The organism is Turicibacter faecis (assembly GCF_037076425.1).
Taxonomy (GTDB): Bacteria; Bacillota_I; Bacilli_A; order MOL361; family Turicibacteraceae; genus Turicibacter; species Turicibacter faecis.
This window is the reverse complement of the sequence record NZ_AP028127.1, coordinates 1857843-1973185: the sequence shown is the minus strand read 5'-3', so window position 1 is coordinate 1973185 and position 115343 is coordinate 1857843. Positions and strand designations below refer to the sequence as shown.

The following is a 115343-nucleotide window of genomic DNA, read 5'->3' as shown; positions in this document are numbered from 1 at the left end:
TAATATTGATACGATTGCAGCGGCGGTGAATAAAGATAATAAAGAGTTGCTAGATTGGATCAATGATGAGATTAAGGCGTTAGGTGAGGAACAATTTTTCCATGAGGCGTATGAACAGACGTTAGCGCCTGTTTATGGGGAAGCAGCTGATGTGGATAATCTTGTTATTGAAGGTGGGGTATTAGAGGATTAAATAGAAGTGGACGTTTTTGCGGATATGAAATCGTTTCTTTTAATAGAAAGAATAAGAAAATCTCTTCGAAAGAAGGGATTTTTTGTTTAAATAGAACAGGTAGCCACAGAAAGCGAAATATGTTAGAATATGTAGAGTAACAGGAGAGGATAAGGGGAGAATGGGATGATTGTTCGAATTGGTATTTGTGATGATGAAGCACGTGTCCGTTTAAAGACGCGACAGTTAGTTGAAAAATATTTAAAAATGTATGAGTTAACCTATGAGATTTATGAGTTTTCATCAGGTGAAGAGTTATTAGCCTCTTATCCACAATCTTTAGATGTGTTGTTATTGGATATTACCATGGGGCAATTAAATGGGATTGAAACAGCGAAGGAAATTCGTTCGTTTGATTCAACCGTGGATATTATTTTTTTAACGTCGTTGATGGAGTTTATGCAGGAGGGGTACGTCGTTCGTGCCTATCGCTATTTGCTAAAGCCATTGGACGATAAAAAAGTGTTGAAGCATGTGATGTCGTGTATTGAGGAGCGATTGTTAAGGCAGGATGCCCATTTACTTATTCAGAATCGGGGAGTCTTTTATCGAATTGATATTCCATCAATTTTATATATTGAGACGAAAAAGCCTGGGGTTTTGATTCATACGTCGAATCGCACGTATGAGATTCGAATGAGTTTATCGGAACTTGAGCGAAGGCTAAGTGGCTATCCGTTTTTTAGAAGTCATAAAAGTTACTTCATTCACTTAGTACATGTTGATCGGTTACTTTCGAATGCGGTTCGCATTCAACAAGAGGAGGTTCCTGTGAGTAAACATCGGATACGCGATTTAAAACTATCTATGTTAAAATTATTAGGAGATCAATGATGATGAGTCAAGAAACATTGTGGCGGATAATAGATTACGTAACGATTGGGATGGATTGGGGCTTTTTCTTAATAGCGGCCAACTTCCTGGGACATGCGACGGTCCCTTTCAAAAGGAATATAAAACTTTTTATGCTCGTATTTTTAGTCATGGGGCTTATTGATATTGTGTCCATCGATCCCAATACGCGGGTGGTGGGGATGATTGTTGCGAGCATCTTTGTGTTTAAAGGGGTGTACAAAGGTTCTTTAAAAAATAGTTTCATCGTAGCGGTGTTATTTTATTTAGCTCTTATGGCGTATGAGTTAATTTCAGTCATTGTGCTAGTTGTGTTTTATCATTTAGAAGATATGACCTTAGTGATTGGTACTCCTGTATTTCGAGGACAGGCCATGATTGTTTCGAAATCGCTTATGATTCTGAGTTTAATTGTTTTGCACAAGGGTAAACCGTCCTTTAATTTTAAATTAAAAGAAAGTTTTTTAATCGGGATTCCGGTAACGGCTACATTAGTAAGTTTATTTGCGATTTATGGTTATAACTTTACACGCCCAGCAGATGAGCGATATAGTCTAATGGGACTGATGTTGATTACCGTATTGATGCTTTTCTCTATTGGGTCCTTATTTTTTATTATCAATATGATTATAAGAAATGAGAAGCAACGGTCTGAAGTGGAACTCATCAATAAACTGATGCAAACGAGTTATCAACAATATGATCGGATGGAGGAAGCTCATCAACGCTTACGTCATGTGTACCATGATTTGCACAACCATCTCCTTTGTCTAAAGCACTTGCCGACGATAGAAGAGATGCAGGCATATATTAGCGAGTTGGAGGGGCAAGTCAAGGAATTTGAAACGTTTCGATATACAGGAAATAAAGCACTTGATATTATTTTAAGTGAAAAACTCCACCTGTGTCGGGCATACGGAATTGAATTTGATGACCAAATTAATATTAGTCAGTTAGATTTTATGTCAGATGTTGAAATTTGTGCCTTGTTTGCGAATTCGCTCGACAATGCCATCGAGGCCTGTCAACGGATGGGGGATCGAGAAGAGAAGTATATCGATATGATGTGTAAAGTTATGAATGGCTTTATGGTATTTAAATTAGTGAATTCTAAGGTAAATGAGATTAAAATGGTTGGCAATCGCCTTCAAACAACGAAGACCGATCGTGAGGAACACGGGATTGGTCTTTCAAGTATTCAATACATTGTAGATAAATATGGAGGAGAGATGGTAATCAATCACTCAGAGAATGAATTTCATTTGAGTATTTTAATTGCCATCCCGGAATAGGGGAAGAAAAGATGAAAAAAATCGGATTAGCTTTACTGAAACAATTATCAATGGTATGCTTCGCGATTGCGGTGTTATCAGCGAACAGTACGAGTTTATGGTTTGTTCACCAACCCAAAGAACCAAAAGAATTAAGCCGTTTAAAGAAAATTAAATAAATTTCCGATGTTAGTGAAGAGCAGAAAAAAGAGCTTATTATACTTCATAATAAGCTCTTTTTTTACGCGATTTCTCGGTACGAGACGAAGCAAAGCTTCATCAATCAAATGATGGATTTTAACTGAAGATGATAATAAATAATGCCCAGTTGGCTTCCTATCTTGCCCAGTTGGAACAAATAGGTATAAACGGGATATTTTTGTGTGATATAATCATTCTTATCGTTAATAATTTATTAGGGAGGGAATGATCTTGAAAAAAATCTGTGTTAAAGAAGATGCGGGTGAAAAAATCGGCCATAGTTATTACTTTCCAATCTTTATAGGAATAGGGCTGATTTTTGGTGTAGTATTAAATCAAATAGCTATCGGATTATGTTTAGGTGTTGCTATTGGTCTTAGCCTAGATTCTAAAAAGAAAAGGTAGATAAAAAATATGTCTACTTTTTTCAATTAGTTAAGACGGAGCTAAAAGATGTTAAAAGAACATTTTAGGAGGGCGTATGAGGTTAGAGGTTAAAAATTTAAGGAAGAGTTTTATGGAGACTGAAGTTCTTCATGGGATTTCGTTTTCGGTGGAAAGCGGGAAGGCACTCGGTTTATTAGGACGAAATGGTGCAGGAAAAACAACGACGATTCGGATTCTGATGGATGTCTTTAAGGCGAATTCAGGAGAAATTTTATTAGACAACCGACCGTTTAAGCCGAGTGAGCATCAAATTGGATATTTACCTGAGGAACGAGGACTTTATCCGAAGAAGAACGTCTTAGAACAACTTGTCTACCTAGCGATGCTAAGGGGAATGAGTAAAAAAGAGGCGATCCAAAGTTCTAAGAAATGGCTTGAGAAATTAGGCGTTTTAGGGTATGAAAATAGGAAGCTAGAAACGCTCTCGAAAGGGAATCAGCAAAAGGTTCAATTGGCGCAGACGTTAACGTGTAATCCTGAGATTGTCATTCTTGATGAACCGTTTAGCGGACTTGATCCAGTTAATTCACAAGTTCTTAAAGACGTTGTAAATGAACTTATTCAGCAAAATAAGTTAGTGATTTTCTGTTCTCATCAAATGGGATACGTTGAAGAGTTCTGTGAAGAAATAGCGATTATTAACAAGGGTGAGGTTGCACTAACCGGTAATTTAAAAGCCATTAAGAAAGAGTTTGGAAAAAATCGACTCATTTTAAGTGCGAATAACTACTCTTTAAGCGACTTAAAGGCGATCTGTGAAGAACAACTTGCTGATTTAGTCAACGTCTTCGAGATGAAAAAAGAGTTCCTTGTCTTACAATTAATAAACAATCAAACGAAAAATGATTTATTATCGGCGCTGTTAACAACCGATGTCGATATTGAAAAGTTTGCGATTTATGAACCAACATTAACGGATATTTTTGTCTTAGAGGTAGGTGATCAAGCATGAAACAGTTTTTAACCGTCTTATATTTTGAATTGACTCACTATTTTAAAAGTAAGGGCTACGTGCTGACAACCATTCTTGTCTCCGCTTTATTGATTGTCGGTCTGTCGCTCCCGTCTGTCTTTGATATGAGTCAATGGATTCCTTCATTAGAGGAGACGTCTTCAGAGGAAAAAGCGGAAGATTTAAGTGATGGGGAACAATCTCATTTGGCGATTTTAGATAAAGGTCAATGGATTCATTCGGATTATTTAGCTGAGTTTTTCCCATCTGTGAAATTTGTGGACGTGGATAGTGAAGATGAGATGAAGGACTTAATCGAAAAGGAAGAAGTTGATGGTGGATTTGTTGTGCACAGTTCTACTAACTTTGATTACATTGTTCAAAACTCTACGTTTAGTGATTCGAATGAGGCCATTTTTTCAGAGATGTTATCATTGATTAATCGTGTGAATTATGCAGCTAAACATGGGTTAAATTTTGAGGAGTTAGAAAGTTCTTATAATGCTCCGATTACGTCAGAAACGACTATTTTAGGCAAAGACGGAATTTATAATTATACGTATACATATTTGCTCGTTATTGGTCTATATTTTATGATCATTACCTACGGTCAATTGATTGCAACGTCAGTAACGAGTGAGAAGAGTAATCGAGCGATTGAAATCTTAGTGACAAGTGTTCATCCAACGAGTTTAATCTGTGGAAAGGTGATCGCTGCGGCCCTAGCGAGTTTTATACAATTTGGATTGATGATTGCTTCAGGAATGATTGCCTATCAAGTGAATAAAGGGGCCTGGAATTCGATGTTAGATGGAATTTTTGATATTCCGCATGATATCTTAATCATCTTTGCCTTCTTTGGTGGAGTGGGTTATTTATTCTATGCCTTTATCTTTGGTGTGCTCGGAGCACTCGTTTCAAAAACAGAAGACGTGAGTTCGAGTATCACGTCAATTACTATGATCTTTGTGATCGTATTCTTTGTCACGATGTTTGGAATGGGAGACGTTGAAAGTTCCGCGATGAAAATTGCCTCATTTATTCCATTTAGTTCATTTATGACCATGCCAACGCGATTTGCGATGGGGAGCGTATCCTTCCTAGAAATCAGTATATCGTTTATTTTACTAATCCTTTCAACAATAGTCGTGGCCTACACGGCGACGAAAATCTATCGCATGGCAACCCTCCGATACGGAAACCCAATCAAACTAAAAGATGCCCTCAAACTCATCAAAACAAATAAGTAGGGGGTTCCCTGCGCCAAGTAGCGAAAGCTCTTGGCTATCCTCCGCTGGTAGGGCTTTACGAAGTAAATGTATGAATAGGTGTAAAAGATAAAGACTCGTCGTAATTGTTGGACGAGTCTTTATCTTTTAATACGGAATCACTTTTAAGTAGGTTCCGCGATGTAATTTTTTGAGGGCTACCTTAATCAATTGCTGTATTTCTGTCGATACTGTACTGATTGGGACAGGGTCCATCCCGTCTATGCATAGAAGGGGATCTACCATTCGTGGTTTAGATTTACGATAGATATCATACTGGGAGTCATCTTCGATGAGGATGACGTGGGAATTAATCTGTTTCAGGAGTTGAAGGAGGTCCTGGTCTTGGCTTGCGGTTATTTTATCAAGAATCCATGCGTCATCTCGTTTGAAGTCTTCAAGGGTAATCACAGATTTTTTGAGGGCTTGCTTTAATAGACGCGTCAGGGCATCATTGGCGTAAATATTTAGGGGATCCATAAAGAAGTCAATGACCTCACGATAATAAACTTTAGTAAACCACTCAGCCATCGATTGAGAAGTGAGACAGATCTCGTTGTCTTTTACCGTTAAAGCGTTGATAAACGAATGGATTTCATCTTTATTAATAAATTTGCAATGAAATAGGTCCCTTAAGGTGTAATCAATGCGATCGGCACAAAGATTAGGAAGCGGGCTATCGAGTAGGAGACTATTCATGGTTAGAAGAGCTTTAGCGTCCATTCCATATTTGTTTAAAATAGAAGGGATTTGTGAACTCTCAATCACTTCCTCGTAAATTTTTTCATGGTAATCTTCTTCCGCCTCCTCCATGAGATAGTCGATTACATGCGAAAAGGCCGTGTGTGAAATGTCATGGAGAAGCCCGAGAATTTGTTCCTCAAGTGTTCCCCCTAAAAGTCGGATTAAAAGCATGACGCCGACACTATGCTCATACCTCGTCGTGCTCCAATTTTGATTGACAAGAAACGCACCTCCTCCTTGGTGGATGTTTTTCAGTCTTAAGAGGGCATCACACGTTAAGAGCTCGCCCAAAACAGCTTCTACCTCAAAAGTTCCGTAAAGTATATCAGTTATCGTTTGAACTTGTTTCAAGTGCACCATTCCTTCCGATTAAAATATCGTTTTAGTTTAATTCTAACGGGCCAGGTTGTCAAGATGAGTTGAATAGTTAGGGGAAAAAAGAGGGTGGTTTTGGTTTAGACTTGGTCTAATTTGTCCAAACTGCAACAGTTATTGACCAGTTAGCACAAAGGGGTAGGAATATAGACAGGAATATGATACATTTCAAGGAGATAAAGCATTGATAGGGAGAGCGAGTAGAGAATGAAGAGAAAATCAAGAGCGATTTTATTTTTAATAAGTTGTTTCTGTTTAACCTATACCCTTGATCAAGGAGTGATGTACTTTTTAAGATGTCATCATGTCGTCAATATAGTGCGCCATCAAATATTACATTTTGGACTCTGGGTCTTCCTCTGTGCCGTGGTCGCCTATTTATTAGGTCCCCTTTTTAAAAGTAAGTAGGATCATTTTAATATCCATCGAAGTCTTTATAACAAGAGAGAAGGGGGAGAGTTTTTTGAACGAATTAAAAAAAGCACAATTATTTTTTGGGGGATTCGCAGTTTTGCTCATAGGAGTCGGAGGAACACCAACCATTGTTCAACTCGGACTAGCCAGCCTTGCAATCATGATCGGCCTGTTAGGACTTGATCCAACCATCACCAACCGATACACCAGATGCCTAATCCTTAACATCGCCTTCATCACCCTAACCATCGCCGTCTACCAAATCGTGGGTCCCCTGCGCTAAGGAGTGAGTGTAACGAACTCTTAGCTATCCTCAACTAGTAGGGAATGGACCTGTGTTATTACCACCGACCATGGACTTTGTGTTCAAGGGACTGTTTGGGAACGGGTTCCCTGGCGTACGAGGCATAGCCCGTACATATCCTCAACTGCTAGGGCTTGGGTTCCCTGCGCCAAGTAGCGAAAGCTCTTGGCTATCCTCCAATAGTAGGGCTTAGAAAAAACCAGAACTGTTAATCTCATTTTTAAACGCTGTCTTAATGCCAGATGAACCAATTACTTCAATTACCTTTAAGGATCGGACACTTGATAAACAATATAAAGACGATAAACTCGGCACTTTAGATATTTTAGCGACGACCAATAAAGGGGAGCTCATAAATGTTGAGGTTCAGGTGGCGGATGAGAGGAATATGATTGAACGTAGTTTGTTTTATTGGGGTCGTTTGTTTTCCGGGCAACTTCAGAGTGGGAATCCTTATCAGAAATTAGAACGAACAGTGTGTATTAATCTTTTATCTTTTGACTTGCTTGATACCGCCGAATACCATAGTTGTTACGTTTTAAAGGAACGCGAACGAAATGAACAACTCAGTGATCTTTTAGAAATTCATTTCATTGAACTAGATAAAATCAAAGATATTCAAGATGCGGGAGAAATAAAAACACAATTGGAGGCTTGGCTTGAATTTATTAAACATCCCGAAAGTCAAGTGAGCTATGAGCTGGCGCATCAACATGAAACGATTCGCGAGGCAAAGGACGAACTCCTTGTCTTAAGCTGTAATGAAAAATACCGTTTATACTACGAGTCCCGCTTAAAGGCCTTACTTGATGAAACGAGCCGGCTACAAACAGCACGTGACGAGGGAATAGAACAGGGAATCGAACAAGGAAAGATGCAACGCGATTTAGAAATTGCTAAGAATTTATTAGATATTTTAGATGATGAAACGATTTCACGTAAAACCGGGTTACCTGTCGATCTTGTACGTCAACTAAGGGAAGAAATTTAAGGGTTAAATAGCTAAAGTCACGGGAATAAAGCCCGTGATTTTTTTTAGGGAAGATGATGAAGACCCGTTGACTTTATAAGTGGTTAATGGTAATCTAAGTTATATAGTATTTAAAACTAGATAATATAGATTAATTAATAGATTATAGCATTTAACATGGGTTATCTTTTTCAACAAATGTTGTCTGTTATGGATACCAATTGAAGCTGTAGGGGCCCGTTACACGGTTAGGTTGTACAACAGGACGGTGTGGCGAAGGATATCGGGGGTAATGGAGTTTTAATTATTCGTCCAAATAGACGGTGTCTTCAGCTTTTTATTGAATCTAGCTTTAGACACCATTTGTCCGATTAAGTGTGGCAACCGCACCAACACATTTCATGTGTCTAGGACGATTGCTTTCCACTTATTCGTCCAAATAGGCGGTGTCTGCAGCTTTTTATTGAATATGGAGGGGTTTTTATGGTAAGGATTGTATCGGATTCATCAACACTTTTTTCAACAAGAGAGGCGCAATCGTTAGGGTTTGACGTGCGTCCATTATCTGTTCTAGTAGACGGGCAGTCATATAAAGAATTTGAACAGTTAGAAACAATTGAATTGGTAAGACTAATTGGTGAGGGGCATGTTCCGAGCTCATCACAACCCGCAATTGGTGAAGTAGTCGACATGTATGAACAATACCCAGATGAGGAAATCATTAATATCTCATTAGCCGACGGATTATCAGGAACGTATCAATCTGCCTGCATGGCAAAATCAATGGTTGACCACGGGGACCAAATCACAGTCATTAACTCAAAGACCTTATGTGGACCTCATCGTTACTTAGTAGAAACAGCCGTCGCATTAGCGAAGACAGGGATGAAAAAATCTCTTATTGTTGATGAGATCGAGGCCCTTATTCAAACCTCAACCTCATTCCTAATTCCGCAGGACTTTGAATACCTTGTTCGCGGTGGACGATTATCACCGCTCGTAGGAAAAATTGGAGGACTCGTTAAATTAGTTCCCATTATGACGCTTTCTGAAGATGCCACACGTCTTACAAAATTTTCAACAAAAAGAACCTTTAAAAAGGCGATTCAGGCGATTAGCGAGGATTTATTAGCAAAAGGTGTGAATGAAGACTATAAAGTTTATATCTCTCATGCATGTCATGAAGAACTTGCTAAAGAGGCGGAACAAATGGTAAAAAAATTAATAGAAGGTGTAGAAACTGAAATCATGTTACTGACTCCGGTCTTCACCGCACAGGGAGGTCCCGGATGTGTAGCAATTCAAGTCATAAAAAAACACCCAATCTTCAAATAAAAGGATGGGAAGCTGCATGGAACATAAAGAAATCTTAAAATTTCATTGTCCAAGATATGAAGAATTACCGACTATTCCTCTTTATAAGGATCAGGTGATTGCTTATATTGAGGAGTTGTTAGGACCCCTAAATTTAAATAGAGATGAAAAACTATTAACTCCAACCATGCTGAATAATTATGTAAAGCAACGCGTCGTAAGACCGCCAGTAGGGAGACGATATACAGAAAATCATTTGGCCTATCTGATTGTCGTTTGTTTATTTAAGCAAGTTTATAGCTTAACAGAAATCTGTCAAATGATTACCGTTCAAACGAACCTCTATCCGATCCAACAAGCCTATGATTTCTTCTGTGTCGAGTTAGAGCAGGCATTGCAATACGTTTTTGGAACACGGGAAACAGTTGAACCTAATTCGGCGACAACGATTACGTTTGAAACAGAAGTTTTACGTTCGGCCGTGATGTCTATTTCACATAAATTATTTATCCAAAACTATTTATTAGAAAAGGACGTGGCCCTGCCAACGAAAAAAGAGGCGAAACAAAAAGCAGAGACGTTAAAGGAATAAAAAAATAAATCTATTGAGCGATCAATAGATTTATTTTTTTATGCTTGAAACGGTATAGAGCTCAAATCGATAGGTTTGCCCTGTTGGATTTTCTTTCCCATTAGGAACCTTCTCTACAAACATTTCATAGGGACGAACAAAGCGTCCACAATCCCCATAAAGGGCCCGGTATAATACCATTAACTCTTGCGTTTCAGAATGTTTGACGACGTCTTCAACGAGGTATAAATCTCCTTTAAAATGCCTAAAAATTTTCCCTTTTAAAGCACTGATATCTCGCATAGCCTACATCCTCCTCACTTGTTTAACACCCAATGATAGTATTTCCGTTAAGGAGTCATTCATGCGATGAAGATGGACGATCTTTTGTCACAACATGGACAAAAGTGGGTATATATAAGATAGAGAACGTTATGTTTTAAACGTGTATCAATAAAGGGGAGATGCCGGATGTATAAGAAATTTGTGCGACTCGATTTATCCGATCGTGAAAAAAGACAGGTAACGCTTGATTTTACGCGAGACCTATGTGTATTAGAGGTGGTTTTAATTCAGGACGAACACATCGTCAATTTGAAAAATTGTCGCGTTCGGGTAGAAGGGGTGCAATCGAATAACCAACCCGTTTTCGAAAGTTGTAATCTTTCTCCCGCTAAAAATGGAGCCATTCTTTTAACGTTAACGGAGCATTTTGTTAACTTTAATGTCCCCCTTTTATGCGAATTATTAATAGAAGAAGGGGGCGGGGAAGAAAGATGGGTCTTTTTTTATGTCGAGGTGAAAAGTGAGACGCGAAAATCCCGCTCAGATATCGTGCCTCAACCAAAGCCTCATGTTCCAGCTAAAACACGTCTGATTGCCCATCGGGGACTAAGTTCGATTGCTCCTGAAAATACGATTCCCGCGTATGAACTTGCGGGACGCTATGGCTATTATGGCGCAGAGTGTGATATTCATGAAACGAAGGATGGGGAATTTGTTATTTTACATAATTCAACCCTAGAAGGAATGACGAATGGTGTTGGAAGAATTAGTGACTACACCTTAAAGGAACTTCAACAATTAACCATCATATCCGGCCATCAAATTCAACGCTATCCATCTCTTAAACTCCCAACGCTCGAAGAATATTTAGACGTCTGTAAGTCGTGGGGGATTGTACCAGTTATTGAGGTGAAAGAAATCGAGGAGTCTAGTATTTCACGATTGATTCGTCTGATTAAGCAGTGGGGCGATGCTCATCAAGTCATCATTATTTCTTTTTCGAAAAAGACGTTGGTGCAAATTCGTAAACTTGAGGAAGCGATGACCTTACAGTGGTTGGCACACCTCAACGAGGAAAATATTAAAGTCTGTGCCAAGTATAAAATGGCGATTAGTTGTCGTTATAAAGAGGTAACTCAAAAGTTAGTCCATCAAGCCCATCAACAGGGAGTATTAGTGGCGACTTGGACGGTAGATTTAAATGAAAAGATGCAAGAATTGATGAAGATGGGCGTCGATTTTATGACAACGAATACCTTGTTGTATCGCCAATCATTGGTTGGATGTAAAGGGGGAAAAGATTATTTGTTCCATCATCAATCAGAGTATATCAATAGTTTGTCGTCGCCACTTAAGGAAAAAGGAAACGAGGGGTGGATATACCACGAAGAGGGCCAACTCTTAGAAGTGTTTGATGAAGGGGAATTTGGAAATGTGCTAGAAGTTAAGTTGGCGCCCCTCGCTGTTGGAGATGTAGTCACCGTTTCATTCTTTTATTTAGGCATGGAGGAGGATAGCATCCGGGCTGGGCTTGAATATGTGGAAGAAGGGCGTGTGCAAGAAGTTGAACATAGTATCAAAAGTACGGCCCATGGAAATTGGCATTATATGAGTGGACAGTTTCTTGCGATGAATTCGGTGAGTGGTGATCAGTCGTATTATCGAGTGATCATTGGGCCAAAGGCTGCAGGAAAAAGCCATTTTATGATTCGAGATTTGCATATTCATTTAGATTACATGTAAAAAATCATCCGTTTTGGATGATTTTTTTTATGGGAGCATGTCTTTGCCTCCTGTGTTGAAAAAGGGTAGGCTCACGGGGAGCAAACGATATCTTTTGATGCTTTTACGTGTCTCCTCTCTCTCGTGTGCCCCTATACTATTGAAACAGGATCGGTGGTTTAAGAAAGAGGAGGGATCAACGCTTAAGCGGGGGAAAGTTGTGAAAAAGTTTATAAAACGGGACACTTATGTTCTGAGGCGATCGTTGCTGGAATAAAGTTTAGTAGGGGTTTAGTTGCGTGGTGAGGTTAATCAAGTTGTTAAGGGTGATGAGGAGTTAAAAGTGCGGGTTAAACTAAAGGAGGAATGTTTTTGGACTGGTTGAAAGTGAATGATTTAGAGGAATTGAAGAAATTAGGAAGTTTTAATGAAGTACGGGGACAGATTAAAGAAGAAGGATGGAGTCAACTTCATGTGTCGGGTCGAAGTTGGCAAGGATTATTAGATTCAATTTGTGAGTTTCGCGAGAAGGTTGAAAAGCTGCAACAGTTATCCACGGGTGAATGTGTTCATTCGTTAAAAGGGGACGTTAAGCAGGAAGCCGAAGCGGGCTATTTTAATTCACGGGCGAGTGAGTATATTTTCTATTTAACTGAACTTGATGGAGAACTCCGATTGAAAAAATTGGGGGTTAATGCGTCTCATTTTAGTAGTAAAAAGGCGGCTAAGGCGTGGCGCGAACAAATTTCTAAAGTGATTCATCCCGATTTTTGTTCTCATCAACAGGCAACGGCAGCGATGGCGAAACTCAATGATTTGTATCAACAAATGGTGGGGAGGGACTAGCCATTAAACCCAAATATGAGCTCACAACCTATTTAAAAGGTAAAGAGGTGGAGTATCAAAACCCTGTCATGGAAGGCCAGATTAGTCGGAAGGTTCAAACTGAACTTGAACGCGCCTGGCAAGAGGGGGTTCTTATTGATAGTAAAGGTTGGATGTGGATTAAGGTAGAGAAACTGCATAGTATTTTACGAACGACAAAAAAGAATGCCCGTTACTTCGTCGCTTGTGTTCCAGATAGCCTTAAACAATCGTTCGACGGCCAGGAATATGTTCGTGGGTATAAGGTACTTGAGCATCTGGCTAAAAATATTGAGGAAAATGGGGTAGGGAAAAAAGGCGCCAATTTGGAGGCGTCTAAACAATACTATGAAGCGATTAATACCTGTCCAACGGTGAAATTGCGACGAATCGAGTATGATTACACTCTGAATGCAGCACGTAAGGGATTGAAAAAGAAACGAAGAACGAAGTATAAAATTAAGTCGGATGAGTTAACTGGGAAACCACTTGTTGTTAGAACCTGTGAATTTTCCCATATTAGAAGTTATGCCCTTTACAAGGAGTTGGCGGATCAGATTGATAATGGGTTAATCGTGAATAAAGAAACGCATCGTCTCATTACGGAACGGGGCATTAACGATGAACATGAACTTCTAGCGCTCTGTCAGGAGCAACAGTGGGCAACGGACTGGTACGACACGTTTAGGCATAAATTTGATTTTTAACCTTTAGAGACAGGTTAGTAATGAGGTGGTTGCCACTTCGAGGGTAACGCATCATTCCCTATGGACACTTGTTGTGAGTTTCCGATAGGGATTTTTTTGTTTGAGGGACAATTTTGTGAGGCGGGAATATAATACATTAGAACAATAAATAGTTATTCTACCGAAAAGCCATCCGCAATCGGTAGCTGTATTAATTAGAGGAGAGATTAATGTTATGGACCCCGAACCGATGAGCTTCACGCTACAAGTTATTTTAATTTTCACTTTGACTGTCTTAAATGCCTTTTTTGCGGCGGCAGAGATGGCGATTGTTTCTGTTAACCGAACCCGCATTAAACAATTAGCAGAGAGTGGGGATCGCAAGGCCCTTTCGTTGTTGAAGTTATTAGAAGAACCTAATTTGTTTTTATCGACCATCCAGGTCGGGATTACGCTAGCTGGTTTTTTTTCAAGTGCATCCGCAGCGACCACGATTTCAAAGCGGTTAGGAATTTATTTAGCTAGCTTTGGATTTCCTTATGCGGAATGGGTTTCCGTCGTTGTCATGACGCTTCTTTTGTCCTATATCACCCTTGTTTTAGGGGAGTTGGTTCCTAAGCGAATTGCGCTTCAAAAGTCACAACAATTGGCGATGATTGCAGTTAAGCCCATTGTGTTAATTTCAAAACTGGCCAAGCCCTTTGTTCGATGGTTATCTTTTTCAACGAATGTTGTTTTGCGACTCTTCGGACTAAACGATGAGAAATTAGAAGAAAAAGTGTCTCGTGAAGAAATAAAATCGCTCGTTGATGCGGGCGAGGAACACGGCGTCATTAATCAAATTGAGAAGGAAATGATTAATAGTATTTTTGAGTTTGATGATAAATTAGCCAAAGAAGTTATGACCCCACGGACAGAGGTTTATATGATTAATGTGAATCAACCGTTAGCCATCGAACAGTTACTAGAAGAAAATTACTCGCGCATTCCTGTTTATGAAGATCAATTGGATCAAATCGTTGGGGTGCTCTATTTAAAAGACGTTTTAAAAGAAGCCTATCGCGTTGGATTTGATCATGTAGAAGTGAGACCGCTGCTTCATTCTGCTTATTTTGTGCCCGAATGTAAAAATATTGATCAGCTATTTAAAGAACTTCAAAAATCGAGAACGCATCTCGCCTTTTTAATTGACGAATATGGTGTCTTTTCAGGCATTGTAACCATCGAGGATTTAATCGAGGAAGTCATGGGAGAGATTGAGGATGAGTACGATGACGATCATGCGGTGATTGAAGAAATCGGGCAAGGTGTTTATCTTGTGGACGGGTTGATAAGTATTAAGGACTTAAATGAGAAGTTGCACTTAAACTTGTCACAAGAGGGAGAAGACTATGAAACACTTGGAGGTTTTTTACTACAACAAATGAACTATATTCCTAATGAAGGTGAGACGTGTACCGTGACGTATGAGAACTTCGTATTCAAAATCGATGAGGTAAAAGATCGACGCATTGAGCGCGTTAAAATTTATATTCCATCCACCCATCTAACATAAAAGGACATTTTTGGACATATAGATGTAAAGAGGTGAAGGAATTTAATCCGATATCATGGGGGCCTTGATCGATAGAGGGGGAGTTAGGGATGAACTTAGTACCTTTAATTATTATTTCTGTTGTTGTAGAATCGGCGGTTGAAACATTTAATACGATTGTTAAGAAAAACGGTAAGGTTAGTTATAAAAAAATTGGAGCCATTGTTTTAAGTGTGGCGGTTTGTATGTGTGTTCCATTTGACTTATTCGAAGCGGTTGGAATGGATATGGCATGTCCGTATATTGGTGAATTTGTGACAGGGCTTGTAGTGAGTCGCGGTGGAGGGGTTGTGAACTCTTTAATCGAACGACTCTTATCAGCGGGGACAAAGGAACCCCCACTAGTTGTTTCAAATTCATCAGATAAAGAGGCTTAAACGATTGTTTAAGCTTTTTTTATTAAGATTTGGCAAAGAGTCGTGTATTTTTAGCATGAGAGTCGATGATTTTTAATAAACTATAGAAGTTACATTTGTTTAGGAACAAACAAGGGATTTAATGGATGAGCGTATGAATTTGTTTCTAGATGTAAATAATTGTATAATAGTCAGGTAAGATTCAATGGTTTTAAAAATTAGTAGGAGGTGTTGCACATGTCTCGAATTGCTGCATTTTTTGATATTGACGGAACGATTTATCGTGAAGGTTTAATTACCGAGGTTTTTAAAAAAATTATTAAATATGAATTGATTGAAGAGGAAGTTTGGCATCATGAGGTGAAGCCTGTTTATTTAAAATGGGATCGCCGTGAAGGGGATTATGATGAGTACTTACTTAAAATGGTGGACGCCTATAAACAAGCGATTCTAGGGGTGAGTAAGGAACATATTGAGCATGTGGCTCAAAAGGTGATTAATCAAAAAGGGGATCGAATTTATACGTTCTCACGCGAACGAATGAAATGGCATAAAGAGCAGGGACATATTGTGATCGCGATTTCTGGATCACCTTATGAGTTAGTGAGTAAAATGGCAAATAAATATAAAATGGATGATTATCGCGGAACGATTTATGAAACGGATGAAGCGGGACGTTATAACGGCCATGTGATTCCGATGTGGGATGCGGTAAGTAAACAAAAAGCAATCGATGAACTTCAAGCGAAGTATGATATTGATTTAAGTCAAAGTTTTGCTTATGGGGATACCACTGGGGATTTAACGATGTTTCGCGCAGTAGGAACACCATTTGCCATTAATCCGACAAGGGAACTTATTACGAAGTTAATGGAAGATGAAACCTTAAGACAAAAAATCAACGTCATCGTTGAACGAAAAGACGTGAAATATAAATTAGATATGGATCACATTGAATTACTATAAGAAAAGCAACGTTTAAAAAGTCTCTCACGAAAGGATGAGAGACTTTTTTTTGTGTGAATATTTTTGGGGGAGAGGATGTCTTAAAATGAAAGGCCATCTTAATTGCCGTGATTAAGTGAATAGCGCTTATCCTTGTTCCATTTAGTAATAAGCGGTTTTTCATGGGAAGGAAGTTCTGTAAATAAGACATTATTTTTATTTTTTAGATAAAAAACCCTTTCTTTATACCAAAAATGACAAAAAAATATCTTTTATTGTGGATATTTGGTATAATTATGGCGGTTATCAAGGTTATTTTCATATATAACGCAAATAAGGTGCGTATGTTTCTACCCGATTTCCGTAAAAAATCGGACTATGAGAAGAGATAGAACATGGGGACGGTGTTCTATCGCAAGGAGGTAACAACATGAAGAAAAATTCAGCTTATGTTTTATTAGTTCCAGGATTTGTTTTGCTTTTATTATTTTTAATGTTGCCCCTATGCGCAACATTATGGCCAACAGTGTTTAGCCATGAATTTTCTTTAAATCAGTATGTCAACTTTTTTAAAGACGATTACTATTTAGAAATATTTTATCGAACGCTGAAAATCTCCTTGATTACTACCTTGGTTTGTACGCTACTTGGGCTACCGACCGCATATTTTATTTCACGTTGTTCATCAAAGTGGAAAGGATTATTAATCGCAATTTCTATTTTTCCATTATTAACGAACTCGGTTGTGCGAAGTTTTGCATGGATTAATATTTTAGGAAAAAATGGTGTGATTAATCAATGCCTCATGAACCTTGGGTGGATTGATGAACCGATGAGTTTGTTATACACAGAGTTTGCTGTGATTATCGGAACCGTTTATTTATTCTTACCCATTATGATTATGACGTTAGTCGGTGTCATGGATAACATCGATAATGACATGATGGAAGCAGCGGAAAGTCTTGGCGCCAATCGGTTCATTGCTTTTATGAAAGTCGTTTTACCGATGAGTGTTCCCGGAATGATTACAGGTGCTGTGTTGGTGTTCACTGGATCGCTAACAGCGTATACGACGCCACAACTTTTAGGAGGAAATAAAACCCTTGTTTTACCAACCCTCATTTATCAACGCGCGATGTCTTTAAATGATTGGACAGGTGCGAGTGTCATTGCAGCGATTATGATTATCACCACGCTAATCGTGATGAAAGGATTAAATGTGATTGCCGCAAAAGTAGATAAGAGAGGTGAGTTAGATGCGTAAAAACAAATTTTTAACCTTTATTTCCCTTGCGGTTTTTATCTTTTTATTCTTTCCGTTATTGATTATTACGGTCACAGCCTTTGGAACAGAGAATACGATTTCGTTCCCCATTAAAGGCTTTACGTTTAATTGGTTTATTAAAGCCTTAAGTTCAAAAACATTTATTGATGCGTTTGCTTTAAGTTTTAAACTTGCATTTATATCGACACTTATTGCGCTCATCATTGGAATTCCTGCAGCCTATGCGATGTCGCGTTATTCGCTAAGAGGGAAGAAGTTATTAAAGAGCTTTTTTCTATCACCGACGATTGTTCCAGGAATTGTAATTGGGTATTCCTTATTTCAATTTTTAGTGATTAAACTTCAGCTTCCCGTTTTTCAAGGATTATTATTTGGACATTTCTTAGTTGTCTTACCTTATATTATCCGAATTGTAGGGGCTTCACTCGAACAATTTGATTTCTCAATTGAAGAGGTCGCTTGGAGTTTAGGATGTAACAAGTTCACTACATTTTTCAAAATCGTTCTACCGAATATTTCAAGTGGGATCATTTCAAGCTTCTTACTTGCTTTCATTAATTCATTTAATAATATTCCGGTTTCGATGTTCTTAACAGGTCCTGGTATTTCAACCTTGCCAACGGCTTTAATGAACTACATTGAATATTATTATGATCCAACGGTTTCTGCCGTATCTGTTTTATTAATGGTAGCCACGATTGTAATTATGTTTATCGTTGAAAAGACATTAGGAATTAACTCATTAGCGAAATAGGAGGAAGACCATGGCATTCGTAGAATTAAATGATATTCGTGTGACATATGACGGAAAAAATGATATTTTAAAAGGATTAAACTTAGAAATGAAAGAAGGCGAATTGGTGTCTTTACTCGGTCCAAGTGGGTGTGGGAAGACAACAACGTTACGAGTGATCGCCGGTTTTATTGATATAGCGGATGGAGAGTTTTTAGTAGATGACGATAATGTTACAAAAACTCCTGTTCATAAACGTAATTTTGGTCTTGTATTCCAAAGCTATGCATTATTCCCTCATTTAACAGTTAAAGATAATGTTGCTTTTGGATTAAAGCTTCGTAAGATGAATAAGCAAGACATCGAGAAGAAAGTTAATCAGATGTTAGAAGTCTGTGGATTGTTAGAGTATAAAGATCGTTTACCAAAACAACTTTCAGGGGGGCAAAGACAGCGTGTCGCTTTAGCCCGCGCTTTAGTTATTGAACCTAAATTATTATTATTAGATGAACCATTAAGTAATTTAGATGCGAAGCTTCGTCTTCAGATGCGCGTTGAGATTAAACGTATTCAAAAGTCGTTAGGAATTACGACTGTGTTTGTAACGCATGATCAAGAGGAGTGTTTTGCGATTTCGGATCGAGTAGCTATCATGAATAAAGGGGTTATTGAACAATACGATACACCAGAAAATATTTATGCACGACCAAAGACCGAATTTGTCGCGCGCTTTATCGGATTTGAAAACTTTATTCCGATGAAACATCACCAAGATCAGCTCTTTTTAAGTCAGGAGACGATGTTTAAAGTGGATCAAGTAAAAGAAGGAGACATGACACTTGGAACGATTCGTCCGGATGATATCGAAGTTGTTGAAACAGTGGGAGAAAACTGTGTGAAAGGGACGGTTGAAGTTCGCACGTTTTTAGGAAAAAGTTATCAATATGAAGTTCAAACAGCAGTTGGAAAAATCATCGTAAATCATGCAGGACCAAAAGGTTATGAAGTGAATGATGAAGTTATTTTACACTTACCATCAAACAAAATCGTCTTAGTTTAATGCGCAAAAGGAGTTTAGACCAATGAAAAAACAATGGAAATTATTAGTTGGAGCATTACTTTTAACAACAGTGATGACAGGATGTTCAGGAAAGTCAGAAGACGAGTCTTCTAAAAAGCAATTAGTTGTTTCAACATGGGGATTAAGTCAAGAAGTATGGGAGAAAGAAGTTAAGGTTCCTTTTGAAGAAAAGTTTGATTGCGAACTTGTGTTAGAAGTGGGAGGAACAAACGAGCGTTATACCAAATTAGCAAATAATCCAAACGCGGCGGTAGATATTATGGAATTATCACAGTCGGCAGCTGCGAATGGATATGACGCAGGATTATTTGAAAAAATCGATTACTCAAAAATTCCGAATGCTGAGTTTTTAATTGATCCAGCTAAACAATTAGCGGAATCAGGAGCTGGAGCTGCGTATGTGATTAATAGTATCGGAATTATTTATGATAAAGAAGCAGTTGGATTTGAAATTAATGATTGGTCAGATTTATGGAATGAAAAATTAAAAGGAAAAATTTCAATTCCTGATATTACAACGACATTTGGACCAGCCATGGTTTATGTTGCAAATGATTACGCAAAAGGAAACATTGAATCAGATGAAGGAAAAGCCGCATTTAAAGCATTAGAAGCCTTAAAACCAAACATCGTTAAAACGTATGCGAAATCAAGTGACTTAGCGAATATGTTTGCATCTGGAGAAATCGCTGTTGCGGTTGTTGGAGATTTTGCTATCCCAACGATTGAACAAGCACAGCCAACGGTTGAATTTGTTGTTCCAGCGTCAGGAACATACGCTAACTTTAATACTATCGATATTAATAAAAACTCTCAAAATAAAGAATTAGCTTATGAATATGTGAACTGGCGTTTAAGTCAAGAGTTACAAGAAAAAACAGCGGTGACGTTAAATGAGGCGCCAACCAATAAAAATGTAGAGTTATCAGCAGAAGTGGCTCAAAATAAAACGTATGGTGAAGTCGCACAAAATGCACGTACGATTGATTACTCATTTGTTAACCCGTTATTAAATAACTGGATTGATCAATGGAATCGTTTAATTAACCGTTAATGAAATAAAATAAAAAAATATCCAATGCAGATGTATTGGATATTTTTCTTTAAGGAGGGTGTTTGAATGCGAACATTAATAAAAAATGCTTGGATTTTAACGATGGATGAACAGTTAACTACTTATCGAAATGGGATGGTGCTCATTGAGGAGACACGGATTGCCTACGTAGGGGAAGCGAATGCGACGTTACTAGAGAGAGCAGATGAAGTGATCGATGCGCGAGGAGGCATTTTAATGCCGGGGATGATTAATACCCATGCCCATGTTTCGATGATTCCGTTTCGTTCATTAGGCGATGATTGTCCGGATCGATTACGTCGCTATCTTTTTCCTCTTGAAAATGAGTGCATGACGGCTTCGTTAGTTTATCATGCAGCCCAGTATGGAATTTTAGAGATGCAACAAAGTGGGGTCACGACTTTTTTAGATATGTATTATTTTGAAGAGGAAGTCGCTAAAGCGTGTGAAGCATTAGGAATGCGCGGCGTATTAGGGGAGACGGTTATTAACTTCGCAACATGTGATACTACGGCTCCTTATGGCGGATTGGCCTACGGTGAAAATTTTATAAAGGAGTGGCAAGGACACGAACTCGTTACTCCGATTATTGCCCCTCATGCGACAAACACCAATGAAGCGTGGGCCTTACAGGCCGCCCACGAGTTGGCAGTTAAATATGATACCCTGGTAACAATGCACGTGGCGGAAATGGATTACGAGATGGAGGAATTTAGAACGAACTATCAAATGACGCCCATTGAATACTTAGATTCTATCGGGGTTTTAAGTGATCGATTGATTGCGGCACATTGTATCCATTTAAACGAATCAGATATGAAGCTTATGAGTGAGAAACAGACGCGTGTGGCCCATTGCATCGGCTCAAATATGAAAGCGGGCAAAGGAATCGCGCCAGTTAAAGAAATGGTGGCGAGCGGACTGGCTGTTGGATTAGGAACAGACGGACCAAGTAGTGGAAATACACTCGATCTTTTCACCCAAATGAAAACGGCTGTCTATGCCCAAAAAACGCATTATAAGGACCGTTCATTGTTTAAGGCGGAAGAGATAGTGAAGCTTGCAACGATCGGGGGGGCTAAAGTATTAAGGATGGAACATGAAATTGGATCGCTAGAAGTTTCGAAGAAGGCGGATCTTGTTTTAATTGAGACCGATTCTTTGAATATGTTCCCGATTCATGACCCGTATTCGGCGATTGTCTATAGCGCGAACGCCTCTAATGTTGATTCAGTTTGGATTAATGGGCGCCAAGTTTTAAAGAATAAGCAATCCATTTTCAATCAAAAACACGTTAAGGAATCGTTAGCTAAAGAAATGCAGACGTTTAGGCAACGCGCCATTGAGCGCGCACAGGCGTTATAAAAGAATAAAGGTTAAAAAGATGAAGGAGTCCCTTTAGTCATCCAATATGAGTTCTTCAAATGAATCTCAGGGCATAGGCATGAAACTGAAGTTAGATTCAGGGGAGATGGGATAATCGAATGATCTTTGTTTTAGTGTTTGATAAGAGTAGACAGGAGACCTAGGAAACGAGAGTTCTAATCTTTCTTTATTTAAGATTTAGAGGGGACGTTTGTGATAGAAGTAAAAGGGGAGCGAATTCGCTCCCCTTTATTCAGGTGTTGATTGTTGTTCCCGCAACGTATAGAAAATATAAATGAGGTAAATGGCGATAATCAGGGCTAATGCTCCTGATAAAATTCCTAATACAGGAACGAAATAGCTAAGGCAGGTGGCAACGAATTGGATAATCCCGAGGGTTAAATAATTCGTGATAAACAGGCGTGTTTGCGTTTGTGGATGCCAAATATATTCTGCCTTGATCAGTGAATAGAAAAGATAAAGAGTCGCCAGTTGGGCAGTCAGCGATAGGCTTACTAACGGCCACAACGTCTCATTTCCCGCCGCCTCCTGAAGAAATGGATAAATTAGACTGTAAACAATAAGGGCTATCCCTAAGTATTTAGCTTGGACCATTTCTTGAATGCGTTGGTGCTTTTCCCCGAGATAGGCACCGATGACGATGAGTAGATAGCCGATGCTATCGGGAAGCAAGTGAAGTCCGCCAATGGAAAGATCAAGTGTTGTAAATAGACAACCAATCAATAGATAGGTATAAACTTTTTTCATGAAATCCCCCTCCGTTTATTCCATTATAGCATAACGAGTAGGGCCTAGTTTAAGGCATTTTCATTCACAAAGTTAATGAGTGGTTGCGTATAACTTTCTTGGCTTAAATCAACCGGATGTTTAAAACTTTCCAAAATGCCTTCTTCATCCGCTGTTTTTTTAGCGTGCCCTTTAATCCATAGTTTTAATCCTTGCATAAGAAATTTATCTTTTAGCGTGAGTGTCTGGTAATCAAGACGTCCGGGGAAGTAGAATAAGTGATCGTCTTGAACCGGAAGCAAATGTTTGATGAGCTTTAATTCTTCCTCTGTTGGGTGGCTTGCGCCCACTAAAAAGGTAAGAAAGAGGTGAGGTGGGTAAAGGCGAATCACATCCAATACCTTTTCATAATGATACGGTTTTCCAAGATAAAGAGGCGCCCCGAAAATAACAGTATCGTAAAAGATTAAATCATGTGCTTCCACATTCGCTATTTCTTTTAAATCAGCTTTCAACACTGTCGCGATTTGTTTAGCATATGTTTCAGTTGTTCCATATTTAGTTGTATAAATAACAAGCGTCGATGTCATAAAATCCCCCTTTTAAGTTTGGCTTAGTACATTGTATTCAAAAGGGGCAATCAGATATGAGTACCGCTTCATATTCTTTAAAGAAAGCAGGCTGATGAAAGGGAAGAATAGCTTTTTCAACGAGGGAAATGCATCGTTGAGAAGTCGAGCAGGAGAGAGGGGAGATAGCTAAGTGTACTCTTTATGTTTAAATGATTGATTCATCAGGTGTCTTGCGGTAAAATATAGAAAAAATGGAGGGGATAATATGAGTGACTGGATGGAAGTTACATTGGAGAATGGGATTAGATTTCTTCCGTTATTAGTAATAGGAATCCTTTTTTTTAACGAGGAAAGGGGCAACGTTAGTTGCTCCTAGCTATCAAAATCAACAGCAGTTATTAAAGATAATAGGTTATCATCTCATTGTTTTATCGGTTACCTTATTTTTATTATTAGAAGCTTATGCTTATTTTAGAATTTTCTTCGATCAACGGAGCGTTTTATTTGTCCTATTAGTCCCCCTTGTAGTTATTGCTTTATTGATTTCGTTCCATTTTTATACGAAGCGTTTGCAAGTGCAAGATAAACAAAAAAAATAATGAGGATTAGCCTCATTATTTTTTTTATAGGTTTCACCAAAGTTAAGAAAAAAGAATGGCTCCTTTTTATCCTCATCTTCAGGAAAATGACATAAAGTGATAAAGAGGGGAGGCGATTTAGTGATGAGTGAGGATCAAGTCATCGTGTGGGAATCACGCGAAGTGGGGGTACTGCTAGCGTTAGTCGGCGGCTTTTTAGAAAGTTATACCTATCTCTTACACGGGGGCGTTTTTGCGAATGCACAAACAGGAAATATGGTATTATTAACATTAAGTTTAGCCCATCAAGAATGGGGGCAAGTTTTTTATTACTTGGTTCCGATTTTATCATTTTTTATAGGGGCGGCGGTCACAGAGGTTTTGAAGTTACAAAAGCGGTGGCACGAGGCGGTAATTGGGGTAGAAATAGTGCTACTTTTTTTCATTGGTTTTTATCCCTTAACAGCTCCTTCGTTAATGGTTAACCTTGTGATTTCTTTTATTTGTTCGATGCAGGTTAGCACTTTTAGAAAAATTCAAGGGGCAGCTTATGCAACGACGTTTTGTACGGGAAACTTACGATCAGCAGCTCAATCTTGGATGGACTATTATTTATTTAAGAACGAGACTGAAAAAGCTAAGGGGCATAATTATTTGCTCATTATTTCCTCCTTTTGTTTCGGAGCATTTATGGGGGCGATCCTTATTCCCTTTTTAAAAACATGGACCGTTTGGATTTGTTGCCTCATGTTAATAAGGGTCTTTTTTAAGATTCGAAAGCGTTAAGGATGTGGCAAAAGATTTTTCCCATAAGAGCGAGTAGGGACATTTGGGGTGAAGATTCTAGCTTATAAAACACGAAGAACTGAGGAATAATATGAAGAAAAACATGAGGAAAAGGAGGAAAAAAGATGGCGCTTGTGAAGCATACGTTAAGCCCCATTTATGATCGTCATTCAAAGGTTCTTATTTTAGGAACAATGCCATCGCCTAAATCGAGAGAGGTAGGCTTTTATTATGGTCACCCTCAAAATCGCTTTTGGAAAGTGTTGGCCGCGTTGTTTGAGGAAGATCCATTAACGACAACTGAACAAAAAATTGATTTTTTACACCGTCATCATCTCGCGCTTTGGGATGTGCTAGCGGAGTGTGAAATTGAAGGTGCGGAAGACGCGAGTATTAAGCGCCCAGTTCCCAATGATTTGACGAAACTGCTTGATAAAACGGAGATCAAAACCATCTTTACAACCGGGAAGAAGGCGACTGATTTATATCAAAAGTATTGCTATGGGCAGACACACATAGAGGCAATCGGCCTTCCTTCAACGAGTCCAGCGAATCGTCGAATCAATGACGAACAGTTAAAAAAGGAATACGCCCAAATTTTAAAATACCTCTAGCAAGAGCATCAAAAGCAGGTGGGGCAATGTTTGAGTAAGGTTCCCATGATAACTAATAAAAAAAGAGCCCTAGGGCTCTTCTTTACATCAGTGGGGCAAAAATTCTTAAAAAGGCATAAATAATTTTAATATACCACGGCATCTTTTCTAAACCTCTTGCGCTAACAGGGATAGAAACAGCGAGCGTCTTTAAATAATCGTCACGGATGTCTAAAACACTCGTTGTCTTATATAACCATGTGGCACATTCGTAGTGAAGATATAGACTGCGATAGTCTAAATTAATCGTCCCAATAACGGCGTATTCATCGTCAACAATGAAATTTTTCGCATGGATGAACCCCGGCTCATATTCGTAAATTTTAACGCCATTATCAATGAGTTCGGAATAGTTCGCACGTGTTACACTATGGACATACCACTTATCTCCGTGATGAGGCGTTATAATTTTTACATCGACATTTCGTTTCGCTGCTTGAGATAGAGCCATCGTCATTTCATGGTCTAAAATTAAATAGGGGGTGGCGATGTAGACATAAGATTTTGCATTGTTAATCAGGTTGAGATAAACATTGGCACCAACGGTTTCGCGGTCAAGTGGAGAATCGGTATACGGTTGAACGAAGCCATCCGTTTGAAAGGGAGCGGGATGATAAAGATGGGGTTTAAAGTTTTCAAAGTCTTCATTGACTTTACGAATGTATCCCCACATGGTTAAAAACATAATAGTAAAGCTCCAAACAGCATCTCCTTTTATCACAATGGCGTTATCTTTCCAGTGACCGTGTTTATCGATGGCATTTATATATTCATCGGCTAAATTAATTCCTCCGGTAAAGGCTGTATGGCCATCAATGACACATATTTTACGGTGATCCCGATTATTCATGCGAATGGTTAGGAGGGGAACAAAAGGATTAAAGATACAGCACTTAATTCCCATTTTTTCAAGTTGTTGTGGATAGTCGGTTGGGAGCGTAAATAAGCATCCAAATCCATCATAAATGACGCGGACATCGACGCCTGCAGCCGCTTTCTCTTTTAAAATATCGAGGATGGTATTCCACATCACGCCTTCTTCAATAATGAAGTATTCAAGGAAGATGTAGTGTTTAGCCTCCTTCAGCTCTTTTATTAAACGTTCAAATTTTTCTTCCCCAATGCTTAAGTATTCACTCGTTGTTTGTTGATAAACAGGGCACATCGCGTAGTTGCTCATATAGGCTGACTGATTGGCTGCCCGCAGGTCGGTTTGTTCAAGTGTTTTAAAGACTTGTTCATCTTGTTGTAAATGCCAGTTCATCTTTTTAAGGATGGGCTGCATTTCGCTTAAAAATTGTTTTCTTAAATGTTCACTACCAAATAGTAAATAGAAGAGTCCCCCGAAAATGGGTAAGGCCATGATAGGGATAATCCAGGCAATCTTATAAGCAGGATTTAGTCGGTTATTCACAATGGTCATCACGACAATACTACTAAGAATGATACAAAAGGCATAAAAGTAAACAAAATATTGTTGGAACCAGGCAATGACAACAATTAAAGTAAGGGCTTGTAGGGCAATTAAAAGTCCCGTGAATCCAATCGGTCCTAAAAGAATTCTTAAAACTTTTTTCACTCGTACGTCTCTCCTTCTTAAACAATTAGTTATATAATGGAATTTATTATAGCAAAACCTGAGACACTCGTAAATAAAAGATGGTTGATTACAAGGGTCAAAAATCGGATAAAAACGGTCATCTCCGAAAATAGAGGTTCTCTTTTTGTATATGTCGCCTACCTAGGAGATATGACGGCTTTATTTAGTTGCCAACCGGCATCCTCTTTTTTTGAGATTTTTAATCAACTGTTTTCCAATCAATTGATGTCGCTGTGGGATGCCTCCCCATCGTTTTTTTATGTTTAACTAGAGGAATGTCCTTTGTTTGCGAGCAGCAACCTGTCCTTTGAATCCGTAGACGGATTGTAGCAACCGGAGAAAGGCGGGGATGTCTTTTGAAGACAGATTTGGAACTTTAGGCGAAGATGAAGTATAATATAAAACAAGTCAGCCATTAAGGAGGGATTGCTTTGGATCGGTTTAAAAAGTTTATGGAAGATCGAACAGGTGTCGATCACCTGTCACTCGCGCTATTAATTTTATCCATTGTTTTAGTACTGATAGGAATGGTGTTTAGATGGTCGATGGTTCGCTTTCTGTCACTTATCCCATTAGTGTTGTGTTACTATCGAGCTTTTTCAAAGAATAAGTTGAAGCGACATCAAGAAAATATTTTATTTTTAAAATATTGGTATCCTATTCAAACAAAGATGATGAATAAATATCGACACCTAAAGGCCCGAAGACAGTATAAATATTTTAAATGTAAAGAATGTGGACAACAATTACGAGTTCCACGAAAAAAGGGAAAAATCGAGATTACCTGTCCAAAATGTCGTCATACGTTTATCAAGAAAACATAAGTGCATAAAAGGATCTATTCGATAGAATGGATCTTTTTTTATGCGGATTAATAGGAGGATGTTACATGATTTTTCCCGCTAACTTTTTAGGCGTTTAATCGGTGGAATCAAGCCACAACGTCTTATTCGTTTCCGATCACATTTATGTTGAGAGTTTTAGAGGTTTTCTTTATGTAAAGCAGGGAGAAGCTAGTGTAATAAGGTGTCGGTCTTAGTAATGAAAGGAAGATTTCTTGAATACAATGTAGGGATAGCGGGATTATTGGGGAGGGATAGTATGAAAATCTGTGTTTATGCGATTTGCAAAGATGAAGCGCAGTTTGTGAGTAGGTGGGTGGATTCGATGTCTGAGGCAGATGAAATTTATGTTTTAGATACGGGGTCCACCGATCAAACAGTCGCACTATTAAAGGAAAGAGGGGTCATTGTTGAACAGAAGGTTATTACACCTTGGCGATTTGACGTGGCTCGAAATGAGTCTTTAAAATTGGTTCCAGAGGATTGTGATGTGTGTGTATGCACCGATTTAGATGAGGTGCTAGAACCGGGTTGGCGTCAAGTGATTGAAAAGCTTTGGAAAAAAGGGGTGACGAGGGGGCATTATCGGTATACGTGGAGTTTTAATGAGGATGGAACGGAAGGTTCCGTTTTTGATTATGATAAAATTCATACACGTCATCACTACCGTTGGACGCACCCTGTACATGAGGTGTTAGAATATTTAGGCGAAGGGATGGAACGCGTCGTCTATTTGACAGGCATTCAGTTAAATCATTATCCGGATCGAACTAAATCACGCGGGCAATACTTACCCCTTCTAGAATTATCGGTTAAAGAAAATCCCAATGATGATCGAAACGTGCATTACCTTGGGCGTGAATATTTCTACTATAATCGTTATGATGAAGCCATTACGACCTTGAAACGTCACCTTAGTTTGCCAACTGCCACTTGGGATGCTGAGCGGGCCGCCTCGATGCGATATATTGCGAAATCATATGCGGCACTCAAAGAGCCGGAAATGGCGAAGACATGGTTTTTTAAAGCCATTAAGGAGGCACCTTATCTTCGAGAGGGATATATTCAACTCGCGTTACAGTTTTATAAAGAGTCTGACTGGTTCGGCGTAGCCTATGCCGTGGAAAATGCTTTAAAGATTAAGGAACGACCACTTTCTTATATTACGGATCCAAGTTCTTGGGATGCAACACCCTATGATTTAGGAGCCATTAGTCAGTATTATCTTGGGAACTATGAGCAGGCACTCATTTATGCGCAACTGGCCCTTAATTGTGCCCCTCAAAATAAGAGATTAAAGTCGAACTATGAATTAATCGCTAAAGCGTTAAAGTAAAGGAAAAAATGACTCCTTTTTGATCTCATTTTTTAAAGCTCAAACATGGAACTTCCATTAAATAAATCGTAATCCCCATTAAAGCACCCCGCATGGAGACATCCATGGGGGGTGCTTTTTTTCTCACGTTAAAGGGGGCATCGTATGCGACCTTTTGGGGCATGAGGTTCGAAAGCTAGGATGAATGATTGAGTCCCGTCTAAAATGAAGGAGGGGATTGCTGCTTAAAGGAAGAAGTGGTGTGAAAATGATGGCAATTTTACAAAATAATTAAAATATTCTTTAAAAGACAAATTTTTCATTACACTTCTATAACAGAGGATAAATTTGTATTATAATGAAAGTATCGTTTAAGGCAAAGAGGAGGGGGGACGTGTTGGAGATGGAACAGACGTATCATCGGTTATTCGTGTGTGCGAAACGATGTAAACTTGCTGCAAGCTTAGATGGGTTCACGGATGCCGGAATCGTAGGTTATTTTATTAAACTTCCATTTAAGTGGTGGTATAATCATCAATTTAAACAATTAGGCGAGCTCATTGACAAGGCCAATGAACAGGGGTTAACTAAGAAATTAGCGCACTTTGAGGAGTATGACAATGAATCTATTTTATACGGGCCTAGTCAATTACAGGCACTAGCGTATAAGCAATATGACCATCGACTAAGATATTTTGAAAAATTGATGAACGATGTGAGTGAACGATTAAAGGAAATGGATGAAGATAGGAAAGAGGGATGAAGTTGAAAAAAATAGGAACAATGGCTGTCGTTGCTTTAAGTTTATGGGTTGGAGGATGCCAATCGCCGCATTCACAGGAAAAGTCGGAAAGTTTAAGTGATTATTATTTTAAAACGTCAGAAGTCTTAGCGCAGGGAGAAAGCGTCGCTGTAAATAAACTCCCTCAAACGTTAGGAGAGGCGACCGAGGATCTAGGAACTATTAAAGTCTTCGAAAAAGGAGATGAGAAGTTAACGGTTGAAGTCAGTGCGGATCAAGTGGCTAGCCTCATGTATGATTGGCACGATTCGATGAGCAAATTAACTGTTGCACAAGAGAATATGGTAAGTAAGACTTCGGTTGTCGCAAAGGATGAAGCGATTAGGGACCTTTTAAATGAAACACCGACAAAGATGTTAGGGAGTTATCAGGAAGTTGCGAGTCGGATGAGTGAAGAGACAGTAACGATCGATGAAATTCGTTCGATGTTCAATATTGAGCCTGAGGTAAGTGAGGAGGTCAATGAGGACCTATCTGAAGTCACAGATTATTCTTTTGTTGTTGGGGATATGGATGAAGTGATGCATGCCTATACGCTTAAAGGGGAAGACAAGGTGATTAAATTAACTTACGGCTCAAATGTAACAGGAGATATTTACACGACACTTTATCAAGACAATGAGCCGTTGTATATCACGTCATCTACTCGTACGACGTTAACCGAGCAAAAACAAATTTTTGATGGCTTACATCAATAATAAAAATCAACGGGTTCCTCGTTGTTAGGGGGCCAAAGACATAAGGGGTTATTTGTTGTCAAATATGGATACATCAATGTTTTATCGTGTTCCAGTTATCAAATAATTACTCATAACGAAGCCATCGAGGTTTACGATACCTTGATGGCTTTTTCTATGACTATCAGGTAAGTTGGTCGTATGGAGTGGGTCACTTATCCCTGATGAAACATTAAGAGAGTGGTTATGATTTGTTAGTTGATGATGCTAATCGGGATCAATGAAAGGGTTAGCGTGAGCGGAAATGTATGATTAGGAGAGGTTACCTTCTTTTGAATGAAGATGAGAGCAAACAGGATAAATGAGGTTATTGGACAATACTTAAGTGCAACTATTGTCATTTACCTCTAGGATATGGTTTATGAGTTAGGAATCCTTTATAATATAACTAGTAGAAGAAAATATAGAGTGAAGAAGAAAGGAAGAGAAAGTCAAATGACGTTAGCCCTATTACCACCTAAGATGGATTTTGTATTTAAGAAAATTTTTGGAAATGAGAAGCATCCGAACATCCTCATTTCCTTTTTGAATGCGGTATTGAATCCGAGTGATCCCATTAAATCAGTCACTTTACAGGATACAACTATTGAGAAAGAGTATCTTACGGATAAATATAGCCGATTGGATGTGCGGGCAACGACGGATAAAGGGGAACATATCAACATTGAAATTCAACTCGATAATAAATACAATATGATTAAACGAAGTCTTTATTATTGGAGTAAATTATATGAGGGTCAATTAGAGAGTGGGAACGACTATCAAAAATTAGCCCGTACGATTTGTATCAACTTGATTGATTTTAATTTATTGAACCATGATAAATTTCATAGTGTTTATCGTTTAAAGGATTGTGAAACTCATGAAGAGTTAACAGATATCATTGAATTACACTTTATTGAGCTAAAGAAAATGAAACATGTGAAACATGCGGACGAGGTCAAAAGTAAGCTAGAAGCGTGGTTACATTTTATTAATCAACCTGATAGTGAAGTAGTCAGAGAATTAGAAGCGGTTGAATCTGAAATCAAATCAGCTAAAGCGGAGTTAATTCGATTAAGTGGGAATAAAGTGGAAAGAGAATTGTTTGAAAAACGTAGACAAGCGATGCTAGATGAAGCGAGTGCCTTAGCCTTTGCAGAGGAAAAAGGGGCAAAAAAAGAGAAATTAGAAATTGCGAAAAATTTAATTCAAAAAGGGTTAGACAATGGTTTTATCGTAGAAACAACAGGATTATCTTTAGAAGAAGTAGAAGCTACGAGAACCAAAATGTAGGTATAATACAGTAAAAGCATGTAAAGAGCCAAGTGCCAGGTGAGGTGCTTAGCTCTTTTCTGTTTAGTCGGAATGGAGTTCATGGGATGAATGACTGTTAAATTTCTTTTGAGGATAGCTGTATATCTTTCTATAAGGGCATTTAGGGCAAGTAAAGTGAGATGAAAATGAAATGTTTTATGGAGAAGGTAAAAGATAAAGGTAAGGTGGAAAGGTTATCCCTTTTAGCCCTAACATAGATGTTTCAGGACAATAAATTTTATCAATTCGCCTTGGATAGAAGGATTTAATTAGTTCCTCTTTCTGTAATTTCCTGGTTCCCTAGTTTAAAATATAACTAGGGAGAGGCATAGGTAGAGCAGAAATAAGATAAATCGTGGTTATCATAGTTAGTCCCCCCAGTTTATCTCAATCTAAATAAGTAGAATAACCAATAAAAAAACATTATCTCAACTCAGGGTCATTCCGAACTCAGATAATGTTTTTTTACGTTGCTCATCTTTACGGAAGTGTATGTTTGGGAACCTCTACACTACGGGACTACTTAGTATTTACGAGATAAATGTATCCACCGCTACTATGAAAAAAATATCACTGTCTTGTTAAGGGAATGGATTAGCAATAAAGGAATAAAGTTTAACGTTTACTATAAAATTAAAAGGAGAGATAGACGCATCCATCTCTCCTAGGTGTAGTCCGCAAACATCCACCTCTATTCACTATATATAGTATATATTTAGTTTTAAAAAAAATGCAATAAATTTTATGATCTTATAAAGTTATTTAACTCTAATAATTTATTGTTGGTATCTGTATGAATTATTTTTGAATAAATATGATATGGAAATTTTAATCGATATGTTTTTTTTATAGTTTTGAGGTTAGTAACTAATTTTTGAATTTCAGCTTTTGGTTCCTTAATGACTTATAGGAAAAAAGTGATTTTTTGATGGAGGCTTTGGATGTGAGGAGGGGAGATAAAAAAGAGGAATTTCTTTTCATTTCCACGACAATATATGAGTAAATGCACATATATTCAACTCAGGTGATAACTATTATCATTTGTATGAAACTATGCTAAAATAGACATAACATAGGTAAAGTATGTTTTTAAGGAGGAGTTTTATGAGAAAAAGAGGATTGTTTATTGCCGGCTTGATGTCCACCCTTTTGCTACTTGTTGGGTGCGGGACTGATCAACAGAAGGCAGATGAAGTTGATAAAGTCAAAGTTGTAACGACGCTATTTCCCCAGTACGATTTTACGCGTGCTATCGGAGGAGATAAGGTAGATGTTTCCTTATTATTACCTTTTGGGATGGATTCTCATTCTTATGAGCCAACCCCAGCTGACCTCATTAATATAAATAAATCCGATTTATTTATTTATACAGGTGAATCTATGGAACCATGGGCGCATAGTATTATTGAGAGTGTTGATAATAACGATGTTTTAGTATTAGATGTTTCAAAGGGTGTTTCGCTAATTGCCCCAAACTGTACGATTGATGAACATGACCATGAGTCTGAAGAAGACCACGATCACGAGTCTGAAGCGGACCACGATCATGAAGCAGAGGTTGAACACGATCACGAATCTGAAGCGGACCACGATCATGAAGCAGAGGTTGGACACGATCATGAATCTGAGGAAGATCATGACCATGGGACAATTGCAAAAGAACATTCAGACCACGATGGGCATGACCATACATACGATCCTCATATTTGGACAAGCCCTAAAAATGCGATGATTATGGTGCAAAATATTTTAGAGGCTTTATGTGAGGTAGATCCTGAAAATGCGGACTACTATCAAGCAAATGCCGATGCCTATTTAAATGAGTTAGAGGCGTTAAATCATGAGTTTGAAGAGGTCGTAGCTCATGCTAAACGTCAGACAATTTATCATGGTGGCCGATTCGCGATGCAATACTTAACAAATGAATACGGAATTAATTATATTAGTGCACCATTTGAAGCTGAACCAAGTGCAGCCCTTGTTGCTCAAATGATTAAGGAGATGAAAGAGCAACAAATTCCAGCGATTTATTATGAAGAACTTGTGGATCCAAAAATTTCACAAATGATTAGTGAAGAGACAGGAGCTCAGATGTTATTATTACATTCATGCCACAATGTTTCTAAAGAAGAGTTTAATCAAGGGGTAACATACCTTTCGTTGATGAAACAAAACGTGGAAAATTTAAGAGTGGGACTGAATTAATATGGCAATTTTATCTTGTAAAAATTTAAATGTACAGTACGATAATCAAGTGGCGTTGAAAAACGTGAACTTTGATTTAGAGGATGGCGATTATTTATGTATTATCGGAGATAATGGTTCCGGAAAGAGTACATTAATGAAATCCATTTTAGGATTGGTAACGCCGAAATCAGGGTCTATTCAATATGGGGCCCAATTAAAAAATCACGATATCGGTTATCTTCCACAACAGACGATTGTTCAACGGGATTTTCCCGCTTCGGTGTACGAAGTCGTGTTATCGGGGTGCCTCAATAAACGGGGATGGCGCCCGTTCTATTCGAAAGAAGAAAAACAGCGTGCTCTGAATAATTTAAAAAAATTAAAGATTGAACATTTAAAGGATAAATGCTATCGTGATTTATCAGGAGGACAGCAGCAGCGTGTGTTAATTGCGCGTGCGCTTTGTGCTTCAGAGAAGATTTTATTATTAGATGAGCCTGTAACAGGGCTTGATCCTGTGACGACTCAGCATCTGTATGAGATTATTGAGGAGTTGAATCGGGATTACAAGATGAGTATTATTATGGTCACGCATGATATGAATAGTGGGTTAGAACATGCGACGAAGATTTTAAGGTTAAATAAAGAAGTTGTATTTTATGGGACACCGGATGAGTATTTATGTTTTACGAATTCGTGCCATCATATAGGAGCGGTAAAACATGTTTAGTATTTGGCAAGAAATGTTTTCTTATAGTTTTATGGTTCGTGCTGTGTTAGTCGGTAGTGCCGTCTCATTATGCGCAGCCTTGTTAGGAGTTAGCCTTGTTTTAAAGCGATATTCGATGATTGGGGACGGGTTATCTCATGTCGGGTTTGGGGCTCTTTCTATTGCGATGGCTTTGAACTTGGCTCCGTTGAAGATAGCCGTTCCGGTTGTTGTTATTGCGGCCTTTTTCTTACTGCGAATCTCTCAAAATAGTAAAATTAAGGGGGATGCAGCTATTGGTTTGATTTCAAGTAGTGCTATTGCGATTGGGGTGACAGTCACGTCGCTTACGAGCGGACTGAATGCAGATATTAATAGTTACATGTTTGGGAGTGTCCTTGCGATGACTTCTAGCGATGTAAAGATAAGTATTGTTCTTTCAGTCATTGTATTTTTATTATTTCTTATTTGTTATGATCGTATTTTTGCCACGACCTTTGATGAGAATTTTGCAAAGGCAACAGGTGTTAATGTAGAGCTTTATAATATGTTAATCGCCTTTTTAACCGCGATTACGATTGTACTTGGAATGAGGATTATGGGAACGATGTTAATTTCGAGTTTAATTATCTTTCCTGCCTTAACATCGATGCGTATTTTTAATAGTTTTAAACGCGTTATGATTTCTTCTGGAATTATTTCAGTGGCGTGCTTTTTTATTGGGATGACTGTCTCTTTCTTATATTCGACGCCGGCAGGTGCGAGTGTTGTCTTAGTTAATGCAGCTGTTTTTCTTCTATTTAGCGTGATTGGATCATTCATGCGTCGCATCTAAAAAAGTTGTCTCCGATGGAGGCAACTTTTTTTATGAATGAAGAATTCTATTGATGGAGGGTAGAAGGAGGACCGTAAATCGAGGGTGGTTCTTTTAAGAAATAGGAAAAGGGTAGCCAAAAGGGCTACCCTGAGAAGGTCAAACAGAAAATGTGGACGAGTGTTTATGTAGTTGAACTTTTTCGTAATTGTTGGATGGTGTTTAAAGGTAATCCCGTTTTTAGCGAGATGGTTTCATCATCTAAGACGTCTAAAAGATTCGTGGCAATTTCTAAATCTCGTTCTATTTTTCCTTCATCTCGTGCAGTTTGTAGACGACTCGTCTCATCAAGTAACGCTTTTAAACGCACTTCATAGTATAAACGAAATTGCTCATTACAACTTAGGACGAGCAGTTCATCCTTTGCCTCACGAATCGTTTCATCCTGGCGTGCTAATTCATAGCTAACTTGACTTTCGGGATGTTTAATAAATCCAAGCCATGCCTCTAACTGGTTCTTAATCTCGCTTGACTGTTTTATGTCTTTTATTTTATTAAGTTCAATAAAATGAAGTTCGAATAAATCACTTAATATTTCATTTCACTCGCGTTCTTTTAAAACGTAACAGCTATGGTATTCAAGTGTATCAAGTAGATCAAAGTCTAGGAGGTTAATACAAACTGTTCGTTCTAATTTTTGATAGGGATTTCCACCTTGGAGTTGCCCAGAAAACAACCGACTCCAATAAAATAAACTGTGTTCAATCATGTTCCTTTCATCCGCTACCTGAACCTCAACATTAATTAACTCCCCTTTGTTTGTCTTAGCTAAAATATCTAACGATCCGAGTTTATCATTTTTATATTGTTTATCAATCGTTCGATCCTTGAACGTAATTGAAGTAATTGGTTCATCAGGTGTTAACACCGCATTTAAAAATGAAATTAACAATTCCGGCTTTTTCTAAGCCCTACTATTGGAGGATAGCCAAGAGCTTTCGCTACTTGGCGCAGGGAACCCAGGCCCTAGCAGTTGAGGATATGTACGGGCTATGCCTCGTACGCCAGGGAACCCGTTCCCAAACAGTCCCTTGAACACAAAGTCCATGGTCGGTGGTAATAAACACAGGTCCATTCCCTACTAGTTGAGGATAGCTAAGAGTTCGTTACACTCACTCCTTAGCGTAGGGGACCCACGTCTTCTCCATCTCCCTTCACTTGTTTTATTAAATCATTCAAATTTTTCATTTTTATGTTTCCTCCAATCATTATAACATATTCAAGATGTTCGGACATCTTTCTATCTTACAGTACGCGTATAAATAGAGATTTCCTTTTTTTAAGTTTAAACATTTTACAACTAGTAGCGGAGGATACGTACGGGCAATGCCATGACCCGGTATAAATTTTTTGTCTAAAACATAGACTTAAGGGAGGTGGTATTTTGGTGAAATAGGGATGAAAATAGGCTTAATGATTTACATGATTTATCTTGTCTTATATGCTTGAATTTTAGTTTGATTTTTAATATGATAGATTATAATTATTTTGCCAATAATCGATTTGGGTCAAATAATGTTGGAAGATGTTTTAGGGTCTGTTTAGCGGACCTAATCTAGTTTTTAATGAAAGATAAAAAAAGTTGAGGGGCGGGATATTCTTAGGAGGTTCCTAATGATTCCTGTCTTGGAGAGGGTGAGGACATGCGTGAGGTAATTAAACGTGATGGAAGTCATGTCGCATTTGATGAATCGAAAATTTATCAAGCGATTTTAAAAGCGATGAAGTATGGAAGTGGGATTATAAATGAGAATGTGGCCAATAAAATTGCCCATGAGATTAATCAAACGTTTGCCCACCAACATAAAACACCGACTATTTTTCAAATTGAAACGGCTGTTTATTTGAAGCTTATTGAAAATGGTCAGGAGTTAACCGCGAAGGCTTATGAAGGATATCGAGCGATTCAACAATTTAAACGTGAAACAAATACAACAGATGACAGTATTTTAAGCCTCATTGATTTAAGCAACGAGGAAGTCATGAACGAGAATTCAAATAAAAACCCGATGATGGCTTCTACTCAGCGAGATTTGATTGCCGGTGAGGTTTCAAAAGATATTACACGACGTAAAAAGTTACCGGCTCGTATCGTTCAAGCACATGATGAAGGTGTCCTGCATTTTCATGATATGGATTACTTCATGCAATCTATCTTCAACTGTTGTTTAATTAATATTAAGGATATGCTAGATAACGGAACCGTCATTAATAAGCGAATGATCGAGAGTCCGAAAAGCTTTCAAGTGGCGTGTACAGTCATGAGTCAAATTATCGCCCAAGTTGCGAGTAGCCAGTACGGTGGGCAATCCATCGACGTTCGCCATCTTGGAAAATACTTAAGACGAAGCAAAGAAAAATATATGGCCATGTTAAAAGACGTGATTTCATCCGAAGCAGAACGATTACAAGCGGTTGAAGTGTTGATGAAAAAAGAACTTGCATCAGGTGTTCAAACGATTCAATATCAAATTAACACGTTAATGACGACAAACGGCCAAAGCCCTTTTGTCACCCTATTCTTGAACTTAGATTTAAATGATGAATATGTAAACGAAGTAGCTTTAATCATCGAGGAAATTTTAAAACAACGGATTCAAGGAATTAAAAATGAAAAAGGCATTTATACAACGCCGACGTTCCCTAAATTAGTGTATGTCCTTCATGACTATAATTGTCTAGAGGGTGGAAAGTATGACTACATCACCGAATTAGCGGTTGAATGTAGTTCAAAACGACTCTATCCAGATTATATTTCGGCGAAGGAAATGCGTAAAATTTATGAAGGAAACGTCTTTAGTCCAATGGGGTGTCGCTCATTCTTATCGCCATGGAAAGATGAAGACGGAAACTATAAATTCGAAGGACGTTTTAATCAAGGCGTTGTGAGTATCAACCTTCCACAAATCGGGATTGTTTCAAATGGTGACGAGGAGAAGTTTTGGAAGCTACTCGATAACCGCCTAGAACTATGTTACGAGGCGCTCATGTGCCGACATGAGGCATTAAAAGGAACGTTATCGGATGAGTCACCGATTCATTGGCAGTATGGAGCCATTGCACGATTACCACAAGGTGCTGTCATTGATCCTTTGCTTGAAAATGGGTATTCAACGATTTCACTTGGGTATATTGGCTTATATGAAGTTACGAAATTGATGCGTGGTGTGTCACATGTGCACCCTGATGGAGAGGCGTTTGCGTTAAAAGTCATGCACCGACTTGAAGAAGCAACCAAGGTCTGGAAACAAAAAACAGGCATTGGCTTTGGACTATATGGTAGCCCGGCTGAATCACTTTGCTATCGCTTCGCTAAAATTGATTTACTGAAATTCGGAGAAATTAAAGATGTGACGGATAAAGGCTATTACACGAATTCTTATCACGTGGATGTTCGAGAAGAAATCGATGCATTTACTAAGTTAGAGTTTGAATCACAATTCCAATCTATTTCAACAGGGGGATGTATTTCCTATATTGAAATTCCGAATATGTCCCATAATTTAGAGGCTTTAAAACAAGTGGTCAACTATATTTATCATCACATCCAGTATGCAGAGTTTAATACAAAGTCTGATTGTTGCCATGTCTGTCATTATGAAGGGGAAATTTTACTTAATGACGATTTAACATGGGAATGTCCGAATTGTCATAATAAAGACCAGGCAAAAATGAATGTTATTCGCCGCACATGTGGTTATTTAGGTGACAACTTCTGGAATAAAGGAAAAACAGAGGAAATCAAAAATCGCGTCTTACATTTATAGAAATGCGAATGAGTTGTATAAATGTCTTCGAATGGATTATAGTATAAGAAGGAGTTAAAACGGAGCCGACGGGCTCTGTTTTATTTAGAGGACAGTTTGGGAGTGATGATTCATGTATTATGCACAAATACGCAAATTTGACACGGCAAATGGGACGGGAATTCGTTCAACGTTATTCGTTTCTGGATGTACCCACAAGTGCAAGGGGTGCTTTAACCAAGACTACAAACACTTTCGCTATGGGCATCCGTGGACGAAGGAAATTGAGGATAAGTTTATTGAACATATTAAAAATCCAAACGTTCATGGGGTAACGATTCTTGGTGGGGAGCCAATGGATCAAGTTCGTGATACTGATTTAAAAGATTTAGTTTGCCGTATAAAAGAAGAGACGGGACAAAACATTTGGATCTATTCTGGATATACGTTTGAAGAAATTATGATGCATAAAAAGACAAAAGAAATCCTGAAATATTGTGACATATTAGTCGATGGTCCCTTTATTGAAGAACAAAAAGATTTAAGACTCCGTTTTAAAGGGAGCAAAAACCAACGCATTATTGACGTTCAAAAAACATTGAGTGAAGGAAAAGTAACACTACTTGAAAACTATTAAAGCATGTAAAAGGAGAATAACGATGAATTCAATTTATTTTGCGAAGCTAAAAGATGAGGCGATTATTCCATCAAAACGAGAAGAAGATGGGGCATTCGATGTATATGCTTGTTTCGATGAACCATACAAGATGATTCAACCCCATGAAACAGTTTTAATTCCAACGGGAATTTCATCGGCTTTTTCAAGTCAGTATGTTGCAATCATTAAAGAAAGAAGTTCAACGGGATCAAAAGGAATCGGTCAGCGATGTGGGGTCATTGATTCAGGATACCGTGGCGAGTGGTTTATTGCGGTAACCAATCATAATCCGCAACCACTTGTTATTGCTAAAAGTGCTACCCCGCAGTCATTTCCTGAGTGTATCGTTTATCCGTATGAAAAGGCAATTTGTCAATGCCTAATGGTTGAGGTGCCGAAGCTACAGATTAAAGAAATTAGTCGCGATGAATTATTAGCGATGGAATCAGAGCGTGGAACAGGAGGCTTTGGGTCATCAGGAAAATAAAAAAGCAACGTCGGTTGCTTTTTTTATTTGTCCGTTTCTCTCGAATAAGATATAATTTTAACAAAAGGGGGAAAAAAGATGCTTTATTTATCGCAGGGATGGATTGTTTATGTCTTCATTTTTTTAGTGATGCCGTTTCTTTTATCCATCCGGTCATATATCTGGGGGAGGGGCGGCTACGCTTTTTTAAATCGAAACAATATTGGGACATTGAAGGGAATTGCTATTTTATTAATTGTGATGCAAAGTGTGGGTGAGCGATTGACGCATGCTACCCCGTTAATGGCATCGATGTTAAAGGTAGGGACGTTAGGATCAATCCTTTATCTTTTTACTTGTGGATATGAGTGGATGTCAGTGTATCGAAAAAGTAAACGACAGGTAAAAAAACTCTTTTATCATCAAGTGCCACAACTTCTTTTTCTTTTTATTGGGGTGAACGTTTTAGAATATTTGGTAATGATGTTTCAAGGAAACGAGGTAGATTTAAGGACTATTGTCTACCAAACAGTAGGAACCCATTTTTTTGATGGGAGTAGTGCTTGGTTGCTTGGGGCCACGCTTTATTTTTATACCGCTTTTTATGTGAGTTACCGGACGAGATTTAAAATGAAGTTGCTGGGTGTGTTTAGTTTGATTTATGCCTTTATTAGTTTGAAGTTGGATTGGAATGCAACGGTGGCGTTTTGTTTTTTAATCGGGGCCTTTTGTTGCCAATATCAATATTATTTATTCCGGATGATACGTTATCGGTTTTCGACCTTTCTTGCTGGGACGACGCTTGTCTTTTTGTTAAGTTACGGATGGTATCTTCGTGGCGGTACGCTAATCACTTGGGGACTTCCTTATATTTTCATCGCCTTTTTATTATGTTTATTAATGAAACTTCAATGCCGCTCCTCTTTTTTTAAGACGATGGGGGTTTGTGGGATGGAAGTTTATATGATTCATTCTCTGCTATTAGTTCTTTTGTTAGGTTATCGTGGGGAGGGCTCTTTGGTGAAGTTGCTGCTTTTTTTATTAGTGTTACCTATTTCCGCGGGAGGGGTCAAAGTCTTTTTATCACAAACGTTAAAAATCTAGCTTGAGATAAAGTTTACGTTTTCACTACATCCTTTAACTTTTGAGATGAGCCCATTTCTTTAAAGACAAAACAAAGGGGGGGGATGTAAGGTGAAAAATGTGGACGAATCGGCGTAAAGATTAGGAAGATCCTTCTTTGTTGCTTCTTATGATGTAATAAGGAGGGGTACGATGAGTGATGAAGTGATTAGGCGTGTTTTTAAAGGGTTAACGGTTGCTTATGGATTATTAGGGGTTATTGGAATTGTCGCTTGGTGGTTCTTTTAGTCGGAAAAATCGAGTGTTGATGGGTGAACGAATTGTATCAATATAAAATAGGTCCTTGGATAAGGACTTTTTTTATTGTTTTTTAACAAATTGGGGCAATTTATTTCCCGGGACATGGCAGGTTTTCTTGAATGGTTGGAGGGGGTTAAGATTTTCAATCTCTTTTGCTTCTTTTTGTCATTGCGAGTTGATTTTTTAGGGAAGTAAAAAAACTATTTGATGTTTTAGTTGTTAGAGATAATCACCCTGTCGCTCATCTTTTTTCTTCATAAAATGTATGGAGTATACATTAAAGGAGCGATTTTATGAAGAAATTTCTGGTGGTAACACTCAGTCTAGTGTTGTCGTTAATAACGGGTTTCACTGCCTTTGCCATGAGTCCAAGCAGTGAAACGATATATCGGGGAATCGATGTAAGTAAGTGGCAAGGAAATATTAATTTTTATTCTGTTCGTGATTCGGGTGTTGAGGTCGTATATATTAAATCAAGTCAAGGGCACCGGATGGATCCGATGTTTGAGGCTAATTATGCAAAGGCTAAGGAAGCGGGATTAAAAGTTGGGGTTTATCATTATGTAACAGCTGAAAGTGTTCAAGAGGCTCGTTCCGAGGCCGCCTATTTTGTTTCTATTTTAGAGGGAAAAGAAATTGATTGCCGTTTAGCGATGGATTTTGAATATTATGGATCCTTATCTACATGGGAAATCAACGAAATTGGATTAGCCTTTTTGCAAACTGTTGAATCATTGAGTGGTAAGGGAGCTGTGGTATATAGTAATCTATCAAGCGCGCGTTACATCTGGAATAATGCAGTTGCCCAGTATCCACTTTGGATTGCTGAGTATGGTGTGAGTCAGCCACGGAATAATGGAAAGTGGACAGAGTGGGTAGGGTTTCAGTATAGTGAATCTGGAAGGGTTCCTGGAATTTATGGAAGCTCGGTCGATTTAGATTACTATACAGCGGATATTTTCTTATCTGATCAAGGTGGAATTCCGACAGTCCCTGATCATGCAAGACCACAAGTTCCAAGTTCTTCACCAACCGATGTTGGAACGTACACGGTACAGTCAGGCGATACGTTATCGGAAATTGCCGCTCGCTATGGAACGACTGTGAATGAATTAGTCAGATTAAATGGCATTCAAAATCCGAACTTGATTTATCCAGGTGAGGTATTGAAAATAAGAGGAGCCGCGTCTGTATCAGGTGGAACTCATTCAGGTTCAACAACATCTGGACAAGGAAGCTATACCGTACAGTCGGGTGACACCTTATCAGAGATTGCCGCTCGTTATGGAACTAGCGTGAATGCATTAGCGAGATTAAACGGCATTCAAAATCCGAACTTAATTTATCCAGGTGAAGTCTTAAAAATAAGTGGAACCGCAGCTGTATCAGGTGGATCTTATTCTAATGCAACAGCCACTAGTCAAGAAACATACACGGTTCGAAGTGGGGATACGTTATCGGGAATTGCCGCTCGTTATGGAACTAGCGTGAATGCATTAGCGAGATTAAACGGCATTCAAAATCCGAACTTAATTTATCCAGGTGAAGTCTTAAAAATAAGTGGAACCGCAGCTGTATCAGGTGGATCTTATTCTAATGCAACAGCCACTAGTCAAGGAACATACACGGTTCGAAGTGGGGATACGTTATCGGGAATTGCCGCTCGTTATGGAACTAGCGTGAATGCATTAGCGAGATCAAACAGCATCCAAAATCCGAACTTAATTTATCCAGGTGAAGTGTTAAAAATTAGCGGAACAGCAGCAGTATCAGGAGGATCTAATTCTAATGTAACAGCCACTAGTCAAGGAACATACACGGTACGAAGTGGAGATACGTTATCCGGAATCGCTGCTCGCTATGGAACGAGTGCAAATGCGTTAGCGAGATTGAATGGCATCCAAAATCCGAACTTAATTTATGCAGGTGAAGTGCTAAAAATTAGCGGAACAGCAGCAGTATCAGGAGGATCTAATTCTGGTGCAACAGCAAGCGGACAAGGAACGTATACGGTACGAAGTGGAGATACGTTATCCGGAATTGCGGCTCGCTATGGAACGAGTGCAAATGCGTTAGCGAGATTAAATGGCATCCAAAATCCGAACTTAATTTATCCTGGAGAAACGTTACGTCTATATTAAGGATAAGAGAGATTCGAGCCCGATATAAAAAGATTAAGGATGATTGGGTTACCGCGTATTGAAAATATTGTGTGCTTCTGTTAGATATAGATGGTAACAATGAATTTCACGCTGAATACTAAGAGATAAAGCAATAAAAGAATTTCCGTTTTTCTAGAAAAGGATACCGCTCTTCACGGTATCCCTTTTAAATAAATAGTGATGCTCCATAAGTTTTATCGGTGATGAGTTAACCCATTACGTGATGTTAGCTATAGAGAGGGCTTTTCGCTTTGTATTAATTCGATAAACATAGACATTTTTGTCGAAAAAGTCAACGAAAATGTGAAAAATGTTGAGTCCCTCTGATTAGGATGTTATGATAAATCCAGCATACATGCAAGAATGGATTTAGGAGGAGTAGCTTTGAAGCGGAGGTTTACTATCATCATACTGGCTTTAATTAGTGTGTTCATTTTACTAATTGGAGTGGTAAGCCATCAGTATAAAATGACTAGGACTGATAAGTTTGAGCATAACTTCGAAATGGCACAATATTATCATTTAGATTCAAAATATATAAAAAAACAAAAAAAGTATCTTAATGAAGAGTTAGAATTCGTGAAATCGAGACAGGAATTACAACAGGGATATTATTGGTTAAGCCAATTACACTATTATTCAAACGAGTACGAGAAATCAAATGATTATCTTTTTCGTGCTCTGAGTGTTGCAAATACGGAGTCGAATAAGCTACAAATCATGATTTATATGGGAATCTCAAATAATTATTATTTGTTAGGCGATTTTAAACAGTCACAACTCTATTATGAAAAAGCGCAACAATATGCGATTGATTGCCAAGAACTTTCATTATTAGCAGATGTTTATGAATCACGCGCGAAACTTTATGTGAACTCGCTTAGTCGCCTCGATGCTGTTGCTAATTTAGCTCAGTTGGCAAACTATTTAGACTTAACACCTATGCGAATCATTGAAACAAATTTATTAATGATGGAGATTAGTTTAATTAGTCATAACTACGAAGGGGTCATGTATTACCTTTATCAATCATGGATGTTGGCGCAAGATCAAAATAATAAAATGTTAGAACAATATATTTTATATCTTGGAGCGATGGCTTACTATGCTGAAGAACGCTATGAAGGAACCTTTGAATTACTTCGAGTGATTGATAAAACAATGTATGACATCGATCCGATGGGTTATCTCTATTTCTTAATGAATAGTTACTACCAACTCCACGGATATGATGAATCTATTAAGTTTTTAAATGAAATCAGAGAACAAGAATCCGGAGTCATTGATGATTACTACGATCTATTACAGACAAATTTATTAATTTCCGAAGGTCAGTATGAGGAAGCCCTGAAATTACTAGAAACGGCGGCAGTAGATGAATACTCTAAGTTGTGGAGGAAGACACTCGAACTTGAAGTTAAACGAAATCTGAATGTAGATATTGATTTATACTCAGAATATGAGACACTATTAGAACAATCAAGAACTGGAGCGTTATCGACAGTCAGTGTGTATTTTATTTACAGTCAGGCGAAAGACTATTTATCTCAAATAAGGGGAAATAGTGTTCCTTATGCGAATGAGTTTTACTTAGACCAGGAATATTTGAAAGAGCCTTCATTTGAAGATGTTGATCAAATTATGAATTTGAAAGATAGCTCAGAAAAGAAACAAATGTTTAAATTAAATGCTTTAATATTGATAGGAGTTGGCATATTAATGAGTGGATACTTCTATCAAAGACGAGTGATTAGCCGTTTGAAAAGGGAGATAGAACACTCGAAAAAAATCGATGCCTTGACTCAATCATTAAGTTACGAATGGTTAGATGAAGAAATTCACTCTTTAATTAAGGAGCATGAGACCTTACAGGTCATGTTATTTGATTTAGAATCTTTTCAAAAATACAATGATACGTATGGGTATATGGCAGGAAATCGAATTTTAAGACAAACGGTTGATTTATTAAAATCAACATTTGACGAGGGATTCGTTGTTCGTTATAATGGACATCAGTTTATTGTGATGCTATTTGATCAAGAAGCGTGCATTCATGAAAAAATGAATCAAGCGATTGAAGCTTTTCATGCATTAGATATTAGATTTAATACTGGGATAACAAAGGGACAACTTTTAATGAGAGCGAGCGGACTATCCTATCAGTTATCAAATCACTTTGATTTAGATCGATGTTTAAAAGAAGTGCAACGCCATATGAAATCGTTAAAAGATGAAGATGAATAAGGACGGTGATTTTTTTGTACCGTATTGCAATTTGTGAGGATGAGTCGTTTCAAATGAAGCAAATTATGACGCAAGTTGAGCGTTACGGAAAGGCAAAGAATATTTCGTTAAATATAAAAGCATTTGATTGTGCTGAATTATTTTTAAACCATTTCAAAGAGGCATATGATTTGGTGTTCCTTGATATTCATTTGCCGGGCATTGATGGAATTCAGTTAGCAAAAAAAATTCGTGAACAATCGCACCGAACAAAAATTGTTTTTTTAACGGCGCATGAAAATTTCTGGCCTGAGGGGTATAAAGTACTTGCTTCAAGATTTCTTATTAAGCCGATCACTGATGAGTCTTTATATTTAGAAATTGAAGAGGTTATGGATCAACTGATTGAGCAGACGCCATTTGTACTAGCCTCTCAAGATAAAAGGGTAGCAAAAGTCGCCGTAGAAGATATCTTTTATTTAGAGATAGCGGGTCGTAAGGTTAACCTCTATACAAAGGATGAAGTCTATGTCAGTTCTAAAAGTCTAGCACAGTTTAAAAAAGAACTAGAACATCATCACTTTGCGCAAACACATTCAAGTTATCTTGTTAATTTGAAGCATGTTAAATTAGTGGGGAAAGATAGTGTCACGTTAACGAACGGTCAAGAAGTTTATATCTCCTTACGAAAATATAAACAATTTAAAGAGAAATTTATGGAATATGTGAGTAGTCTATAAGTTCTTTCACGGTCGATGAAGAGAAAAAGGGAATCCGAGAAGGATTCCCTTTTTCTATGGTTTCAATCGGTGAAACTTGAAATTTTATAGAAATTTGGTACGCATTCGTGTATAATATTGTCGTATATTATTCTATTTTGTCGAAAGTGAAGTAAGTTTTATAGATTTAGGAACCGATTTAATGTGCTGGAATTGATTGATGACCGGGAGGTAAAGATTAGGATTATTTCTCCTTATTTAGAGAAGGAAATAAATAGTCCGCCTACACAAGATGTTAACATAAGAATTTCTATTTTTACTAGTCCCTAAATCCGCTTAGAAGAGGCGTGTCATCCAATGAAAAAGGTTTTTTCACGATAGGCTAAGTCAACATTAAATTTATAGACCTATGATAAGGTGTCTTGTCGGTAGAAGAATGGTGAGGAAAACAAGGTTATAAAGTGTAATTTACATGCATTGATGCTAAATAACGATGAGGAGAAGGTAACATGCAGAATCGAACTAAACATATCGTAGCTAAGGGAAGGATTCAACGGTTTATTTTAAAAGTTTATTCCCCATTTAAACGTTTCTTCCTCAAATATGGATCGAACGTGAAAATTTTTCTAGCAGCGTTGATTATTACGATCCCTTTGACCATTTGTTATACAGGAATTGTTAAGGGAACGAGAAAGGTTGAAATTAATCAGTTATATAAAACAGCGTTGGCATTAAGGGCACAAGAATTAAAAAGTTCGATGAATGTATTAACGGAGCAAATTAATGTTTATCGGGGAGTCATCTCAACGGAGCTTTGGAATGAATTGGTCTCAATTAAACGGGTCATTACCGAAAAGTTAGAAGGAGACGAACTCCCTGGAACACCCTCTTTAATACAGTTGATCAAAGGATTGAGTTATGAATACCCGAAGTATGAATTTTCGATTTGGAATCGAGAAAATGAACAGTTAGAAGTCGCTTATGCACAAGGAAAGCCAATCAATGTGGATGAAGCTTTAATGGATTATTTGATGGAACCATGGCCATCAGACTATTATCGTGATGAAGTGAATCAAAAACTCATCTTTTTTAAGGTTCGCGAAGAAGTGAAGTTAGATTTAATGGGGAATGTCACGTTAAATCTAGGAGAAGAACTTAAAGGATTAGATGCCCATATGAGTTTAGTTCAATTAAATTTAGGCGGGGCCAAAACCATTGAAGAGTATTTTGGGGATGTGTTGTTTAGTACCCACCCCTTTAATTGGGTGACAGATTATCAAAGAATAGGGGATCGTGAAACAAAATTACTGGCAGCGATTAAAGATTCCTTCGATCATAATCGAGACTATTATGGATTTTATCGTGAAGAAACGGAGAATCAAGATTATTTAATTTTTGGACATAAAAGTAGTGACTTTAGTATGGGGATTTTATTAACTCTTCCGACTTCAACGTTTACAACTGACGTTCTTGATATGATTGAAAGCTATGACCAAGGGAGACAGGAACGAGTCATAGGCGCTTTAGTAATCAGTGCGATTACGATTTTAGCAGCTTTTATTGGAGGTGCTCTTGTCATACGAAAAGCGAAAATGAAGGAAGTCATGATGGAAAAGCGCCGTGCTCACCTCGCACTAGAACATAATGAAATTATATTTTCAAAATACGAACGCATTAATGAAATGGCACACGACGTAAAAAATCATATCAGTTCAATTAAGGGGCTCATTGAGTTAGAACAGAATCAGGCGGCCTTAGATTATATTGATGTGATGTATGATGATTTAGGGAAACTTTCAAATACGATTGTTACAGGTCATCAATTAATGGATGTCATTTTAAATGAAAAATTAAGCCTCATCAAAAAAGGAAATATTCACTTTGATTATAAAATCGAACGTGTGAATTTATCATTTATCAACGACAAGGATTTAACGATCTTACTAACAAACCTCCTTGATAATGCGATTGAAAGTTGTCAACAAAGCGAGAATAAAGAGATAGAATTTCAAGTTTATACGTTTAATGAGTCGTATATCGTTATAAAATTAATAAATAGCTGTGATCATGAACCTATCGTGATCAACCAATTACTCATGAGTCGTAAGCGTGAGCGCATGACCTATGGATATGGAGTGAAAAATATCGAACGTGTGACATCCTATTACGGGGGAATGACGATGTGGAAATTCGATGAAGTTAATGCCCAATTTCAATTTACGGTGACGATTCCAATTCCGACTGCTGATTAAAATCATGAACACTCGATGTGGTTATCATTGAGCTTTTAATGTTCGCATGATATGATATAATAATGAGTCTTATGTAAGATTTTGTTGTAATAAATCAATAGGTATACTTAGAAGTCGATATTTTAAGAAGTGTGCTATCTCTTATGATTTCCGCTTTTAAGTCATGAAGAAGGTAGTAGGAGGAAAAGGAAATGAGGGGCAAGTCCCGTTGGCTAAAGATTTTGAGTGTTCTAGTGATAGTGGCTATTTTAGTAGCCTCTGTCTTGAGAGGGAAGGTATTTTTTTCGGAAAGTGACGAGTTTATTGAAAAGATTCTTAGTGGAGAGAGTCAAAATTTCAGTGAGGAACAATTAGCAACTTATGAAATAGATATTAATAAAGAGCTCACGCATTTAAAGAGTCGTAAGGATTTAGAAAAAATCTACTTTGCGTTAGGAAAAATTGCTGCTCTTCAAGGAAATTATGAGTCATCAACTAATTATTTATTAAATGCTGCAAGTTTTATTACAGGCCGACATCAACCGATTGACGCGTTGATTTATGAAACACTTGCGACAAATTACTTAGTGCTCGACGATGTTGAGAACGGATATCTTTATTTTGAAGAGGCGAATAATGTTATTTTTCAACTGAAAAATTCGCCGCTGGCGATTTCCTTTTATCAGCAGTTTGCTAAAGGGTTGACGGAGTATACGGATCATACGACATTCCCGATTTACTTATTGAGTGAGGCTATTCAGTTAACTCGGGATGAGGAACAAAAGGTCATCTTAATGAAACAACTCGCCGAAGTTTATGATATAAATGGTTTAAAAGATTTAGCGGTCAGCGAGTTAACGCGTGCCCTCAATATGAGTGTGAGTTTACACAATAAGGAACTCCAGCTTCAATTGATGAATCATCTCATCCGTTTTTATTTCGGGGCACACCAATATGAGGAAACAGAGGAGATGTTAAAAAATTATTTTTCCATTGCTTCTGATGATCCTAAGGAAAACTATGATATGTTATGGCATTGGCTGCAAGTTCAATATTTCCTGCATGGATATGAGGGGTTTGAAAATGGCTTATCTAAACTAGCAAAAAAATACCCTGAAGTTGTCGAAGAAGAAAAAGAATATATTGAATGGTTTATCGCATTTAATCGAGCATATTTTCTCATGTTAGAAGGAAAATACGAGGAAAGTGAAGCATACTTAAAAGAAGCTGAATTGATAAAAAATAGAGAGAATGTTTCCCCAGTTGTTAGTGAATTAATCGAGATGGTTCGTTTAGATTTAAGTTATCGGACAAAAGCGAGTGACATTAACTTTACCGAGCGTTATCAACAATTGCTAGCAAAGATGTATTTTACCCCCGATACTTCAGGGATTATGCATCACGTGATGCCACAAATTCTAGCACGATTACTCGAGCTAGGTGACTATGAAACCGTCTATCAATATACTTCTCGTTTAAGAGATCCACTCGATCAGGAACTTGATGCGATTAATGCCTTACGCGACATGATTCAAAAAAGTGCCCAACGCGAGATGCAGTTTAACACCTCATTCTCACGAGTCGTAATAAAATATGGAGGATACGTGATGGCGACCTTATTTGGGATTGGCTTGGCATACGGGGCTTATCGTTATAATGTTTATTTGGCAACCTTGAAAAAACGAGTAAAGGACAGTGGAAAAACCGATACTTTAACTCGAACGCTCACGAAAAAAGCATTATATGAACAGCTAGAGTCCGAAATGGACCCGGATAAAAACTATTATTTCTTATTAATGGACATCAATGATTTTAAATTGTATAACCAAGACTTTGGGTATTTAGCGGGAGATCGCGTACTTGTAGAAATATCTCACTTACTAAAAGAAGTGTTTCCAGATGCCGCTATTTCGCGCCATTCTGGACACCACTTTATTATTGTTTTGAAAGACGTTGAAGAGCATGCTGTGATTGAGAAAGTTACCTTTATTTTAGAGGCCATTAAGCAGAGTCAAACAATCTCAGCCAAACGCGAAATCACGTGCTGTGTGGGGATTAGTAAAGGTCATATAAAAAATACAATCGATATTGATGAATACATTAATCTTGCGACGATTAAATTAAACATTTCTAAGCAAAGAGGTAAAGGAATTTATACCTTATAGTCATTGACCCATCAAATGATGGGTCCTTTTTTAAAAAAGGAGGTCTTTTGGATGAATCGTTTAAAAGTTTGGATTAGCGAACATCAAAGGATGATAGTGATGGGGGTTGCCGCCTTTATCATTCTTTGCGTGGGGTGCCTAGTCATTAGGGAGTATCAATTAAAAAGAGTTTACAATCAAGCGATTAGCTATTACGAAGAAAATGATTTGATTGCTTTTGAATCGATTCGCTATCGGTTATCAACTAAATATGGCGAGGACTTTGATCACTTTTTATTAGAAGAAGCGAATCAATTATTTGAGGAGTACCGACAAGAACAAGTCACTTATCATGAAGCGATAGGGGGCGTGGAACGAATCGAAGCATTTGCTAATCGTCCTTCCTTGATTCAAGATGTTCAAACAAAGGTTGATGAATTGAAGCAATCACGCCAACAGTTTAAAGAGGCTGAAAAGCTAGCCATTCAAAAAAAGTGGGAGGAAGCCTATCACCTGTATTTACAGGTGATTGAGGAGGATCCAAACTATGAAAAGTCGAGGCAATTAGCGGACACCGCTAAACGTTGGTGGCTTCAAGATTTATTAGTAGAAGCCGTGACGTACTATGAGAAACGTCAGTATGAGAAATCGTTAACGGTGATTGAGCAGGCGTTATCTTTATCGGAAGGAGATGAACAATTTCTTCAGTTGAAAGAAGATGTGCATCTAGCGATGGAGAAAGGAACACTAGAAAGCAAGTGGAGTGAAGTTAAAGAGATACTGACGGAATCTATTCAATCAGGGATTGAATCACTCCAAAATATTTTTGAAAAGATTTTCAAACGATAATAAAAAATAGCTATGATTTGTCGGGATATGGTATAATTTTAAAAAAGAGTTTATATAGAGATTTGGAGGGAAAATCATGAAGCGATTTAAAGTGTTATGGATCATACTCGGAGTGGTTGTTTTACTTGTCGGAGGTGGAGTTGGGGCCGCTTATTATGTTGTAAATTCAACGCTTTCAAAAATGGACATGACGGAGAAGATTGATAAAACGGAGGCGGGAATTGAAAAAGATCTGTTAGAAAAAGAGAAACGATCTCAGGTCATTAATATCGCCATCTTTGGGATTGATAAAAATGGGGATGAAACAGATGGACGCAGTGATGCGATGAAAATTTTATCGCTAGATACGAAGAATAATGAGGCTAAAATTACGTCGTTACAGCGCGACACGCTCATTTATATTCCTGGAGTTAAACAGGATTTTGAAAAGTTAAATCATGCCTATGCTTACGGAGGGGCTAAACTCGCGTTACAGACGATTAACTACAATTTTGATTTAGACCTTACACGTTATGTGGCCTTCAATTTTGAAGCTGTAGAGCATGTTATTGATGCGATGGGTGGAATTGAATTGGAGATTTATGAAAATGAAGTTCCGTTTATTGCAGAAGTATCGCATAGTGGTTATCAACATTTAGATGGTAAGCAAGCATTAGGATATATGCGTTTGCGTTATTCAGACAATGATTATGTCCGAATGGATCGCCAGACTGCTGTTATGAAGGCAATGTTTTCAAAGTTATCAACACTTGATTACTCACAATTATTAGACTTAGTCAATGAATGTTTGCCATATATTGAAACGAATATTTCAACAAATGAAATTTTATCGCTGGGAATGAAAGCTTTAAAAGTTGATTTAGGAAATATCCAATCGTATCAAATTCCACGTGGAAGTGGTGAAACAGTGAATCAGAGCGTGACATATAACGGTTATAGTCCACTTTATATTGTCGATAGTTACCAACAATTAGTGAAGGACGTCCATGAAGATATTTATGGAGATTCAAACTATGAGCCTTCAAAACGCGTCAAAGAAATGGAAGCAACGATTTACGAAAAATTTGGTTATATTGAGAAGTAAAAAAAGACCTCTTACAATTTTGGTAAGAGGTCTTTTTTCATGGAAGTCATCCATTCTCGGAGTTATTTAAAACGTTAATTCCTGTCTTAATCGCCGCACTTCATCAATTGACAGTTCAGTAATTCGTGCAATTTGCTCCTCGCTCAATTCAAGAGAAAAACAATTTTTAAGATGTTTTAACTTTTCTTGCTCAATTCCTTGTGCGAGGCCTTCCTCTCTCGCCGTTTGTAGGCGGCTCGTTTTATCGAGCAACGCTTTTAAACGTGCCTCATAATATAAACGGAACTGCTCATTACAACTTAAAATCAGGAGGTCATCTTTGGCTTCACGAATGGCTTCATCTTGGCGAGCTAACTCGTAGCTCACTTGGCTTTCTGGATGCTTAATAAATTCAAGCCATGCTTCTAAGTGTGTTTTAATGTCGCTTGCCTGCTTTATATCTTTTATTTTATCAAGTTCAATAAAGTGTAGTTCTAATAAGTCACTGAGTACTTCATTACGTTCCTTTTCCTTTAGGACATAACAACTATGATACTCGTGCGTATCCAGTAAATTAAAATCGAGAAGGTTAATACAAATCGTTCGCTCAAGTTTTTGATAAGGGTTCCCGCTTTGAAGTTGTCCCGAAAATAACCGACTCCAATAAAACAAACTCCGCTCAATCATGTTCCTTTCATCCGCCACCTGAACCTCAACATTGATTAACTCCCCTTTGTTTGTTGTAGCTAAAATATCTAACGATCCGAGTTTATCATTTTTATATTGTTTATCGAGTACTCGATCCTTAAAGGTAATCGAAGTAATCGGTTCATCGGGTGTTAATACCGCATTTAAAAATGAAATTAACAGTTCTGGTCTCTTCTCGTTTCCAAACAGCCCTTTGAAAACAAAATCCATTGTTGGGGGTAATAGTACCGGTCCCACGTCTTCTCCAACCCCCTTTCACTTGTTTCATTAAATCCTCTAAATTTATCATCTTATTTTTCCTCCGTTTATTATAGCATACTAACGATGTCAAAACATCTTTCTATCTTACAATACGCGTGAATAGAGGATTTTCCTTTTTTAAATTTAAATATTTTGAAACTAATAGCGGGCCAAAGCCCTACTAGCGGAGGATAGCCAAGAGCTTTCGCTACTTGGCGCAGGGGACCCATTATATCATTTTTAAAGTATCGAATCATCTTCCTACTTTAAAATACGCCTCAATGGAGCGATTTCCTTTTTAAATTTAAATATTTTGGAATGACAGATTGTAATATTAAGTGCGACAAATAAAAAAAGCTCATAAATAGAATTCTTTGTTATAGAATGAAGTTACCACACCAAATTCTTAACAAGGAGATCTATTTATGAGTTATAAACATCTTAACACATTTGAGCGTACACGTATAGAAGTTCTTTCAAAAATGGGTTATTCAACGAGACAAATTGCGGGGCAATTAAATCGTCATCATTCAACCATTGCTCGTGAACTAAAACGAAATACTCAAAAGACGTATCAAGCAGAGCTAGCAGATAAATTAGCCGAGCAACGTCGCTTAGTTTGTCATCGTCCAGAGACCAAATCTGAAGAAGTTATTCAAACCATCCAACATTATTTAAAGTTAACCTGGTCGCCTGAACAAATTTCTAATACGGTTTTAAAGGGTGTTATTTCATTCAAAACTATTTATCGTTGGATTTATGACGGAACGATTTTGTTAGGGGATTTAAGCTGTTTAAGGCAAAAGGGAAAACGCCGAAAACCACGAGAAACACGCGGACGATTTAACATTGGGACATCAATTCATCAACGTCCGAAAGAGGTAAAAAAACGTCAGGCATTTGGTCATTGGGAACTTGATACAGTTGTTTCAAGCCGTGGTAAAAGTAAAGGATGTTTAGCTACATTTATTGAACGTCAAACACGATTTTATGTCGCCGTTAAAATCGAAAATCGCTCAGCATCTGAAATGTACCGAGCGATTAGTGAGTTATATGAACATTTTCCTAAAGACACCTTTAAAACTTATACCGTTGATCGAGGAAAAGAGTTTGCTTGTTATTCCAAAGTAGAAGCAGATTTAAAGGTTCCTGTTTACTTCGCTGACGCCTATTCCTCTTGGCAAAGAGGAAGTAATGAAAATGCCAATGGTCTTCTTCGAGAATTCTTTCCGAAGAAGACGGACTTAGCACGAGTTAGTGAGAAAGAGATTGATGAAGCCCTCCTCCTCATTAATCATCGACCACGAAAATGCTTAGGTTGGAAAACTTCATTCGAGCTATTTCATGAGAAACTGTCGCATTTGTATTGACAATTCGTCTTTTTAAATTCATCAGTAAATTTACGACGGGTTGTTTTAGGTTTTGACATGATAGGACTCCTTTAAGGTTAAAGTTAAAATAAACTAGACCCTTAATTATTTGTCCAACTAAGTGTATCCTATTCAGGCGTTTGAAAAAGAGGATTTTGAGTGAAATATTACAGGATTCATAAAAAGTGGGGTACTAGGAGAAGATGGCGGGACATAGGATAGAAAAAGTAAGAGAGATGTTTAGGGTTCGTACGAACCGTTAGTAGTGAATAGAGGGGGATGATAGAATGGAATGGATCATTGAGTTTATTGCACAATACGGAATGATTGCGATGTTTCTCTTTATTGCCTGTGAATATGCGTGCCTTCCTCTTCCAAGTGAGGTGGTGTTACCACTATCAGGTGCCATGGCCGTATCGAGTGGGCGGCCACTGCTTCTAGTGATTTTCATCAGCGTCGTTGCAGGATTACTCGGTTCAATGATTTGTTACAGTATCGGGTATAGCGGCGGAAGTCGTGTCCTAGAATTCATGAAACACCGATATCCAAGTACAAAGAGAGGAATTGAATCCACCCAGCACTTTTACAAAAAATACGCGACCTTCTCTGTAGCGATCGGGCGCGTGATTCCACTCTTTCGAACATACATTTCCTTTATGGCAGGAATTACAAAACAAAGCGTCACGACCTTCATCCTCGCCTCATCCATCGGGATTTTTGCTTGGAATAGCCTCCTCATTACACTTGGGTATGTTTTAGCGGATCGTTGGCGCGAGGTCATGGGTTACTATGACAAAGGGAAATGGTTTATTTTACTCGGATTTGGCTTGATCATCGGGGGCATCGCCCTAAAAAAAGTGCACGAGCGAAAGAAGATGAAATATCCCCTATAAATGATGTATGATTTGGTTAAATCTAGCATATAATGATAGTGGCGTGGAAGGTATGTAGGTTAAAATCGTGACACCTAATGATTAATAAAAAGAGGCTCCCTCATGGGGCCTCTTTTTATGTCTGTGAAAAAAAGTAACAGTGAGTTATATTGTCGAACTTTTAATGAATATAATGTAATAAGGCGTGATGGATGAAAGGGGGAGTTTACATGTTAGAGGAAGAAAAAGAAGCGCGCTTGGAAGAAATGACGGTGTTTTTACAACGCCGAAACTTACTGAAAGTCCGCGAAATGTTACTTCAAAACTTGACGACCTATTCAGAGGATAAAGAATTTTTAACGGATTGCTATCACCTCGTTCTAGGAGACCCATTAATCTTTCAAAAACATAACGGAGAAATGCTCGACTATACCGTAACGCATTGGGAGGAGGAAAAGTACCCAGCGTTGTTGGCGGACCTTAAAAAGAATTTTTCGAGAAAAAGATATCATTTAGCGATGAATGTGGCGTGCTATTTTGAGGAAGTTAAACAACAGCAGGCGGAGGTGGAGGGACAAGAAGAATTAGAAGTGGAGTTAAAAGAGAAGAAAAAACGAAAACCGAAAAAGCCGAAACGTATTTTACCGCGTGAACAAAAATATTTATTAACGGGGATTACAACGACGAGCCTCTTACTCATTGGAATGGTCGTACAACTGATTTTGAATCAAGAATAAAGTGTAAATTTGTTGCGACGATTTGAATCTCTCTTTACTTTTAAAGGAACATACTGGTGTAGGACTGGCATGTTTCTTTTTGTTATGATGGGGATGAGTGTGCATAAGATAGAGATAGGGGGAGTTAGTTAAATCCGAGGAAAGGGGTAAATATATTAACCTTATACCCATTGAAGCGAGGGGATTTTTCGACTATAATAAAAGAGCGCTTGAATATGAAACGCTACCATTAAGTAAATGGGAGGAGGTTGCTTCATGAAAAGGTGGGCACAACTTAAGGAGTATGGGCGCGACTACTGGTATTATGGGGTTATGGTGATTGGATCGTTAGGATTAAGTATCATCATTCAATGGTTACAGTTAGGGTCGCTATCTCAAGCGGTTCATTTTATAGGACAACGGCCGTTTTATTTTTTAGTTAATGTGTTAATTCTCATGGTGAGTTATAGTTTAGCGCTTTTGGTGAAGCGTAAATGGTTTTGCTTTGCTCTTGTGACGTTTATTTGGGGATTTTTAGCGGTTGCCAATGCCGTCGTCCTTCATTTTAGAGGGATGCCGTTGATGTTTGCGGATCTTTTTTTAATCGGCGAAGCAGCAAAGCTTATTGACCTTTATTTTACACCGATGACGATGGGTCTCTTTATAGCAGTTATCGTGCTCTTATTCGTCGGAATGGCTTTTTTATTTAAAGTAAAGGCGTCGGTGAAAAAAAGAGACTATCTCTTATTTACCACAATGGTGATTCCGATTATTTATGGGTTATATGGAATTGAGAAGCAAGGCATCATGCCACCGGATAAAGTGAATTATGTGAAAAGTTATGACCAATATGGATTTGCGTATTCGGTTGTGAATTCGATTTACCCTTATTTGCAGGGGGAGCAGACCCAAAATAAAAAGCATCTGGAGGCGTTAGCGAACGACCTACAGTCTTATCCGTTTGAAGAGGTTCAGGCAGAGAATCTGCCGAATGTGGTGATGATTCAGTTGGAATCGTTTATGGATCCTTTAGAAATTGAAGGGGTCACGTACAGTGAAGATCCAATCGCAACGTTTCGATCTCTTACAGAAAGTTATCCGAGTGGAACGATGGTTGTTCCAACCTTTGGAGCGGGAACGGTTCGCACGGAGTTTGAGGCATTAACATCGATTTCAATGTCGGCGTTTAAACCTGGGGCCAATCCTTATGATGAAATTTTAGGAGGAAATCCGGTTCAATCGTTGGCAACAATCTTTAATGAAAAGGGGCATCGAACGACGTTTTTGCATAACTATGAAGGTAATTTTTATAATCGTCATTTCGTCGTGAGTCAGCTAGGGTTTAAAACGTATGTTCCGTTAGAATATATGGCGGGTGATCATGGACCACACGTGATTGATGAAACCGATGATGCACTGTTAGTGGATTATATCATTAAAACAATGGAAAAAGATGAGGCACCGAACTTTATCTATGCCGTGACGGCAGGAACGCATCAACCGTATAGTCTAACCGATGGTGAAACATCAGAAATTACGGTTAAGGGGAAGAAAGATAAAGAGGAGCTTTTACCACTTCAAGATTATGCGAATCGGATGCATAGCTTAGATGTGCAGATCAAGCGGTTAGTCGAATATATCGATACGTTATCAGAACCAACAGTTGTTGTGATGTTCGGGGATCATTTACCTAATTTATCACTCGTAACCAATGAAAAAACGTATGCGCATGATTTATATGAAACACCTTATTTGATTTATAGTAATACAGAGCTTCAACCGGTGGCGCCCTTTCATGAGATGACGGCGTACCAATTAGGTTCTTATTTGTTGCAATTACTTGGAATGCCGGATGGAGCAATGAATAGTATTCATAAAACTTATGCAACGACGGAGGAGTATCAACAGATTTTAGACTTAGTTCAGTTTGATTTATTAAAAGGTGACGGCCAATTTTATCAAAATAAAATTTTGCCCTATACGTCTTATCTGTTCTTTGGATTGGATGAATTGAAGATTGATTCAGTTGAAACAGAAGATGAACTCCTTATTATTCGTGGAGATGGTTTTTCTTCTGAAAGTCGGGTCTACTTGGACGGGGAGCCGTATAGTACGACTTACGTTTCTCCACAGGAATTGCAAGTCGTGGGGGCTCATGTCGACTATCAATTAATCGAAATTAAACAACATAGTGGACTCGATCAAACGATTGGTCAAGGGGCACAATACGAAAAGGAAGTTAGTCTAACCAACTAACTTCCTTTTTTTACAATTCATCCGATTTATACCAAAAACAATATAAAAATACTGACGAATTTACACTATTTTTTTGCTTTTCGTGACAAATACGAATATTTTTTTTATAATTAAAAAGAAGAAAAATGAGAGACGAGAGGCGGAGATACGAATGGGAAAAATTAAAATCATTCAAACCTCAGTTGCTTTATCACTAGTTTTAAACAATGTGGCAGATGTGGCGGTCCTTGCTCATGTAGCAAATGAAACGTTGGAATCAGAAACAGATACGCCGAGTGTCCCAAGTGTTCCTGAGATGGGGACAGCAGGAACAGGACAAGAGTCAGAGAGCACTGACGAGGTTCAAACACCTTCAATCGAAGGTGAAACAGTGGGGAATGAAGAGAGTGAGACACCTTCAATCAATCAAGGGGAAATGGATTTAGAAACGGTTGAAGATAGTATACAAGGGGAGCAAACAAATGATTTAGCAAGTTCGGATAAAGGAGTAACTGATGAGTTAGAGTTACAAAATGAAGAACTGTTACCAAGAGCGTCAGGCTCAGGGCTTGTCCAACTATGGCAGGTCGTTCCTTCGGGACAAGACCAAGAGGGAAAATCGACAGCGGAAATTATGAAAAATCTTCAATGTCGCCCAAACCACAATTTATATCCTTTAAACGGAACTTCTCAACATGAGACGTATGTCAACTCATGTTATGTCGACGATGCCCTTTATTTAGGAGAAGACGCTAATTATTATTATGTTTATTTATCAGGCTATGAAGGAAAAGTGCGTAAATCACAATCCCATTATTTTGAGTTGGATTTAAATAATGATGGGACAAAAGTGAAGTATGAAATTCAGACAGTCGCTTACTATGTTCCTGATTCAGGGGCTAGAACTTTAGCCGATGAAGGAGCATACCAAGAAGCTCCAGAATTAAACTATCATACGGATTATTTAAATAAAGCGGATGAGTTGAACGAATCAGGAATTGAGCCTTACGCGTCAGATTCTGTTCAATCGCCCTCTTATTATGCAAATGAAAACGGAACGCTTTATCATTACTTAACGAATGATGTGACGAAGACGGGAAGCTATTCAAAGGTGACGGTAGGGAAAGCACCAAGCTTTATGTCCGCCAATGTGAAGTATTATAGTTATGATGGGGTATATTTCTATAAAGATTGGCGTCAAATTAAGGTGAATGGAACAGGTGCGGTTAATCAAGGCAATCCATTCTATAACTATTATCAATACTTACCGGTCCGTTCGAAAACAAACCACCAAACGAATGCATTTGATACGTATACCTCAAACAATGGGGGTTCAGGTGGAAAATTAATTGGAACCGGAAAATACTTTAATGCCGTCGGCGATCGTTTCGGAATTAATGGCGCCCTTCAATACGCGATGGGAATTCATGAAAGTGGTTGGGGTAAAAGTAGCCTTAGTATGAATAAAAACAACCTATTTGGAATGAATGCGACGGATAATAACCCTTATGGAAATGGAACGAGTTTCCCAAGCGTTGAAGCGGGAATTAATTATCATGCCGATCGCTACCTTTCTTGGGGATATACCGATCCTCTTTCTGATTGGCGTTACGCTGGATCCCATGTTGGAAACAAAGGAAGCGGAATGAACGTGCGGTATGCCTCTGATCCATTCTGGGGTGAAAAAATTGCTGGATGGTATTACCGTTTCGATCAAGCGAATGGGTCAAAAGACTACAACTATTATTCACTTGGCGTTAAATCATCAAATAAAGTCGTCGATGTAAAAAGTGATGCTACTTCAAGTGCGAAGACGTACTATAAGACAAAAAACAGTAAAAATAATTTAAGCTTTGGAAACTATCCCGTTTTGATTACAGGAGAAAAGAATGGATACTATCGTATTCAAACTGATACTCCGATTGTTAATGGAAGTCCTGTTTATAGTGGAACGTACGATTTTAAAACATCGACAGGGTATATTTCAAAAAATGAAATTAATTCGGTGAATCATACGAACTATAAGAGTCCGGATGGATCAACGACAGTCACTTATGGGAACTTCTTGAATCATATTGATCAAGTCTCTATCGGGAATTCAGGACTTTACTTATACGGTTGGGCCTTTACTGAAGGCGTAGATATTAGCCAAGATAGCTACGTGAAAAAAGAGCTTCTATTAGTGGATGAACGTGGATTGGAAGTCGTTCGTCAAACGGCTCAAAATATTTATAATGCTGACTTCGCAGCAGCATATAAAGGTCCTTATCAGTATGCCCGATATAAGCAAACTTTAAACATCAATTCGTTAACAAATGGAACCTATTCATTAAAAATAGATTTTAAAGCGAACGATTATCAAAAAATGAGCGAGATGAAAAGCAACGATGCTATTGATACAGGATACATCGAAGTTGGTTCGAAACGTTACCGTGTGTTTAATTCTGGGAAAGGAACAGCTCTTAAACTAGAGGTGACAAATGCTCCACTTGGAAATCAACAAAACCACGTCGATCGTGTGGCGCTTAATCAAAATGGGCTCTACTTATATGGGTGGTCATTTATTGAAAATGCCGATATGAACCAAGACGCCCAGGTCAAAAAGACATTGATCATTAAAGATTCAAAAAATAATGTAGTTGAACGTCAATCGCTCAAAAACTTCTATTCAACCGACCTTTCAGAAGGATACAAACAATCCTATAATTATGGTCGTTATGAACAAACGGTTAATGTTTATCACTTACCAACTGGAACGTATACCTTTGATATTGAAGTTAGCGTGCCAGGTGGGGTGAAAACGAACGCATTAAAGAGTAATTATGCGCTAAGTCCACAAACGTACCAAGCTGGAAACCGCATTTATAAAATTTCAAATGGTGGAAAAGGAACGGCGTTAAAATTAGAAGTTTCAACGATTAATGCTGGGAAACATGAAAACCATGTGGATCGTGCGGAGTTTAATCAAAACGGACTTTATTTATACGGTTGGTCATTTATTGAAAATTTAGACATGAATAATGATAGCGATGTGAAGAAAACGTTGATTATTAAGAATGCAAGTAATCAAGAGGTAAAGCGTCAAGTTCTTTCAAACTACTATCATCCATGGTTCTCGAAAGAGTATAACAAACCCTACGATTACGCGCGTTATGAACAAACAGTTGATGTCTATTCGTTACCCGTCGGAACGTATACGTTTGACATTGACGTGAATGTTTCAGGTATTTCGAAAACATCAAAGGTGACAAGTAACTTTGCGTTAAGTTCACAAACGTACCAAGCTGGGAACCGCCTGTATAAAATTTCAAACGGCGGAAAAGGAACAGCATTAAAATTAGAAGTGTCAAATGTGAAAGCCGGGAAACATGAAAACCATGTGGATCGTGCAGACTTTAATCAAAACGGACTTTATTTATATGGGTGGTCATTTATTGAAAACTTAAACATGAATAATGATGCCGATGTCAAGAAAACATTGATCATTAAGAATGCGAGCCATCAAGAAGTGAAGCGTCAAGTTCTTTCAAACTACTATCATCCATGGTTCTCGAAAGAGTATAACAAACCATACGATTATGCACGTTATGAACAAACAGTGGATATCTATTCGTTACCAACTGGAACGTATACCTTCGATATCGAGGTGAATGTTTCGGGAATTTCAAAAACGAGTCAAGTAATGAGTAACTTTGACTTAGGTTCAAAAACATATAAAGTTGGAAATAAAACATACACTATTTCAAACGCTGGAAAAGGAAAACCAGTTAAATTAGAAATTCGTTAATCAAAAAAAACGCATCAATCACGTTACCGTGTGGTTGATGCGTTTTTTTCATCTTTAAAGTAAGAAATACGTTTCGGTGGAGATGGCTGATTCAGGTGATGGAGAGTTGTTTTCAATGAATAGGGCTGATCAATTTAATTCCATTTAATTTAATGTTAGAAAGTATGGAAAGTGAGTTTCACTATTAACACGAATGTCTTTCAAGTATTTGCTAGATTCAATGTGTAAAGTATTGAAAGGGAAATTTAATTTAAATAACTTCCGATTTCGGTAGGTTTAAATTAAGGGGTAAGGTGGATGGTGGCGTAAAGATTTCCCTCATTGTCAGTGAGATAAAGTGGGCAGTTCTTAGTTAAATATTGGCTTTCTAGCGAGTATTTAATTTTCTTATTAAGGTCACCAATAATTAACTCTTTATTTTTTGAACACACCCAATCGAAGTATTCTAATTTTTTTAGAATTAACTGTTCAATTGCTAAGGTTATCTGGCGTAAAAGAGTAGGGGTAGGGACATAAAGGTTTAGAATATAATGCTCTATTTGCTTAGTATAAGTTTGTTCAATAAAATGGTTATCCAATATTTTGAAATGATGATAAGCTTGAAGTTTTGCGTCTTCCCATAAATGATTTTGTAACTCTAGCAGTTGATTTTTAAATTCAGTAGATAAGGCATGTTTTTGGGGAATGGCAATACTTTTTCTGAAGAAATTCTTTTTAGTAAATTCGAGCTTTAGTTGAAGGAAGAAGTTTGGATGAATTCCGTAAATATATCCGTTAATATCGGTATAGGGAGTTCCAAATTCATCAATAAGGTAGACGTTTGATGTTCTGTTTAATTGCTTTCTTTCTGATGAATGACTAATTTGTGAATTAACAGCTCGCAAAAATACGCTTAGCGGCTGCTGGAGACCTCTGATATGACGTTTAATTCGTATGTGAGATAAGATGATAATTAATTCTACAATTTCCTCTCGCAATTTTCCAGTCGGTGTATAGACGTTAAGAATATATTTTTTTACTGTGCTTTCATGGGATGCTTCGATATGTGTATAGTGATCCGTTTGTAATACATTAGCTGTTTTAACCAGAACATCCTCCCAAAGTGTGTCTTGTAATCTTAGTGCTTTCTTTCTGATAGGGGAACTATTGGATAAATTTTTTGGAATAGCAAGTAATTTTCTATACGGGTTCTTTCGTTGAAATTCCTTTTTAATTTCAGCAAAAACTTTTTTTGGAATAAAATATACCCTATATTCATGCATAAAATCACCTTCTTCATACAGGTACTACATTTTATGAAGAACGGGTTACAAAAAGAATCATAATCATACAAAAAACAAAAAATTATTTCAGCCTAATCTAAATAAATGTAATCATAATGTTGTTTTATGTCAGTTCAGGGGTTATAATTTTTTAGATAGATAATAAGGGTTAAGAGAATCTTTTGATAAGTTAGAAAATTTTATTAATCTAAGTTTAGTTGTTATGGGAGGATGATGATGTGAGTAAAGAAGTTTTATCGATTATAATACCAATGTATAACGAGGAAGAGTCCCTTCCTTATTTATATGATCGCTTAGTTCGGTTAGGGGACAAAATAGAGAACTATACATTAGAATTTTTATTTGTGAATGATGGCAGTTCGGACAACTCCTTAACGATGGTTAAAGAGTTAAGAGAGATAGACGCCCGTGTTTGCTATTTATCACTTTCAAGAAATTTTGGAAAAGAAGTAGCAATGGGAGCTGCCTTTGATTACGTTAACGGGGATGCCGTCGTTATTATTGATGCTGACTTACAAGATCCACCAGAGTTAATTTTAGAAATGCTTAAATATTATGAAGAAGGGTATGATGACGTTTACGCGAAGAGAAAAAGTCGTGAAGGTGAGACATGGTTGAAAAAGATGACTTCGAAGACCTTTTACCGAGTGCTTCATACTGTTTCAAGGGTGCCTATTCAACAAGATACCGGGGACTTTAGGTTATTGAGTCGTCGGGCTATCGAGGCGCTAAAATCATTCCCTGAAAAACAACGCTATACAAAGGGAATGTTTAGTTTAATTGGATTTAAGAAAATTGCCATCGAATTTGATCGTGATCCACGAGTAGCCGGAAGCACTAAGTGGAATTACTTTAAATTAATGGAGTTGGCCGTTGAAGGAATTACGTCATTTACTTTGGCCCCATTAAGGATTTCGACCTATATTGGGATTATCACTTCCCTATGTGCGATGGTCTACGCTACATTTATCTTTATTAAAACCGTCATCTATGGGATTGATGTTCCAGGATATGCGAGTTTAATGTGTGTTGTATTATTTTTAGGAGGCGTTCAGCTTCTTTGCTTAGGGGTTATTGGAGAATACCTTGGGCGAATTTTTATTGAAGCTAAAGCAAGACCCCTTTATTTCATAGATGAATACTCGGGAACGAGTGTAGATGTAGAATAGTTTAACTTTTTCATTATACCAGGAGACGAAAAGAGGAGAGAGCGTGTTAGAAAAGTTATTTTTTAAACAGGACATGTGGAGTATTAGTATTAATAAATATATTGATGGAGACCAATTTGACGTCAATCAGATGAAACCGACAATCACGGCGCAAGATGTGAAGGATTGCAACGCTATTTTTGTGGCCGATCCCTTTCTTATTCAACACGAAGGGGGATGGTATGTGTTTTACGAAGTCCTACCTGAGGAGAGTCGAAAGGGCGTTATCGCTTACTCGTATAGTGAGGATGGCGTGACGTGGAAGTATGGGCAAGTTGTTTTACAAACAGACTATCATTTATCATATCCGTATATTTTTAAAGTAAAGGATAAGATTTATATGGTCCCAGAAGGGGGAGCAGATGGAAATATTAAATTGTATGAGGCAACTCATTTTCCAACTGAGTGGACGTTTGTGAAGGAACTAAAAAAGGGTCAGTTCTATGATGCGAGTTTGTTTTATTATGAGGATAAATGGTGGATGATGGCGATGGGGGTATCGCCACAGCCTAATAGCATGTATCTTTTTTATGCCGAGGATTTATTAGGAGAGTGGCAAGAGCATCATCTAAATCCGATTATCACAAATAATCCGATGATTTCTCGACCAGGAGGACGCGTGTATCAAGAGAATGGAAGATTAATTCGATTTGCGCAAGATGGCAGTAAGAATTATGGAAGACGACTCATCGCATTTGAAATCACTCAGTTAACGACAACTTCCTATTCAGAAGTGCAATTAAGAGACGTATTTGGTGCCTCAGAAACTCCTCACACATGGAATCAGGATGGGATGCATCATCTAGATATTCAACGTGATGACCAGGGGTATTTAGTAGTGGTCGATGGGTATTACTATAAGTCAATCAATAAAATTTATAATAAGGTGTATCGCTTCATCAAAGGATATTCTAAATAATCGGGGAGAGTAGGGAGAAAGTTGAAGGTTTTACATAAAAAAAGATTAGGTGTTTCGATTTTTATAGTGTTGGCTGTTTTGATTTATGGATATAATGAGTGGCTCAACTCGAGGGTTATCGTGAAGAATGAAACGATTGAAATAGAAGGGTTACCTGAAGCGTTCGATGGGTATAAGATTCTTCATTTTGCGGATTTACACGGTGAGCGGTTTGGTAAGCAGCAAGAGCAATTAGTCAATGTCATAAAAGGATTAGATTATGATTTAGTAGCAATAACTGGGGATATGGTTGATCGTCATAATCCAACCTTGCAACCTTTTTTTGAGTTAATTGATGGGATACGCGATGAGCGTCCGATTCTTTTTTCCCAAGGAAACATTGATGATGACAACGATTTTAAGGCGATTCGAGAATATGGGCTTGAGGTGATGGATACCCCTTATATTGTTGAACGACAGGGCCAACGCCTAGTGTTTCAAAAGTATGATTTTTATCAACCAGTTCCTGAGGAGTATCGAGGCGACGTGGTCATTGGGTTAGGTCATGTTCCATTTTCAAATGATTTAGGGTATAAACTTCTCTTATTCGGACATTATCACGGAGGACAAGTACGTATTCCTGGATACGGGGCCTTAATTGTTCCAACTGCAGATGGAATTGAATGGGTTAAAGATCAGACTCAAATTATAGGCGTGCAAACGTTCGAAAACTATGCCCAACACATTACCGGAGGCCTTGGGGCAAGTGCTAAATTTAAATGGATGCAAAAAAGATGGTTTAATGCACCGGAAATTAGCGTTCTTACCTTAAAAATGAAGTAACCTCTTTTAATCTGGAATGATAGTCGATATAGGCGATATGCCGAGTTAGGGTATATCGCCTTTTATAGTGGATTATTGACAACTTTAATTGTCGAAATTTAATTTAAGGACATTGAGTTTTGTATGTATATAGTGTAAAATGAGAGATATTGTGAAGAAAAAGTGGGAGGAGAGAGAAAATGTCGCAAACTGGTAAAGAATTAGCAGTTCAGGAGTATATTGAATTGCTAAAAAAATATCGTCTCTGGATTTTAATGTCTATTATAGGAATGGCAATAGCATTTGGTTGTGTACGTTATATGACGTATAAACCTATGTTTACTGCGCAAACAAGCCTTCTAGTGACGTCGAATACGATTGAATTGGAAGAAGGTGAAATCAAAAATGGAACAACAAGTAGTGATTATAACGTAAGTAATAACGTTTTAATGACATTTTCCGAAGTTATTGATAGCCAAACTTTACAAAATGAAGTTAAAGAAGAGTTATCAATCGAAGATTTAGGAGAGATAACGGTTTCTAATAATGGTGGTTCGGTTATTCGAATTAATGTTAATCACTCAGACGCAACGTTAGCAGCCCTTATCGCTAATACAACAGCGAAGGAATTTACAAAGATGATTCAGAGTATGATGAGTGATATTAATTTACAAGTCCTCGATCCGGCAATGATGCCCCAAGATATGACAGGAATGGGGCTATTAAAGGTCGTTATGATTGGTGCGATAGTCGGACTTGTTGTTGTCGTAGGGATTATACTAGTACGAGAAGTGTTGGATACGACGCTTAAACTTCCGAAGGATATTGAAAGAGAAATTGAAATTCCACTCTTAGGGGCTATTCCAGATGTGGAACCTGAATTAAAAGCGTATATGAAAGGAAATAGGGGATAGATATGAAGACAACAATTAAAAATAGTGAAATTATTTCATTAATTAATCCTAAATCACCGACGACAGAAGCCTATCGATCGCTCTTAACTAATATTGAATATTCCTCTGTTGACCATCAAATTAAAACCATTGCTGTGACGAGTTCGGCACCCTCAGAGGGAAAAAGTACTACGGCCTCTAATTTAGCTGTTACCTATGCTGATACAGGAAAAAGGGTATTATTAGTGGATTGTGATTTAAGAAAACCTCGATTAAATAAGATTTTTAATGTTTCTAATTTGGCAGGGTTAACGAGTGTGTTAACAGGTAAGGCCTCCCTTTCTGAATCGATTAAATTAGTAAAAGAGGGGATGTATTTATTACCATCAGGCCCGATTCCGCCAAACCCGGTTGAGCTGATTCGCTCGAAGGCAATGGATCATTTTTTAGAAGTAGTAAAAGGTGAATTTGACCTAGTAATTCTAGATACGCCACCTGTAGGCTTAGTAACGGATGCCGCTTTAATATCGGCTAAACTTGATGGTGTTATACTAGTTGTTGCTTCCGGTAAATCTCAGACAGAGGCAGTATTAAGAGCTAAGGAAAGTTTAGTTAATGTTAATGCAAATTTATTAGGTGCTGTCATGACCATGGTGCCAAATACTAACGGATATCAATATTATGCTTATGCTGAAGAGGAACCTACTAAAAAGAAAAGATTTGGGAAGTAACACACAACCTATATTTTCTTAAGCATTTAAGGTTTTGATAATCAGCGACCAATGATGAGTAATAAATAAACTTTTTAATAATCATATGACTAAGAGTAGGTTGCTTTAAGAGTTTTACTTTTAATAATACCTACTTTTTTACTTTTAAATAAAAAGGGGAGAGACAATGCAAAAGGTACTTTATATTACAACGCTAAGTCGAACAATCAATGCTTTTTTAGTTCCACATATTCAGTTTTTAATGAATCAAGGAATTAAGGTTGATTGCGCGTGTTTTGTTGATAAAGAAATAGATCCCACGTTAATTGAAAGTGGCGTCAAGGTGTATAATGTTCCCTTTAGCCGGAATCCATTAGGTTTAAATAATTACCAGGCTTTTCAAAAGTTACAAAAGATTCAGGCTGAGGAGAATTACGACTATATCCATGTTCATACTCCAATTGCGGGGCTATATGGGCGTTTGTTAAAATTGAAATTTAAAAATTTAACGTCAATTTATACGGCGCATGGTTTTCACTTCCATAAGGGAGGAAGCAAACTAGGGTGGCTATTGTATTATCCGATTGAACGTCTAATGGCCCCCCTTACGGATATGTTAATTACAATTAACGGGGAAGACTACGAACGTGCATTACGATTTCCTATTAAGAAGGTATTTAAGGTAAATGGGGTAGGAATTGATTTTGAAACATACGGTGTGGAGGATTTAGACAGAAATGCATTAAGAGCAAAATACGATCTTAAACCAGAGGATTTCGTAATTGCGATGATTGCAGAAGTAAATGAAAATAAAAATCACCGTCAAATCATTGAGGCTGTTCATTTACTAAAGCAACGCAATATTTCGGTCAAGGTTCTATGTGCTGGAGAAGGTGTTCTATTTGATCAAGTTCGTGAAGTAATTAAGGAAAAAGGCTTGGAATCGAATATTCGCTTACTCGGGTTTACCCAAAACGTGAAAGAGGTTATTGCGGTTTCAGATATTGGGGTCTTACTTTCTTATCGCGAGGGGTTGCCCCGCAGCGTCATGGAATTGATGTGTTGTAAGAAGCCTGTGATTGGAACGAATATCCGTGGAAATCGAGATTTGATTATCCATGAAAAAACAGGTTATCTAGTTCCTATTAATGATGAGTTACAAACCGCGAATTATATTGAAAATTTTGTTCGCAATTCCCAGTTAATTGAGACTATGGGGGCGGCCTCTTATGAGGCGATAAAGGAGTTTAGTATGGATACCGTTTTAAAACAGATGGAAGTATTGTGGGGGGGGGCCATAGATGAGTAGGTTAGTGAGTTTGATTGTTCCTGTCTATAATGCGGAGGGGTATTTAAGCCGTTGCCTTGAAAGTCTGTTAAACCAGACGTATCCTTTGATTGAAATTATTTGCGTCAATGATGGGTCAATGGATCGAAGTTTAGAAATCATAAGAGAATACAAACGCCAAGATAATCGGATTCAATTAATTGATAAAAGGAATACAGGAGTTTCAGATTCACGCAATCAGGCCCTCAAAAAGATAACAGGACATTATGTCATGTTTGTAGATAGCGATGACTGGCTTTCTCCCAACACAGTAGAGGTTTTAATTGAGGAAGCAATTGATTCAAATAGCGATTTAGTAATGTGTGGTTATGTGCGAGAATTTTCTAATCGTTCCAAAGAGAAAGTATTTAATTTACCTGATCGCGTCGTATATGAAGAGGAAGAAGTGGGGCACTTACAAAGACGTCTTTTTGGTCCGATTAATAGTGAACTAGGAAGTCCAGAGACACTAGATGCTCTTGGAACCGTTTGGGCAAAGCTATATAAGGCGGAGATTATTCAACAACAGAATCTTCAGTTTACCGATTTAAATGTGATTGGTTCAAACGAGGATGGTTTATTCAATATTCAAGCATTTGAATACTTTAAGAAAGTCGTGTTTATTAATCAACCACTTTACCATTATTGGAAAGAAAACGCGAATTCAATTACATCGAGACATAATCCACATTTAATGACACAGTGGAAAACACTATTTTCAAAAATGGAGCATCATATCAAATTAAATAATAAAGATGAGGCGTATGTGGAGGCGTTGCGAAATAGAAAATGTTTATCCTTATTAGGACTGGGATTAAATGAAAGTTTTGATGGGGATAAAGCAAGATTTAGCAAAAAGGTTTCCCGTTGGAAGGAAATTCTTCACGATGAAGAAATAGCCGCCGCGTATGAAGAGTTTTTGCCAGAAGCCTTTCCTCCTCATTGGCGAATGTTTTATTTATGTAATAAAAGAAAATTGGTGTTACCGTCTTTCCTAATTATTTTAGGAATCGATTTTTTAAGAAAACGACTATAGGGTGAAGAAGATGATAAAAAAGGTAATAACAACGATTAAAAAGCAGGCATCTGACCGAGGACTATATTTCTCCTTGCTAATGAATATAGCCCAATTAAAAGGAATGATGCGTGCAAGATGGTGCAAATGGGTTTACTTAAAAAATATGAATGCCCAGCTATTTACGATGGAATCAAAGAGCCGATTTGAAATTTTTAATAAAAGGGCTCAGGTCAACATCGGTAAATTTGTATACATCAGAAGAAACTGTCGCTTTCGGGTAGATTTTTCTGGGAAGCTAACGCTTGGCGAATATGTTTTTATTAATGATAACTGTAATATAAATTGCGTGGAAGAAGTTTATATCGGTGAGTATACAAAAATTGCACCGAATGTGTGTATTAATGACCATGATCATAATTATAAGCATGAAGGTGATCAACACTTAATTAAAACGCCAGTGAGAATTGGAAAAAACGTTTGGATTGGTGCGAATACGGTGATTTTACGCGGAACGACGATTGGGGACAACGCAGTTATCGCGGCTGGAAGTATTGTCAAAGGTCATGTCGAAGCCAACACAGTTTATTATAATAAGCGAACAAGCGTGCAAGTAGAGTTTTAAGAAGATAAGGAGAATAGGGATGGAACCAATCAGAATATTACAAGTGGTGACTGCAATGAACCGCGGTGGACTTGAAACAATGCTTATGAACTATTATCGTAAATTAGACAAAGGTCTCTATCAATTTGATTTCTTAGTTCATCGTCAGGAGCGCGGAGATTACGATGACGAAATTGAAGAATTAGGCGGTAAAATATATCGATTAAGTAGTATTCGTCCGGGTCATTATAAAAAATATTTTAAAGAACTTGATGATTTCTTTTCCAAACATCAAGAGTATCGTGTCGTTCATGCCCATATTAATGAAAATAGTGGATTTGCGTTACGAGCAGCTAAAAAATACGGAGTGCCCTGTCGAATTGCACATAGCCATTTAGCTGACTTAAAGTTAGATTATAAGTATCCGTTTAGATGGTATGGCAGAAGATATCTCAAACCCAATGCGAATTATTACTATGCGTGTTCTGATCAGGCGGGTCAATGGTTATTTGGCGGAATGGTAGAGAAATCCCAAATTAAAGTTTTACCGAACGCCGTAGATTTAGACGATTTTAAAATGAACCCGTTAATTCGCGAGGAAACACGACGCAATCTGAATTTGACGGATGAATTTGTAATTGGTCACGTGGGAAGATTTAACCCTCAGAAGAATCATGACTTTTTAATTGAGGTATTTAATGAAATTCAAAAACGATGTGATAAAGCAGTACTTTTATTAGTTGGAGAGGGATACCTAGAGGATAAGATAAAAGAGAAGGTAAAAGAAATGGGGCTTGAGAACAAAGTTCGTTTCCTTGGATTACGAAAGGATATCAAATCCCTCATGCAGGCGATGGACCTCTTTCTATTTCCCTCTTTATTTGAAGGACTTCCTGTTGTCTTAGTAGAAGCACAAGCCTCAGGTTTAAAATGTGTGACATCGACAGGGGTGACCTCAGAAGCAAACCTATGTGGCGAGGTTGAATTCATCGATTTAAATGAGGGCGCAAGCCAATGGGCAGAAAAAATTCTATCCCTTAATTATGATAAAAAAGATTATACTGATATCCTAACTCAAAAGGGGTACAGCAGTAATCAAAGTTCAGCGGAACTACTCAAATTTTATTTAGAATTTTATAAAGGATAAAAAGGGGAAAATAAAATGGCAACTTTAACAGTATTCACACCCGCGTACAATCGTGCCTATACGCTACACAAATGCTACGAAAGTTTAAAGCGTCAAACATCAAAAGATTTCGTTTGGTTAATTATCGATGATGGCTCAACCGATCATACGAAAGAACTAGTGAGCACGTGGATTGAACAAAATGAAATTCCAATTCAATACCACTACCAACAAAACCAAGGAATGCACGGGGCCCATAACACGGCTTACGAATTGATGGAGACTGAATTAAACGTTTGTATCGATTCAGATGACTACTTAACAGATTGGGCGATTGAAAAAATCATTGAGTGTTGGCAAAAAAATAAAAATCCAAAACTTGCTGGAATTGCAGCACTTGATGGATATAGCGACATAGAAGTTTTAGGAGATAGATTTCCTGATAATGTTAAACAATCAACTTACTGGGACCTTTATCATAAATACCAATTACGTGGCGATAAAAAACTCATTTATCGTACAGATTTAATGAAAAAGAACCCGTATCCGATTTTTGAGGGAGAAAAATACGTAGGACTTGGGTATAAATATGCCAAACTCGACGAGGAATATGAACTAGTGACATTAAATGAAATTGTCTGTGTGGTTGAATATATGGAAGATGGATCGTCGTTAAACATGTTTAAACAATATGTGAAAAACCCACGAGGATTTGCGTTTATCCGAATGGAAGATATGAAAAACCCGCGTGCTTCCCTCGGATTTAAATTTAAAGCATGCGTTCATTATGTGTCGAGTAGTTTAATTGCGAAAGATAAAACATTTTTAAGAAAATCGCCTTTAAAAGGATTAACACTATTAGCCTTCCCATTTGGATGTTTACTTTATTTATACGTCATTAAAAGGGCAAAATAGGGGAGGGGATAGGAAATGGTCGTTTGTTTAATATTAGTATTGATTTCATATCTTCTTCTTTTTATGGCCCGTCAAGTCGAAAATAAAAATAAGGGCTTGGCTTTAACAACGATCGGAATCGTTATTGTGGCTTTTTGTTTAATCTCAGGTTTTAGAAGTAATATTGGAGATACTGAAACTTACATGCAAAGTTACACCGTTTTAGCTAATAATCAGTCCATGGAATTTAGTCAGGATGTTGGCTTTAATACGATGAGTTTATTTTTAACTTACCTGTCCCCAGATCCGCAACTCTTGATTTTATTTACAGCAATTATTATTGCGGTCTGTAATCTAGTGACTTTGGCACGCTATCGAAAGTATAGTTATTATGAGCTTCAAGTGTATCTTTATGTTACAAGTGGATACTTTCTAACGACAATGAATGGAATCCGCCAGGCCCTATCAGCTGCGATTTTATTTTCCTTTACGCATCTTATTACAAAGGGGAAATTCCTCTTATATTTAATTGTGGTTTTAGTGGTTTCAACATTCCATCAATCAGCGTTAGTCATGATTCCTGTTTATTTTTTAGCGCGATTAAAACCGTGGTCAAAACGGTTAATGCTCATCTCATTAGCGGTGTTTGGCTTTGTTATCGCCTTTGATATGATGCTACCTTTTGTATTTGATGTCCTTCAAAATACACAGTATGGATATTACGAAGAGTATTTTATGGAAAATAACTGGGGGGGATCGAGCTTAATTCGTACCGTGATTAACTATGTACCCGTCGGACTTGCGTTTATGCTTCGTCGCGAAATTAAGGAGAAATGGAGCGAGAGTGATATTTTTGTCAATATGTCTTTATTTAATGCGTTAGTCATGACGGTATCATTAAAGAATTGGATCTTTGCCCGTTTTTCTTATTATTTTCAACCGTATAATTTTGTGCTTCTTCCCCTCATCGTGTCGGTCTTACCAAGAGAAAAAGAGCGAAGAGTACTTTATTATTTATTATTAGTCTGCTACTTAATTTTTATGTTAGTTGAGCAGACAGGATTAGTTTACGAATCCAATTATTTAAACTTATTTTAAGAATAAAGAGGTGATTATGAGATGAAAGAGAGTGTGGCATCGATTCCTAAGGTGATTCATTATTGTTGGTTTGGTGGAGCAGAAAAACCGGCGATTGTTCAAAAGTGTATTAATAGTTGGAAAACCCATCTAACAGATTATGAAATTATCGAATGGAATGAAGAAAACTTTGATATAGAGGCGCATCCTTTTACAAAAGCCGCTTATGAGATAGGGAATTATGCCTTTGTTAGTGACTATGTACGGGTTTATGCGCTTTATCATCAGGGCGGAATTTATTTAGATACGGATACGGAGATTTATCAAAGTTTAAATCCATTTCTAAATGAGGACTCTTTTTGGGGATTTGAGGAGAAAAACTTTATTGCAACGAGTTTAATTGGAGCCAAGCCATTTAATTCATTAATCCAGGAGTTTTTAGCCTTTTATGATACAGTCGAGTTAATTAATAAGGAAGGCGAAGTAAAGAAATTTACGAATGTCACAGTTGTGACAGAGATCCTTCAAAATAAAGGGATTCAATTAAATGGGGCGTATCAAAAAATTGAGGGAGTGATGACGCTATATCCTCAAGAGTATTTTTCTCCATACGATTATATTAATTGCTATTCGAAGGCAACGCCAAAGACGTATGCCATCCATCACTTCCACAAAAGCTGGCTTCCACTTTCGACCCGTGTTAAATCGGGAATTAAGAAAGGGGTTGTGAAAGTCATTGGCGGGCAACGTCTAGCGAGGCTTAGACAACTTAAAGATCAGAAGTTAGGGGGAAAATAATTCAATGGATAAAGTTAGTATCGTCGTTCCAATTTATAATGCCCAAGATAAATTAAAAAAGTGTTTAAAGTCATTAATCCATCAAACCTATCGTGAGTTAGAAATTATTCTTGTCAATGATGGATCAACGGATAGAAGTCAAAAAATTTGCGAGCAATTCTTACAGAAGGATTCTCGCATTCTTTTAATTAATAAAAAAAATGAAGGATCAATTGCTACTCGCCAACGTGGAATAGATGAAGCGACGGGGAAATATATCATGTTTGTCGATGCCGATGATTGGGTGCATCCATGTATGGTAGAACGATTAATGGGACAGGTAGCGGACGATCCAGATATCGTTGTTTGTAATTGCTATCGCGTTCTTAGTGATCGCGCGCTATTAAAACGAAAAAATGAGAGTCACTATTTTAAAGAAAATACAACCGTGAAGGGTGACGCGATCCGTACTCAAATTGTCGAAGCCTTCTTTCACGGACACCCGTTTCCGGCTACGCTATATGCGAAACTCTTTAAAAGTGAACTTCTCAAGGAAAGTGGTCAATATGTTCAACGCCTTAAGTTTTTAGGGGACGATCTATACTTGAATTTAGAAGTCTTCTTAAAAGCAAACTCAATTAAAATCATCGATGATCCCCTCTATTATTACCGAGCAGGCGGAAATACGTCGCGATATATGCCCCATCATTTTCACGATATAACGGAGGGGTACTGTATTCAAAAAGAAGTGATTGAACACTACTATCAGGATAGTTTGAGTAAGCATCTAGGTGGGATTAGTATCATGCTTCTTAATTCGTTTAAATTATCGTTACAGAACCTTTGGGCGAGTCCAATGACCGATCAGGAGAAGGCAGAGATGATTAAACGTTACTGTGAGCATCCTGCTATTGTGGAGGCAACGATGAATGCAGATGCGAATAAGTATTTTTCAGCAGACTACTTAACTGCGATTAAGCATCAACATGTTGAAACACTCGCACAGTTAGGGCTATCGCAATATGAGTCTTTTAGGAAACGTCAGCGAAAATTAGCGCTTCTCGCGAAAGTATTATAGGAGGAAAGCGAATGAAAAAAGTACTGATTACATCATTTGATATGGAAATAGGAGGCGTTGAGCGAAGTCTTATCGGATTATTGAGCCATTTTAATTATACAGATCATGAAGTCGATTTACTCATCTATAGCCATACCGGGGATTTCATGACACTGTTACCATCGGAGCCGCATTTATTACCAGAAAATCCGCAGTATAAGACGTTTAGACAGGGAATTAAAGAGGTCCTTTTAAATCGATATTTTTCATTAGCTGTTGCGCGACTCTATGCTAATTTTGCCGCGAAACGATATGGTCGTAAACATCAATTTAAAGAATCAGGTATTTACCAAATGCAATTGATTTGGGAAAAGTGTCTTCCGTTTCTTAAACCGGTTGAAAAGGAATATGATGTGGCGATTAGTTATTTGTGGCCGCACTATTTCGTCGCAACTAAGGTAAAGGCTAAAACAAAAATTGCGTGGATTCATACGGATTATTCGACGATGGAAACAGACGTAGAGATGGATACAAAAGTTTGGTCGCAATATGATTACATCATTTCCATTTCAAATCACGTGACGAAATCTTTTTTAAAGCAATACCCCACGTTATCAAATAAGATTATCATGATTGAAAATATTATTTCTCCTTCGTTTATTCAAGCGATGTCGTTAGAGGAAGCGTCTCTTCCCTTCTACCAGAATAACTTCAACCTTCTTTCAGTGGGAAGATTATGTTACCCAAAAGGATACGATCATGCGATTAAGGCGCTTCGAATTCTTCACGATAAAGGGTATACGAATATTAAGTGGTATGTGGTTGGATATGGTGGTGACGAGCCGATGCTAAGGGAATTAATTGCAGAAAATGGATTAGAGGATAGCTTTATTTTACTCGGCAAACAAATGAATCCTTATCCGTATATTAAGGCGTGTGATTTATACGTGCAACCGTCTCGATATGAGGGGAAAGCCGTGACTGTAACGGAGGCACAAATTTTACATAAACCCGTTTTAATCACTAATTATGAAACAGCAAAAAGTCAGTTGAAAGATGGATTTGATGGATGGATTACTGAAAAATCAATTGAGGGAATTGCTCAAGGGATAGAAAAGTTATATTTAGATGTCCCATTGCGAGAAACGTTAGTTAAAGGTTGCGAGCAAACGAATTACGGTAATGCGGACGAATTAGAAAAATTATATGCTTTATTTAGATAGGTGGAGGATGAAATGAATCAAGTACAAGTGAGCATCATTATTCCAGTCTATAATGCGAAAGAATATTTAGCAAAATGTATTGAAGGTGTGTTGAATCAAACGTATTCAGACTTCGAACTTATTTTAATTAATGATGGGTCAACCGACGGAAGTGAGTCTATTTTAAAAGAGTTTTGCGCTCGTGATTCCCGCGTTCAATATTATAATCAGGTCAATAGTGGACCCTCTTCAGCGAGAAATTATGGATTAACAAAAGCTACGGGTGAGTTTGTCTGCTTTATTGATGCGGATGATTATATTCCGAGCGAGTACCTTGAAAAATTGATGGAACTCGCCATCAAAAATGATGTAGTGACGTGCGGTTATATTGAAATCAGTCCATATGGACGCGTCGCTTTAAATGATTTTTATCGCTCAAGCCATTCACTCACAACCGATGAATTTGTTGAAGGTGTTTTAAGAGGAGTAGGGGGAACGCTTTGGGGAAAAGTTTACCGACGTTCGATTATCATGGAGCACCAGTTGCAGTTAAATCCGCAAGTTTATATGTGTGAAGATTTACTATTTAATTTGGATTATGCCCAATATGCCTCTCACTTTGGCGCGATTGAGGAATGTCTTTATGAATACAACCGATTAAATGAAGGGAGTATTACATCAAAGGTGACGCTTCCGTATCTTGAAAACAACCACGTGGTCATTGAAAAAATGCGCGACTTGTTAGGAAGGTTAGGATGGACTCAGGAAAAAATAGACGTTATTTTATCGAACCGAATGATTTCGTTGACGCTTTCCATTGCTTCAAATGAGTCGGCGAATGTCAATAAAGTGGGGTTAAAAAAGTGTTGTGCGCAATTAGACGCTTTATTAATGGATGCGAATGTACGACAATATTTTACGAATTATGAACCGATGAGGGGGTTTTTAGATCGAGGCGGGTATTATTTAAAACATAGACAATTAAGACGTGCTGTAGTTAGTTTTTATGTGACTTTACAATTGCGTCGTATCAAATTATGGATTAAGAAAAGGAGTAGGGTATGAAGAAGATATTTGTAGATGTTTATCTCTCATTTAATTTTGGGGATGATTTGTTCCTCGATATATTAGCTAAAAGATTTCCCCATTCACAGTTTACTGTTAACTATGTCGGGGAAAATTACGAGGAGTTTTTAAAAAGATACCCAAATGTTAAACGTCGCACGTATACCTCTGTTCACAAGGTCATGCAGCGATTAAAAATTAAAGATACGTTGACGGACTATCAATCGATTGCTAAGGAGCAAGATGCGTTAGTCTTTATCGGTGGATCTATCTTTCGTGAAGAATCCTTTCACGAAGCCTTGTACGCAGACCGTTTAAAAATGGTTCAAGCGTTTAAAGCACTAAATAAACCTGTCTATATTATAGGGGCCAACTTCGGTCCAGTTAAAACGCAAAAGTTTGTAGAGGATTATCGTCGCTTTTATGAGTTATGCACAGATGTGTGTTTTCGCGATCAAGCCTCGTATCAAATTTTCCAAGGCATGCCTAACGTTCGCCTAGCCCCTGACGTGATTTTTAGTTTAGATCTTGAAAACTATACTGTAAAAACGCCGCTTAAACGCGTTGGCTTTTCAGTCATCGACGTTCACCATAAAGAAGGATTAGCCGACCGCGAAGAGGCCTACTTACAATCGACGATGCAAACGATAGAACAACTCACAACAGAGGGATATGAATGCTGGTTACTCTCTTTTTGCGCCAATGAAGGAGATACGGGAGTTCTTCATAAACTATTAGAACGACTTCCTAATTCAGTTAAATCCCACGTCAAGACCTATGAGTATACGGGAGACATTGAGGCACTTATTTTACTCATGTCAACCTTCCAAATGTGTGTAGCGGCTCGCTTCCACGCCAATATTATTTCTTTATTATTAAACGTCGGGATTATGCCTGTAATTTATAGCTCTAAAACAACTCAGATGCTTAAAGACTTAAAACTTGATCACCTATTAATTGAGATGGACGGTCTAGAGCAAATGCATGATGAACAGACGTTAAGGAGTGCCTTTAATAATAAAGCAAATATCGAACAAACCAAATTCGATGCAAACCGTCAATTTGAGGCATTATCAAAATTTATAGGGCAGGGGAACGATTAACGATGAAGAAAAAATTATTATTTGTGATTGATTCCTTGCCGTGTGCAGGAGCTGAAAAAAGCTTAATTACGTTATTGTCTCAACTTGATTATGAGCAGTATGAAGTAGATTTACAGTTGTTCGCCTATGGATGGACATTAGATGAATTAGTTCCTAAGGAAGTGAATTTTTTACCGCCCCTTTCGTATACGAATTATTCTAAGCAAAGCCTGAAGCAGATGATTCTAAACTGTAGAAATCTTACCCAATTTAAAATGATTGTTGCCCGATTAAGATACTCGTTATTCATTCGTAAAGGACACTTAACCAATGCCCAAATGGCTCGTTTATATTGGCAAAGCATCGGTTCAGTTATCGAGAAAAATGAGAAGGTGTATGATGTCGCAATTAGTTACGCTCAAGGAATTCCAACTTTTTATGTGGCAGATAAGACGCGAGCGGCGAAAAAATATGCTTGGGTCAATGTTTCTTATACGCTAGGGGAAGAAGACCGGTTATTCCAAGAAAAATACTATCAAGCGTATGAGCGAATTGTAGCTGTCTCGGAATCAGCAGAAGAAATTTTCTTAGAAAGCTTTCCAATGTTTAAAGATCGAATGACAATTATTTATGACATCAATGATTATCAGATGATTAAGCGGATGTCTGAATTAGAACCAGAATTTAAGTTAGATGTGCCACACTTAAAGTTGTTAACGATCGGGCGTTTGGATCATCAAAAAGGATATGATATTGCTTTAGAAGCTGCTCGCCTACTTAAGGAAAGAGGGATTTTGTTTACTTGGTATGTCCTCGGAAAAGGGGGACTGTATGATGAAATCAAGCAAACGATTCAAAAGTACGGGCTAGAAAAAGAATTTATTTTGCTTGGAATTACTGCTAATCCTTATCCAATGATTAAACAATGTGATATTTATGTTCAAACTTCAAAATTTGAAGGATACGGGTTAGCCATTGCCGAAGCTAGGATGTTAAACAAGCCAGTCGTGACGACAAAGTTTGATGCCGTATTTAATCAAATGGTGCATGAGAAGAACGGATTGGTAACGACGATGGATGGAGTAGGCGTTGCAGATGGCATTGAACGTTTATTGAAAGAACCTGACCTTTATCACGCGATTGTTGATTACCTGAACCAGGAGAAAAAAGGTAACGTTGAAGAAATTGCGTATTTTTATCAATTAATTGAGAAGGGAACGGGTCGATCATGAGAACAAGTCACTCCATTAAAAATATAACAATTGGGATTACGACCCAAATTATTATTACCCTGTTGGGATTTGTTTCAAGGCGAATCTTTATTGATAGCCTTGGAACAGAATATCTCGGAGTGAATGGGGTTTTAACGAATGTGTTAACAGCGATGGTTTTATTAGAGGGCGGTATTGGGATTAGTATTGTCTACAATTTATATAAACCGTTGGCTGAAAATAATCAGAAATTAGTGACGGCGCTAATCCGTCTGTATAAAAAAGCTTATTTGTTTTTGGCAGCTATCATCTTTCTTATTTGTTTAGCATTGTTTCCATTCTTAGATGTTTTGATTAAGTCTGAAACGGAGATTCCGTATTTAGGGCTCGTGTATTGGATTTTTGTTGCTAAATGTTTGGCTTCTTATTTAATTGCAGATAAAACAGCTTTGATTAATGCTGATCAAAAGGGATATATTTTAGCGAAGTATAATTTATACTTTCAAGTATTAAGCATGGTTGTTAAAATTATTATTTTGCTTGCGACGAAGAACTATGTCTTATTCTTAGCGATTGAGTTGGCTTTATATATTATTCAAAATAGTTATAGTGTTTATCTTGTGAAAAAGATGTATCCTTATCTTTTGATGAAGGAAAAATGCGAAATTGAGCCTGAGGTAAAAGCGAATATTATCACGAATGTGAAGGCGATGTTTATTCAAAACATTGGATATTATGCGATTAATGGGACGGATAATTTAGTTATCACGGCGTTTATTAATGTCATTACGGTTGGGTTTTATTCAAATTATGCCATGATTATTTCGCAGTTGAGTAATATTTTAAATCCGATTATTAATGGGATTGGAAATAGTGTTGGAAATTTAATTGCAACGGAGTCAAAGGAAAAGACGTATGCGATTTATAATATGACGCAACTGATTACCTTTTGGGTTTATTCGGTGTGTACGATTGCTCTTTTTAATGTGTTAGAGCCGTTTATTGATTTATGGCTTGGAGAAGGGTTCTTACTTGATAAGGTGACGTTTATGATTATTTTATTGAACTTTTATTTAATGGGGGTTCACCAGACGTTAAAGACTTTTAAAAGTAAGGCCGGGTTGTTTGCTCAGGATAAGTATGCGTATTTAATTGAAGGTCTTTTAAATTTATTTTTATCGATTGTGTTCGTGCAAAAATTAGGGCTTGCAGGTGTTTTCTTAGGAACAACGGTGAGTTATTTACTTGTTTCTTTTTGGAATCAACCGCGTATTTTATTCCACCATTATTTTCATCAACCGGTGTTTCGTTATTATTTAGATTATTTGATGAAGGTTGGATTAATGATTGGAGCGGGATATCTTTCATCTGTTATTTGCCAATGGATCACGCTTCCATCTTTATTCCTATCGATTATCTTCAAGGGGATGGTTACGGTCATCGTCCCAAGTTTGATTTATGCGATCATCTTTTATCAAACAGATGCGTTTCAGTATATTTGGAATAATCTTGTGAAACGAATGATTTTGAGTAAGATACCTGTCTTCAAAAAATATAGTTCATGATAGATGATGAAGAGAGTAGGAGGAGAAGATGAAAAAGCAGTATTTACGATTAGAGCAACGTTTGATGGAATGGATGAATCGTTGTTCTAAATCTCATTTGATTTTATTTCTATTAGGGGGACTTTTAATTTTAAATTTAGGGGTGTTACTCATTCCAGATATCCCTCACGCCCACGACTTATCGTTTCAACTGTCAAGAATTTCGAGTCTGGCGGAGTCTTTTAAATTAGGAGAAATTCCTCGAGTTTATCTCGGCTATTTAAATAATTACGGGTATGCCAATGGACTTTTCTACGGGGATTTACTCCTGTACATTCCAGCGCTACTCGTTTGTTTGGGAATGAATGTTGTTTTAGCTTATAAACTTTTTCTTGTTTTGGTGACTGTCGCAACGATGGCGACCGTTTATTTTTGTGTTCAAACATTAGTTAACTCGCGTTATGCGAGTTTAGTTGCGGTCACGCTCTGCACGTTATCTAGCTATCGAGTGATTGATATTTTCATTCGTGGAGCATTAGCGGAAGTTTGCGCGTTTATTTTTATCCCTCTCATTGTGGTTGGACTATATGAAGTCATTTATAGAAATCCGAAGCGTTGGTATTGGCTAAGTATCGGGTTTGCGGGATGTTTCTTAACGCATAACATTAGCTTCGCCTTAATGGTTGGATTTACGTTTCTCTTTGTCTGCTTCGGCGTAAAGCAATTTTGGAAAGAGAAATCACGGTTTGGATATTTAATATTGGCAACCGTTGTAACGATTGGAATGGTTAGTTATTTCCTATTTCCGATGCTTGAACAAATGATGTCAGATCAATTTGTTTTAACGACTGAAACGGTAACAGCAGACGTGGCGGGATCGACACGTTCGCTTATTGAAGTGTTTTTAGCCCTTCCATATGGAAAACATGACGGAATAGCGGGGATTGGAATCGTCTTTGTCATGGTGTTATTATTAAGATTCAACAAACGAAATGGTCGTTTTCAAATCAATCAGTTAACGGATCAACTGTTTTTATTCGCCTTATTAAGTATTTGGGCAGTGACGCCATTCTTCCCATGGAAATTAGTCCTTCGCGTGTTATCGCCATTGGCGATGATCCAATTTAGTTGGCGACTCTTTTTAACGATTACCGTCTTTTTAAGTATATTAGGGGGAATCTATGCTATGAGGACGATGACCTCAATGAAACAGAGAGTGAGATTTTATGGTCTAATCGTCGGGTTATTAATGGTTCCTTATCTATTAAACGTCGGTGGTCAGTATGCCTCTTATTTGTATCATACACGTGTGACGGGTTTAATCCAACCTGTGGACCTTTCAACCTATAGCATCGGGTTAGGCGAATATTTACCGCTGGGTGCAAATCCAACCGAAATTTCTGAAAGAGGTGAGGTCATTACGTCAAACGACGACCAGCTCCAAGTGACATTTTCAAGAAAAGGGTTAACCTTATCGGTGAAATATCACGGGGCCTCTTCATCAGCTTATTTGGATTTACCACTGGTTTATTATAAAGGATATCAAATTGATGATCCGTCACTTACTCTCGTGAAGAGTGAGGAAGGATTGGTTCGTGTTCAATTGAATGGTCAAACAGAAGGAACCTTTACGATTGCCTATGCAGGAACACGCCTTGCCCAAGTAACAGTATGGGTGAGTTGCCTGACAACCATGGGAGTTTTGGTTTATATTTATCGAAATACAAAAAATTCGAAGCAAGGGTAGGTGCATGAATTGGAATTAACGAAAAAACAAATAGCGATGACGAAAGGCATCGCTATTCTCTTTATGTTATTGTTACATTTGTTTTGTAATAAAGCCTACGAGGGATTATTTCAGCCCTGGATTCTTATCAAAGGTGTCCCTCTCATTTATTATTTTGCCTTATTTGGGGACTGTTGTGTAGCTATTTACTGTTTCTGTTCAGGTTATGGCCTAATGATTGGCTATCAAAAAAATAACGAGGGGTATCACAAGCGAAACATCATTCGTCTCGCAAAGTTATACCTTAATTATTGGGTGATCTTTGTCATCTTTGTCATCATCCTTGGATTTATTTTTAATAAAGTTGATTTCATGCTTGGAGACCCGAAAGTCGTGCTCCTCGCCTTCCTAGGGTTAGATACAGAATATTACAACGGGGCTTGGTGGTTCCTAACAACCTATATCTTTTTAGTCCTCCTAAGCCCATTCCTCAACCGTCTCACATTAAAACTTCCAAGTGGTGTCGTGATTGGGGCGTCGGTCATCCTTTACGTTTTAGCCTATCTTCAACGGTTTAAGGGACTTCTTTTCTTTGATGTAGAAGTGTTAGATTGGGCGGTGAGCCAACTGGCTTATTTAGGAACGTCACTCTTCCCATTTATGGTTGGAGCGGTGTTTGCTAAAAATCGAGTGTATAGCCAGTTAGCCAAAGTGGCGGATCGTTTCCCGTTTAAGAACGTCATTTGTTTACTGGTGATTGGATTCATGATTGTGGCGCACGGTATGGTGCAAACACTTTTTGTTGCCCCGTTTACAGGGATTGTTTTTATTTGTGTGTTTAATTTACTCGATAAACCAACCGGGATGAATGAATTTTTCTTATTTATTGCGAAACATTCGACCAACTTGTGGTTGACGCACATGTTCTTTTACATGGTGTATTTTAGAAAATTAGTGTTTATGCCTAAATATCCATTGTTTATTTATATGTGGTTAGTCCTCCTATGTTTGGGGGCTTCTTATGTGATTCAAGCGATTTACGTACCGCTGAGTCAATGGGCGGATTGTTATTTAAAACAAAAATTAAAGATGAAGAATTAAGGAGGGATTCGGATGAATTCGACGTATCAGTATCCCCGACTTAATTTAATGAAATTTATCGGGGCATTTTTAGTGATTGCTATTCATACCCATCCCTTTTTTAATCTCTCTTGGGGATTGGACTTCTTCGTGGTCAATATTGTGGGGCGAGTAGCTGTTCCTTTTTATTTAATAACAAGCGGGTTTTTCTTCTATCCGAAAGTAGCTAATGGGATGAATAAGACGAAAATTAGAGACTATGTCCTCAAGTTGATTCAATTGTATGTAGTGTGGTCATTGATTTATTTAATGATTAATTTCTCTACTTATTTCGTTGGAAAATCGCCTGTGATTGCTCTCGTTCATGTGGTGCGAAACTTTTTGTTTACGGCCATTGATGTTCACCTATGGTATTTATCGGCTGTTGCTGTTGGAATCATCGTTATCGTCGTGATTTTAAGAATGTTCGATTGGCGCGTATTGATAGGGGTTAATGTGGGATGTATTCTCTTGCTTCTTCTGACACAAACGTATGCGGGCCTTATCCAAGGGACTGTTATCGCTTCGGTTTTAGCACTGTATGAACGTTTATTTGGTGGACTGGCTAATAGCTTTATCATGGCGATTCCTTTTTTAACGATTGGGATGCTTATTAGAAAATATGAGCTTCTGAAGAAGGACACACCAGTTGGAGGATGGTGCCTCGTCGCTTTTATCTTGTTGGTGATTGAACAACTGGGAGTCCGTGTTTTAGGGCTGGCGACGGATTATACTGTTTCTCTTTCCTTGCTTCTTTTTTCGACGCTTTTCTTTATTGAGGTGGGACGCTGGGATCAAAGGAAACCTAGTCCGCTTTTAATGAAGTATGACGCAATTTTTAGAGAGAGTAGTTTATGGATTTATTTAATTCATGTTACATTTTTAAGATTATTACTCGTCATTTATCAGCAACTGGGGATTGAAAATCCAAGGTTAATCACGTTCCTTCTAATTAGTGTGGCGTCGGTCTTGAGTTATTTTTTCGTGCGCCGATTCCGTGGCATTTATCAGTGGGTGATGATGCCCACGTTTTTTCAGAAGGGACAAAGGTCTCGTTAAAATAGGTAGGAAAGTAGGGAGATAGAGTGGTGAGAAATAGTCGTTTAGATTTGTTGAGGATTGTTGCGTGTGTGATGGTGATTGCGGTGCATGTGGGGACGTTGTATGGAATGGATCCGAATCAGAGGGAACCGTATTATTTTTTTGTCGGAAATCTTTTTCATGCCTTTCCACGGACGCCCGTCCCGTTATTTGTGATGATTTCGGGTGGGTTTTTATTAGCTAATGAAAGAAATAAGGATTTTCAGGCGCATTATAAGAAGACGTTTTGGCGTATTATTGTTCCAACCTTTTGGTTTAGTTTAGGGTACACCCTTTTATCGCTTGGTTTTGCACAATTAAAGGGGGAACCTGTGGACTGGATTTTTTCGGTGAAGAGTTGGGTTTTGGGGTGGCCGTATTATCATATGTGGTATATGTATATGATTATTGGTTGTTATGCGGTGACGCCGTTTCTAATCCGTTTACGTGAAAAGGTTGGAAATCATCTATTTGCGTGGATAGGAGTTCTCTTTTTAATCATAGGTCTGATCAATTATCAAACAGAGGTGTTGTAGCCATTTAAGTTCATTTTCTATCTGGGATACTTTATCATGGGGTATTGTTTAAAAGAATGGAAACTTCCTAAACTTTTATCGTGGCGCTGGTGTTTAATGGGATCGATTTTAATCTTGGGGGCCATGACGGCACTCACGTATCATCGAGTCATGACGCAGGCCGTGCAACCTTTTTATTTTGTTTCCTCTTTATCGGTGACGGTGATGGCAAGTGCACTGTTGATGTATGTGGCGTTTCTTAACCTGCCAGTGCTAAATTTGAACTTAGGAAGGTTAGCGGGACTCACATTTTATATTTATTTATTCCATGCCGGAGTTTTGGATATTGTAGACTTTATTGTTCGACAGGTTTGGCACTTAGAACCTAATCCGGTGTGGTATTTACCTGTGTTAACCGTTGTTGTCTTTTATTTATCGTTTGTTTTATCGTCTGGAATTGAATGGATGATTCGTCATGCGTTTAGCCCAAAATTAACCGTCAATGTTAAGCAGCAATAAATTTGATTAATTGCAGGATGTCCTCTACGAATGAAGTGGGGGTCATCCTTTTTTAATAGGGATTAAAACGAGAAGACCGACACTTATTGTCGGAAGGTATACGGTATAATAAGTTAGACGGATTGAATGAGGAGTGTCTGTGTATGAGGAATTTCCTCAGATAACGGTTAAGGAGGAGAGAAAATGAAGAAAAAGCAGTTTATATCTGTTTTATTAATGGCCTTGTTAATCATCGTTGGATGTGAGAACGGGATGGTGAAAAAATCGATGGAAAAAGCAAAAATTGCGATGGAGGAGAAAGCGTATGAAAAGGCCTTGCTTTCATTAGAATTGGTGCTTGAAGAGAATCCATCACATGAAGAGGCAAAAACGTTACATTCCATCGTGGATACTTACCTTCAGGCGACGCAGTTAATAGCGGAGGAGAAATTTGCGGAAGCCAAAAAGGTCATCGACCAATTAGATAAAGGGTATGCTGATTATACAATTAAGGAGGATATGGACGTCCTAAAGGAAAAGATTGAAACTCATTTAACAGAAATAGATAAGGTTGCCCAAGTTTTAACTGAGGCTGAAGAGATGTTTAACCAGCAACAGTATGAAGAATGTAAGGCTACGTTGATTACCCATGTTATCGGTTCATTGAGTGAGCATGTGAATGCTAATCCTTATGCGACAAGTGAACAAAAAGCAAAGGCTGAGGAGTTAGTCGCAAAATCACAGCAAGCGCTTGATGAACAGGAGGCCCAACGAGTGGCCGAGGAAGAACGACTTGCTGAGGAGAAACGTCAGGAAGAAGAGCGTAAAAAGCAACAAGAGCCGAAAGTTTACTCGAGAGAAGAAGTAACTGAGCTATTAATTTCTTTGGATAAGGGGATGGCCGTGGACGAAGAGCCAGATGATGACTTTTTTAAAGATGCCTATATTAATGGTGAACGCTGTTATATCTCCAATATTGTTTATCCGTTCGGAAATGACTATCACACGCGAATGTTTTACGTTGGGAGTCAAACATTAACAGTTTATGATCTTGATTACCAGGCTCAGGGAACGATTTATGAGGATCAGGATTTTGAACGGGGTGCTTTTTAAAGGATAAGAAAAGATCCCTTTTTTGTGAGTGAACAAAAAGGGGTCTTTTCTTATCCTTTTCCATCATGAAAATGGTTAAAGTCTTTCGGGAATGCTTGTCGAAAAAGTCGAAACATAATATAATATAGGATGTTATAAAATGAGGTGATTTGTATCTTTATGGCTGAATGGATGGATATTTGGAGGGAGGATAAGATATCTTTTATCAGGAGAGGCCAAGGTGCAGAATAAAAAGAATCCTTGGGAGGAGTAAGATATGGGAGAGTATATATCAAAGATTCCCGGTATAAAGAAGCGGGGATTAAAACGTGTAATTTTGGTTGTCATGGATTTTGTGTTGATTTCAATTTGTTATTTTTTAGCGATTATTTTTCGATATTACATGGCCGGTCAAGAAGTGAGTTATATTTTTGAAATTATGAATGTTATAAGAGGAATGAGTCTTTTAGGGATTATTACATTAATTCTCTGTCAATGGATAATGAAACAGTATCAAAGCATCTGGAAATTGGCGGGACTTGAGGATTTTACCCTCGGAACGTTGTCTTTTATTATGGGAACAGGAATTAATTTAATGACCTCTTTCCTTTTGCCCGTTCGCATTCCTTTACTTGTCACTATCTTAGCGGGAATTTTAGCGATGATTGCGTGTAACGGGGCCCGAATTATGTGGCGTTGCCTTCGATATTACATTATCACACAACAAGTGTTTGAGGAGGGGGATATCCAACGGACGTTAATTTATGGAGCCGGAATGGGTGGAAGCCTTGTCGCGAATGAGTATCGTCGTAATCCGCAGTTTGGAAAGAAAATTATTGGTTTTGTGGATGATAATCCTGAAAAAAGTGGGACTTGCATTGGTAAGATTCCCGTATTTGGAACAGGCGATGAATTAGAACAAGTATTGATGAAGTATGATATTGATGAATTAATTATCGCTATTTCACAGATGAATAAGTCGGATTTAAAGGCTATTACATTAAAAGCGAAACGGTTAAATGTAGCGGTTAAGACAATGCCAGGCTTATTTGAATTAATCGATGGAAAGTTTAATGTCGGGATGATTCGTGATGTATCAGTAGAGGAGTTATTAGCTCGTGATTCAATTCAACTGGATTATGAGGGAATTAGTGATTATTTAGAACAACAGGTCGTGATGGTAACCGGTGGTGGAGGATCGATTGGATCGGAGTTGTGTCGTCAGATTGCTAAATTCCATCCAACGCAACTCATTATCGTTGATATTTACGAAAATAATGCATATGATTTACAAAATGAATTACGTCGCCAATATCCGCACTTAAATTTAGTGACGTTGATTGCGTCTGTTCGTGAACGCGACCGTTTGAAAGAAATTTATGAGACGTATCGTCCAGATGTCGTTTTCCATGCCGCTGCGCATAAGCATGTGCCGTTAATGGAAGATAGTCCAGCGGAAGCAATTAAAAATAATGTAGTTGGAACGCTTCATACGGCGGAATTGGCAAGTGAATATGGCGTGAAACGATTTGTTCTGATTTCGACCGATAAGGCGGTAAATCCAACGAACGTCATGGGGGCAACGAAACGATTATGTGAGATGATTATTCAATCGTTAAACCCAACGAGTCAAACGGATTTTGTTGCTGTCCGTTTCGGAAATGTGCTTGGTTCAAATGGATCGGTTGTGCCACTGTTTAAAAAACAGATTGCAAAAGGTGGACCGGTTACGTTAACGCATAAAGAGATTGTCCGTTACTTTATGACGATTCCTGAGGCTGCCCAACTCGTTCTCCAAGCGGGTGGATTTGCCCAAGGAGGAGAAATCTTTGTCCTCGATATGGGAAAACCGGTTAAGATTTATGATTTAGCTGAAAATTTAATTAAATTATCGGGATATGAACCTCACACCGAAATTGAAATTCAGGTGACGGGACTTCGCCCGGGTGAAAAGCTATACGAAGAGCTTTTAATGGACGAGGAAGGCTTAACTAAAACAGACCATAAAAAAATCTTTATCGGTAAGCCAGGAGACTTTGAACTTTGCACAGTAAAAAAACAAATTAATGAGTTGATTGTAGCAACAACAAAGGGAAGCACGGAGTTAAAAGCTAAATTGAAAGAAGTTGTCCCAACTTATCGCGAACCTGAACATCATAAAATAAATGTACAGTTGGCTCAATCGAATGAAGAAGTGATGAATAGGGGGATAAAGTGTGCAACAACGAATTAAGAGGATATTCGACTTTATGATTGCCTTAATAGGGATCATTATTGCTTCACCGATTTTATTAATCGTGGCAATTTTAGTGCGCCTAAACTTAGGAGCGCCGATTTTATTTCGCCAACCTCGTGTTGGGTTAAATGGCGAAGTATTCGAAATGGTGAAGTTTCGAACAATGAAAGATGCCAAAGATGCAAAGGGTCATCTTTTACCGGATGACGAGCGATTAACGAAGTTTGGTCAATTTTTAAGACAAAGTAGTTTAGATGAATTACCTGAATTGTTTAATGTGTTAAAAGGGGATATGAGTTTAGTAGGACCCCGACCACTTCTTGTTGAGTATCTCCCTCTTTACTCAAAAGAGCAGATGCGCCGTCATGAGGTTCGCCCAGGAATTACGGGATACGCTCAAATTAATGGAAGAAATAATATCTCTTGGGCCCAAAAATTTGAATTAGATGTTTATTATGTGGACAACTATCGTTTAAGTCTGGATTTTAAAATTTTAGCGCAAACGGTTGGAAAAGTTCTTAAACAATCGGATATTAGTCAAGAGGGACATGTGACGGTGGAGAAGTTTAATGGAGCAAATTAAGATGAAGCAGATTATTCTTTTTGGAGCGGGTGGCCATGCTGCGGTTATTCTCGATAGTTTAAAAGCACAAATCGAACACGGGGCACCGATTGAGATTAAAGGATTACTCGATGATTCGGGGAAAACGGAATGGATGGGGTATCCCATCTTAGGAACGACTGATTCGGCGGATCGATTTCATGATGGACAGACGGAATTTGTTTTAGCCATTGGTTCGAATGAGGTACGTGAGCGATTGGCTCGTCAGTATTCGCACTTGCCTTTTTATACGGTGATTCATCCAACGGTGACGATGGGAACGAATATTTCCATCGGTGTGGGAACTGTGGTGATGCCAAATGTGGTGATGAATGCGAATACCCAAATTGGCTGTCATGCAATTATTAATACGGGCGCTATTGTGGAACATGATAATCGAATTGGAGATTATGTTCATCTCTCTCCTAACGCTACTTTATGCGGGACCGTGACTGTGGGCGACTTGACTCATATTGGGGCAGGAGCAACGGTGATTCAAGGGATGACGATTGGTTCTCGTTCAATCATTGGAGCGGGGGCAACCGTCGTAAATGACTTAGCTCAGGATGTAACCGCGGTCGGGGTTCCGGCGCGCGTGATTAAACAACGACGATAAAGGGGATGAAAATGATGACACGAATATATTTAGCGTCTCCTCATATGAGTGAGGAAGGGTACGAACAAGCATATGTTAAAGGGGCTTTTGATACGAACTGGGTGGCGCCACTCGGACCGAATGTGAATCAGTTTGAACAAGAATTAGCCGATTATGTCGGGGTGAAATCAGCCTCTGCTCTTTCGAGTGGAACCGCAGCGATTCATCTTGGATTAAAAGCATTAGGCGTTAAAGAAGGAGACACGGTGTTTTGTTCAACCCTCACTTTTTCTGCTTCATGTAATCCGATTTTATACTTAGGAGCAACACCTGTGTTTATTGATAGCGATGCTGCAACATGGAACATGTGTCCAAAAGCCCTGAAGAAGGCTTTTGAAGACGCCATAAAACGCCATCAGCTTCCTAAAGCTGTCGTTGTTGTGAACTTATATGGACAAAGTGCAGACATGGATCTGATTTTAGAACTCTGTCAGAAATATAACGTCCCAATTTTAGAAGACGCTGCCGAATCATTAGGATCAACGTATAAAGGACGAATGAGCGGAACGATAGGAGATATTGGAATCTATTCCTTTAATGGAAATAAAATCATCACGACTTCAGGTGGAGGGATGATGGTTTCTAATCATGAAGCGTACACAAAAAAGGCGACGTTTTGGGCGACTCAATCGCGTGAGGCGGAACGTCATTATGAACATAAAGAAATCGGCTACAACTATCGGATGTCAAATGTCGTTGCAGGAATCGGTCGCGGACAGCTAAAAGTTTTAAATGAACGAATTGTAAAGAAGAAAGAAATTTATGAAACATACAAAGAAGCTTTCAGAGATATTGAAGATATAGAAATGATGAATATTTGTGACTTTGGGGAGTCGAACTATTGGTTATCGGTCATGACCCTCAAAGAAACATCTCAGGTGAAACCAATGGACATCATGTTAGCGTTAGAAAAGGAAAACATTGAATCGCGCCCGGTATGGAAACCGATGCACATGCAGCCGGTCTTCAAACAGTATCCATTTTTTACAGCAACGGATGACCAACCGGTATCAGAAGACTATTTTAAACGAGGAATCTGCTTACCGTCAGATACGAAAATGACAGCGGAACAACAACAGCACGTCATTGATATTATTAAAGGATTATTTAAATAACAGTTGGAAAGAGTGGCTTGAAACCACTTTTTTTATTTAGGATTCAAAATTACATAGGATAGTGAGTTTCCGAGTTTAAATTATCAAATGATAACCTCTTTACGGTTAATCTTTATAAATAATTGAATTTGGACCGAGTCACTTATATACAAAGTTTCTGAAAATTTATTTAAATGAAGGGTGCCGACAGAAAATGTCGGTAATGATAAGGTATAATAAGGAACGGAAGGTCAAGGGTTCTAAAGTAACATGTTTTGGTTGGGAGTAGTGTCATTGTTTTGGTATAAAAGTATGTAGAAAAGAAGTAAAAAGTAGTGAGCTATAGTTGATATTTGTTGATTCAGGAGATTATTGTTGAATAAAAGACAAAAATTTCAAAAAAAAACACAACGCTTTCCTACAGTTTTTTCAGAAAATGAGTAAATTCTGTGGTATAATCGGTGTGAATGTGATTATAAATTTTAATGTAAAGAAAGGGAGATGAAAGTGGAGAATACGGAGTACGAAATTGATCTGCGTGAAATATTTGGAATGTTACGAAAACGATGGCTAATGATTGCCAGTATTACGTTAATCGCTGCGATATTGGCGGCAGGGGTTAGCTTCTTTTTGCTAAAACCACAATACGAGGCGTCAACAACTATGATCGTTAGTTACAAGCAAAATCAAGAAGCGTTGATGGATTATAATCAATTACAAATGAGTCAGAAGCTGGCTACAACTTATTCGCAAATTATTAAAAGTAATCGTATCGCGGATAAGGTGATTAAAAAACTGGATTTAGATTTATCTTCCAAAGATTTAAATTCCAAAATTTCAGTTTCTCAAGTAGAAACGACAGAGATTTTTAAAATTACAGTTAAAGACAACGATCCGGAGTTAGCTGCTTTAATTGCGAACACTGAAGCAGAAATCTTCAAACAAGAAATTAATGAGATGATGAAAGTGGATAGTGTATCAACAATCGATGTGGCAAAGGTTCCTGAAAGTCCGGTAGCTCCTAATAAAGTGATGAATATTGCGATTGCTACCGTGCTTGGAATGATGGTAAGTGTTGGTTTAGTTTTCGTTCTTGAGTTTTTAGACCGTACGTACAAAACGCCATCAGATATTGAACGTCACTTAGGATTACCAATTTTAGGGGCTATACCTGATATTAAAGGATTGTAGGAGGATAAGGGATGAGTTTAGATCTTATTACACATACGAATAGTAAGTCACCAATTTCGGAAGCCTATCGTACGTTAAGAACAAATATTCAATTTTCAAGTGTTGATAAACAGATTAAGACGTTAATGGTGACAAGTTCGATGATGTCGGAGGGGAAAACGACGACTATTACAAATTTAGCCGAGACTTTTGCTCAGGCGGGAAATCGCGTGATAATTGTTGATGCCGACTTGCGTCGCCCACGTGTACACCAAGTATTTGCGGTTTCGAATCAACAAGGGTTAACGAATGTGTTAGCAGGCCAAGTTGGATTAAAAGATGTAATCAAGGTTTCGGGAAGTGAGATTAATGTGCTAACTTCGGGACCAATTCCACCTAATCCATCGGAATTATTAGGATCAACAAAAATGCAAGATTTAATTAAAATCTTAAGTGATAATTATGATGTGGTGTTAATTGATGCACCTCCAGTTAACCTGGTAACGGATGCCGCCGTTTTATCAACCTTTGTTGATGGGGTGATTTTGGCGATTGCCTCAGGGAAAACAGAAATTGAGGCTGGAAAAAGGGCGTTTAAATCACTCGAAGCAGTTAATGCGAATGTGTTAGGGGCTGTCATGACGATGATGCCAGTCACAAAAAAAGGATATTATAGCTATCAATATTATAGCTATGAAGAAGGGGCAGAAAACAAAAAGAAACGAAAACTTTTTGGGAAAAAGAAATAAATTGGGATTTAAATAAAGAGAGAAGAAATTAGGGAGAGATAAATTAGATACCATTTATTCAATGATAGAATAGATGAAGGTAGAACTCCTAATGATTTCTTAAATTAAGAGTTCTACCTTTTTTATTTTAGGAGGTAGAGAGATGGAGAATGAATTAGCAATTCAACGTCAAGAATTAGTGAAGACAAGTATTTGCTATGTTGTATTAAAGCGTCTGATGGATATTGTTGGATCGTTAATTGGATTAATATTAGCATCTCCTGTGATGTTAATCATTGCAATCCTCATTAAAATTGAAGATCCTAAAGGGCCAATCTTTTTCTCTCAAGTGAGAAATGGCGAATATCCGAAGACATTTAAAATGTATAAGTTTAGAAGTATGTATACGGATGCAGAGGAGAGACTTCATGAATTAATGCATTTAAATGAACAAAGTGGCCCTGCCTTTAAAATGAAGAATGATCCGCGTATTACGAAGGTAGGAAAGTTTATTCGTAAGACAAGTTTGGATGAATTGCCACAACTGTTTAATGTATTAAAAGGTGATATGAGTTTAGTTGGACCGCGACCGGCTCTTCCACGAGAAGTAGAACAATATACGCCATATCAAATGCAACGATTACTTGTTAAGCCAGGTTTAACTTGTATTTGGCAGGTGAGTGGCCGTAATAACATTGGATTTGATGAATGGGTGGAACTTGATATCGAATACATTAAAACACGTAATTTATGGCTCGATATTAAATTAATTTTATTAACAATTCCGGCAATGCTCGGTGATGAAAATGCAAGTTAGCAGTAATATCAGTTATAAGGAGGTTTTTATGGAGCAAAATCCGATTAGAATTGCACAAATTATGGGGAAATGGATCGGTGGTGGAGTAGAATCTGTCGTTATGAATTATTATCGTCATATTGACCGAACGAAGATACAGTTTGATTTTATTTGTGATGATGACTCGACTAATATTCCCTATGATGAAATAGAATCATTGGGAGGAAAAGTAGTACTTATTCCTCCATATCAAAAGGTAATGAAATATCATAAAGAATTAAAAAGGGTTTTAGAAGAAGGTAATTATAAAATTGTTCATTCGCATATTAATACCTTATCTGTATTTTCTTTAAAAGCTGCTAAAGATGCCGGGGTTCCTATTAGAATAGCCCATAGTCATAGTACGACTAATAAAAAAGAAAAGAAGAGGAATTTTATGAAACAAATTCTAAGACCCTTTTCAAAAACATTTGCTACTAACTATATGTGTTGTTCAGAGTTAGCAGGAAGATGGTTGTTTGGGGATAAAGAATATAACGAAGGAAACGTTTACTTATTGAATAATGCTATCGATATAGATAAATTTAAGTTTAATGAAGAAATGCGAAAAAAGGCTAGAAAAGAGCTGAATATAAGTGAAGATAAATTAGTAATAGGACATATCGGAAGATTTGTTGAGACTAAAAATCATAGTTTCTTAATAGATATTTTTAGGGAGATTTATAAACGAAACAATGATTCAATGTTGTTATTACTGGGACAAGGTCCTAAATTAGAAGAAATAAAAGAAAAGGTTAGAAAGTATAACTTGCAAGATAATGTATTATTCTTGGGTCAACGAAACGATGCTAATCGATTATATCAAGTATTTGATACATTTTTATTACCTTCACTATACGAAGGATTACCAGTTGTAGGAGTAGAAGCCCAAGCTTCAGGGTTACCTTGTTTATTTTCAAAGGGTGTGACAAAAGAGGCTAAAGTTCTGAATACGACACAATTTGTTTCGCTAGATAATTCAGCAGAAGTCTGGGCTGATAAGACCATACAATTTACTGGTTTTTTCCAAAGAGTGGATGCTACTAATGAAATTACAAAAAATAACTTTAATATAAATAATGAAGCACAAAAAATAGAGATTCAATATACGAATTTATTGAAAAAAAAATAATATTGTACGAATATATAGGCTTAATATTTGGCATAATAATAGTTTGCCTAAAAAGAGTCTCATTTAAATCACTTCCTAAAATGAATGGAGATTTTATTTAAGAAAATGAGGTGAGGTTTTATGATTAAAGATAAGGTTAGTGTAATATTACCAGTTTATAATTCAGAAAAAACTATTGAAAAAACAATAAACTCAGTTTTAAATCAATCTTACCAAAATTTTGAGTTAATTATTATAAATGACGGTTCGACTGACAATACTGATATTATTTGTTCATCATATATAAATGATTCTAAAGTTAGGTATATATATAATAAAAATCAAGGTGTAAGTAAAAGTAGGAATATTGGATTAGATTTAGCTGAGGGGGAATATATTTGTTTTATTGATTCAGATGATTTATATGAAAAAAATTATCTGAATGAAATGATAAAGCGAATAACTGATAATAATTGCGATTGGGATATTTGTGGCTACCAATGTTTTGAATCATCAAATAAAAATTTTAGTATTGAGAAAGGTTTTATAACTGAAGAAAAAAACGTGGTAATAGAGTTTCTTCAATCTAAACTTTTATTTAACCAATTATGGAATAAAATTTATAAAAACAAAATTATTCAAGAAAATTATATTAGATTTGAAGAAAATTTAAATTTAGGTGAGGATGCAATTTTTAATATTAATTATTTAAAATACTGTAATAAAATAGAATGTTTTAATTTATGTTTATATAAATATAGAATAACTAATAATGGATTAGGATTTAAGTATAGAAAAAATGCAGGAGAATTAAAATTAAAAATATTTCGGGCAATATTTCTTTTATACGAAGAAAATAATTATGAAACAAGTTATATAGAGAAAAATCTTTTAAAGCAATATATATCATGGATTGCTAATATTGTTGATAATAGAAATAAAGAAGATAGCTATAAAGAAAAATATTTTTTAGTAAAAAGAATTTTTAAAAATGATAATTTTAAAAATGATTTATTATTTATTAGTGATTGGAAAATAAGACTAATATTTAAGAGTTTTAAAATTACTAGTATAGCTCTTTTTCTTGGATTATTTGCTAATAAGTTTGATAAATTTAATAAGAAAAAACTTTTATAATAAGGCGGTTAGTTAGATGCTCATATATATATTAGTATTTATTCTGATAAATTTTTATTATTTTTTCATTTATATAAATGGTAATAATAAATCCTTAAAAAAGAAAAAAATATTTTTATTTTTTTCTTTTTTAACAATGTTTTTAATTATGGGATTTCGAAGTGAGAATGTAGGAACTGATACAAGTCTATATTGTAATATCTTTATTAAAAACTCTACTTTAAGTTTTATGGATATATTGAAGAGTGGAGATAGTGCAATATTATATGTTTTATATAATAAATTAGTATCGTTATTTTCGAATGATAGAAATGCGATTATTGTCATTAATAGCTTTGTCATTTGTTTATTAACAGCTATATTTATTTATAATAATAGTAAAAAAAATGTAATTCTTCCAACAATTCTATTTATGTCTTTTTATCACTACTTCAGTGCTATGAATATTTCTAGACAATATATTGCTGTTTTATTAATAGCTAACTCTTTATATTTTTTAAAATTAAATAAAAAATTGCCTTTTATATTTATGTGTATATGTGCAACTTTTATTCATAATACTGCAATAATTTCTTTTACATTATTACCTATATTTTTTATAAAACGCAATAAGAAAAAACTATATATATATTTATTTTCCTTATTTGTAATTGCTTTATTTTTGGATAAAATCATCGCTATTTTTTCTCAAATATTTCCGCATTATGAACTATATCTTAATAATAATTTATTAACTGAAGTAGGTCAAAATAAGAAGATATTAATTACATTTATATATATAATTTTTGAAATAATAATATTAATTTTATTGAGAAAAAAAACATTAAAAATTGAAGAAGAAAATTCTCTTTTTATTTATTATTTCATAAATGCTTTAGCTATATTGATAGGGATATTGTCGTTAAAGATAATGCTATTATCTAGGATAGAAGTTTATTTCTCAATCTTTGCGATAATATATATTCCTTATATTTTAAGTTTCTTTAAAGATAAAATATTATATATTTATATATTTACTCTTCTTATGATTCTTCCCATGTTAATTCAATTAAAGAGTAATAATAGTGAAGTTTTGCCATATGAAAATTGGTTATTTCACATTAAAGTTAATTAAAAATTTACGAGGTGATGTAATTGAAAAAGCAGGCAATTCTAATCATAGCTCATAATAATATTTGGACTTTAGAAAAATTATTAAAATCTTTAGATAGCAAATATTTTGATATATATATACATGTTGATAAAAAAAGTAATATTAATAATTTAGATGTAATAGCGCAATTTGTAAAAGTATCAAAAATTTATATATATAAGGAAATTAATGTTAGATGGTCAGATTACTCTCAAGTTGAATGTGAATTGTTTTTATTAGAAAAAGCTCTACAAAATGGAGAGTATTCTTACTTTCATCTTTTATCAGGTGTTGATTTACCTTTAAAAAAATCAGAAATTATATATAATTATTTCAACGAAGCGAAGAATAAAGAATTTATTCATTTTTACTCAGAAGAACTTCCAATTGAAAAATATTGTTGGCTTAAATATTTTTGGTTATTTAGAAAATATTCTCGAAATAGTAAAATACTATATTTATTGGAATTCATTTCTATATCATTGCAAAAATTAATTAATATTAATAGATTGAAGAAACATAATTTAAAATTTATGACAGGTGCTAATTGGTTTAGTATTACTAAAGAATTTTCTGAATATTTATTGAGTAAAAAAAATTTTATATATACTACTTTTAAAAATACTAAAAGTGCGGATGAAATTTTTTTACAAACTATTTTATTCAACTCCCCATTTAAAAAAAATTTATTTTATTCAAAGTATGATGATAATTATATTTCTTGTATGCGAGCAATTGATTGGAAGCGAGGAAATCCCTACGTATATGTTTCTTCAGATTTGAATGAATTAGTAAACTCCCCATACTTATTTGCTAGAAAATTCGACGAAAATCTAGATAAAGAGATAATAGAGAAAATTTATAGTAGAAATTATAAATGAGAGGAAGTATTAATTTGAAAAAAATATTTTTAAAAGGTTATCTTATAAAAAACTTAGGAGATGATTTGTTTATTAAGATAATCTCTGAAAGATACCCGCAAGTTGTTTTTGATGCATATTCATTAAAAAAATATAATAAAAATATCTTCAAACAAAAAAATTTAAATTTATATTTTTTTGAAAATTTTATTACTAAAGTAATAAATATGCTTTTCTTTAAAATGGGTATAAAAAAATCCATTACAAGAGAAATGAAAAATGATTATTTAGCGACAGTAATAATAGGCGGATCATTATTTATTGAAACCGAAAAGTTTAATTCAAGTAAATACTTAAACTATAATTATAAATTCATAAGACCTTATTACATTTTAGGATCAAACTTTGGTCCTTATTTTACACAGGAATATCTCGAAGTTAATAAAGAGAATATTATAAAAAAAGCAGAAGATGTTTGTTTTCGAGATAATAGTTCATATATATTATTTAATGATTTAAATAATGTAAGAATTGCATCAGACGTAGTTTTTTCTATGGATTTATCTCATATCAAAATAACGGAAGAAGATAAGGTAGTTATTTCTGTTATTGACTGCTGTCGGAAAGTTAATCCAAAATATAAAATAGGATATGAAAATAAAATTATAGAATTAATAAAATATTTTATAAAAAAAGATTATAATATTACATTAATGTCTTTTTGTAAATCTGAAGGAGATGAAGAAGTTATAGAAAGGATTATAAAAAAATTTAATAATCAACAAAAAAATAAAATTAAAAAGCACTTTTATAGAGGAGATATTAATGAAGCTATTAATGAATTAGCTTGTTCCAAAATTATTATTGGAACAAGATTTCATGCAAATATTTTAGGATTAAAATTAAATAAAACAATTATACCGATTGCCTACAGTGATAAAACAATTAACGTTTTAAAAGATATGAATTTTAAAGGTAAAATATTTGATATAAGAAAATTAGAGGATTTTAATATAACAAAGATTACAGACCAAGATTTATCTTATAAAATTGAAATTAAAGAACAAGTAGAAAGTGCTAACCAACACTTTTATAAATTGGATAAATTATTAAAAGAAACGGACTGATTAATATGGAAAGAGAGAAAAAATTGGTTAAAAATACATTAATAGTTGCTGCAGGAAAGATATGCACCCAATTTATCAGTTTTTTTCTTTTACCTCTATATACATCTTTATTATCAGCCGAAGAATATGGTACAGTTGATTTGTTGAATACTTATGTTGCTTTATTAATACCCATTGTATTTTTTCAAATAGATCAAGCTATTTTTAGATATTTAATAGATGCTCGAGAAAATGAGACTAAAAAGAAAAAACTTATTGCAACGACGTGCTATATTGTATTTATTCAAGCAATTCTATATTTATTAATTTATTTTGTTTTAGCCAGATATATTCAGAATGATTATAAATATTTCTTAGCTGTTAATGTAGTTGTTATAGCATCAGCAAACATTCTATTACAAATATCTAGAGGGCTAGGCGATAATATTACCTATTCGCAAGGAAGTCTTATAACAGGTGCAAGCACAATATTGTTAAATGTATTATTTATCTTATTTTTTAAATTTGGTGCCTATGGTATGCTAACAGCCACTGCTATGGCTAATATATTTTGCATATTATTTATAATTATAAAGAAAAAGGTATACATATATTTAAAGATTAATAATTTTAGTAAAAATACTCTTATAACTCTTTGGAAATATTCATGGCCATTAATTCCAAATCAACTATCTTGGTGGATTATTAATGTTTCTGATAGGTTAATTATAACATATGTTCTTGGAGTGGCTTTAAACGGAATATATTCAGCTTCAAATAAATTTTCAAGTGTATGTATTTCTTTGTTTAGTATTTTTAATATAACGTGGGCTGAATCAGCGTCTATTCATATTAATGATAAAGATTCTTCTAATTATTTCTCATATATAATGAATATTACGGTAAAGTTATTTACTGCTTTATGCGTATTGATAATTGCATTTATGCCTTTCGTATTTAGAATTTTCATAACAGGAATAGATTATAAGAGTGCATATTATCAAATTCCTTTATTGATGCTTGCTACTATTTTTAATATTATAGTATCATTGTTAGGATCAATTTATGTAGCATTAAAAAAAACAGACGAAATTGCTAAAACATCTATATACTCCGCAATTATAAATATTGTTATAAATTTATTATTAATAAATTTTATAGGATTATATGCAGCTTCTTTATCAACTTTTGTATCGTATCTAGCTATGGCAATATATAGATATATAGATATACAAAAATATGTTAAACTAAGGTTAGATTTAAGATTTTTATTAATTAGTATTCCTATAATTATTATCATAATAATTATTTATTATACTAAAAATCCTCAACTGTGCTTATTAGGATTAATAGTTGCTAGTATATATTCATTCGTTTTTAATAAAAATATCATTGCTATGTTATTAAATACTCTAAAAGAAAAAATTATTAAAGGTGGTAAGTAATCGTGGGGTAAATGTCAATAAAAATGTGTTTCTTCCGCTGTTTTGATGAAAAGCCCTTTCTAAGCGCAGAGCCCTTTAATATGTAGAAGTTCAAAACTTGCTCGTCCATACATTTGACGTTTAATCATTTTAATTCCAATTGATATTCCCTTCACAAATCGCATTAGTAATGGATAAAACTAATGCATTACTTATCGATCTCTCGTCACTACTTGGATGGCTGTATATAACGCGTTATTACCTTCTCACCCGTTTTTACTGTGAGATTTGCTTTATAATATCTTGAACTTTTCGACGAGTTAATGAGCCTCCTTTAAAACCCTGTTGGATGAGTTGTTCATGAATCCAACAAGGTTTTTTCCTGCTGACACCATTGTGAGATTTGATTTAAATAGGAAACAATTTGATTAACACATTGTTTTCGTATTTGCCTGGGAGGTTCAGATAATGATTCATGATTTGCCGTTAACTTTTCGTTAGTAGTAGCCAAATATTTTGTATGCTCCGTTGCTTCAACGGTTGAGGGTGGTGAATTGATAAAATATCATATGTAAGGGTAAATGATGCATTAAAATATTGGTATATTTTGTCTAATAGGTGTTAAATGACACTATTTATTGGTATAATATGGGTGTCTATTTATTGGATAAATTTATTCTTTTAATGAGGTGAAGGGATGAAGAAATTAGCGGTTTCTACATTAGCGGCAGTGATGGTCGCAAGTTCATTTGGTGTGGTGGCAGATGCAAGCACAACAGATGTTGCTAAGTTACGTGATCAATTAGTGTCATTAGGGGTTCCTGCAAATGATGCAAATCAATTAATTACGTATTTACAATCGATTCAATTATCAACGGTGGATCAAGCCACATTAAAGTCTTTAGTGGATCAAGCTTATTCATTAATTGGAGATCGTACAGATTTAAGAACATTATCTACAGATGAGAAAAATACGTTAATGAATTTAGCATCACAAGCAGCATCAAAAGTGGGGTTAGTTTTAAAATACGATGTGGTTAATGGAATTGATACGGTTACTTTAGTAACAGCAGGTGGGCAACAAATTTTATCATTAACAGATCAAGACATCGCATCTGTTTTACAAAATTTTGATGGAAGCATGATTTCATTCCTTCAAACGGTTTTAAATACAACGTTAGAAGTGGTCATTGGAAGTAACGTTGTGGAAAATGGGGAAGAAACGAATCGTCCATCTGTTACGCCAATCCCAGATGCTGGACTTGGAAATACAGGATTTGAAATGCCGACTACCGTGATGGCAGGGGCTGGACTTGTTGTATTAGCTGCTGGATTAATGATGTTTTCAAAGCGTGAAATTCAGGAGTAGAAAGTAGAGGAATCGGGTGTGAAAAAGATAAGACAAAAACGCCAATCCTTTTTAAAAAGATTAGGGATTACATTGGTAATCCCTATTTTTTTAATGGTAATTGGTTCAATGATGATATTCATTCCTATTTGGTCATGGATTGGGGAAGCCATGTCGTTTAGTTCCCTCATTTTTTATGACCCTAGTTTGGAAATGACACAGACCGAGTTTCAAATTAACAATCAGGCAATGTATCTTCCTAAAATTGGGGAGGAGTTTGCGACATTAAAAATTCCAAGTGCTAATTTAGAAGTCGGTATTTATCAAGGCGAAGGAAATGCGCAACTTCGTCAAGGGGTCGGTCATTATGTTGGAAGTTTGTTACCTGGTGAAGGGGGGAATACGGTTCTATCTGGACACCGAGAAACAGCGTTCTATGCCTTGAAAGAGTTAAAGCAAGGAGATCTTGTTTATGTGGAAACAGACTATGGAACGTATGAATATGAGGTGTCAGATATTTATATTACAACTCCAGATGATGTTTCACCGACGATGCCAACGGAGACGGAGCAGTTAACGATGTATACATGTTATCCGTTTGTCAAATATGGACCTACGCCTGAACGGTTTGTGGTGGTTTCCAATTTGGTTCAAATTAAATAAATGAGGTATGAGTGATGAATATAGTTAAGAAAATGGTTTCTGTAATATTAAGTTTTTGCTTAATGGGACTTGTGATTGGCATTTGTTTGGTTAGTGCATTGCCCGCCTTCTTATCGTCATCGATGTATACTCGTGTCATGGAGAAGGCGAATATTTATCAGTCGGTTCAAGAAACGATTCAAAATGGCTTAGATGATATTATGTTGTTTAATAATATTGATCGTCAGACGATGCATGAGTTTATCTCCGTTGAAGAGGTGAAGCAGACAATTGTCGGAGATACTAAGCAATTGATTGGATGGCTTAATGGCAGCAATCAGGTGTTAGCACCCCTTCAATTGGCGGATTATGAGTCACGATTTGATGAACGAATGGGAGATTTCTTTAGAAATAATCAGTATTATTTAGATGACCAAGCTAAAGCGGATGTGGAGCTTATGAAACAGGATGCGATGCAGGTCATTAAAGGAAGTTTAAGAGTTCTAGATTTTGATAAGTTAATGGAGATTCCTGTTGTAACGAAAGTTCCTCAACTTGTAGGGCTTTTGAATGTTAAATTAATCGTGACTGTGTTAGTCGTTTTGTCAGTTTTAATCATCGGTGTGATGATATGGTTATCGCCTGCTAGTCGTAAAAAGCATCATCGTAAGAAGGTTGAGGTTGGACTATTATACGCAGCTTATGGACTTGTCGCGGGTGGATTACTTGTGTTTATTATCTTCTTTAGTGGAATTCAATCAGGCTTTTATGAACATACAGCCATTCATGTGGACTATTTGCGAGAAAGTGTAGGATACTTGATTAAAGATAGGTTACAATTTTTAAGTTTAGCCGGCTTTGTGTTTGCTAGTATTGGGTTTATGTTAATGATTCCGTATTGGCGCCGGTTGTATCGAAAGTGTATGGCATAGACTTAGGCAAAGAAAAAGAACATGAATCTGATAAATGAATCCCCCATCAATCAGAGGGTAACCCTTGAGTGATAGGGGATTTTTTGTAATTCTGTTATATTAAGGCTCTTTGTCAAATCGTGTGGGTGAATAAAATCTATACATGTAATCAAGAGGAATTAGGCCATTCTTTAGACGGCTTGGTTCCTCTTCTTTTTTTGTTCAAAAGTGTATTTATGAATAATCAAAATTCTTGCTTTGAAATGGTAGAAACTACGGTATCCGAAGGCAATACGTTTAATGACTTTAATGTTATTGTTAATTCCTTCGAGTACTCCATTGGTATAAGGAGTTTCGATAGTATTTTTGACATAATCTTGATAATGAGTGAGTGTTTTTAAAGCTGTTTTCATTTCGTGTGAAAGCAGGTCAGAGGGGTGTTGAATGGCATGATGAAATATTTCAAGGTTACGAAGTTTAATAGCCTGTTGGACAGTTTGGTAGAAATCATAAGTCTCCTTTAGTTCAGGGTCTAGGGCTAATAAAAAGTCAATAATTTCTTGTTGAGAGATCATCTTTTTGAAGCAGTTGGAATAGAAGTAATGAGTGGCACTAAGATCTTCTTGGGCTTTTAAGAGAAGTCGCCAATAATGTTTGAATTTATTATAAAACTCTTTATTTTGATTCATGAAACGAATGCGTGTTTTATTAAGAGCACGAGAGACTAGTTGAACGATATGAAATTTATCTAAAACAATCTTAGCCTTAGGGAATACCTCTTTAATGAGTGTCATATAAGGGGCGTACATGTCAATGACGACGTGGGTTACACCTTCACGAGCTGCTTTAGAAAATCGCATAAAATAAGTCCTTAGTGTACTTAAGCGACGGTCTTCAACGATATCAATTAGCTTTCCATTGGACGCATCACAAAAAATGAAGGACATTGCTCCCTCGGCCGATTTAACCGACTTAAACTCGTCAAAACAAAGAACTTTTGGGAGAGAATTAAAGGGAAGCGGCTGTTCTTCATAGGAAGAATGAATGACGCGGTTAACGGTTGAATGAGAAACGTTAAGCTCACGTGCAATATCTGTTTCGGATTTCTTATGACTAGCTTCTAAAAAGATGGCTTGTTTTACGGGAGTGGAAATAAAACAATTAGGGTTAACAAGAGATGTTTCTAGGGTAAATGTTCGGTCGCAATGACGGCATTTATAACGTTGTTTTTTTAAGTCTAGATAAGCATCAAATCCGGAAATTTTGACTAGCTTAATACGTGAAGTTTTGAAGCCGTGTTTAATGATATTTGAGTCAAAAGAATGACCACAGTGGTAGCAACGAGTCGGTTGAAAAGAAAGAGTTCCCAAAATAAGTTTAGAACGAACATTCTTAATCTGAGTTTCTTGGATACAATTTTTTGAAAAAGTAATATTTTTATCTTTTAAATCAAGTAAAGTTGAGATACAATTAGTGTGAGACATAAACCCAATCCTTTCGTGTTTTTTTGGTCGATTACATTGTATAGAATTTGGGACGTTATGTCTCTTTTTTTGTACTTATTTTTTAATTCCAATAAAAGAGGTGTGGGCATCACCCACACCAAATATTATAGAACCTATATTAAAATTTGATTTTCTCAGTAAAAAAATAATCCTATCTGTAATTACCTAGGAGCGAATGCCCATTAAGTATCGTCTCTAGGTATATTGTGAATGAAAATAATTCTTATATATAACTGTCAATAAAAAAATTAGACCACTGATGTTTAAAATGAAACATGTTTAAAAAGTATTGTTTCTTCTCTTAAACATGCTATAATTAATTTAGTTTTGGATTTCAACAAGAAATAACTTCTGATTAATGGCGGTAAATCAGTAAGTTTACTTTTCTTGTTGAAGTCTTTTTTTGTTTCTTTAAATCGTATAAATGTCAATAAAAAAGTGGTTCTTCCTTACTTTTGGTGAAAAGCCCTTTCTAGGCATAGAGGACTTTAATACGCAGAAGTTCAAAACTTGCTCGTCCATACATTTGATGGATAGGTTACAATTAATTAGACAGTTTTTTTGAGGTCATGTAAAATAAATTAATAATAATAAAAAGGAGCTTTAACATGACCCAACCTAAAACCCGTAAACCTAGACGTACATATACAGATGAATTTAAGAATCAATTAGTCCAACTCTATTTAAATGGTAAACGTAAATGTGATATTGTTCGAGAATATGATATCTCACCCTCTCTTCTTAATAAGTGGATTAAACAATCATCTTCTACAGGTTCTTTTAAAGAGAAAGATAATCGCTCAGAAGAAGAAAATGAATTGATCCAACTCCGTAAAAAAATTAAACAGTTAGAGATGGAAAATGATATTTTAAAGCAAGCAGCGCTGATCTTAGGACGAAAATAAATGTGATTAAAAATAATACGCATAAATATTCTGTTTCAGCGATGTGCAAAGTCCTTAACCTCTCTCGCAGTACATATTATTATGAATCAAAAGCTAAGAACAAAGATGAGTCTCAACTTATAGCTGACATCGTTGAGATTTTTCGCCGAAGTCGAAATAATTACGGGACTCGAAAAATTAAGCAAGAGTTAAATAAAGTGGGACAAATTGATTAACACGGGGCTTTCGTATTTGCTTGGGAGGTTCAGATAACTGAATATACTTCGCTACGGTTGTCCGACTTAACTTAAGTTGTCTGGCTGTTTGACGAATAGAGCCTACTTGTTGGTAGACCTTTTGAATCTCCAAAATGAGTGTCCATTTTGCTTGTTCCTTTTCAGATAATGATTCATGACTGGATATTGAGTTCACGTTAGTAATCGTTATATCTGTCGCTGGATCTGTTTTTTTAGTGATTGAAGATTCAGGCATGATAAACCATCCTTTAGGAAAACGAGAACTAATGGTTTCTTTAACAACCGTTAATAGGTTTTTAAGAAAGTGCCACTTGTCGGCAACCTGAATAATGTTAGGATTCGTTAAATGAATGGCTTTAGTATAAGTTGTTGCACGATCACGTGTCACTAATTCAACTGAGGGATGTTTTTCCAACCATTCTTTAAATGCTTGAGTCGAACGAGAGGCAAGAATTTCAACCGGACGATGCGTTTCTAAATCACAAATAACTGTTCCAAAGTCGACCCCTCGACGAAAAGAAAAATCATCAACCCCAATATGGGTTAATGACTGATTTTTTATATCTTTTTCAGTAGAATCAATACGTCGTAATAAATCTAATAGCGCATCTCCACTTCGTTTATATCCAAGTTTAAAAAGAAAGCGTGATAAAGCTTCCGCACTCATCGATAATGATAATTGAAGAAAAACCTCTTCAAGACGAATAGTTAAACGCCGATAGGCATTTAAAAAGCCAGTAAATCTTTCAGTGAAAATTTGACGTTTACAGTTGGGATTTAAACAAAAAAACTTTTTAGCTTGTATCCTTAATTGAACGGGTTTATTAAGGATTGAAGCATCTAATGGTTTTCTAAGATACGTACTGTGTACCCGATGACTTTTCATCCCGCATAAGGGACAAGGATTAAATTTTGATTCAGACTTTAAACAAATTAGGATTTTATGCTCATTATTTTCAATGGATTGAATCATAAGATTTTCAGGAAAAAAGACATTAAGGTTCATGATGATATACCTCTCTAAGATGTCTTTTCATTATATCAGGTAAAGCGTTTTATCACCAAAAGTCAGGAAGAACCACATTTATGTTAGCATTCATAGAAACACCAAAAGCTCCGATTCAAAGAAGCTTTGCCGGAGCGAGTGTGTTAGCTGAAGTTTTCCATCAAAAATACGTCTTAAGTATTCCTTGTTATCGCCAGGTATCAGAATGGGCACGCTATGGATTAAGTGTGAGTGATAAAACCCTCTCTAACTGGATTATGATCGCTAGTCATGATTGGTTACGCCCAATTTACGATTTACTTAGAAAAGAGTTGGTGCTAAATCAAGTCTTACATGCGGATGAAACACCGTATCAAATTTTAAATCGAGCGGATGGAAAACCAGCCACTTCTCAGGCAAGATTTTGGTTATTTAGGACCATCAAAAATACCGAACATCCCATTGCTTATTACCACGCTGACTTAACACGTGAACGTGCGGTGGCAACCACCATCTTAGAAGGGTTTAAAGGCTATCTTCACTGTGATGGTTATTCTGGCTATAAAAATATCCCGAATCTTTCACTCGTTGGGTGTTGGGCTCATGTTAGAAGAAAGTTTTTTGAGATTCCAGGGAACAACGGAAAAGCGCAAAAAGCAGTGGAATACTGCGACAAAATCTTTAGTTTTGAAAAGACCATTAAAGAGTTATCTCCTGAAGAACGTCAAAAGCAACGACAACTGGTGATCAAACCTGTTGTGGAAGATTTTTTTGACTGGCTACAGTCGTTCTATGCCATGAAAGGAAAACTTCAAACTGCCGTGATGTATGCCTTAAATCAAAAGGTAGAGCTTTTGCGTTTTTTAGAAGATGGAAATCTTGAAGCCTCGAATAATCTAGCTGAACAAGGGATTCGTCCCATCACGATTGGTCGAAAGAATTATCTTTTTTCAACCAGTATGAAGGGGGCGACTGCTAATGCGATGGCATACACTATCATTGAGACAGCCAAAGCAAACAGACTAAATCCATCTAAATATTTAAATTATCTTTTTGAAAAACTGCCTAATACGGACTTCATTAGAAATCCAGATGTATTGGTGGACTTTTTGCCATGGGCAAAAAGCGTTCAAGAGAATTGTCAGTAATAATATAAAAATAATAGCTACCAACTCTGTACCTTTAGTTTACAGGATTGGTAGCTTTTTTTGTATCCGTGTTATTATTACGTGCTTACAAAAAATCACTCATACGAGTGATTTTTTTACAGTCAATGTGTTAGATTTAGAGTGGAAAATTTATAGGGAATTGTGTACTGTAAATGAAAAGTAGTTCTTTTGGTTGTATCTGATTCCAGTTGAATAGGAGTGACGATGTACCCTCCTTCATAAAAAATTAGCCCTAGGTATTTTAATGACTAAATTATAGTCCAAAGTTAGAGGCCAAAGTAGACATGTTTATATTACCTGTTCGCTTTTTATAGAGAAAGTTATTAAAAATATTTTTAAAATAACATTTCAAAGGTTTACAAACCCTTTGAAAATGCTTATAATAATATTGTTAGAACTTTGCGACGTATTGATTCTCAAAACTTGAGGGTTAGTGCGGAACCCTTCATCGCTTTGATAAGGGCACAGTGGCAGAGGCTTCGAAAATAAAATTTAAAAATATTAAAGTTATTATAAGAGCTCAGTCATAAGACTGAGCTCATTTTCTTTATCATAATTTGAGAATATCTTCCCAGTTATTAGGGAATCCCATCTGTTGAATATTTATAAAATTATATTGATTAAATAGCATCTTTAAATCTGTTATAAATTTTGATTTTATTTGATTGTCATCTAATAATAGCATTAATATTATTATAGCAGCAAATAACTTATTGGTTTTTATATTATAGTTAGCGTATTTTTGAGGTAATTTCACACTGTTTACTAATCTGATATTGTATAAACGTTCATAATGGGCGCATATATTCCTAATGTTACACAGGGTTATTATCCATTTAGGAGTTTCTGTTGCATTCTTAATAATGTCCCAGTTATTCTTGTAATTTTTTTTCAAAAGTTTTTTACGGTCAGCATCATAAAAGGACTTATAAAATTTTGTTACATCTGAAAAGGACAATATTTCTATAACAGCCCAAATAGGTAATTTTCCATCATAATTATCAATATGATGTTGAACAAATGGTTTGTTTTTATATTGTTTTTTCTTTTTATTCAGAATATATAGGAAGTTAATATGTGAATCCTCATCATAAAAATGCTTAACACCCTGATATCCTAACGGCCCCCATTGTTCGCCAATATAGTTTGCAATATGAGCTTTGAATTTTAGTTCTAAATCTTTTAATAACTGTGTTATCAAAAAACGTAACTTACAATCGAATTGATACAATTTATAAATTTGCTCGAAGGTTGTTCCAGGTATAAATTCTTTATTATTATCATATAAGTTGTACCAATAACCACTCAAATGATAATAGTTTATACGTGATAGCACTTTTTTGGCAAATGCGACATTATTAATTGTCATTTTCTCTTTATTTTTCAAATGATCTATCTGTTGTTCTATACTTAAATACGGTTTTATTGGGTGCCCCATAAATTTTTCTCCTTATCTCCTCTTGTGAAAAAATCATATTTCGACTATTATATCATAGCATAAAATACGTTAAATTCTACTGTACAGAATCATTAACTTTATAAATTCTGGATTGTTGAGATTCAACTAAACAACTTTTTTCAGATTATTTTCACCATCATCCATAGAGGATAGGTATCCTGGTAACGTTGTAGAGTGGGTGGTAAGCCGCTATTTAGCAAGGCGAGTTCAATATAATGGGGGCGAGCGCTATCTTCTATTTTAAGGGGTTTAGAGAAATGGACACCCAGATATGAAGATATTCAGTTAAGTCATGATGCAGATAAAATATCTAGGTGATTATTGCAATTTAAAATTATACTCTCGGACATCAATGGATTTCATGTTCTTCTTGTAACTTATCCAGGTATTTTCTCAAGACGGTTTGAGATAAATTGGCTTTTATTATATAATAAAAAGAGATAAATCGTTTTTGGGAGGAATAAGATGAGAAAAAAGGTGAGGGTTATTGTTTGTAGTCTAGTGGTGTTAGGCTTAGTCGTTATTGGTGGCGGCGTGTTTGCGGCTAACTATTACTATTCAAAATTGGATACAACGGCTGCCTTAAAACATGAGGATGTTGCGGTTGACAGTTCATTGACGGCTAAGGAGAAGCACTCAAAAGTGGTTAATATTGCGGTCCTTGGAATTGATCAGGATGGGGATGGATCAAATGGGCGCAGTGATGCGACGAAGGTTATCTCACTTGATATGAAAAATAAAAAATTGAAGTTATCGTCTTTTCAACGAGACACGATGATTTTTATTCCAGATGGAGAAAATGGTTTTGATAAATTAAATCATGCCTACTGGTATGGGGAAGCACCTTTAACATTGAAGACATTGAATTATAATTTTGATTTAGATATTACTCGATATGTCGCGTTTAATTTTAATGCGATTGAGAAAGTTATCGATGCAGTGGGTGGTGTTGAAATTGATGTGCGTCCGGAAGAAAAGAAAGTGACGAATGACTATATTCGTTCAATGAATGGGGCAAGTGATGACGATCTCGATGCACCTGAGTTACAGGAATCTGGACTTCAATTATTATCAGGACGTCAGGCGATGGGCTATATGCGTAACCGTTATGCCGAAGGGGGAGACTTTGGACGAATGGAACGTCAAAGTAAAGTAATGGAGGCGGTCATCGCTAAGGTGAGTGATCAAAGTTATTTGGAGCTCGTAAAGCTAGCGGAAAAATGTTTGCCTTATGTGGAAACGAATTTAACAATGAAGGAAATCATCGATTATGGAAGCGCCGTATTAGGATTTGATTTAAAAAATATTGAACAAACACAAGTCCCACAACCTGATAATGGTTCAAAATCAGTAGATTATAAAGGGTATGGTCCCTTTTATATCATGAAAAGTTATCAAGATTTAGTAAAAGATGTTCACGAATTTATTTATAATGATTCGGATTATCAACCGTCGCAGACGGTTATTGAGACGGAAGCTGCGATTTATGAACAGTTTGGACATGTCGAATAAGAAGGTTAAAGAGGTGACAAGGGGTCACCTCTTTTTTTGATGAGAAAAAACGTTTATTTTCAACGAATGCGTGATGATATTTCATATTCGTTTCATATTGGCAACGTATAATGAAGTCAATCGAAGGGACGGAGTTCCTAATTGATGAGCTGATAGGAAAGGAATGAGATAGATGAAAAAACATAAGTTATGGATGATTGCGGGATTTTTAGTCGTATTAGTTGGAGGTGCGTTTGTGGCGTTGACGCGCCCTGCTCAAGGATTAGATTTACCGAAACCGACGCGTCCTCTTCAGGATCGTGTGCCTTTGACTTCTGTGGAAGGGGATAATAAAGGGGTGGCATTAATTCAAGACATGCGTGAGCCATTTGACGAAATAAATCATGGAACAGGATTTGTTGTGGGTGAAAATACGTTGTTAACAAATAAGCACGTCGTGAGTGCGTGTGCGGATGATGTAAGTCAATTACTTGTTCGTTTAAAACAGGAAAATGGCGAGTTCTTAGACTTTAAAGTAAAAGAATTAATCATGGCCCCAGGTGATGATCAGGACTTAGCGATGGTGAAAGTGGAGCCGTTAGCGGATGGTCGAACGATTAATGACGTCGCTCCGACTTTAACATTGGCATCGAAGAAGGCGATTGAACAAGTGAAACAAACCGATTATGTGAGAACGGTTGGATATCCAGCGGATAAAGCTTATGGATCGTTATGGGAGAGTGAAGGCGAAGTCTTACTCGTCGGTGGAAATGTGTTGATGTACAATGCAGTTATTTCAGGTGGAAACTCAGGGTTACCGGTCTTTAATGAAGCCGGGCAAGTGATTGGTTTAACGAATGCATGTAACGATGAAGAAGGCGAAAACTATGTAACTTACGGTTTCCTATTAAATGATGAGTTATACGATTTTGTTCAAAAGCATTTATAGATAAAATTAAAGCTTCCCATTAAACGCCTCATTTAATGGGAAGCTTTTTTAGTTCAGAATAATCTCCCTTTCTATTCGAATTTTTTGAATACTATTGCTGACTGTCATTTATTTTGATAGGATAAGGTTAAGATATGAATTGAAATTAAATATGACGAATAGAAAGATTAGAGGACTAGTTAAATTTATGAGAATAGAAAAAATAAGGTTGGAGAATTTTAGATGTTTTGAGGAGTTAGAGGTAGCGTTTAGGGAGGATTATACCATCTTGGTTGGCGTAAATGGGGCGGGAAAAAGTTCGATTCTTGAGGCCGTCTCGATTGCTTTAGGGAGTTTTATTTCTGAATTCAGCGGGATTAGTGGTAACACGATTCCGAGTGAGGATGCACATTATAAATATTATCCAATAGGAAGCAGGGTTGAAAGACAACCCCAATTTCCAGTTGTTGTAGAGGCAAAGGGTAATTTTGATGGGAATGAAATAGAGTGGATTCGGAGTGTAAATCGTGAGGGAGGAAATACAACAGTTATTGGAGCTAAGAAGATGAAGGAATATGCTCGGGGGTTAAATGATCGGGTGATGAGAGGAGATCAAACAATTATTTTACCCCTCATTTCTTATTATGGAACAGCCCGATTATGGATGCAAAAGC

The 115343-nt window shown here is 36.8% G+C and carries 100 protein-coding genes, 3 pseudogenes and 1 riboswitch (2 of these 104 cut by a window edge); of the genes and pseudogenes, 92 read left to right on the top strand and 11 right to left on the bottom strand.

What is annotated here, in order from left to right:
* The 7 genes from AACH31_RS09610 to AACH31_RS09580 form a co-directional block, all read left to right on the top strand.
* Nucleotides 1-193, top strand: partial view of a cysteine ABC transporter substrate-binding protein gene (locus AACH31_RS09610; protein ID WP_320101440.1) — the final stretch only. Its footprint begins 641 nt before the window's first position; only the last 193 of its 834 coding nucleotides appear in the window; the start codon falls outside the window, past its left edge; it ends in the stop codon at nt 191-193.
* 165 nt (nt 194-358) lie between these two features.
* Nucleotides 359-1066 (top strand): LytR/AlgR family response regulator transcription factor, encoded by a 708-nt coding sequence (locus tag AACH31_RS09605; RefSeq protein ID WP_161831025.1) that lies wholly within the window; start codon nt 359-361, stop codon nt 1064-1066.
* A 2-nt stretch (nt 1067-1068) separates the two neighbouring features.
* Nucleotides 1069-2376: an ATP-binding protein gene (locus AACH31_RS09600; protein WP_338617526.1), complete on the top strand. Its 1308-nt coding sequence runs from the start codon at nt 1069-1071 to the stop codon at nt 2374-2376.
* 11 nt (nt 2377-2387) lie between these two features.
* Entirely contained in the window at nt 2388-2534 is a 147-nt protein-coding gene (locus AACH31_RS09595) for a cyclic lactone autoinducer peptide (RefSeq protein ID WP_161831027.1), read from the top strand.
* A gap of 253 nt (nt 2535-2787) precedes the next feature.
* Complete coding sequence (locus tag AACH31_RS09590; RefSeq protein ID WP_338617525.1) at nt 2788-2961, top strand: hypothetical protein; 174 nt, start codon at nt 2788-2790, stop codon at nt 2959-2961.
* A gap of 112 nt (nt 2962-3073) precedes the next feature.
* Nucleotides 3074-3955 (top strand): ABC transporter ATP-binding protein, encoded by an 882-nt coding sequence (locus tag AACH31_RS09585; protein WP_262950748.1) that lies wholly within the window; start codon nt 3074-3076, stop codon nt 3953-3955.
* Nucleotides 3952-5205, top strand: coding sequence for an ABC transporter permease (locus tag AACH31_RS09580; protein WP_338617524.1), 1254 nt, complete (start codon nt 3952-3954; stop codon nt 5203-5205). The genes AACH31_RS09585 and AACH31_RS09580 overlap by 4 nt, the downstream gene beginning before the upstream one ends.
* A 126-nt stretch (nt 5206-5331) precedes the next feature.
* On the opposite strand, the gene AACH31_RS09575 is transcribed toward AACH31_RS09580, so the two are convergent.
* Complete coding sequence (locus AACH31_RS09575; RefSeq protein WP_338617522.1) at nt 5332-6318, bottom strand: HD domain-containing protein; 987 nt, start codon at nt 6316-6318, stop codon at nt 5332-5334.
* A 487-nt stretch (nt 6319-6805) separates the two neighbouring features.
* Between AACH31_RS09575 and AACH31_RS09570 the strand changes: the two genes are divergently transcribed.
* From AACH31_RS09570 to AACH31_RS09555, 4 genes are all read left to right on the top strand, one after another.
* The gene (locus AACH31_RS09570) at nt 6806-7039 is read left to right on the top strand and encodes a hypothetical protein (RefSeq protein ID WP_338617520.1); all 234 of its coding nucleotides are present in this window, start codon (nt 6806-6808) and stop codon (nt 7037-7039) included.
* A 226-nt stretch (nt 7040-7265) separates the two neighbouring features.
* Nucleotides 7266-8051 carry an Rpn family recombination-promoting nuclease/putative transposase gene (locus tag AACH31_RS09565; protein ID WP_317452433.1) on the top strand — a complete coding sequence of 262 codons (786 nt, stop codon included), beginning with the start codon at nt 7266-7268 and terminating at the stop codon, nt 8049-8051.
* A gap of 462 nt (nt 8052-8513) precedes the next feature.
* Complete coding sequence (locus AACH31_RS09560; protein ID WP_161831033.1) at nt 8514-9365, top strand: DegV family protein; 852 nt, start codon at nt 8514-8516, stop codon at nt 9363-9365.
* A gap of 16 nt (nt 9366-9381) precedes the next feature.
* Complete coding sequence (locus AACH31_RS09555; RefSeq protein WP_237658871.1) at nt 9382-9936, top strand: DUF1836 domain-containing protein; 555 nt, start codon at nt 9382-9384, stop codon at nt 9934-9936.
* A 30-nt stretch (nt 9937-9966) separates the two neighbouring features.
* Here AACH31_RS09555 and AACH31_RS09550 read toward each other — a convergent pair whose 3' ends face one another.
* The gene (locus AACH31_RS09550; RefSeq protein WP_161831035.1) at nt 9967-10218 is read right to left on the bottom strand and encodes a DUF1653 domain-containing protein; all 252 of its coding nucleotides are present in this window, start codon (nt 10216-10218) and stop codon (nt 9967-9969) included.
* 168 nt (nt 10219-10386) lie between these two features.
* Between AACH31_RS09550 and AACH31_RS09545 the strand changes: the two genes are divergently transcribed.
* The 11 genes from AACH31_RS09545 to AACH31_RS09495 all read left to right on the top strand — a co-directional run bounded on the left by AACH31_RS09545 (nt 10387) and on the right by AACH31_RS09495 (nt 21906).
* Nucleotides 10387-11943 carry a glycerophosphodiester phosphodiesterase gene (locus AACH31_RS09545; protein WP_161831036.1) on the top strand — a complete coding sequence of 519 codons (1557 nt, stop codon included), beginning with the start codon at nt 10387-10389 and terminating at the stop codon, nt 11941-11943.
* Nucleotides 11944-12294: 351 nt separating this feature from the next.
* Nucleotides 12295-12768, top strand: a complete 474-nt coding sequence (locus tag AACH31_RS09540; protein ID WP_262950744.1) for a hypothetical protein — start codon at nt 12295-12297, stop codon at nt 12766-12768.
* A gap of 47 nt (nt 12769-12815) precedes the next feature.
* On the top strand, nt 12816-13493 hold the full coding sequence (locus AACH31_RS09535) for a hypothetical protein (RefSeq protein WP_161831038.1): 678 nt from the start codon (nt 12816-12818) through the stop codon (nt 13491-13493).
* 214 nt (nt 13494-13707) lie between these two features.
* On the top strand, nt 13708-15027 hold the full coding sequence (locus tag AACH31_RS09530) for a hemolysin family protein (protein WP_338617516.1): 1320 nt from the start codon (nt 13708-13710) through the stop codon (nt 15025-15027).
* An 89-nt stretch (nt 15028-15116) separates the two neighbouring features.
* Entirely contained in the window at nt 15117-15443 is a 327-nt protein-coding gene (locus AACH31_RS09525; RefSeq protein WP_161831040.1) for a hypothetical protein, read from the top strand.
* A 216-nt stretch (nt 15444-15659) separates the two neighbouring features.
* Nucleotides 15660-16388, top strand: coding sequence for an HAD family hydrolase (locus tag AACH31_RS09520; RefSeq protein WP_161831041.1), 729 nt, complete (start codon nt 15660-15662; stop codon nt 16386-16388).
* 277 nt (nt 16389-16665) lie between these two features.
* Nucleotides 16666-16766, top strand: a riboswitch (purine riboswitch).
* A 31-nt stretch (nt 16767-16797) separates the two neighbouring features.
* Entirely contained in the window at nt 16798-17631 is an 834-nt protein-coding gene (locus AACH31_RS09515) for an ABC transporter permease (protein ID WP_161831042.1), read from the top strand.
* Nucleotides 17624-18406: an ABC transporter permease gene (locus AACH31_RS09510; protein ID WP_161831043.1), complete on the top strand. Its 783-nt coding sequence runs from the start codon at nt 17624-17626 to the stop codon at nt 18404-18406. The genes AACH31_RS09515 and AACH31_RS09510 overlap by 8 nt, the downstream gene beginning before the upstream one ends.
* 10 nt (nt 18407-18416) lie before the next feature.
* On the top strand, nt 18417-19445 hold the full coding sequence (locus AACH31_RS09505) for an ABC transporter ATP-binding protein (protein ID WP_161831044.1): 1029 nt from the start codon (nt 18417-18419) through the stop codon (nt 19443-19445).
* Between the two features lie 22 nt (nt 19446-19467).
* Complete coding sequence (locus AACH31_RS09500; protein WP_161831045.1) at nt 19468-20520, top strand: ABC transporter substrate-binding protein; 1053 nt, start codon at nt 19468-19470, stop codon at nt 20518-20520.
* A 66-nt stretch (nt 20521-20586) separates the two neighbouring features.
* Nucleotides 20587-21906, top strand: a complete 1320-nt coding sequence (locus AACH31_RS09495) for an amidohydrolase (protein WP_338617512.1) — start codon at nt 20587-20589, stop codon at nt 21904-21906.
* Between the two features lie 249 nt (nt 21907-22155).
* On the opposite strand, the gene AACH31_RS09490 is transcribed toward AACH31_RS09495, so the two are convergent.
* Nucleotides 22156-22674, bottom strand: coding sequence for a hypothetical protein (locus tag AACH31_RS09490; protein WP_262953808.1), 519 nt, complete (start codon nt 22672-22674; stop codon nt 22156-22158).
* 44 nt (nt 22675-22718) lie between these two features.
* Nucleotides 22719-23243 carry a flavodoxin domain-containing protein gene (locus AACH31_RS09485; protein ID WP_262950739.1) on the bottom strand — a complete coding sequence of 175 codons (525 nt, stop codon included), beginning with the start codon at nt 23241-23243 and terminating at the stop codon, nt 22719-22721.
* Nucleotides 23244-23947: 704 nt separating this feature from the next.
* Between AACH31_RS09485 and AACH31_RS09480 the strand changes: the two genes are divergently transcribed.
* Nucleotides 23948-24589: a YoaK family protein gene (locus AACH31_RS09480; RefSeq protein ID WP_262950737.1), complete on the top strand. Its 642-nt coding sequence runs from the start codon at nt 23948-23950 to the stop codon at nt 24587-24589.
* 125 nt (nt 24590-24714) lie between these two features.
* Nucleotides 24715-25203, top strand: coding sequence for a DNA-deoxyinosine glycosylase (locus AACH31_RS09475; protein WP_338617508.1), 489 nt, complete (start codon nt 24715-24717; stop codon nt 25201-25203).
* A gap of 82 nt (nt 25204-25285) precedes the next feature.
* Here the strand turns inward: AACH31_RS09475 and cls are convergent, their stop codons facing one another.
* Complete coding sequence (cls, locus tag AACH31_RS09470) at nt 25286-26821, bottom strand: cardiolipin synthase (protein WP_338617506.1); 1536 nt, start codon at nt 26819-26821, stop codon at nt 25286-25288.
* A gap of 452 nt (nt 26822-27273) precedes the next feature.
* Here cls and AACH31_RS09465 point away from each other — a divergent pair, with 452 nt between their 5' ends.
* The 8 genes from AACH31_RS09465 to AACH31_RS09430 all read left to right on the top strand — a co-directional run bounded on the left by AACH31_RS09465 (nt 27274) and on the right by AACH31_RS09430 (nt 35565).
* Nucleotides 27274-27666: a hypothetical protein gene (locus AACH31_RS09465; RefSeq protein WP_161831053.1), complete on the top strand. Its 393-nt coding sequence runs from the start codon at nt 27274-27276 to the stop codon at nt 27664-27666.
* Between the two features lie 277 nt (nt 27667-27943).
* Entirely contained in the window at nt 27944-29020 is a 1077-nt protein-coding gene (locus AACH31_RS09460; RefSeq protein WP_161831054.1) for a glycosyltransferase, read from the top strand.
* A gap of 376 nt (nt 29021-29396) precedes the next feature.
* A complete protein-coding gene (locus tag AACH31_RS09455; protein WP_262950730.1) occupies nt 29397-29762 on the top strand; it encodes a hypothetical protein in 366 nt (121 codons plus the stop codon).
* Between the two features lie 2 nt (nt 29763-29764).
* On the top strand, nt 29765-30499 hold the full coding sequence (locus tag AACH31_RS09450) for a hypothetical protein (protein ID WP_338617503.1): 735 nt from the start codon (nt 29765-29767) through the stop codon (nt 30497-30499).
* Between the two features lie 447 nt (nt 30500-30946).
* The gene (locus AACH31_RS09445; RefSeq protein ID WP_262950728.1) at nt 30947-31813 is read left to right on the top strand and encodes an Rpn family recombination-promoting nuclease/putative transposase; all 867 of its coding nucleotides are present in this window, start codon (nt 30947-30949) and stop codon (nt 31811-31813) included.
* Nucleotides 31814-32938: 1125 nt separating this feature from the next.
* Nucleotides 32939-34039 (top strand): metal ABC transporter solute-binding protein, Zn/Mn family, encoded by a 1101-nt coding sequence (locus tag AACH31_RS09440; RefSeq protein WP_161831057.1) that lies wholly within the window; start codon nt 32939-32941, stop codon nt 34037-34039.
* 1 nt (nt 34040) lies between these two features.
* On the top strand, nt 34041-34751 hold the full coding sequence (locus AACH31_RS09435; protein ID WP_161831058.1) for a metal ABC transporter ATP-binding protein: 711 nt from the start codon (nt 34041-34043) through the stop codon (nt 34749-34751).
* Entirely contained in the window at nt 34744-35565 is an 822-nt protein-coding gene (locus AACH31_RS09430) for a metal ABC transporter permease (protein ID WP_161831059.1), read from the top strand. Before AACH31_RS09435 ends, AACH31_RS09430 begins: the two co-directional genes overlap by 8 nt.
* Before the next feature lie 163 nt (nt 35566-35728).
* Here the strand turns inward: AACH31_RS09430 and AACH31_RS09425 are convergent.
* A pseudogene (locus AACH31_RS09425) lies at nt 35729-36496 on the bottom strand (Rpn family recombination-promoting nuclease/putative transposase).
* Between the two features lie 751 nt (nt 36497-37247).
* Between AACH31_RS09425 and nrdD the strand changes: the two are divergent.
* From nrdD to AACH31_RS09370, 11 genes are all read left to right on the top strand, one after another.
* Nucleotides 37248-39371, top strand: a complete 2124-nt coding sequence (nrdD, locus tag AACH31_RS09420) for an anaerobic ribonucleoside-triphosphate reductase (protein ID WP_338617499.1) — start codon at nt 37248-37250, stop codon at nt 39369-39371.
* 112 nt (nt 39372-39483) lie between these two features.
* Entirely contained in the window at nt 39484-39987 is a 504-nt protein-coding gene (nrdG, locus tag AACH31_RS09415; RefSeq protein ID WP_262953803.1) for an anaerobic ribonucleoside-triphosphate reductase activating protein, read from the top strand.
* 22 nt (nt 39988-40009) lie between these two features.
* Nucleotides 40010-40495, top strand: a complete 486-nt coding sequence (locus AACH31_RS09410) for a dUTP diphosphatase (RefSeq protein WP_262953802.1) — start codon at nt 40010-40012, stop codon at nt 40493-40495.
* A 78-nt stretch (nt 40496-40573) separates the two neighbouring features.
* A complete protein-coding gene (locus AACH31_RS09405; protein WP_338617496.1) occupies nt 40574-41578 on the top strand; it encodes a hypothetical protein in 1005 nt (334 codons plus the stop codon).
* Between the two features lie 572 nt (nt 41579-42150).
* Nucleotides 42151-43998 (top strand): LysM peptidoglycan-binding domain-containing protein, encoded by a 1848-nt coding sequence (locus tag AACH31_RS09400; protein WP_338617494.1) that lies wholly within the window; start codon nt 42151-42153, stop codon nt 43996-43998.
* A 405-nt stretch (nt 43999-44403) separates the two neighbouring features.
* Nucleotides 44404-46263: a diguanylate cyclase domain-containing protein gene (locus tag AACH31_RS09395; RefSeq protein WP_338617493.1), complete on the top strand. Its 1860-nt coding sequence runs from the start codon at nt 44404-44406 to the stop codon at nt 46261-46263.
* Between the two features lie 14 nt (nt 46264-46277).
* Complete coding sequence (locus AACH31_RS09390) at nt 46278-46982, top strand: LytR/AlgR family response regulator transcription factor (protein WP_161831067.1); 705 nt, start codon at nt 46278-46280, stop codon at nt 46980-46982.
* 488 nt (nt 46983-47470) lie between these two features.
* Entirely contained in the window at nt 47471-49213 is a 1743-nt protein-coding gene (locus AACH31_RS09385; protein WP_161831068.1) for a sensor histidine kinase, read from the top strand.
* 191 nt (nt 49214-49404) lie between these two features.
* A complete protein-coding gene (locus AACH31_RS09380) occupies nt 49405-51357 on the top strand; it encodes a GGDEF domain-containing protein (RefSeq protein ID WP_338617492.1) in 1953 nt (650 codons plus the stop codon).
* Nucleotides 51358-51408: 51 nt separating this feature from the next.
* The gene (locus tag AACH31_RS09375; protein ID WP_161831070.1) at nt 51409-52185 is read left to right on the top strand and encodes a hypothetical protein; all 777 of its coding nucleotides are present in this window, start codon (nt 51409-51411) and stop codon (nt 52183-52185) included.
* Nucleotides 52186-52261: 76 nt separating this feature from the next.
* A complete protein-coding gene (locus tag AACH31_RS09370) occupies nt 52262-53269 on the top strand; it encodes an LCP family protein (RefSeq protein ID WP_161831071.1) in 1008 nt (335 codons plus the stop codon).
* Between the two features lie 66 nt (nt 53270-53335).
* Here the strand turns inward: AACH31_RS09370 and AACH31_RS09365 are convergent, their stop codons facing one another.
* A complete protein-coding gene (locus tag AACH31_RS09365; RefSeq protein WP_161831072.1) occupies nt 53336-54193 on the bottom strand; it encodes an Rpn family recombination-promoting nuclease/putative transposase in 858 nt (285 codons plus the stop codon).
* A gap of 428 nt (nt 54194-54621) precedes the next feature.
* Here AACH31_RS09365 and AACH31_RS09360 point away from each other — a divergent pair, with 428 nt between their 5' ends.
* The 5 genes from AACH31_RS09360 (at nt 54622) to AACH31_RS09340 (ending at nt 63176) form a co-directional block, all read left to right on the top strand.
* Nucleotides 54622-55566, top strand: coding sequence for an IS30 family transposase (locus tag AACH31_RS09360; protein ID WP_338617489.1), 945 nt, complete (start codon nt 54622-54624; stop codon nt 55564-55566).
* Nucleotides 55567-55853: 287 nt separating this feature from the next.
* A complete protein-coding gene (locus AACH31_RS09355; protein WP_161831073.1) occupies nt 55854-56459 on the top strand; it encodes a DedA family protein in 606 nt (201 codons plus the stop codon).
* Nucleotides 56460-56668: 209 nt separating this feature from the next.
* Nucleotides 56669-57175 (top strand): hypothetical protein, encoded by a 507-nt coding sequence (locus AACH31_RS09350; protein WP_338506853.1) that lies wholly within the window; start codon nt 56669-56671, stop codon nt 57173-57175.
* A 255-nt stretch (nt 57176-57430) separates the two neighbouring features.
* Nucleotides 57431-59410, top strand: coding sequence for an LTA synthase family protein (locus AACH31_RS09345; RefSeq protein ID WP_338617488.1), 1980 nt, complete (start codon nt 57431-57433; stop codon nt 59408-59410).
* 151 nt (nt 59411-59561) lie between these two features.
* A complete protein-coding gene (locus AACH31_RS09340) occupies nt 59562-63176 on the top strand; it encodes a glucosaminidase domain-containing protein (protein WP_338617487.1) in 3615 nt (1204 codons plus the stop codon).
* Between the two features lie 281 nt (nt 63177-63457).
* Here the strand turns inward: AACH31_RS09340 and AACH31_RS09335 are convergent, their stop codons facing one another.
* Nucleotides 63458-64438, bottom strand: a complete 981-nt coding sequence (locus AACH31_RS09335) for a hypothetical protein (protein ID WP_161831077.1) — start codon at nt 64436-64438, stop codon at nt 63458-63460.
* Between the two features lie 239 nt (nt 64439-64677).
* Between AACH31_RS09335 and AACH31_RS09330 the strand changes: the two genes are divergently transcribed.
* From AACH31_RS09330 to AACH31_RS09140, 39 genes and pseudogenes are all read left to right on the top strand, one after another.
* On the top strand, nt 64678-65628 hold the full coding sequence (locus AACH31_RS09330) for a glycosyltransferase (RefSeq protein ID WP_161831078.1): 951 nt from the start codon (nt 64678-64680) through the stop codon (nt 65626-65628).
* Between the two features lie 43 nt (nt 65629-65671).
* A complete protein-coding gene (locus AACH31_RS09325) occupies nt 65672-66586 on the top strand; it encodes a glucosamine inositolphosphorylceramide transferase family protein (RefSeq protein ID WP_161831079.1) in 915 nt (304 codons plus the stop codon).
* A 21-nt stretch (nt 66587-66607) separates the two neighbouring features.
* Nucleotides 66608-67408 (top strand): metallophosphoesterase, encoded by an 801-nt coding sequence (locus AACH31_RS09320; RefSeq protein WP_161831080.1) that lies wholly within the window; start codon nt 66608-66610, stop codon nt 67406-67408.
* 179 nt (nt 67409-67587) lie between these two features.
* Nucleotides 67588-68301 (top strand): YveK family protein, encoded by a 714-nt coding sequence (locus AACH31_RS09315; RefSeq protein ID WP_161831081.1) that lies wholly within the window; start codon nt 67588-67590, stop codon nt 68299-68301.
* A 2-nt stretch (nt 68302-68303) separates the two neighbouring features.
* A complete protein-coding gene (locus tag AACH31_RS09310; protein ID WP_161831082.1) occupies nt 68304-69011 on the top strand; it encodes a CpsD/CapB family tyrosine-protein kinase in 708 nt (235 codons plus the stop codon).
* A 166-nt stretch (nt 69012-69177) separates the two neighbouring features.
* Entirely contained in the window at nt 69178-70299 is a 1122-nt protein-coding gene (locus AACH31_RS09305; protein ID WP_338617484.1) for a glycosyltransferase family 4 protein, read from the top strand.
* Nucleotides 70292-71353, top strand: a complete 1062-nt coding sequence (locus AACH31_RS09300; protein ID WP_338617481.1) for a glycosyltransferase family 2 protein — start codon at nt 70292-70294, stop codon at nt 71351-71353. Before AACH31_RS09305 ends, AACH31_RS09300 begins: the two co-directional genes overlap by 8 nt.
* A gap of 10 nt (nt 71354-71363) precedes the next feature.
* Nucleotides 71364-71957 carry an acyltransferase gene (locus AACH31_RS09295; protein WP_304940769.1) on the top strand — a complete coding sequence of 198 codons (594 nt, stop codon included), beginning with the start codon at nt 71364-71366 and terminating at the stop codon, nt 71955-71957.
* 19 nt (nt 71958-71976) lie between these two features.
* The gene (locus AACH31_RS09290; RefSeq protein ID WP_161831085.1) at nt 71977-73083 is read left to right on the top strand and encodes a glycosyltransferase family 1 protein; all 1107 of its coding nucleotides are present in this window, start codon (nt 71977-71979) and stop codon (nt 73081-73083) included.
* 15 nt (nt 73084-73098) lie between these two features.
* Nucleotides 73099-73977, top strand: coding sequence for a glycosyltransferase family 2 protein (locus tag AACH31_RS09285; RefSeq protein WP_338506876.1), 879 nt, complete (start codon nt 73099-73101; stop codon nt 73975-73977).
* Between the two features lie 15 nt (nt 73978-73992).
* Nucleotides 73993-75054 carry an EpsG family protein gene (locus tag AACH31_RS09280; RefSeq protein ID WP_338617479.1) on the top strand — a complete coding sequence of 354 codons (1062 nt, stop codon included), beginning with the start codon at nt 73993-73995 and terminating at the stop codon, nt 75052-75054.
* A 21-nt stretch (nt 75055-75075) separates the two neighbouring features.
* Entirely contained in the window at nt 75076-75831 is a 756-nt protein-coding gene (locus AACH31_RS09275; protein ID WP_161831088.1) for a glycosyltransferase family 32 protein, read from the top strand.
* Between the two features lie 4 nt (nt 75832-75835).
* Complete coding sequence (locus AACH31_RS09270) at nt 75836-76888, top strand: glycosyltransferase family 2 protein (RefSeq protein ID WP_338617477.1); 1053 nt, start codon at nt 75836-75838, stop codon at nt 76886-76888.
* Between the two features lie 11 nt (nt 76889-76899).
* On the top strand, nt 76900-78090 hold the full coding sequence (locus tag AACH31_RS09265) for a glycosyltransferase (RefSeq protein ID WP_161831090.1): 1191 nt from the start codon (nt 76900-76902) through the stop codon (nt 78088-78090).
* 12 nt (nt 78091-78102) lie between these two features.
* A complete protein-coding gene (locus AACH31_RS09260; protein ID WP_338617474.1) occupies nt 78103-79134 on the top strand; it encodes a glycosyltransferase family 2 protein in 1032 nt (343 codons plus the stop codon).
* Nucleotides 79131-80237 (top strand): polysaccharide pyruvyl transferase family protein, encoded by a 1107-nt coding sequence (locus tag AACH31_RS09255; protein WP_338617473.1) that lies wholly within the window; start codon nt 79131-79133, stop codon nt 80235-80237. The genes AACH31_RS09260 and AACH31_RS09255 overlap by 4 nt, the downstream gene beginning before the upstream one ends.
* Nucleotides 80238-80239: 2 nt before the next feature.
* On the top strand, nt 80240-81448 hold the full coding sequence (locus tag AACH31_RS09250; protein ID WP_161831093.1) for a glycosyltransferase: 1209 nt from the start codon (nt 80240-80242) through the stop codon (nt 81446-81448).
* Nucleotides 81445-82992: a lipopolysaccharide biosynthesis protein gene (locus AACH31_RS09245; RefSeq protein ID WP_161831094.1), complete on the top strand. Its 1548-nt coding sequence runs from the start codon at nt 81445-81447 to the stop codon at nt 82990-82992. Before AACH31_RS09250 ends, AACH31_RS09245 begins: the two co-directional genes overlap by 4 nt.
* Before the next feature lie 28 nt (nt 82993-83020).
* On the top strand, nt 83021-84718 hold the full coding sequence (locus tag AACH31_RS09240; RefSeq protein WP_161831095.1) for a hypothetical protein: 1698 nt from the start codon (nt 83021-83023) through the stop codon (nt 84716-84718).
* 9 nt (nt 84719-84727) lie between these two features.
* Complete coding sequence (locus AACH31_RS09235) at nt 84728-85798, top strand: acyltransferase family protein (protein WP_338617471.1); 1071 nt, start codon at nt 84728-84730, stop codon at nt 85796-85798.
* Nucleotides 85799-85810: 12 nt separating this feature from the next.
* Nucleotides 85811-86875 carry an acyltransferase family protein gene (locus AACH31_RS09230; RefSeq protein ID WP_338617469.1) on the top strand — a complete coding sequence of 355 codons (1065 nt, stop codon included), beginning with the start codon at nt 85811-85813 and terminating at the stop codon, nt 86873-86875.
* Between the two features lie 26 nt (nt 86876-86901).
* Nucleotides 86902-87930, top strand: a pseudogene (locus tag AACH31_RS09225) (acyltransferase).
* A 183-nt stretch (nt 87931-88113) separates the two neighbouring features.
* Nucleotides 88114-89022, top strand: coding sequence for a hypothetical protein (locus tag AACH31_RS09220; RefSeq protein WP_338617467.1), 909 nt, complete (start codon nt 88114-88116; stop codon nt 89020-89022).
* A 256-nt stretch (nt 89023-89278) separates the two neighbouring features.
* Nucleotides 89279-91234, top strand: a complete 1956-nt coding sequence (locus AACH31_RS09215) for a polysaccharide biosynthesis protein (RefSeq protein ID WP_338617465.1) — start codon at nt 89279-89281, stop codon at nt 91232-91234.
* Nucleotides 91218-91820, top strand: coding sequence for a sugar transferase (locus AACH31_RS09210; RefSeq protein WP_338617464.1), 603 nt, complete (start codon nt 91218-91220; stop codon nt 91818-91820). The genes AACH31_RS09215 and AACH31_RS09210 overlap by 17 nt, the downstream gene beginning before the upstream one ends.
* Nucleotides 91807-92454 (top strand): acetyltransferase, encoded by a 648-nt coding sequence (locus AACH31_RS09205; RefSeq protein WP_338617463.1) that lies wholly within the window; start codon nt 91807-91809, stop codon nt 92452-92454. The genes AACH31_RS09210 and AACH31_RS09205 overlap by 14 nt, the downstream gene beginning before the upstream one ends.
* 14 nt (nt 92455-92468) lie before the next feature.
* Nucleotides 92469-93608, top strand: coding sequence for a DegT/DnrJ/EryC1/StrS family aminotransferase (locus AACH31_RS09200; protein WP_304940770.1), 1140 nt, complete (start codon nt 92469-92471; stop codon nt 93606-93608).
* A gap of 486 nt (nt 93609-94094) precedes the next feature.
* Nucleotides 94095-94778 carry a Wzz/FepE/Etk N-terminal domain-containing protein gene (locus AACH31_RS09195; protein ID WP_161831103.1) on the top strand — a complete coding sequence of 228 codons (684 nt, stop codon included), beginning with the start codon at nt 94095-94097 and terminating at the stop codon, nt 94776-94778.
* Nucleotides 94779-94789: 11 nt separating this feature from the next.
* Entirely contained in the window at nt 94790-95506 is a 717-nt protein-coding gene (locus AACH31_RS09190; protein ID WP_338617461.1) for a CpsD/CapB family tyrosine-protein kinase, read from the top strand.
* Nucleotides 95507-95648: 142 nt separating this feature from the next.
* Nucleotides 95649-96302 carry a sugar transferase gene (locus tag AACH31_RS09185; protein ID WP_338617458.1) on the top strand — a complete coding sequence of 218 codons (654 nt, stop codon included), beginning with the start codon at nt 95649-95651 and terminating at the stop codon, nt 96300-96302.
* A 28-nt stretch (nt 96303-96330) separates the two neighbouring features.
* A complete protein-coding gene (locus tag AACH31_RS09180; protein WP_338617457.1) occupies nt 96331-97452 on the top strand; it encodes a glycosyltransferase family 1 protein in 1122 nt (373 codons plus the stop codon).
* Nucleotides 97453-97572: 120 nt separating this feature from the next.
* Complete coding sequence (locus tag AACH31_RS09175) at nt 97573-98568, top strand: glycosyltransferase family 2 protein (RefSeq protein WP_338617456.1); 996 nt, start codon at nt 97573-97575, stop codon at nt 98566-98568.
* A 16-nt stretch (nt 98569-98584) separates the two neighbouring features.
* Nucleotides 98585-99682, top strand: coding sequence for an EpsG family protein (locus tag AACH31_RS09170; RefSeq protein ID WP_338617454.1), 1098 nt, complete (start codon nt 98585-98587; stop codon nt 99680-99682).
* Nucleotides 99683-99702: 20 nt separating this feature from the next.
* The gene (locus tag AACH31_RS09165; RefSeq protein ID WP_338617451.1) at nt 99703-100581 is read left to right on the top strand and encodes a beta-1,6-N-acetylglucosaminyltransferase; all 879 of its coding nucleotides are present in this window, start codon (nt 99703-99705) and stop codon (nt 100579-100581) included.
* 14 nt (nt 100582-100595) lie between these two features.
* Nucleotides 100596-101687: a polysaccharide pyruvyl transferase family protein gene (locus tag AACH31_RS09160; RefSeq protein ID WP_338617449.1), complete on the top strand. Its 1092-nt coding sequence runs from the start codon at nt 100596-100598 to the stop codon at nt 101685-101687.
* Between the two features lie 5 nt (nt 101688-101692).
* Nucleotides 101693-103111: a lipopolysaccharide biosynthesis protein gene (locus AACH31_RS09155; protein WP_338617447.1), complete on the top strand. Its 1419-nt coding sequence runs from the start codon at nt 101693-101695 to the stop codon at nt 103109-103111.
* A gap of 676 nt (nt 103112-103787) precedes the next feature.
* Nucleotides 103788-104459, top strand: coding sequence for a hypothetical protein (locus AACH31_RS09150; protein WP_338617446.1), 672 nt, complete (start codon nt 103788-103790; stop codon nt 104457-104459).
* 18 nt (nt 104460-104477) lie between these two features.
* The gene (locus AACH31_RS09145; RefSeq protein WP_338617445.1) at nt 104478-105101 is read left to right on the top strand and encodes a class D sortase; all 624 of its coding nucleotides are present in this window, start codon (nt 104478-104480) and stop codon (nt 105099-105101) included.
* Between the two features lie 14 nt (nt 105102-105115).
* Nucleotides 105116-106012: a hypothetical protein gene (locus AACH31_RS09140; protein ID WP_338617443.1), complete on the top strand. Its 897-nt coding sequence runs from the start codon at nt 105116-105118 to the stop codon at nt 106010-106012.
* Between the two features lie 170 nt (nt 106013-106182).
* Here the strand turns inward: AACH31_RS09140 and AACH31_RS09135 are convergent, their stop codons facing one another.
* Nucleotides 106183-107475, bottom strand: a complete 1293-nt coding sequence (locus AACH31_RS09135; protein WP_338617442.1) for an ISL3 family transposase — start codon at nt 107473-107475, stop codon at nt 106183-106185.
* A 629-nt stretch (nt 107476-108104) separates the two neighbouring features.
* Between AACH31_RS09135 and AACH31_RS09130 the strand changes: the two are divergent.
* Nucleotides 108105-108604 (top strand): annotated as a pseudogene (locus AACH31_RS09130) (transposase); the annotation flags it as partial.
* On the opposite strand, the gene AACH31_RS09125 reads toward AACH31_RS09130, so the two are convergent.
* A complete protein-coding gene (locus AACH31_RS09125) occupies nt 108579-109610 on the bottom strand; it encodes an ISL3 family transposase (RefSeq protein ID WP_338618107.1) in 1032 nt (343 codons plus the stop codon). The pseudogene AACH31_RS09130 and the gene AACH31_RS09125 overlap by 26 nt on opposite strands.
* A gap of 113 nt (nt 109611-109723) precedes the next feature.
* On the opposite strand from AACH31_RS09125, the gene tnpC reads away from it, so the two are divergent.
* Complete coding sequence (gene tnpC / locus AACH31_RS09120; RefSeq protein WP_338617441.1) at nt 109724-110770, top strand: IS66 family transposase; 1047 nt, start codon at nt 109724-109726, stop codon at nt 110768-110770.
* A gap of 571 nt (nt 110771-111341) precedes the next feature.
* On the opposite strand, the gene AACH31_RS09115 is transcribed toward tnpC, so the two are convergent.
* Nucleotides 111342-112229: an Abi family protein gene (locus tag AACH31_RS09115; protein ID WP_161832822.1), complete on the bottom strand. Its 888-nt coding sequence runs from the start codon at nt 112227-112229 to the stop codon at nt 111342-111344.
* A gap of 486 nt (nt 112230-112715) precedes the next feature.
* Here AACH31_RS09115 and AACH31_RS09110 point away from each other — a divergent pair, with 486 nt between their 5' ends.
* From AACH31_RS09110 to AACH31_RS09100, 3 genes are all read left to right on the top strand, one after another.
* The gene (locus tag AACH31_RS09110; protein WP_338617438.1) at nt 112716-113762 is read left to right on the top strand and encodes an LCP family protein; all 1047 of its coding nucleotides are present in this window, start codon (nt 112716-112718) and stop codon (nt 113760-113762) included.
* 172 nt (nt 113763-113934) lie between these two features.
* Nucleotides 113935-114690 (top strand): trypsin-like serine peptidase, encoded by a 756-nt coding sequence (locus AACH31_RS09105; protein WP_338617437.1) that lies wholly within the window; start codon nt 113935-113937, stop codon nt 114688-114690.
* A gap of 187 nt (nt 114691-114877) precedes the next feature.
* On the top strand, nt 114878-115343 hold the start of the coding sequence (locus tag AACH31_RS09100) for an AAA family ATPase (protein ID WP_237658993.1). Its footprint extends 821 nt past the window's final position; the window shows 466 of its 1287 coding nt (coding positions 1-466); its start codon is at nt 114878-114880; its stop codon lies off the right edge, out of view.

What these genes read in the sequence shown, in the direction of transcription:
- AACH31_RS09605 (WP_161831025.1), top strand. Translation starts at nt 359, where the DNA reads ATGATTGTTCGAATTGGTATTTGTGATGATGAAGCACGTGTCCGTTTA.
- AACH31_RS09600 (WP_338617526.1), top strand. Translation starts at nt 1,069, where the DNA reads ATGAGTCAAGAAACATTGTGGCGGATAATAGATTACGTAACGATTGGG.
- AACH31_RS09595 (WP_161831027.1), top strand. Translation starts at nt 2,388, where the DNA reads ATGAAAAAAATCGGATTAGCTTTACTGAAACAATTATCAATGGTATGC.
- AACH31_RS09585 (WP_262950748.1), top strand. Translation starts at nt 3,074, where the DNA reads ATGGAGACTGAAGTTCTTCATGGGATTTCGTTTTCGGTGGAAAGCGGG.
- AACH31_RS09580 (WP_338617524.1), top strand. Translation starts at nt 3,952, where the DNA reads ATGAAACAGTTTTTAACCGTCTTATATTTTGAATTGACTCACTATTTT.
- AACH31_RS09560 (WP_161831033.1), top strand. Translation starts at nt 8,514, where the DNA reads ATGGTAAGGATTGTATCGGATTCATCAACACTTTTTTCAACAAGAGAG.
- AACH31_RS09555 (WP_237658871.1), top strand. Translation starts at nt 9,382, where the DNA reads ATGGAACATAAAGAAATCTTAAAATTTCATTGTCCAAGATATGAAGAA.
- AACH31_RS09550 (WP_161831035.1), bottom strand. Translation starts at nt 10,218, where the DNA reads ATGCGAGATATCAGTGCTTTAAAAGGGAAAATTTTTAGGCATTTTAAA.
- AACH31_RS09545 (WP_161831036.1), top strand. Translation starts at nt 10,387, where the DNA reads ATGTATAAGAAATTTGTGCGACTCGATTTATCCGATCGTGAAAAAAGA.
- AACH31_RS09530 (WP_338617516.1), top strand. Translation starts at nt 13,708, where the DNA reads ATGGACCCCGAACCGATGAGCTTCACGCTACAAGTTATTTTAATTTTC.
- AACH31_RS09525 (WP_161831040.1), top strand. Translation starts at nt 15,117, where the DNA reads ATGAACTTAGTACCTTTAATTATTATTTCTGTTGTTGTAGAATCGGCG.
- AACH31_RS09520 (WP_161831041.1), top strand. Translation starts at nt 15,660, where the DNA reads ATGTCTCGAATTGCTGCATTTTTTGATATTGACGGAACGATTTATCGT.
- AACH31_RS09515 (WP_161831042.1), top strand. Translation starts at nt 16,798, where the DNA reads ATGAAGAAAAATTCAGCTTATGTTTTATTAGTTCCAGGATTTGTTTTG.
- AACH31_RS09510 (WP_161831043.1), top strand. Translation starts at nt 17,624, where the DNA reads ATGCGTAAAAACAAATTTTTAACCTTTATTTCCCTTGCGGTTTTTATC.
- AACH31_RS09505 (WP_161831044.1), top strand. Translation starts at nt 18,417, where the DNA reads ATGGCATTCGTAGAATTAAATGATATTCGTGTGACATATGACGGAAAA.
- AACH31_RS09500 (WP_161831045.1), top strand. Translation starts at nt 19,468, where the DNA reads ATGAAAAAACAATGGAAATTATTAGTTGGAGCATTACTTTTAACAACA.
- AACH31_RS09495 (WP_338617512.1), top strand. Translation starts at nt 20,587, where the DNA reads ATGCGAACATTAATAAAAAATGCTTGGATTTTAACGATGGATGAACAG.
- AACH31_RS09490 (WP_262953808.1), bottom strand. Translation starts at nt 22,674, where the DNA reads ATGAAAAAAGTTTATACCTATCTATTGATTGGTTGTCTATTTACAACA.
- AACH31_RS09485 (WP_262950739.1), bottom strand. Translation starts at nt 23,243, where the DNA reads ATGACATCGACGCTTGTTATTTATACAACTAAATATGGAACAACTGAA.
- AACH31_RS09480 (WP_262950737.1), top strand. Translation starts at nt 23,948, where the DNA reads ATGAGTGAGGATCAAGTCATCGTGTGGGAATCACGCGAAGTGGGGGTA.
- AACH31_RS09475 (WP_338617508.1), top strand. Translation starts at nt 24,715, where the DNA reads ATGGCGCTTGTGAAGCATACGTTAAGCCCCATTTATGATCGTCATTCA.
- AACH31_RS09460 (WP_161831054.1), top strand. Translation starts at nt 27,944, where the DNA reads ATGAAAATCTGTGTTTATGCGATTTGCAAAGATGAAGCGCAGTTTGTG.
- AACH31_RS09440 (WP_161831057.1), top strand. Translation starts at nt 32,939, where the DNA reads ATGAGAAAAAGAGGATTGTTTATTGCCGGCTTGATGTCCACCCTTTTG.
- AACH31_RS09435 (WP_161831058.1), top strand. Translation starts at nt 34,041, where the DNA reads ATGGCAATTTTATCTTGTAAAAATTTAAATGTACAGTACGATAATCAA.
- AACH31_RS09430 (WP_161831059.1), top strand. Translation starts at nt 34,744, where the DNA reads ATGTTTAGTATTTGGCAAGAAATGTTTTCTTATAGTTTTATGGTTCGT.
- nrdD (WP_338617499.1), top strand. Translation starts at nt 37,248, where the DNA reads ATGCGTGAGGTAATTAAACGTGATGGAAGTCATGTCGCATTTGATGAA.
- nrdG (WP_262953803.1), top strand. Translation starts at nt 39,484, where the DNA reads ATGTATTATGCACAAATACGCAAATTTGACACGGCAAATGGGACGGGA.
- AACH31_RS09410 (WP_262953802.1), top strand. Translation starts at nt 40,010, where the DNA reads ATGAATTCAATTTATTTTGCGAAGCTAAAAGATGAGGCGATTATTCCA.
- AACH31_RS09405 (WP_338617496.1), top strand. Translation starts at nt 40,574, where the DNA reads ATGCTTTATTTATCGCAGGGATGGATTGTTTATGTCTTCATTTTTTTA.
- AACH31_RS09400 (WP_338617494.1), top strand. Translation starts at nt 42,151, where the DNA reads ATGAAGAAATTTCTGGTGGTAACACTCAGTCTAGTGTTGTCGTTAATA.
- AACH31_RS09385 (WP_161831068.1), top strand. Translation starts at nt 47,471, where the DNA reads ATGCAGAATCGAACTAAACATATCGTAGCTAAGGGAAGGATTCAACGG.
- AACH31_RS09380 (WP_338617492.1), top strand. Translation starts at nt 49,405, where the DNA reads ATGAGGGGCAAGTCCCGTTGGCTAAAGATTTTGAGTGTTCTAGTGATA.
- AACH31_RS09375 (WP_161831070.1), top strand. Translation starts at nt 51,409, where the DNA reads ATGAATCGTTTAAAAGTTTGGATTAGCGAACATCAAAGGATGATAGTG.
- AACH31_RS09370 (WP_161831071.1), top strand. Translation starts at nt 52,262, where the DNA reads ATGAAGCGATTTAAAGTGTTATGGATCATACTCGGAGTGGTTGTTTTA.
- AACH31_RS09360 (WP_338617489.1), top strand. Translation starts at nt 54,622, where the DNA reads ATGAGTTATAAACATCTTAACACATTTGAGCGTACACGTATAGAAGTT.
- AACH31_RS09355 (WP_161831073.1), top strand. Translation starts at nt 55,854, where the DNA reads ATGGAATGGATCATTGAGTTTATTGCACAATACGGAATGATTGCGATG.
- AACH31_RS09350 (WP_338506853.1), top strand. Translation starts at nt 56,669, where the DNA reads ATGTTAGAGGAAGAAAAAGAAGCGCGCTTGGAAGAAATGACGGTGTTT.
- AACH31_RS09345 (WP_338617488.1), top strand. Translation starts at nt 57,431, where the DNA reads ATGAAAAGGTGGGCACAACTTAAGGAGTATGGGCGCGACTACTGGTAT.
- AACH31_RS09340 (WP_338617487.1), top strand. Translation starts at nt 59,562, where the DNA reads ATGGGAAAAATTAAAATCATTCAAACCTCAGTTGCTTTATCACTAGTT.
- AACH31_RS09335 (WP_161831077.1), bottom strand. Translation starts at nt 64,438, where the DNA reads ATGCATGAATATAGGGTATATTTTATTCCAAAAAAAGTTTTTGCTGAA.
- AACH31_RS09315 (WP_161831081.1), top strand. Translation starts at nt 67,588, where the DNA reads ATGTCGCAAACTGGTAAAGAATTAGCAGTTCAGGAGTATATTGAATTG.
- AACH31_RS09310 (WP_161831082.1), top strand. Translation starts at nt 68,304, where the DNA reads ATGAAGACAACAATTAAAAATAGTGAAATTATTTCATTAATTAATCCT.
- AACH31_RS09305 (WP_338617484.1), top strand. Translation starts at nt 69,178, where the DNA reads ATGCAAAAGGTACTTTATATTACAACGCTAAGTCGAACAATCAATGCT.
- AACH31_RS09300 (WP_338617481.1), top strand. Translation starts at nt 70,292, where the DNA reads ATGAGTAGGTTAGTGAGTTTGATTGTTCCTGTCTATAATGCGGAGGGG.
- AACH31_RS09295 (WP_304940769.1), top strand. Translation starts at nt 71,364, where the DNA reads ATGATAAAAAAGGTAATAACAACGATTAAAAAGCAGGCATCTGACCGA.
- AACH31_RS09290 (WP_161831085.1), top strand. Translation starts at nt 71,977, where the DNA reads ATGGAACCAATCAGAATATTACAAGTGGTGACTGCAATGAACCGCGGT.
- AACH31_RS09285 (WP_338506876.1), top strand. Translation starts at nt 73,099, where the DNA reads ATGGCAACTTTAACAGTATTCACACCCGCGTACAATCGTGCCTATACG.
- AACH31_RS09280 (WP_338617479.1), top strand. Translation starts at nt 73,993, where the DNA reads ATGGTCGTTTGTTTAATATTAGTATTGATTTCATATCTTCTTCTTTTT.
- AACH31_RS09275 (WP_161831088.1), top strand. Translation starts at nt 75,076, where the DNA reads ATGAAAGAGAGTGTGGCATCGATTCCTAAGGTGATTCATTATTGTTGG.
- AACH31_RS09270 (WP_338617477.1), top strand. Translation starts at nt 75,836, where the DNA reads ATGGATAAAGTTAGTATCGTCGTTCCAATTTATAATGCCCAAGATAAA.
- AACH31_RS09265 (WP_161831090.1), top strand. Translation starts at nt 76,900, where the DNA reads ATGAAAAAAGTACTGATTACATCATTTGATATGGAAATAGGAGGCGTT.
- AACH31_RS09260 (WP_338617474.1), top strand. Translation starts at nt 78,103, where the DNA reads ATGAATCAAGTACAAGTGAGCATCATTATTCCAGTCTATAATGCGAAA.
- AACH31_RS09255 (WP_338617473.1), top strand. Translation starts at nt 79,131, where the DNA reads ATGAAGAAGATATTTGTAGATGTTTATCTCTCATTTAATTTTGGGGAT.
- AACH31_RS09250 (WP_161831093.1), top strand. Translation starts at nt 80,240, where the DNA reads ATGAAGAAAAAATTATTATTTGTGATTGATTCCTTGCCGTGTGCAGGA.
- AACH31_RS09245 (WP_161831094.1), top strand. Translation starts at nt 81,445, where the DNA reads ATGAGAACAAGTCACTCCATTAAAAATATAACAATTGGGATTACGACC.
- AACH31_RS09240 (WP_161831095.1), top strand. Translation starts at nt 83,021, where the DNA reads ATGAAAAAGCAGTATTTACGATTAGAGCAACGTTTGATGGAATGGATG.
- AACH31_RS09230 (WP_338617469.1), top strand. Translation starts at nt 85,811, where the DNA reads ATGAATTCGACGTATCAGTATCCCCGACTTAATTTAATGAAATTTATC.
- AACH31_RS09220 (WP_338617467.1), top strand. Translation starts at nt 88,114, where the DNA reads ATGAAGAAAAAGCAGTTTATATCTGTTTTATTAATGGCCTTGTTAATC.
- AACH31_RS09215 (WP_338617465.1), top strand. Translation starts at nt 89,279, where the DNA reads ATGGGAGAGTATATATCAAAGATTCCCGGTATAAAGAAGCGGGGATTA.
- AACH31_RS09205 (WP_338617463.1), top strand. Translation starts at nt 91,807, where the DNA reads ATGGAGCAAATTAAGATGAAGCAGATTATTCTTTTTGGAGCGGGTGGC.
- AACH31_RS09200 (WP_304940770.1), top strand. Translation starts at nt 92,469, where the DNA reads ATGACACGAATATATTTAGCGTCTCCTCATATGAGTGAGGAAGGGTAC.
- AACH31_RS09190 (WP_338617461.1), top strand. Translation starts at nt 94,790, where the DNA reads ATGAGTTTAGATCTTATTACACATACGAATAGTAAGTCACCAATTTCG.
- AACH31_RS09185 (WP_338617458.1), top strand. Translation starts at nt 95,649, where the DNA reads ATGGAGAATGAATTAGCAATTCAACGTCAAGAATTAGTGAAGACAAGT.
- AACH31_RS09180 (WP_338617457.1), top strand. Translation starts at nt 96,331, where the DNA reads ATGGAGCAAAATCCGATTAGAATTGCACAAATTATGGGGAAATGGATC.
- AACH31_RS09175 (WP_338617456.1), top strand. Translation starts at nt 97,573, where the DNA reads ATGATTAAAGATAAGGTTAGTGTAATATTACCAGTTTATAATTCAGAA.
- AACH31_RS09170 (WP_338617454.1), top strand. Translation starts at nt 98,585, where the DNA reads ATGCTCATATATATATTAGTATTTATTCTGATAAATTTTTATTATTTT.
- AACH31_RS09155 (WP_338617447.1), top strand. Translation starts at nt 101,693, where the DNA reads ATGGAAAGAGAGAAAAAATTGGTTAAAAATACATTAATAGTTGCTGCA.
- AACH31_RS09150 (WP_338617446.1), top strand. Translation starts at nt 103,788, where the DNA reads ATGAAGAAATTAGCGGTTTCTACATTAGCGGCAGTGATGGTCGCAAGT.
- AACH31_RS09140 (WP_338617443.1), top strand. Translation starts at nt 105,116, where the DNA reads ATGAATATAGTTAAGAAAATGGTTTCTGTAATATTAAGTTTTTGCTTA.
- AACH31_RS09135 (WP_338617442.1), bottom strand. Translation starts at nt 107,475, where the DNA reads ATGTCTCACACTAATTGTATCTCAACTTTACTTGATTTAAAAGATAAA.
- AACH31_RS09125 (WP_338618107.1), bottom strand. Translation starts at nt 109,610, where the DNA reads ATGATTCAATCCATTGAAAATAATGAGCATAAAATCCTAATTTGTTTA.
- tnpC (WP_338617441.1), top strand. Translation starts at nt 109,724, where the DNA reads ATGTTAGCATTCATAGAAACACCAAAAGCTCCGATTCAAAGAAGCTTT.
- AACH31_RS09115 (WP_161832822.1), bottom strand. Translation starts at nt 112,229, where the DNA reads ATGGGGCACCCAATAAAACCGTATTTAAGTATAGAACAACAGATAGAT.
- AACH31_RS09110 (WP_338617438.1), top strand. Translation starts at nt 112,716, where the DNA reads ATGAGAAAAAAGGTGAGGGTTATTGTTTGTAGTCTAGTGGTGTTAGGC.
- AACH31_RS09105 (WP_338617437.1), top strand. Translation starts at nt 113,935, where the DNA reads ATGAAAAAACATAAGTTATGGATGATTGCGGGATTTTTAGTCGTATTA.